The 87,948-nt window shown below is 60.3% G+C and carries 73 protein-coding genes, 3 tRNA genes and 2 pseudogenes; 32 read left to right on the top strand and 46 right to left on the bottom strand.

Features of this window, described 5'->3' with window-relative positions:
• Nucleotides 1-130: 130 nt before the first annotated feature.
• On the bottom strand, nt 131-1,279 hold the full coding sequence (locus tag NAV32_RS11600) for an MFS transporter (RefSeq protein ID WP_256052950.1): 1,149 nt from the start codon (nt 1,277-1,279) through the stop codon (nt 131-133).
• 114 nt (nt 1,280-1,393) lie between these two features.
• Between NAV32_RS11600 and NAV32_RS11595 the strand changes: the two genes are divergently transcribed.
• Both NAV32_RS11595 and NAV32_RS11590 read left to right on the top strand, forming a co-directional pair.
• Nucleotides 1,394-1,741: a DUF1883 domain-containing protein gene (locus NAV32_RS11595; protein ID WP_423836427.1), complete on the top strand. Its 348-nt coding sequence runs from the start codon at nt 1,394-1,396 to the stop codon at nt 1,739-1,741.
• 43 nt (nt 1,742-1,784) lie between these two features.
• Entirely contained in the window at nt 1,785-2,693 is a 909-nt protein-coding gene (locus NAV32_RS11590) for a DMT family transporter (protein WP_256052948.1), read from the top strand.
• On the opposite strand, the gene NAV32_RS11585 is transcribed toward NAV32_RS11590, so the two are convergent.
• The 4 genes from NAV32_RS11585 to metH are packed head-to-tail and all read right to left on the bottom strand — an operon-like array spanning nt 2,690 to nt 7,830.
• Entirely contained in the window at nt 2,690-3,214 is a 525-nt protein-coding gene (locus tag NAV32_RS11585) for an AAA family ATPase (RefSeq protein ID WP_256052954.1), read from the bottom strand. The two genes, NAV32_RS11590 and NAV32_RS11585, sit on opposite strands and share 4 nt — an antisense overlap.
• On the bottom strand, nt 3,211-3,774 hold the full coding sequence (gene pnuC, locus NAV32_RS11580) for a nicotinamide riboside transporter PnuC (RefSeq protein ID WP_256052947.1): 564 nt from the start codon (nt 3,772-3,774) through the stop codon (nt 3,211-3,213). The genes NAV32_RS11585 and pnuC overlap by 4 nt, the downstream gene beginning before the upstream one ends.
• A 13-nt stretch (nt 3,775-3,787) precedes the next feature.
• Nucleotides 3,788-4,108, bottom strand: a complete 321-nt coding sequence (locus NAV32_RS11575) for a DUF5629 family protein (protein WP_256052946.1) — start codon at nt 4,106-4,108, stop codon at nt 3,788-3,790.
• Between the two features lie 11 nt (nt 4,109-4,119).
• The gene (gene metH / locus NAV32_RS11570; protein WP_256052945.1) at nt 4,120-7,830 is read right to left on the bottom strand and encodes a methionine synthase; all 3,711 of its coding nucleotides are present in this window, start codon (nt 7,828-7,830) and stop codon (nt 4,120-4,122) included.
• Nucleotides 7,831-8,046: 216 nt separating this feature from the next.
• Here metH and NAV32_RS11565 point away from each other — a divergent pair, with 216 nt between their 5' ends.
• On the top strand, nt 8,047-10,323 hold the full coding sequence (locus NAV32_RS11565) for a fatty acid cis/trans isomerase (RefSeq protein ID WP_256052944.1): 2,277 nt from the start codon (nt 8,047-8,049) through the stop codon (nt 10,321-10,323).
• A gap of 30 nt (nt 10,324-10,353) precedes the next feature.
• On the opposite strand, the gene glgX is transcribed toward NAV32_RS11565, so the two are convergent.
• The 6 genes and pseudogenes from glgX to glgA all read right to left on the bottom strand — a co-directional run bounded on the left by glgX (nt 10,354) and on the right by glgA (nt 21,019).
• On the bottom strand, nt 10,354-12,513 hold the full coding sequence (gene glgX, locus NAV32_RS11560; protein ID WP_256052943.1) for a glycogen debranching protein GlgX: 2,160 nt from the start codon (nt 12,511-12,513) through the stop codon (nt 10,354-10,356).
• Between the two features lie 70 nt (nt 12,514-12,583).
• A pseudogene (locus NAV32_RS11555) lies at nt 12,584-12,832 on the bottom strand (DUF2934 domain-containing protein); the annotation flags it as partial.
• A complete protein-coding gene (locus NAV32_RS11550) occupies nt 12,829-15,642 on the bottom strand; it encodes a malto-oligosyltrehalose synthase (RefSeq protein WP_256052942.1) in 2,814 nt (937 codons plus the stop codon). The pseudogene NAV32_RS11555 and the gene NAV32_RS11550, both read right to left, overlap by 4 nt.
• Nucleotides 15,639-17,729 carry a 4-alpha-glucanotransferase gene (gene malQ, locus NAV32_RS11545; RefSeq protein ID WP_256052941.1) on the bottom strand — a complete coding sequence of 697 codons (2,091 nt, stop codon included), beginning with the start codon at nt 17,727-17,729 and terminating at the stop codon, nt 15,639-15,641. Before malQ ends, NAV32_RS11550 begins: the two co-directional genes overlap by 4 nt.
• Nucleotides 17,722-19,458, bottom strand: coding sequence for a malto-oligosyltrehalose trehalohydrolase (gene treZ / locus NAV32_RS11540; protein ID WP_256052940.1), 1,737 nt, complete (start codon nt 19,456-19,458; stop codon nt 17,722-17,724). Before treZ ends, malQ begins: the two co-directional genes overlap by 8 nt.
• Nucleotides 19,459-19,468: 10 nt before the next feature.
• Nucleotides 19,469-21,019, bottom strand: a complete 1,551-nt coding sequence (gene glgA / locus NAV32_RS11535; RefSeq protein WP_256052939.1) for a glycogen synthase GlgA — start codon at nt 21,017-21,019, stop codon at nt 19,469-19,471.
• A gap of 270 nt (nt 21,020-21,289) precedes the next feature.
• On the opposite strand from glgA, the gene NAV32_RS11530 reads away from it, so the two are divergent.
• Together NAV32_RS11530 and NAV32_RS11525 are read left to right on the top strand one after the other, a co-directional pair.
• Nucleotides 21,290-21,790: a CinA family protein gene (locus NAV32_RS11530; protein ID WP_256052938.1), complete on the top strand. Its 501-nt coding sequence runs from the start codon at nt 21,290-21,292 to the stop codon at nt 21,788-21,790.
• Nucleotides 21,791-21,871: 81 nt separating this feature from the next.
• Entirely contained in the window at nt 21,872-22,402 is a 531-nt protein-coding gene (locus tag NAV32_RS11525) for a ferritin-like domain-containing protein (protein WP_256052937.1), read from the top strand.
• Nucleotides 22,403-22,426: 24 nt separating this feature from the next.
• On the opposite strand, the gene NAV32_RS11520 is transcribed toward NAV32_RS11525, so the two are convergent.
• Entirely contained in the window at nt 22,427-22,693 is a 267-nt protein-coding gene (locus NAV32_RS11520) for a DUF1652 domain-containing protein (protein ID WP_256052936.1), read from the bottom strand.
• Nucleotides 22,694-22,806: 113 nt separating this feature from the next.
• Here NAV32_RS11520 and NAV32_RS11515 point away from each other — a divergent pair, with 113 nt between their 5' ends.
• Nucleotides 22,807-23,103, top strand: coding sequence for a hypothetical protein (locus NAV32_RS11515; protein WP_256052935.1), 297 nt, complete (start codon nt 22,807-22,809; stop codon nt 23,101-23,103).
• A 438-nt stretch (nt 23,104-23,541) separates the two neighbouring features.
• Here NAV32_RS11515 and NAV32_RS11510 read toward each other — a convergent pair.
• A pseudogene (locus NAV32_RS11510) lies at nt 23,542-24,476 on the bottom strand (LysR family transcriptional regulator).
• 140 nt (nt 24,477-24,616) lie between these two features.
• On the opposite strand from NAV32_RS11510, the gene NAV32_RS11505 reads away from it, so the two are divergent.
• A complete protein-coding gene (locus tag NAV32_RS11505) occupies nt 24,617-24,847 on the top strand; it encodes a DASH complex subunit Dad3 (RefSeq protein ID WP_256052934.1) in 231 nt (76 codons plus the stop codon).
• A gap of 276 nt (nt 24,848-25,123) precedes the next feature.
• On the opposite strand, the gene NAV32_RS11500 is transcribed toward NAV32_RS11505, so the two are convergent.
• On the bottom strand, nt 25,124-25,330 hold the full coding sequence (locus tag NAV32_RS11500; protein WP_256052933.1) for a hypothetical protein: 207 nt from the start codon (nt 25,328-25,330) through the stop codon (nt 25,124-25,126).
• 265 nt (nt 25,331-25,595) lie between these two features.
• Here NAV32_RS11500 and NAV32_RS11495 point away from each other — a divergent pair, with 265 nt between their 5' ends.
• The 7 genes from NAV32_RS11495 to hemP all read left to right on the top strand — a co-directional run bounded on the left by NAV32_RS11495 (nt 25,596) and on the right by hemP (nt 34,790).
• Nucleotides 25,596-25,874: a hypothetical protein gene (locus NAV32_RS11495; RefSeq protein WP_153549441.1), complete on the top strand. Its 279-nt coding sequence runs from the start codon at nt 25,596-25,598 to the stop codon at nt 25,872-25,874.
• A 197-nt stretch (nt 25,875-26,071) separates the two neighbouring features.
• On the top strand, nt 26,072-26,428 hold the full coding sequence (locus tag NAV32_RS11490) for a hypothetical protein (RefSeq protein WP_256052932.1): 357 nt from the start codon (nt 26,072-26,074) through the stop codon (nt 26,426-26,428).
• A 1,421-nt stretch (nt 26,429-27,849) separates the two neighbouring features.
• Nucleotides 27,850-29,766, top strand: coding sequence for a TonB-dependent receptor plug domain-containing protein (locus NAV32_RS11485; protein WP_256052931.1), 1,917 nt, complete (start codon nt 27,850-27,852; stop codon nt 29,764-29,766).
• Nucleotides 29,766-33,719: a cobaltochelatase subunit CobN gene (cobN, locus tag NAV32_RS11480; protein ID WP_256052930.1), complete on the top strand. Its 3,954-nt coding sequence runs from the start codon at nt 29,766-29,768 to the stop codon at nt 33,717-33,719. The genes NAV32_RS11485 and cobN overlap by 1 nt, the downstream gene beginning before the upstream one ends.
• A gap of 14 nt (nt 33,720-33,733) precedes the next feature.
• On the top strand, nt 33,734-34,267 hold the full coding sequence (locus NAV32_RS11475; protein WP_256052929.1) for a MotA/TolQ/ExbB proton channel family protein: 534 nt from the start codon (nt 33,734-33,736) through the stop codon (nt 34,265-34,267).
• Nucleotides 34,268-34,272: 5 nt separating this feature from the next.
• Complete coding sequence (locus NAV32_RS11470; RefSeq protein WP_256052953.1) at nt 34,273-34,581, top strand: DUF2149 domain-containing protein; 309 nt, start codon at nt 34,273-34,275, stop codon at nt 34,579-34,581.
• Between the two features lie 14 nt (nt 34,582-34,595).
• The gene (gene hemP, locus NAV32_RS11465; protein WP_256052928.1) at nt 34,596-34,790 is read left to right on the top strand and encodes a hemin uptake protein HemP; all 195 of its coding nucleotides are present in this window, start codon (nt 34,596-34,598) and stop codon (nt 34,788-34,790) included.
• Nucleotides 34,791-35,494: 704 nt separating this feature from the next.
• Here the strand turns inward: hemP and NAV32_RS11460 are convergent.
• The 3 genes from NAV32_RS11460 to NAV32_RS11450 all read right to left on the bottom strand — a co-directional run bounded on the left by NAV32_RS11460 (nt 35,495) and on the right by NAV32_RS11450 (nt 35,813).
• A tRNA-Leu gene (locus NAV32_RS11460) sits at nt 35,495-35,579 on the bottom strand.
• Between the two features lie 47 nt (nt 35,580-35,626).
• Nucleotides 35,627-35,702, bottom strand: a tRNA-His gene (locus NAV32_RS11455).
• Between the two features lie 34 nt (nt 35,703-35,736).
• Nucleotides 35,737-35,813: transfer RNA gene (locus NAV32_RS11450), tRNA-Arg, on the bottom strand.
• 269 nt (nt 35,814-36,082) lie between these two features.
• On the opposite strand from NAV32_RS11450, the gene folD reads away from it, so the two are divergent.
• Nucleotides 36,083-36,937 (top strand): bifunctional methylenetetrahydrofolate dehydrogenase/methenyltetrahydrofolate cyclohydrolase FolD, encoded by an 855-nt coding sequence (folD, locus tag NAV32_RS11445; protein WP_256052927.1) that lies wholly within the window; start codon nt 36,083-36,085, stop codon nt 36,935-36,937.
• Between the two features lie 58 nt (nt 36,938-36,995).
• Here folD and cysS read toward each other — a convergent pair whose 3' ends face one another.
• Together cysS and NAV32_RS11435 are read right to left on the bottom strand one after the other, a co-directional pair.
• Complete coding sequence (cysS, locus tag NAV32_RS11440; protein ID WP_256052926.1) at nt 36,996-38,381, bottom strand: cysteine--tRNA ligase; 1,386 nt, start codon at nt 38,379-38,381, stop codon at nt 36,996-36,998.
• Entirely contained in the window at nt 38,381-40,048 is a 1,668-nt protein-coding gene (locus tag NAV32_RS11435) for a glutamine--tRNA ligase/YqeY domain fusion protein (RefSeq protein WP_256052925.1), read from the bottom strand. The genes cysS and NAV32_RS11435 overlap by 1 nt, the downstream gene beginning before the upstream one ends.
• Before the next feature lie 148 nt (nt 40,049-40,196).
• Between NAV32_RS11435 and NAV32_RS11430 the strand changes: the two genes are divergently transcribed.
• Both NAV32_RS11430 and lpxH read left to right on the top strand, forming a co-directional pair.
• Entirely contained in the window at nt 40,197-40,691 is a 495-nt protein-coding gene (locus NAV32_RS11430) for a peptidylprolyl isomerase (RefSeq protein WP_256052924.1), read from the top strand.
• 6 nt (nt 40,692-40,697) lie between these two features.
• Complete coding sequence (gene lpxH, locus NAV32_RS11425) at nt 40,698-41,420, top strand: UDP-2,3-diacylglucosamine diphosphatase (protein ID WP_256052923.1); 723 nt, start codon at nt 40,698-40,700, stop codon at nt 41,418-41,420.
• Here the strand turns inward: lpxH and NAV32_RS11420 are convergent, their stop codons facing one another.
• Nucleotides 41,421-42,026 (bottom strand): tRNA-(ms[2]io[6]A)-hydroxylase, encoded by a 606-nt coding sequence (locus NAV32_RS11420; protein ID WP_256052921.1) that lies wholly within the window; start codon nt 42,024-42,026, stop codon nt 41,421-41,423. It lies immediately after the preceding gene.
• A 171-nt stretch (nt 42,027-42,197) separates the two neighbouring features.
• Between NAV32_RS11420 and NAV32_RS11415 the strand changes: the two genes are divergently transcribed.
• Nucleotides 42,198-43,061, top strand: a complete 864-nt coding sequence (locus tag NAV32_RS11415; protein WP_256052920.1) for a universal stress protein — start codon at nt 42,198-42,200, stop codon at nt 43,059-43,061.
• A gap of 53 nt (nt 43,062-43,114) precedes the next feature.
• Here the strand turns inward: NAV32_RS11415 and NAV32_RS11410 are convergent, their stop codons facing one another.
• Nucleotides 43,115-43,585, bottom strand: a complete 471-nt coding sequence (locus tag NAV32_RS11410) for a DUF1289 domain-containing protein (protein WP_256052919.1) — start codon at nt 43,583-43,585, stop codon at nt 43,115-43,117.
• Between the two features lie 394 nt (nt 43,586-43,979).
• Here NAV32_RS11410 and acnB point away from each other — a divergent pair, with 394 nt between their 5' ends.
• Nucleotides 43,980-46,589 carry a bifunctional aconitate hydratase 2/2-methylisocitrate dehydratase gene (gene acnB, locus NAV32_RS11405; RefSeq protein ID WP_256052918.1) on the top strand — a complete coding sequence of 870 codons (2,610 nt, stop codon included), beginning with the start codon at nt 43,980-43,982 and terminating at the stop codon, nt 46,587-46,589.
• A gap of 189 nt (nt 46,590-46,778) precedes the next feature.
• Here acnB and NAV32_RS11400 read toward each other — a convergent pair whose 3' ends face one another.
• The 7 genes from NAV32_RS11400 to ppsA all read right to left on the bottom strand — a co-directional run bounded on the left by NAV32_RS11400 (nt 46,779) and on the right by ppsA (nt 53,690).
• Nucleotides 46,779-47,768, bottom strand: a complete 990-nt coding sequence (locus tag NAV32_RS11400; protein WP_256052917.1) for an OmpA family protein — start codon at nt 47,766-47,768, stop codon at nt 46,779-46,781.
• Between the two features lie 100 nt (nt 47,769-47,868).
• The gene (gene sigX, locus NAV32_RS11395) at nt 47,869-48,435 is read right to left on the bottom strand and encodes an RNA polymerase sigma factor SigX (protein WP_256052916.1); all 567 of its coding nucleotides are present in this window, start codon (nt 48,433-48,435) and stop codon (nt 47,869-47,871) included.
• Nucleotides 48,436-48,539: 104 nt separating this feature from the next.
• Nucleotides 48,540-49,367 (bottom strand): mechanosensitive ion channel family protein, encoded by an 828-nt coding sequence (locus NAV32_RS11390; protein WP_256052915.1) that lies wholly within the window; start codon nt 49,365-49,367, stop codon nt 48,540-48,542.
• Nucleotides 49,368-49,369: 2 nt separating this feature from the next.
• Nucleotides 49,370-49,615, bottom strand: coding sequence for a CrfX protein (locus NAV32_RS11385; protein WP_256052914.1), 246 nt, complete (start codon nt 49,613-49,615; stop codon nt 49,370-49,372).
• 98 nt (nt 49,616-49,713) lie between these two features.
• On the bottom strand, nt 49,714-50,700 hold the full coding sequence (locus NAV32_RS11380; protein WP_423836426.1) for a CorA family divalent cation transporter: 987 nt from the start codon (nt 50,698-50,700) through the stop codon (nt 49,714-49,716).
• A 64-nt stretch (nt 50,701-50,764) separates the two neighbouring features.
• Nucleotides 50,765-51,253 carry a ribonuclease E activity regulator RraA gene (gene rraA, locus NAV32_RS11375; protein ID WP_256052912.1) on the bottom strand — a complete coding sequence of 163 codons (489 nt, stop codon included), beginning with the start codon at nt 51,251-51,253 and terminating at the stop codon, nt 50,765-50,767.
• Between the two features lie 64 nt (nt 51,254-51,317).
• A complete protein-coding gene (gene ppsA / locus NAV32_RS11370; RefSeq protein WP_256052911.1) occupies nt 51,318-53,690 on the bottom strand; it encodes a phosphoenolpyruvate synthase in 2,373 nt (790 codons plus the stop codon).
• 154 nt (nt 53,691-53,844) lie between these two features.
• Between ppsA and ppsR the strand changes: the two genes are divergently transcribed.
• Nucleotides 53,845-54,663, top strand: a complete 819-nt coding sequence (gene ppsR / locus NAV32_RS11365; RefSeq protein WP_256052910.1) for a posphoenolpyruvate synthetase regulatory kinase/phosphorylase PpsR — start codon at nt 53,845-53,847, stop codon at nt 54,661-54,663.
• 70 nt (nt 54,664-54,733) lie between these two features.
• Here ppsR and prpF read toward each other — a convergent pair whose 3' ends face one another.
• The 5 genes from prpF to NAV32_RS11340 all read right to left on the bottom strand — a co-directional run bounded on the left by prpF (nt 54,734) and on the right by NAV32_RS11340 (nt 61,586).
• A complete protein-coding gene (gene prpF, locus NAV32_RS11360; RefSeq protein WP_256052908.1) occupies nt 54,734-55,921 on the bottom strand; it encodes a 2-methylaconitate cis-trans isomerase PrpF in 1,188 nt (395 codons plus the stop codon).
• A gap of 154 nt (nt 55,922-56,075) precedes the next feature.
• Nucleotides 56,076-58,679 carry a Fe/S-dependent 2-methylisocitrate dehydratase AcnD gene (gene acnD, locus NAV32_RS11355; RefSeq protein ID WP_256052907.1) on the bottom strand — a complete coding sequence of 868 codons (2,604 nt, stop codon included), beginning with the start codon at nt 58,677-58,679 and terminating at the stop codon, nt 56,076-56,078.
• Nucleotides 58,680-58,753: 74 nt separating this feature from the next.
• The gene (prpC, locus tag NAV32_RS11350) at nt 58,754-59,881 is read right to left on the bottom strand and encodes a bifunctional 2-methylcitrate synthase/citrate synthase (RefSeq protein ID WP_256052906.1); all 1,128 of its coding nucleotides are present in this window, start codon (nt 59,879-59,881) and stop codon (nt 58,754-58,756) included.
• A 95-nt stretch (nt 59,882-59,976) separates the two neighbouring features.
• Nucleotides 59,977-60,864, bottom strand: a complete 888-nt coding sequence (gene prpB, locus NAV32_RS11345; protein WP_256052905.1) for a methylisocitrate lyase — start codon at nt 60,862-60,864, stop codon at nt 59,977-59,979.
• Nucleotides 60,861-61,586, bottom strand: a complete 726-nt coding sequence (locus tag NAV32_RS11340; protein ID WP_256052904.1) for a GntR family transcriptional regulator — start codon at nt 61,584-61,586, stop codon at nt 60,861-60,863. The genes prpB and NAV32_RS11340 overlap by 4 nt, the downstream gene beginning before the upstream one ends.
• Before the next feature lie 282 nt (nt 61,587-61,868).
• On the opposite strand from NAV32_RS11340, the gene NAV32_RS11335 reads away from it, so the two are divergent.
• The 4 genes from NAV32_RS11335 to pabB are packed head-to-tail and all read left to right on the top strand — an operon-like array spanning nt 61,869 to nt 66,327.
• The gene (locus NAV32_RS11335; protein ID WP_256052903.1) at nt 61,869-62,405 is read left to right on the top strand and encodes an ATP-dependent zinc protease; all 537 of its coding nucleotides are present in this window, start codon (nt 61,869-61,871) and stop codon (nt 62,403-62,405) included.
• Nucleotides 62,406-62,409: 4 nt separating this feature from the next.
• Complete coding sequence (locus tag NAV32_RS11330; protein WP_256052902.1) at nt 62,410-63,936, top strand: inactive transglutaminase family protein; 1,527 nt, start codon at nt 62,410-62,412, stop codon at nt 63,934-63,936.
• 3 nt (nt 63,937-63,939) lie between these two features.
• Nucleotides 63,940-64,923: an alpha-L-glutamate ligase-like protein gene (locus tag NAV32_RS11325; protein ID WP_256052901.1), complete on the top strand. Its 984-nt coding sequence runs from the start codon at nt 63,940-63,942 to the stop codon at nt 64,921-64,923.
• A 51-nt stretch (nt 64,924-64,974) separates the two neighbouring features.
• Nucleotides 64,975-66,327, top strand: coding sequence for an aminodeoxychorismate synthase component I (gene pabB, locus NAV32_RS11320; RefSeq protein WP_256052900.1), 1,353 nt, complete (start codon nt 64,975-64,977; stop codon nt 66,325-66,327).
• Nucleotides 66,328-66,478: 151 nt separating this feature from the next.
• On the opposite strand, the gene thrH is transcribed toward pabB, so the two are convergent.
• Complete coding sequence (gene thrH, locus NAV32_RS11315; RefSeq protein WP_256052898.1) at nt 66,479-67,096, bottom strand: bifunctional phosphoserine phosphatase/homoserine phosphotransferase ThrH; 618 nt, start codon at nt 67,094-67,096, stop codon at nt 66,479-66,481.
• Between the two features lie 185 nt (nt 67,097-67,281).
• Here thrH and NAV32_RS11310 point away from each other — a divergent pair, with 185 nt between their 5' ends.
• Entirely contained in the window at nt 67,282-68,016 is a 735-nt protein-coding gene (locus NAV32_RS11310) for a phosphoadenylyl-sulfate reductase (protein ID WP_256052897.1), read from the top strand.
• 95 nt (nt 68,017-68,111) lie between these two features.
• Here the strand turns inward: NAV32_RS11310 and cysB are convergent, their stop codons facing one another.
• Nucleotides 68,112-69,086, bottom strand: a complete 975-nt coding sequence (gene cysB, locus NAV32_RS11305) for an HTH-type transcriptional regulator CysB (RefSeq protein WP_256052896.1) — start codon at nt 69,084-69,086, stop codon at nt 68,112-68,114.
• Between the two features lie 329 nt (nt 69,087-69,415).
• Here cysB and NAV32_RS11300 point away from each other — a divergent pair, with 329 nt between their 5' ends.
• On the top strand, nt 69,416-70,492 hold the full coding sequence (locus tag NAV32_RS11300) for a 3-deoxy-7-phosphoheptulonate synthase (protein WP_256052895.1): 1,077 nt from the start codon (nt 69,416-69,418) through the stop codon (nt 70,490-70,492).
• A 40-nt stretch (nt 70,493-70,532) separates the two neighbouring features.
• Here the strand turns inward: NAV32_RS11300 and NAV32_RS11295 are convergent, their stop codons facing one another.
• Nucleotides 70,533-70,826 (bottom strand): GNAT family N-acetyltransferase, encoded by a 294-nt coding sequence (locus NAV32_RS11295; RefSeq protein WP_256052894.1) that lies wholly within the window; start codon nt 70,824-70,826, stop codon nt 70,533-70,535.
• A gap of 388 nt (nt 70,827-71,214) precedes the next feature.
• On the opposite strand from NAV32_RS11295, the gene NAV32_RS11290 reads away from it, so the two are divergent.
• The gene (locus NAV32_RS11290) at nt 71,215-71,469 is read left to right on the top strand and encodes an Lpp/OprI family alanine-zipper lipoprotein (protein ID WP_037022633.1); all 255 of its coding nucleotides are present in this window, start codon (nt 71,215-71,217) and stop codon (nt 71,467-71,469) included.
• 107 nt (nt 71,470-71,576) lie between these two features.
• On the opposite strand, the gene NAV32_RS11285 is transcribed toward NAV32_RS11290, so the two are convergent.
• From NAV32_RS11285 to NAV32_RS11275, 3 genes are all read right to left on the bottom strand, one after another.
• Complete coding sequence (locus NAV32_RS11285) at nt 71,577-72,539, bottom strand: L,D-transpeptidase family protein (RefSeq protein ID WP_256052893.1); 963 nt, start codon at nt 72,537-72,539, stop codon at nt 71,577-71,579.
• 68 nt (nt 72,540-72,607) lie between these two features.
• Nucleotides 72,608-72,889 carry a hypothetical protein gene (locus NAV32_RS11280; protein ID WP_256052892.1) on the bottom strand — a complete coding sequence of 94 codons (282 nt, stop codon included), beginning with the start codon at nt 72,887-72,889 and terminating at the stop codon, nt 72,608-72,610.
• Between the two features lie 44 nt (nt 72,890-72,933).
• Nucleotides 72,934-73,539 (bottom strand): arylesterase, encoded by a 606-nt coding sequence (locus tag NAV32_RS11275; RefSeq protein WP_272890257.1) that lies wholly within the window; start codon nt 73,537-73,539, stop codon nt 72,934-72,936.
• A 10-nt stretch (nt 73,540-73,549) separates the two neighbouring features.
• Here NAV32_RS11275 and NAV32_RS11270 point away from each other — a divergent pair, with 10 nt between their 5' ends.
• The 3 genes from NAV32_RS11270 (at nt 73,550) to greB (ending at nt 77,324) form a co-directional block, all read left to right on the top strand.
• Nucleotides 73,550-74,236 carry an ABC transporter ATP-binding protein gene (locus NAV32_RS11270; RefSeq protein ID WP_256052891.1) on the top strand — a complete coding sequence of 229 codons (687 nt, stop codon included), beginning with the start codon at nt 73,550-73,552 and terminating at the stop codon, nt 74,234-74,236.
• Nucleotides 74,233-76,734 (top strand): ABC transporter permease, encoded by a 2,502-nt coding sequence (locus NAV32_RS11265; RefSeq protein ID WP_256052890.1) that lies wholly within the window; start codon nt 74,233-74,235, stop codon nt 76,732-76,734. The genes NAV32_RS11270 and NAV32_RS11265 overlap by 4 nt, the downstream gene beginning before the upstream one ends.
• A gap of 95 nt (nt 76,735-76,829) precedes the next feature.
• Complete coding sequence (greB, locus tag NAV32_RS11260; RefSeq protein ID WP_256052889.1) at nt 76,830-77,324, top strand: transcription elongation factor GreB; 495 nt, start codon at nt 76,830-76,832, stop codon at nt 77,322-77,324.
• A 2-nt stretch (nt 77,325-77,326) separates the two neighbouring features.
• On the opposite strand, the gene NAV32_RS11255 is transcribed toward greB, so the two are convergent.
• Nucleotides 77,327-78,736 (bottom strand): transglycosylase SLT domain-containing protein, encoded by a 1,410-nt coding sequence (locus tag NAV32_RS11255; RefSeq protein WP_256052888.1) that lies wholly within the window; start codon nt 78,734-78,736, stop codon nt 77,327-77,329.
• Nucleotides 78,737-78,914: 178 nt separating this feature from the next.
• Between NAV32_RS11255 and NAV32_RS11250 the strand changes: the two genes are divergently transcribed.
• A complete protein-coding gene (locus NAV32_RS11250) occupies nt 78,915-79,721 on the top strand; it encodes a TatD family hydrolase (RefSeq protein WP_256052887.1) in 807 nt (268 codons plus the stop codon).
• Nucleotides 79,722-79,737: 16 nt separating this feature from the next.
• On the opposite strand, the gene NAV32_RS11245 is transcribed toward NAV32_RS11250, so the two are convergent.
• From NAV32_RS11245 to NAV32_RS11220, 6 genes are all read right to left on the bottom strand, one after another.
• Complete coding sequence (locus NAV32_RS11245; protein WP_256052886.1) at nt 79,738-80,535, bottom strand: acyl-CoA thioesterase; 798 nt, start codon at nt 80,533-80,535, stop codon at nt 79,738-79,740.
• Nucleotides 80,536-80,673: 138 nt separating this feature from the next.
• Nucleotides 80,674-82,671 (bottom strand): transglutaminase TgpA family protein, encoded by a 1,998-nt coding sequence (locus tag NAV32_RS11240; protein WP_272890256.1) that lies wholly within the window; start codon nt 82,669-82,671, stop codon nt 80,674-80,676.
• A complete protein-coding gene (locus tag NAV32_RS11235; RefSeq protein ID WP_256052885.1) occupies nt 82,671-83,624 on the bottom strand; it encodes a DUF58 domain-containing protein in 954 nt (317 codons plus the stop codon). The genes NAV32_RS11240 and NAV32_RS11235 overlap by 1 nt, the downstream gene beginning before the upstream one ends.
• A gap of 34 nt (nt 83,625-83,658) precedes the next feature.
• Nucleotides 83,659-84,576, bottom strand: coding sequence for an AAA family ATPase (locus tag NAV32_RS11230; RefSeq protein WP_256052884.1), 918 nt, complete (start codon nt 84,574-84,576; stop codon nt 83,659-83,661).
• A 163-nt stretch (nt 84,577-84,739) separates the two neighbouring features.
• Complete coding sequence (locus NAV32_RS11225) at nt 84,740-85,048, bottom strand: hypothetical protein (protein ID WP_256052883.1); 309 nt, start codon at nt 85,046-85,048, stop codon at nt 84,740-84,742.
• Between the two features lie 35 nt (nt 85,049-85,083).
• Nucleotides 85,084-86,379 (bottom strand): flavohemoglobin expression-modulating QEGLA motif protein, encoded by a 1,296-nt coding sequence (locus NAV32_RS11220; RefSeq protein WP_256052882.1) that lies wholly within the window; start codon nt 86,377-86,379, stop codon nt 85,084-85,086.
• A 181-nt stretch (nt 86,380-86,560) separates the two neighbouring features.
• On the opposite strand from NAV32_RS11220, the gene NAV32_RS11215 reads away from it, so the two are divergent.
• Nucleotides 86,561-87,895 carry a hemolysin family protein gene (locus NAV32_RS11215; protein WP_256052881.1) on the top strand — a complete coding sequence of 445 codons (1,335 nt, stop codon included), beginning with the start codon at nt 86,561-86,563 and terminating at the stop codon, nt 87,893-87,895.
• The last annotated feature ends 53 nt before the right edge of the window (nt 87,896-87,948 follow it).

Raw genomic sequence — 87,948 nt, 5'->3', positions numbered from 1 at the left:
ACCACTAAACTCGTACGCGAGCCCGGTCCGTTCCTCGGCTGTTACTTCCGCTGGTCGTTGCGCCTTGTCTTGCCTGCCTCGCCTACGTCTTTCCACGCTCTGTTTGCGGGAGCAGGGTGGTCCGCCAGATTCATTCGGCGAAACGGCGGCTGCCCAGTACCAGCCCGGCAAGCATCAGGGCGACCAGGCCGAAGGCAAAGGTCAGCGATGCGTAGTGTGCGATCACGCCCATCAGCGCCGGGCCTGCCAGCACACCGGCAAAGCCGATGGTGGTTGCGGCAGTGATCGCCTGATGTACCGGCACGAGCTGTTGCCGGCTCAGCGAGGAAATCAGTACCGGCGAGACATTGGCGCAGCCCAGCCCGCACAATCCATAGCCAAGCAGCGTCAGTGCCCAGTGCTCGGTGACGAGGCCGATGGCGATACCGAGAGCTGCCAGCAAACCGCCGAAGCCGATAACACGCGCTGTCCCCAGAGCATTGACCACCGGAGCGCCAGCGAAACGGGCAATGGTCACCATCAGTGCAAAGCTTGCGTAACCCAGGCCGCCCATGGCGGTGTCCAGCGCCTTCTGCTCGGTGAGGTAGAGGGCGCTCCAGTCCAGCACAGCGCCTTCGGCCAGATAGACGATGAAACACAAGCCACCGACCAGCAATACCATGCCGGTGGGCCGAACGAAGGCCACGCCACCTGCCGGGGCCCTGTCGCGAAGGAAGCCAGGGCTCACCAGCAGGTTCGCCAGTACGATCAGCGCAATCATCAGCAGCGTCCCGGTCGCCGGTGCCAGGCCCAATGTCAGGGCAGCGGTCAGCGCAAGCGCGCCACAGATTGAACCCAGGCTGAACATGCCGTGAAAGTTCGACATGTGCCGCCTGCCGGTTTCGCGCTCGATCAGCACGCCCTGGATGTTGAGCACCACATCGATGACGCCCAGGCTGCCGCCGAAACAGAACAGCGCCAGGGCCAGAACCCAGATCGAGTCGGTCAGCGCTATCCCGGCGAGCGCAAGAGCCAGCAGCAGCACGCTGGAGAGCACCACCGGGCGAATCCCGCGACGGTTTACCAGCAGACCAGAGAGCGGCATCCAGGTCAGTGAGCCGATGCCGATGCACAGCAGCAGCGAGCCGAACAGCGCATCGCTCATCTCGATGCGTTCGCGCACGTAAGGCACCAGGGGCGCCCATATGGACAGTCCAAAACCGGCCATGAAGAAGCCGGCACGGGTCGCGCTGCGGGCGGCAGGTGATGCCGCATCGACGGAGCAGGGTGCCGCAGGCATGAATGACCTCTGTAAGGTGAAATGAAGCGCGCAGCGCATTATTGCAAAGATCGGCTGTCCAACGCCTCGGCAGCCTGAAGGAGCCCATCCAGAACATCGAGCCGTGCCCCGCTCATGCTAATCTTCCGCCTTGTCCAGCAATGCGGTCCGGAGCGGTACATGAAGTTCATTCACCAACGCGAACACCTCAACGAAGACGACTTCGTGATCATCGAATGCTCGCAGCCCTGCAATATCCGCCTGATGAACGACAAGAACTTTCGCAGTTTCAGAAATGGCGGGCGCCATGCCTACCACGGCGGGGCGTTCGACAAGTTTCCGGCAAAGATCAAGGTTCCCAACACCGGTTTCTGGAACATCACCATCGACACCGTGACGCGCCGGGCGATCAGTGTGACGCGCAAGCCGGCGCTCACCCATAGCATCAAGATCGTGCGCAATTCACCCTCGCAACTGAAATAGTCACGCCCATCCGCCACTACACCCATGCCTGAGCTGCAGGACAATGCCTGAATCGCAATCGCGTACCACGCTGGCCCATCTCGGCATGCTGCTGTGGGCGTTGTTCGTGGGCCTGTCGTTTCCTGCGGTTGGTTTACTCAGTGAAGGCCTGCCACCACTGCTGCTGACGGCCATGCGCTTTGGCATCGCGGCACTGGTGCTGGCGCCGCTGGCCTGGCGGCAGAGTGAAGGCAGACCGAGGATGGCGACCCTGCTGCTTTACGTCCTGATGGGGCTGTGTCTGGCAGGCTTCTTCGGCACCATGTTCTGGGCGGCTCACCGCGTCAGCGCCTTGTCGATGGCAACGTTGTTCGTAAGCGTGCCGCTGTTGGCCTACTGCTTGGGCAGAGGGCTGGGCGTCGAGCAGCCGGCTGGCCGCCTGCTGGCGATTCTCGCGCTTGGAGCTGGCGGCGCACTGGGCTTGGCCTGGGCGGAAAACGGCGGGGATTTTGCCGGCATGCAACTAGGTTTGGGGGAGCTTGGATTCTTCCTCGGTTGCGTGGCATCGGCACTGTACCCGGTGCTCAGCAAGTGGGGGCTGGCACGCGGAGTATTGCCAAAACAAGCCGGGCTGCGCACCTTCTGGAGCCTGATCAGTGGCGCTGTTCTCATCGGTCTGATGGGGCTGCTGTGGGAAGCCCCGCAGGCGTTGCTGAAGATGAATCTCCTCGACGTGCTGCTGGTGATCTACCTGGGCGTTTTCTCCAGCGCCATGACGTTTTTCCTGCAGCAACGCGCAACTGCGGTGCTGACGCCGGGTGCTGTCACGGCCTACAGCTATCTGGTGCCTTTTGTCTCGATGTTGCTGCTGTTCTTCGACCAGCCAGCGCGCATGGGCTGGCACTGGGCACCGGGTGCCTTAACGGTGATGCTCGCCATTGCGCTACTGCTGCGGCGCTCAGCGCACCGTTAGTTTCCCAGCAGCGCCCGGGTATGTGCGTTGGCACGCCGCTCCCGTTCGGCCCAGGTGCCGCCGATTTCCACGAAGTGCTGGTTTCGGTTTGTCAGCCAACTCCGGCACTCCTCGTAAAAACCTTGGCGTTCGGCCAGTCCGGGCTGGCATCGCTGGCCATCGTCATGCCATGGGATACCTTCCGGTGACAGCAGCAGATGCTGGTGATACTGGCGCTGCAACAGTTCGTCTTCCAGCCAGGCAGGACTGGAGCCGAACAGGGTCCGGCTCCAGAGGATATTGCTGAGCAAATGCGTATCGAGAATCAGCAGGTGTGGCGCCCGGCTGCGGGCGGCATCTTCCAGGGCCAACTGACCGCGGGCGATAGCAGGAATATCCGCCAGACAGGTATCGCGCTGCTCGCGGTCGATGAAGTCACGCACGTACTCGCCGACCAGCAAGCCGCCGAACTGCTGATGCAAGCGTGCAGCCAGCCAGCTCTTGCCGGTGGATTCCGGGCCGGTGAGCACCAGCACCTTCATCCTGAGGGCACCAGTGCCAGACGCCATTCCCGTAGTCCCATGATCGCCAGCAGGGTGAAAAGTCCGTAGAGGCCCGCGGTGAGCCAGTAATCCTGCCAGGCGAAGAAGCCGATATAGAGCACATCGACCGCTATCCACAGCAACCAGCACTGCACCCGCTTGAGCGCCATCCAGAACTGCGCCAAAAGGCTGAAGGCGGTGAGCGTGGCATCCGGCCAGGGAAACAGTGCCTCGGTGTAGCGTGCCATCAGCCCACCCAGCAACAACGCGCCCAGCGACGCAATGCCGAAGCCGATCAGTACTTCATGCGTACTCGCCCAGCTCACCCTCCTGCGCCCGCTGCCTTCGCCACCGCGGGTCCACTGCCACCAGCCGTACAGCTGAAACAGCGCGAACACGCCGTGCAGCAAGACCTGGGAAAACAGCTTCGCTTCGACAAAGAACCAGGCGTACAGCGACACCATCACCAGGCCGATGGGCCAGCACCAGGGGTTCTGCCGGACAGTCAGCCATACGGCGATGACGCCCAGGCTCGAGGCGATGATTTCCAGAGGGTGCATGGCCTGGGTGTAATCAGTCGTCGCCTTCGGCGCCGATGGCCGAGAAGCATCTGATCACATGACCGCCTTCGAGTTGCCAGCTGTCGTCTGCGTGCTGATACATGGCTTCCATGACCTGGTTGTAGCTGAATTGCCACTGACGGCGCTGGCGACCATCGAGGGCCTCGATGCGCAGCACGACCGTTTCGCTGGCAAAGGACTGGTCGGCTTCGGCTGCGGCATCAGCCTCGTCGAGCAGAGGCTCGTCGAGGCTGAAATCGCTGGCGTGCAGACCGTCGATCACCAGCATGTCGGCGTTTTCCAGCTGGTCCAGCAGATAAGGTACGTCGCTCATGTGTGCTCCGCTCAGATGTCGTAACCCAGGTTCGGCATCAGCCAGCGCTCGCTGACCTCAATGCCCTGGCCCTTGCGCTGCGAGTAGCTCTCGATCTGGTCCTTGTCGACCTTGCCGACGGCAAAGTATTGCGCCTTGGGATGGGCGAAATACCAGCCACTGACGGCAGCCGTGGGGAACATGGCGTAGTGTTCGGTGAGGAATACGCCGCTCTGGCCGGGCTTGTTGAAGTCCGCTTGCGGGTCGAGCAGCCGGAACAGGGTGGCTTTCTCGGTGTGGTCGGGACAAGCCGGGTAGCCGGGAGCAGGGCGGATGCCCTTGTATTGCTCGCGGATCAGGTCCTCGTTGCTCAGGGCTTCATCCTTGTCGTAGCCCCAGTACTCGGTGCGCACGCGCTGGTGCAGCCACTCGGCACAGGCTTCAGCCAGTCGGTCGGCCAATGCCTTGACCATGATCGAGTTGTAATCGTCGCCAGCGTCCTGATAGGCCTTGGCCACTTCTTCGGCGCCAATGCCGGCGGTGGTGATGAAGCCGCCCACGTAGTCGGTCAGGCCGCTTTCCTTCGGCGCGACGAAGTCGGCCAGGCTGAAATTCGGCTTGCCGTCGGTCTTCACCGTCTGCTGACGCAGATGGTGCAGGGTGGCTAGCTGTTCGCCGTTGTCGCCGTAGACTTCCAGATCGTCATGGGCAACCTGGTTGGCTGGCCAGAAGCCGAATACGGCGCGAGCCCTGATCAGTTTTTCGTCGATCAGTTTGTTCAGCATCGCCTGAGCATCGGCGAACAGTGCGGTAGCGGCTTCGCCTACCACCTCATCCTGAAGAATTCGCGGGTACTTGCCGGCCAGGTCCCAGGAAATGAAGAACGGCGTCCAGTCGATGTACTCGGCCAGGGTGCGCAGGTCGATATCCTCCAGCACCTTGCAGCCGGTGAAAGTCGGCTTCACTGGCGCGTAGTCGGACCAGTCGAACTGCGGCTTGGCCTCAATGGCTTTCTCGTAACTGAGTCGTTCGGTGCGGGCGGCACGGTTGGCAGTACGCTCGCGGATCATCGCGTACTCTTCGCGGATCTTGGTGGCGTAATCCGGCTTCATCTCCTTGGACAGCAGCGTTGTGGCCACGCCCACGGCGCGCGAAGCGTCGGTGACGTACACCACGGCATCGTTCTTGTAGTGCGGGTCGATCTTCACCGCCGTGTGCGCCTTGGACGTGGTGGCGCCGCCAATCATCAGCGGCAGGCTGAAACCCTGGCGCTGCATTTCGCGGGCGACATGCACCATCTCGTCCAGCGACGGAGTGATCAGGCCAGACAGCCCGATGATGTCGCACTTCTCCTCGATGGCGGTTTTGAGGATCTTGTCGGCGGGCACCATCACGCCCAGATCGACGATGTCGTAGCCGTTGCAGCCGAGCACCACGCCGACGATGTTCTTGCCGATGTCATGCACGTCGCCCTTGACCGTGGCCATGAGAATCTTGCCCTTGGCTTCCGGCTTGTCGCCTTTTTCTGCTTCGATAAAGGGGATCAGGTGCGCCACGGCCTGCTTCATTACCCGGGCGGATTTGACCACCTGGGGCAGGAACATCTTGCCTGAGCCGAACAGGTCGCCAACCACGTTCATGCCGGCCATCAGCGGGCCTTCAATGACTTCGATGGGGCGTGCGCATTGCTGCCGAAACTCTTCGGTGTCTTCAACGATGTGCGAGGTGATGCCCTTGACCAGTGCATGCTTGAGACGCTCGACCACGTCCAGGCCACGCCATTCCTCGGTTTCAACTTCCTTGACGCTACCGTCGCCGCGGTAGTTGTCGGCAATGGCCAGCAGGGCTTCAGTGCCATTGGCGTTGCGATTGAGCACCACATCTTCGACCGCTTCACGCAGCTCCTTGGGAATCTCGTCGTAGATTTCCAGCTGACCGGCGTTGACGATGCCCATGGTCAGGCCGTTGCGGATCGCGTGGAGCAGGAAAACCGAGTGGATGGCCTCACGCACCGGATTGTTGCCGCGGAACGAGAAGGACACATTGGACACGCCGCCCGAGGTGAGCGCATGGGGCAGCTCGTCGCGGATATAGGCGCAGGCCTCGATGAAGTCCACGGCGTAGTTGTTGTGTTCCTCGATGCCGGTGGCGATGGCGAAGATGTTCGGGTCGAAGATGATGTCTTGCGGAGGGAAACCGACTTCATTGACCAGAATGTCGTAAGAGCGCTTGCAGATTTCCTTCTTGCGTGCGGCAGTATCGGCCTGGCCAGCCTCGTCGAAGGCCATCACCACCACAGCGGCACCGTAGCGCTTGCACAGCCTGGCGTGCTCTTTGAACTGCTCGACGCCTTCCTTCATGGAAATCGAGTTGACGATGCCCTTGCCCTGGATGCACTTGAGGCCCGCCTCGATCACTTCCCATTTCGACGAGTCGATCATGATCGGTACACGGGAAATATCCGGCTCGCCAGCGATCAGGTTGAGAAAACGTACCATCGCGGCCTTGGAGTCGAGCATGCCCTCGTCCATGTTGATGTCGATCACCTGTGCGCCGGCTTCCACCTGTTGCAGGGCGACTTCCAGCGCCTCGGTGTAGTTTTCCTCGCGAATCAGACGGGCGAAGCGGGCACTGCCGGTGATGTTGGTGCGCTCGCCGACGTTCACGAACAGTGAGCTGCGGTCGATGGTGAAGGGTTCCAGACCGGACAGGCGACAGGCTTTGGGGATCTCTGGAATGACGCGCGGCGGGTATTTGGCCACGGCTTCGGCGATGGCCTGGATATGCGCCGGGGTGGTGCCGCAACAGCCGCCGATGATGTTGAGGAAACCGCTGGCGGCGAATTCTTCGACCACTTCGGCCATCTGCGCCGGGGTTTCGTCATATTCACCGAAGGCGTTCGGCAGACCGGCGTTGGGGTGCGCGGAAACGTGAGTCTCGGCCTTACTGGAAAGTTCTTCCAGATAGGGCCGCAGTTCCTTGGCGCCCAGCGCGCAGTTCAACCCGACCGAGATGGGGTTGGCGTGGCTTACCGAGTTCCAGAAGGCTTCGGTGGTCTGACCCGAGAGGGTGCGCCCGGACGCATCGGTGATGGTTCCGGAAATCATGATCGGCAGTTCGATGCCGATTTCCTCGAATACACCCTGCACGGCAAAGATCGCTGCCTTGGCGTTGAGGGTGTCGAAGATGGTTTCGATCAGGATCAGGTCAGCACCGCCCTCGATCAGGCCGCGGGTGGCTTCTGAATAGTTGTCCACCAGTTCGTCGAAGGTCACGTTGCGGTAGCCAGGGTCGTTCACATCCGGCGAGATGGAACAGGTACGACTGGTCGGGCCAAGTACACCGGCGACGAAGCGCGGACGGTCCGGGGTCTCCAGAGTTTTGGCGTCACACACCTGCCGAGCCAGTCGCGCACCCTCGACGTTCAGTTCGTAGGCCAGCGCTTCCATGCCGTAGTCGGCCTGGGACACACGGGTGGCGTTGAAGGTATTGGTTTCGAGGATGTCGGCGCCGGCATCCAGATAAGCTTTTTCGATGCTGCCGATCACGTCCGGGCGGCTGAGTATGAGCAGGTCGTTGTTGCCTTTCACATCCTGTGGCCAGTCGGCGAAGCGTTCGCCGCGATAGTCCTCTTCCTGCAGCTTGTAACTCTGGATCATGGTGCCCATGCCGCCGTCGAGAATCAGGATGCGCTCCCTGAGCGCTTGCCGGAGGGCCTGGAGACGGTCGTTGCGATTGGACATGGGGACTACCTGAGAAAGCGGATTGCGAAGGGTGCGAATGATAGCAAAGCTGCATGTTTTTTGACCGCTCGTGGTTTTCCATGAATAGGATTCATGTTGCTCAGGCTGATAGCGATGCTGGGTCAGCAGCAGGGGAGCACGGAGGCTCTGTGAAGCCGGTTAGCTCAAAGATGGCAGTTTGGCTACCATGCGCGCTATTTTTTCGGGAACTGCCCCATGAGTTATCGCGCAATGTTCGCCGGGTTGCTGCTGGTCATCGGCGGCTTGGCCCATGCTGAAAAGCTCTCCTATGAGCGCGATATACAGCCGATCTTCACGGCCAAATGCCTGGCCTGTCATGCCTGTTACGACGCACCCTGTCAGCTCAATCTGGGCAGCGGGGAGGGCCTGCTTCGCGGTGCCAGTAAGCTGCCGGTCTACCACGGAACACGCAGTGAAGCGCAGCAGACCACGCGCCTCTATCTCGATGCCCATGGCGAAGCAGCCTGGCGTCGGCGTGACTTTCATTCGGTGCTGGCACCTGGCGACGGGCAGGCGGCGCTGCTGTCACGCATGCTTGAACTGGGTCGAAGCCAGCCCTTGCCGGCCAATGAAAAACTCCCGGAAACCCTGGATATTGGCATCAGACGCGACAATCAGTGCCCACTTCCCGCAGAGTTCGCCGACTACGCAAAAAGAAATCCCCACGGCGGCATGCCCTTTGCCGTGACTGGTCTGGCTGATGGCGAGTACGCGACATTGCAGACCTGGATCGAACAGGGTGCAGCGATAGACCAGCAGCCAGCGCAGCCCACGACCCGCGAAGCTGCACAGATCACGCAATGGGAAGCCATGCTCAATGCTCCCGGCAACCGCCAGGCATTGGTCAGCCGTTGGCTATATGAACACCTGTTTATTGCCCATCTGCATTTCGATGGCGGCAGCAGCGGACGCTTCTTCCAGTTGGTGCGGTCACGTACGCCCAGCGGCCAGGCGGTCGACCCGATCGCCACGCGCACGCCCAATCAGGATCCGGGCACGCGGTTCTTTTACCGTATCCGCCCGGTGGAAGGCGTGATCGTGCACAAGACGCATATCACTTATCCCCTCGATCAACGCAAGCTGGAGCGAGTGCAGGAGCTGTTTTTCGGCGAGCACTGGACCCTCGATGCCCTGCCGGGCTATGGCACGTACCATCGCGCCAACCCTTTCGAGACCTTCCAGGCAATTCCGGCGCAGGCGCGCTACCAGTTCATGCTCGATAATGCCGAGTATTTCGTACGCACCTTCATTCGTGGGCCGGTGTGCCGCGGGCAGATCGCCACGGACGTCATCCGTGACAATTTCTGGGTGCTGTTCCAGGACCCGCAACACGATCTCTACCTTACCGATTCCGTTTACCAGCGTCAGGCCACACCACTGCTGGCAATGCCGGGGCAGATCGATGATTTGCGTGGTTTGATGGATTTCTGGCGCATCTATCAGAACAAGCGCAATCAGTATGAACAGCTGCGCCTGCAGGCCTACACGCAGATGCCTGCGCGCTGGGAGCATATCTGGGCGGGCAACGACAACGCACTACTGAGCATTTTTCGTCAGCACGACAGTGCTTCGGTACACAAAGGCCTGATCGGCGAGATTCCGCAGACGCTCTGGTGGATGGATTTCCCGCTGCTGGAGCGCACCTATTACCAGCTGGTGGTCAATTTCGACGTGTTCGGCAACGTCTCGCATCAGGGGCAAAGCCGCCTCTACTTCGACCTGATCCGCAATGGCGCCGAATTGAATTTTCTGCGCCTGCTGCCCGCCGGCTCGCGTCAGGCCATTCTTGATAATTGGTACGACAAGAGCGGCCAACTCAAGCTGTGGCTGGCCTATACGAAAATAGACACCGCTACCCCGAGCGCTCTGAAGCTTGAGCGCAACACCCCCAAGAAAAGTTTCGCCTGGCAATTGCTGGAACGCCACGCAGCCATCAATGCCAGCCCGGACCCGATCAATCGCTGTCGCACCAGCCATTGCTACCGGGAAGGGCAGAGCACCGCCCGGCAAGCGTCCGAGCAGGCACTGAGTCGACTGACCAACCGGATTGCCGCGAGCCTGCGGGTCGTCAACTGGATGCCCGAAGCGACGCTGCTGCGTGTCGAGCACGACGGCGAACCGCGGGAAATCTACAGCCTGCTGCGCAATCGTGCCCACACCAATGTAGCGTTCATGTACGGCGAAGCGCACCGCTACCAGCCCCGTCTGGATACGCTGACGGTCTATCCGGGTGTGCTCAGCAGCTACCCCAACTTCATATTCAGCCTGACAGCCAGGGAGGTGCCCGGCTTTGTCGTTGCCATGGAGCAGGCCAGGGACAAGGCTGCCTTCGAGCGCATTGTCGAACGCTGGGGCATACGGCGTACGCATCCGGACTTCTGGGCGCACTTCAACGACCTCAGTCGCTATCTACATGAGACCGACCCGCTGGAGGCGGGCGTGCTCGACATGAATCGCTACGAGAATCTTTGAAGCGGCGCCTCATAAGCGAAGACCCGGACGTTACCAGGCGGAAGCCGGCGACTCCTTGATCAACTCCAGCATCAGCAGTGAGCGGCCGGTTACGGAGTATTCGTCACCGAACTCGAAGCGCTCGGGACGGGCAGAGGGGTGGTTGGTATCCACCAGGCGGTTCCAGTACATACCCTGCGGGACCTCCGGCAGGGTGAAGTCGACCAGGTCATGGTGTGCGTTGACGATGATCAGCAGGGTTGCATCCGAACCTGCCCGGCGAATCCCGGTAGGTTGCGCGCGACCATCGAGCAGCATGCCCATGCAGCGATTGTGGCTGTCGTCCCACTGTTCGACGGACATTTCTTCGGCGTTAGGCGCCAGCCAGGTGACATCCTTCACACCCAGCTCTTCATGGTAGGCCCCCACCAGAAAGCGACTGCGGCGCAATATCGGATAGCGCTGACGAAGCCGCAAAAGCTTGCGCACGAAGGCCAGCAGTCCTTGGCTGTCTTCGCTGATATCCCAGTTCACCCAGCCGATTTCGCTGTCCTGGCAATAGGCATTGTTGTTGCCGTACTGGGTGCGGGCGAACTCGTCACCTGCAACGATCATCGGCGTGCCCTGTGAGAAGAGCAGGGTGGCGAAGAAGTTGCGCATCTGCCGGTAACGCAGGTTGTTTATTTCGGGATCGTCGGTCGGACCTTCCACGCCGTGGTTCCAGGACAGGTTGTTGTCGCTGCCGTCACGGTTGTCTTCGTCGTTGTCTTCATTGTGCTTTTGGTCGTAGGACACCAGGTCCTTGAGGGTAAAGCCGTCGTGGGCGGTGATGAAGTTGATCGAACTGAAGGGGCGACGGCCACGCTGATTGAACAGGTCGCCTGAACCGGTGAGGCGGCTGGCAAAGTCGGCAAGCTGGCCGTCATCACCTTTCCAGAAAGCGCGCACGGTATCGCGGTACTGGTCGTTCCATTCCGCCCAGCCAGGAGGGAAACGCCCGACCTGATAGCCGCCGGGGCCACAGTCCCAGGGCTCGGCGATGAGCTTGGTCTTGGCCAGCACCGGGTCCTGGCGGCAGGCGACGAGAAAGCCGTGGCGTTCGTCGAAACCCTCATGCTCACGCCCGAGGATGGTCGCCAGATCGAAGCGAAAGCCGTCCACGTGCATCTCGGTCGCCCAGTAGCGCAGCGAGTCGGTGACCATCTGCAGTACACAGGGGTGGCTCATGTCCAGGGTGTTGCCGGTGCCGGAATCGTTGATGTAATAGCGTTTGTCATCCGGCATCAGGCGGTAGTACGAGGCATTGTCGATGCCACGCATGGACAGCGTCGGACCCAGCTCGTTACCTTCGGCGGTGTGGTTGTAGACCACGTCAAGGATGACTTCCAGGTCGGCGTTGTGCAGGTGCGCGACCATCTCCTTGAATTCGCTGATCTTGCCGCTGGCGAGGTATTTGGGATGTGGCGCGAAGAAGGCAATGCTGTTGTAGCCCCAATAGTTGCTCATGCCCTTTTCCAGCAGGTGCTGATCCTGGACGAAAGCATGTATTGGCAAAAATTCGATGCTGGAAACCCCCAGTTTGCGAATGAAGTCGATCACTTCTGGCGTCTTGAAGGCCTCGAAGGTGCCCCGTGCGTGCTCGGCTACTGCTGGGTGGCGCATGGTGTAACCGCGCGCATGCGTCTCGTAGATGATTGTCTGGTCCCACGGCACCTGCACCGGATGATCGCGGCCCCAAGTGAAGGCAGGATCTATGACCTTGCATTTCGGGACAAAGGGCGCGCTATCGCGCTTGTCGAAACTGAGGTCTCCATCGCGGTGACCGATGGTGTAGCCGAACAGCGCCTCGGACCAGCGCAGCTCGCCGACCAGCTGTTTGGCATAGGGGTCGATCAACAGCTTGTTGGGGTTGAAGCGATGCCCGGCGTCCGGCTCGTAGGGACCATGCACCCGATAGCCATAAACCTGGCCCGGATGGGCGTCCGGCAAATAGCCATGCCAGATCTCGTCGGTGTACTCAGGGAGTTCGATCCTCTCCAGCTCGGTTTCGCCGCTGGCATCGAACAAGCACAGCTCAACCTTGGTCGCATGCGCCGAGAAGATGGCGAAGTTCACCCCCAAGCCGTCCCAGGTCGCACCCAGGGGGAAGGGAAGCCCTTCGTGAATACGCGAAACCTGCTGGGCCAGAGATGAAGGCTTTCGTTTGCTCATGAATACTCCGATGGCGCGAGTCGCGACGGGGCTGAGAGGATGACCAGGGTCGATCAGCTATCTATGTTTTGGAAGATCGTGGCGACCGGGGTTTGCGAGCGGCTGCCACAGGCTTCTCCGGCTTGTCGATTGGCGTTGCATCGACCGGTTTGGTGGCTGTCTTGCGGGTCCTGGCCTGCTTGGCGGGCGGTGCGCTGCCCTCGGTTTCGACCAGCTTGCGGGCCATCTCCCAATGGCGGGCGTCCTCTCCTTCAGGGCAGCCTTCGGACTGCCAGATTTCATAGGCAAATTCGCGGATGCGTTGTTCTTGTTGATTCATCGTTCGTTTTCTCCTTGCGCTGTAAATGTTGTCTGTAAAACGGCCACCGGCAGTGAACCCAGGACCTGTCGGAGGTGCAGGCTCGTTTGTCTGGGTGTGACTGTTTCTGTGTCCAAAAGTCCCGTGAGCCGCATACCGCTCAGCACCTCAGGCAGCTGTACGAGGGTGTCTGCCCAGCGTTCAGGTGCAATGTGGGGCGTGTGCCTGTCAGCCAAAAGACTGGTGGCCAGCCTTGGGGCGATGACGATCACCCAGGTCCCGTCCAGTTCGCGGGCAAAGGCAATCACCTGCCTGGCATGTTCGCCCTCGACCTTCAGCGGCAGATAGCGTCCCTCGCTGAACAGGCGTGGCTGGGTGTTGCGCAGATTCAGGGTGCGCGCGATAAGCCATTGCTTGATGCGGCCATCCTTCCAGTTGGCCAGCAGCTCGACGGGCTGAGCCTGAAGGTCGAAGGTGGCGCGGCGCCTGGCAAAATCCACCGGCTGACGATTGTCAGGATCGACCAGGCTGAAGTCCCAGTAATCGGTCCCCTGGTAAAGGTCGGGCACGCCCGGCGTGGTCATGCGCAGCAGCGTCTGGGTCAGGCTGTTCAACGCGCCAACCGGCGCCAGTTCGACTGCCGCCTCGGCAATTTCGCTGCGCAGGCTCCGGCATTCATCGCCGAGCAGCAGCGCGCTCAGGTACTGCCGGCATGCGCTTTCGTATTCGCTATGCGGGTCAGTCCAGTTGGTCCTCAGCTTGGCTTCGCGCAGGGCCTTTTCCTGCCATTTGCCGATGCGTTCACAATAGGCTTCGGCAGCCGGGCGATCCTCGGCGGCAAGATCCAGCGGCCAGCTACCCAGCAAGATCTGATAGAGCAGCAGTTCGTCACCGGCCGAGGGTGCTGGCCCGTCGGCCAATTCCTGACGCAACCCGTAGGCAAGTTGCCGCCAATGGCGCACCTTGGCGGCGAACCATTCGGCGCGCTCGCTGATCGCGGCCATGCGTGCGCGGGTGTCTTCGCCGCGCTTGTGGTCGTGGGTGGCGGTGGTCAGCAGGTTGCGTGGAAAAGACTCGGCACGAGCCAGGCACTCGCTATGGAAGGCTTCGACCGGCGCGCTGAAGTGCTGCGGATCGAAACCGACGTCGTTGCGAGAGAGCAGGACGCCTGATCGATAGCAGGCAGTGTCTTCTACGGCCTTGGCAGCGGCGGGTGAGGTGAGCTGCTGGAAACGCGTGCAGGCATTGCGGCGAATGCGTCGTGCAGGCCCTGGCGGCAGAGCGCGCAAGGGTTCGCCGCCCAGCCAGCGCTCAAGGTGATCGAGCAGCGGCCAATCCGCCTCGCCGAGGGTGGTGTGCGCACCGGCCAGCGCCTGCTGGAAGAAGGGCTCATCAGCCGGTTGTCGCCCCTTGGCTGCGATGTAAGTGCGATACACCGGGAAATGCACGATCAGTTCCAGCAGCCCCCTGCGAATCGCCCCCAACGTGATGTCGCGGGTCATCAGGTCATGCCGCGCCACCTGTAGCAGCGCCTGGGCAACGCTCTCGAAGTCGCCGGCCAGCGGTCCGGTGAGGACCAATTGCCGTGCCTGGCGTACTTCTTCCATGAAGTCTTCGGGGCGCTCGGTGGTTTCACTCCAGAGCGAACAGAGCACGGCCTGTCCGGCAGGGTCGTGCTGCAGCAGCGACACCTGATTCATGAACTCATAGCCGGTAGTACCGTCCACGCCCCAGTCATCATGCAGGCGTTCCTCGCCGGCCAGGATCTTTTCAACGTAGATCGGCACATGATCCTGGGCCGCTTCGGGTGGACGGGCGGCATTCAGACGGTCCACCCGGCGGCGCAGGCGACGGCAATAACCGCGCGGATTGGCAAGCCCGTCGATATGATCGATCCGCAGGCCGTCCACCAGCCCGTCGCTGATCAGCTGGAATATTTTCGCGTGGGTTTCCTCGAAGACCACAGGCCGTTCGACGCGTAGCCCACCCAGTTCGTTGATGTCGAAAAAACGTCGCCAGTTGATGTCGTCACCGGCGGTACGCCAGCTGGCAAGGCGGTAGTTTTGCCGTTCGAGCAGGCCATGCAGGCGTTTGAAACCTTCTTCACTGGTGGAGTCATAGCGTTTGAGCGCTTCTTCGAGGCCCTGCCGGATGCTCTGACTTTGCAGCACACGAGCCAGCTCCGCACGCAACTGGCGGGCGGTCTGCCACGGCGCCGGTTCGGTTTTCAGGGCATCGAAATGCTGCGCCAGGGTTCGCAGTTCCGGTTCATCCGCCAGGCGCAGCAGCTCGCCGTAGCTGGGCGGCGTGATGGGGAAGCGATGTTCGTAATGCTCGGCATAGAGGGCGCCATCCTCTGCATCCAGGCGAAGGACGATACTGCCCTGCTGCAGGGCTTCACCGTAATCACTGCCGAGGAAGGGCACCAGCAACTGGCCTTCGAGCAGCGGGTCGGGGGAGTTCCACTCGATGTCAAAGAACAGCGCATAGGGGCTGCGCCGTCCCCACTCCAGAACGTCCAGCCACCAGGGGTTGCCGGCGCCACCCACGGCCATGTGGTTGGAGACGATATCCAGAATCAGCCCCATGTCCCGGGTGCGCAACGCCTCGACCAGTCGATACAGGGCCTCTTCGCCACCCAGTTCGGGATTGATGCGCGTCGGATCGATGACGTCGTAGCCGTGCATGGAGCCGGGGCGAGCGGTAAGCAAGGGGGATGCGTAGATGTGACTGATGCCCAGGTCAGCGAAGTAGTCGACCAGGGCGGTGGCGTCGTCGAGGGTGAAGCCACTGTGGAATTGCAGCCGCAGGGTCGCACTGAGAGGCTTCATCGTTGTTCGTCTCCGGCGACCTTGCGCCGCGCGTCTGCCAGGCAACGCAGGCGGCGGGAGCTGTCAGGGTGGTCAAGCAGGGTGGCGCTGTCGCCGGGATAGCGTCGCCGCCAATTGGGATGAGTTTCGACGATACCCGGCAGGTTGGGCTGCTCTTCCAGGCCGAGTGCATCTTCCAGAGGCAACAGAACCAGTGGTGCCGGTGTATGGCCGATAAAGCAGGCGCCGGCACGGATGGCGCTTTCGGCATCGAGCAACTCACCCGGCGGTACATCTGCAGAATCAGGCGCGTAGGGGCGCAGGGCTTCATTCAGGCCGCTACGCTCACGGTCGCGTTCAGCGATCTGTTTCTGGCGCTCGGCCTCGCTGTTCTGTCCGGCACGGATGCGCCAGTCGATATCCTGCCCGCGCCACCAACCGCCCAGGGTTGGGAGGTCGTGGGTCGTGGTGGTGGCCAGCGCGTCCTTCGGCCATTCGCGGGCCGGCTTGAAACGGGCATTGTCGTCCTGCTCGAAAAGCAGCACGCGCATGCCAAGAATATGCCGGGCGGCAAGCTTTTCGCGCAGGCCCGAGGGCACGGTGCCGAGGTCTTCACCCAGGATCACCGCCTTGTGCCGCCAGGCTTCCAGCGTCAGCAGTCGCAGCAGGTCATCGAATGGATAGTTGAGGTAGGCGCCTTCCTCGGGGTCGGCACCTTCGGGCATGACCCACAGTCGCATCAGCCCCATTACATGATCGATACGCATGCCACCGGCATGGGCCAGGTTGGCGCGCACCATCTCGATAAAGGCCCGATAGCCGTTGGCCTTGAGGCCCCAGGGCGAAAAGGCGGAAATGCCCCAGTTCTGACCGGCACGGTTGAGAATATCCGGTGGTGCGCCAACGCTCAGCGCCGCCAGGACTTCTTCCTGGCGGCTCCAGGTCTGGCTGCCACCGCCATCAGCACCCACCGCCAGATCGCTGATCAGCCCGATTTTCATCCCGGCGCTGCGCGCCGCCGTCTGCGCACGCTCCAGCCCGCGTGCGATCAGCCATTGGCAGAAAGCGTGATAGGCCACCTCATTGGCGTGCTCCTGGGCGAAGCGCTCGACGGCCGGGTTTTGCGGTGTGCGGTATTGCTCCGGCCAGTCTCGCCAGTGCTGTGGATGGCCGGAAGGGCCGAGCAGCGCGGCGTGCATGGCCTCGAAGCGGCAATGATTTTCCAGAGCCTGGCCTCCGGCTGCGCAGAAGCTGTCGAAGTCGGCCTGCTGGGCATTTTCGCCCTTGGAGAAATTCTCGTACAACGTGCGCAGCAGACACTGGCGCGCCTTGGCTACGCCGGGCCAGTCGATCAGCTCCAGCTTTTCCATGCGTTGCAATTCATCACCCAGGCCACAGGCTTCAATGGCAATACGCAGCGGCATATCCCCCAGGATGGCTTCGGGTGCGCTGTGCAGCACGTTGTAGAACAGGCGACTGGAGGGCGAGTAGGGGCTGAACTGGCCGCCATTGGCAGCAAACATGGCGTGAACCGGGCTTATTCCCAGTGCATCGGCGCCGTGAGCGGCAGCATGGTGGGCGAAGGCTTCCAGCGCCAGGGTATCGCCAAGGCCACCGTCACCGGCACGGCGTAATCCATACAACTGAACAGTAATCCCCCAGGCACCGGGGCCTGCGAGGTCCGTCACGCTGGGGCAGGCTGGCGGTGCAACGGCGAGTGTCAGCTGGTGTCCGGCAATTTGCAGGCGGTGATAACCGGGTATGTCGATGGGAGCGAGCCTCGCCTGAGCGTCAAGCGCACCTTCGAGATGCTGTCCATCTTCCAGCTCCAGGCTGTAGCGGGTATCCGGCTCGCAATAGTGTTGCAGATTCAGAACTGCAGACTGGTCCAGGGTCAGCAATGGCGGCAGGTCGCTTGCACCTCCGTCGATATGGAGCTTCTCCAGGCTGCGCTCGACGGCGTCATCGCTGTCAGCGTCCAGACCCAGGCCATGCAGGACCGCGCGCAGAGCTTCGGGCTTTACGCGCTGCTCGCGCCCATCGGCGTCGACCCAGTCGATGGACAGGCCTGCTGCTTCGGCCAGGCGTTTCAGGCGTTCCTCACTCATTGATGTCTTCCAAATGGATTCTGGCGGTGTATGGCGGCAACAAACCTGCGTCCGTATTGTTCTTCCGGCTGTTGTGCAGCAGGCGTGCCTTGGCTGGCACGGGTACCAGCGCAACCTGCTGAAGGCTCAGGTTGAGTTCCAGGCGCAATCGGCTGCCATCGCCCAGCCGCCAATGGGCCAGAACAGCTGCTTCCCCCAGCGCTGTGGCACCAAGGAAGGCCGTGCCCTGCAGGCGCGGCACGATTTCCCGATGACGGATCTCCAGCAACTGCCGGTAAAGGTCGGCCCACTCACTGTCGACCCTGGTGAAATTCGGCCTGGAGGCTTCGAAGGTTTCTGCAGCATTCGGGTCAGGGATGCGCGCGCGGGTGGCTTCATCGGCAAATTCCGAGAATTCTGCGAATTCGCCCCGGCGGCCTTCGCGTACGGCATCGGCCAGTTCGCCGTGGTGGCTGGTGAAGAACAGAAAGGGCTCGCGTGCCCCCCATTCCTCGCCCATAAACAGCAACGGGATCATCGGTGAAAGCAGCAGCAGGGCGGTGGCAGCGCGCAGGGCATCGGGCTCGGCAAGGGTGATCAGGCGTTCACCGAACGCTCGGTTGCCGATCTGGTCGTGGTTCTGCAGGAAGAGCACGAAGGAGGTGGGCGACAGATACCCGCTCGGCTCGCCCCGCGCATGGCCGCGACGATCCTGCTGGCCCTGGTAGACAAAGCCTTCACCGAGAAAACGCACCAGCTTGCGGGTCGAGTCCTCGCGATAGTCGGCGTAGTAGCCCTGGCTTTCGCCGGTCAGCAGGCTGTGCAGAACGTTATGGCCGTCGTCGTTCCATTGCGCGGTAAAGTGCCGTTCAAGCAGGCTGACGCGGTTGTCTTCATTCTCCAGAACCAGGTGGACATGGCGCCCCGGTTCGGTTTCAGCGTGCACACGCTCGGCCAGTTCGACCAGGAAGCCCCGGTCGGGAATGGCATGGACGGCATCCAGACGCAGGCCGTCGAAGCGGTATTCGTTCAGCCACATGAGTGCGTTGCCAATAAAGAAGTCACGTACCTCGGGCCGGCGAAAGTCGATGGCATCGCCCCAGGGCGTCTGCTGGTCGTGGCGAAAGAAGTGCCTGGCGTAGTGGGTCAGATAGTTGCCGTCCGGGCCGAAGTGGTTGTAGACCACATCGAGAAATACCATCAGGCCGTGGCCGTGGGCGGTGTCGATCAGCCGTTTGAGATCATCGGGGCTGCCGTAGGAGGCTTCCGGTGCGTAGGGCAGCACACCGTCGTAACCCCAGTTCCGATCGCCGGGAAACTCCGCCAGCGGCATCAGCTCGATAGCGGTCACGCCCAGCTCGGCGAGGGCGGCGAGGCGTTTTTCAATCTGCGCGTAGCCACCGCAGGCACCCACATGCAGTTCGTAGAGCACGGTTTCGTGCCAGGGCCGCCCCTTCCATTGTTGATGGCGCCAGGCATAGGCCTGCGGGTCAATGACCAGGCTGGGCCCGTGAATATCACCCGCCTGGGCGCGGGATGCCGGGTCCGGCACCTGTAACTGGTCGTCGATAAGGAAATGGTAGGCAGTACCCGCGCCTGCCTCGACATCCAGGCTGTACCAGCCATCTTCCTGCAGCGGCATGGGCAGCGTTGCGCCGCCACTCAACAGCAGACTGACACTGTGCGCGTCGGGTGCCCAGAGTCTGAAACGGGTTTGGCAATCGTCCAGCAGTAACGGCCCATGTTGCATCGATAACCTCTCACAAAGTGGCGCTGGCCTCGCTCCGCTGACGCAGCAGGCGTTGATACAGCTGGTCATAGGGTTCAACCGCATGGCTCCAGAAAAAACCGGCGCTCATGGCGCGGCAACGCATGGCGTTGAGCAGGTGCGGCTTGTCGAAGACAGCCAGCGCGCGTTCTACCGCGTGGCGATAGCTGTGCACGTCGGGCTCGTTGAAGAGGAAGCCGGTCACGCCATCATCAATGCTGTCGGCCAGGCCGCCGGTGCGATGGGCGATGGGCAAAGACGCAAAACGCTGGGCGTACATCTGGCTCAAGCCGCAGGGCTCGTAGCGTGACGGCATCAGCAGGAAGTCGCTGCCGGCGAAAAGGCGGCGGGCATCTGTTTCGTTGAAACCGATATGTACGCCGACGCGACCGGGGAAACGTTTGGCCAGCTGCCGCACCTCATCCTCCAGCACCGTTTCGCCACGGCCCAGGATGGCCAGCTGGCCACCACGTGCCACGATGGTTTCGGCCACTGCGATGCTCAGGTCGATACCTTTCTGCTGCACCAGCCGTGACACCACCGCAAATAGCGGCCCTTCACCAGGCTCCAGGTCGAACAGTTGGCGAACATGGGCGGCATTGGCTCGCTTGCCGCTCCAGTCATGCGGGCCGAAACGGCTGATCAGGTGTGTACAGTTCTGCGGGTCCCAGCTTTCGTCTATGCCGTTGAGCAACCCGCTGAGCAGTCCCTGGCGCGCCTTCATGGCAAGAAAACCCTCCAGGCCGCAACCGAAGGCCGGGGTAGTGATCTCCTGCGCATAAGTGGCGCTGACCGTGGTGACGTGGTCGGCATAGGCGATGCCTGCCTTGAGCAGCGACAGCGCACCGTAGAATTCCATCCGCTCCGGCCCGCAAGCCTCAAGCGGGATGCTCAGCTTGCGCCGGAGCTGCATGCTGATATTGCCCTGATAGGCCAGGTTGTGAATGGTAAAGACGCAGGGTGTGGTCAGCCCGCGCCAGTGCATATAAGCCGGTGTCAGACCGGTCGGCCAATCATGGGCATGGACCAGATCAGGCCTCCAGCGTATGCAGGCAGTGTCTGCAGCAATATCCGCCGCCGCCATGCACAAACGCGCAAAACGCTGCGGATTGTCCGGCCAGTCCTGACCGTGCTCGTCGCCATAGGGCAGGCCGTCGCGCTCGTAGAGTTCCGGGCAGATCACCACATAGATGATCAGGCCGTCTGGCATATCCAGCCGACCGATTCGACATGGGGGAATGTCACCGTGGGAGATGACGCTACCCACCACCCGGATCGGCATACCGCACTGCATCACCTGTTTGTATCCTGGGATCAGCACGCGCACCTCATGATGCGCGCCAAGCGCGCGTGGCAAGGCAGCAGAGACGTCAGCAAGTCCACCCGTCTTGATCAGGTCGGTCAGTTCGGAGGTCACAAACAGGATTTTTTTCTTTTGCGCCTGGGTGCTGCGAAGTTGCAGTACGGGCCGATCCGGCAGTGGCGAGGATCGGTCGGCGATCTTCTCAGCGACAGGCGCATTCTCAATGGCTGCAATACTCATAAGCACTTTTCCCAAGGACCGGCATGGGTGCCAAGTCGGTTCCGAGCACGTTTCCCCTACACAGCAGCCTTTTGTGGCGCTGTAACCAATGAGCACGGCAAGACTGAATAGCTTTGGTATGCGGCATGGAGCTTCTGAGGCTCTTCCCTGAAAAAGACCGGACGACTGGGAATTGGTTCTCGGTTTCTGACGAAACTCACAGTGGAACTTTGCTTGTGCACACCGGCTCCGAAATCTCAGCGACCAGGGCATTTCAGCGGAGCCGAAATCATGAGAGACCTTGCCGAAATCGTGCGCTTCCTAAATGACACCGGAGTGACGCTGACCACCGCTGAATCCTGCACGTGCGGGCTGATTGCCTCGTTGCTGGGGGATATTCCGGGCTGCGGTCAGGTACTGGACAGCGGATTTGTTGTGTATTCGCCCATGGCCAAGAACCGGCTGTTGCGGGTCAGCTTCGCAACCATCGAGTCCTTTGGGCTGACCAGTGAAGAAGTCGCAACCGAAATGGCACTTGGCGCGCTGAATGCCAGTGACGCGGATATCGCCATCGCCAATACCGGGGTAGCCGACGATAGCGAGGAGGACCGCGGAGGAACCCAGTGTTACGCCTTCGCCCTGAAGCAGGGTGAACGTCAGGCAAGCGTCAGCGAGACGCAACACTTCGAGGGAGACCGCGTGTCAATTCGTAAACAGGCCGCACGCTACGCGCTGGAGTGCCTGCCAGAGCGCTATGCAGAGCTGATGGAGAAACTGCGCACCCGTGTTTGATGCACTCAGTCGGACACATGGAACTCTGCCGGATACCTTGTTTCACACAGAGACGAGAATACTGAAACGGGAGAAAAGCCCATGCAAAGCGCGCAAACCGGCAATGACATACGCATTGAACGCTTGATCGAATGGCTGCGAGACGCCCATGCGATGGAAGCCCAGGCCGAAACCATGCTCACCAAGCAAGCCAGCCGCATCGAGCACTATCCCGAGCTGAAAGCACGTATCGAACAGCACATCGACGAAACCCAGAACCAGGCCAGGCTGATCGAAAGCTGCCTGCAACGTTATGACAAGTCTTATTCAGGCCTTAAGGACCTGGGCGGCAAGATGATGGCGATGGGGCAGGCCATGGGCGGCATGATGGTCAACGACGAGATCGTCAAAGGCGCGCAGATGGGCTATGTCTTCGAGAATCTGGAGATCGCTTCCTACGAGATCCTGATCGCGGCTGCAGAAGCGGTGGGCGATACCCAGACCCAGGAGATATGTACCCGCATCCTGGCCGAGGAGGTTGCGATGGCGGAGTGGATGCGCAGCCATCTTGCGCAACTGACCCAGGCCTATCTGACGCGAGTCCAGGAGCCAGGCGTCGAAGCCAAACGCTGAATCAGCAAGCAGTTTCAGCGACGGCTAATGCTCGACGGAGCTGGAATCTCTCGGACCGCCCCGGGTTGCGTAAAGCTCGAAGCGCAACTCCTGGGCAAGACGAACCAGATTGGCAGCATCACGGCACTGCTCGTCAGTGATGCCGAATACGGTCAGTTCTTCATCGTGATGTTCTTTATATAAACGCACGGTGACACGACTGTCTTCCTGAGCAAGGCAGTCACACTGATAAGGCTGAAGATGGCTGCGCAGGATGCGCTCGATCGTCAACAGGGGGAGGCGTGTAGCCATATTCCTTCCTCTACCGAGTGTGCGTGATGTGCCTTGCCTATTGAAACGCTAGCAGGGCCTCACGCGTTGTAAACCACCGTCCGGCACTAACGCGTGTCTATCCAGGAGGTTGAATGAATACATACAAAATAGTGGCGGTCGCGAGCTTATTGGCAGCGTCCGCGGCCTTCGCCCAGTGGCCTGCGGGTACGCCCGAAGAAAGACGCGGATCACCGCCCAGCACCATGGGCAACCCGACGCCCCAGGAAACCGTGGAGACTGAGCGTGATAGCCAGGGGCGACTGGTTACCGAAGACGGGCTTCCGGTAGAGACGATGCGCGAAGAAGACGATCCCGCCCTGGCACCGGACCGCCATTCCAGCCCCGGCGGGCCAACTGACCCGGCGTCCGATCCTGGCACACTGGAATAGCTTTTTCTGCTGAGAGGGGAGTTCTGTCGACTTGCCTGACGTCGTGGCCGTCCGTGCCCTGTCGCATGTATTACATGACGTGCGTTTCGCCCTTGGAACTGATACGAAGTCGTCTGCAACTCAGCGTTGACTAGTGGTGCAGTTCCCGCAATCCACAAGCGCTTTCCATGCTTGATTTCATGCGGGAGAGGAGTGGGGCAGCGCCCGCTGGTGAGAAGCCGGAGCGGGCGCTGCCCTGGAATAAAAAGGCTGCCAACGAGCGTGCAGCCAAAAAGTGACACGATCAATCGATTCAAGGAGCAACCAACGAACGAACGGCGGCGAGCCAAACGAGGAAAGGCTGCCGCAATGTCACAAACAAGAGTAAAGGCTGGTGGGGATGGGAAAAATGCTGTTCCCGAAGAAGGACTGTTACCTCACGGGTAACAGTTGCCTGCATCAGACCCTTTCTGCCGCCCAGTACTCTGGGTTCTGCACAATCTGTTGGTTATCTGACAGCGTTTGTGGCAAATGCTGTCGGAGAAATTCCACCCAGGTTCTGACCTTGGCATCAAGGAAACGCCTGGATGGGTAGAGCGCATAGAGCGTCTTCTGCTGCAGTCGAAAGTGTGGCAACAGCCGAACCAGAGACCCTCGCCGCAAAGCGGTTGCAGCGACGTAGTCGGGCAGAAGGCATATGCCCATGCCAGCCTCGGCAGCACTGTTCATTGCTTCGGCGACATTCACCATGAAGGTTTCCCTCGGGATGATAACGTGCTCATTTACAGCATTCGGAGCCTTGTCATCCAGAAAATGCCAGGTATCCGTGGATGTGCTTGCAGGTCTGCAGGACTCTCGGGTATCCCATGCCGCTTGAGATACAGCGGCGCCGCACATACGACCGGAAATACTGTGCCGAGAGGCTGCGCAATCAAATCAGAGTCGGGAAGACCCTGAGACAGGGTAATGAGCACGTCGAGATTGTTTTCCAGCAAATCGGGCTGACGCTGCGACAGCACCAGCTCCATATTCACCTCTGGATACTGCTCGCCGTAGCGTCCGGCCAGCGTGGCCAGCAGTTGGATGCCGAGTCCCGTCAATGCATGCACCCGCAAATTGCCCCGTGGCGTCAGATGCGCGCTGCTGGCTTGTGCACAGGCATAATCCAGCTGGTCGAGAATCTGCCGGCACTGCGCCAAAAAGCCTTCGCCAGCCTCGGTCAACGCCAAGCGGCGCGTGGTGCGGTGCAACAGACGAGCCTGCAATCGACTCTCTAGCTCCGATACCAAGCGGGAAACCTGAGCGGTGGAAGTTTGTGATTGCCGTGCAGCAGCAGTAAAACTCCCAGCATCCACGACCCGTACAAAGACGCGCATTGCGTGCAGCATGTCCATTTTAGTAATAAGCACCTCAAAACCCATGAGAGGGACGATAGCATAAAAGCACCAATGCAGTACGCATAATGGACGACGTTACGTTCATATTCGGTGCGGATAATGGCACGTTCCGCGCCGAATTGAATGTAATGTAGATTATGCGCTGCGCCCTCGACCTCGAAATTCGCCTGATCAAAACCGCCGAACTGTTCGCACCTGGTCGAACCGGTGCTGACGCTGTGACGTGGCTGCTCGATGACTATCCAAGGCTCGTTGCCGAGGTCCGCCAGTTGCGCAAACGGATCGACCAGCTCGACGCTGAAGAGGCCGCCTTTGACCAGCGATTGGAAGCATTACAACTGGCGTGCCGATCTCTTCTGGACTTATAACAACCTCGACCATGCCGCTTGCGGCATATCAGTCGCCGGCACGCCCTCCAGTTGACCGCTTGGCCACTGCGACGACACCCGCGAAGCGGCCCCAACCATCGACCCACAAAAAAGCCCCCAGCGGCCTAAATGGCAACTGAGGGCTATTTCGCGTCCCCGTCCTGCTGTCCCCTTCAAAACTCCATCCGCGTGCTGATCAACCCAAAACGGCTACCTCGGCAGCTTCCGGCCACGCCTTGCAGTCTCCCCGGACTGCCAGCACCTGAGCTGGTCAGGTCATGGTAATTGCGGCGGTTCAGCAATTTTTCTGCATATGCCGTAGACGTCCGATGGTTCCCCTTTCCCTCTGTTTTCTTCTGCCGCCGTGGCTCCGATAGCCCAGATTGCCATCGCCGCTTTTTGGCAGTCTTTTGCGCTCTCAAATCTGGCTAGTTCGACCCCGGCAGGGTCGTTGACTGTCAGTTCGATGAACAATGCCCACATGCGTTTGCTTCCTTGCTTTTGGCTTCACCGGCGCAGCCGGGTCCACCATCTCTAATGGTGGACTCTTGTCTAACGGTTAGACTTTCCCTTTTCTCTTTTTCTTTCTGAAAGGCGCGGTCTAGAGCGGTTTCTGCTTAAATCAGTGCAATTTCCTCTGTGTCATCCATTGTGTACGTACAGCTCAGGCCGTATTATCCAGTCACTAACCCTGTGACCCTAGCTTTTGCGCAGCAAACGCTAGGGCAGGGGAATCTTGGAGATAGGTATGGACGGTAACGAAGCTGTTCGCGAAATTCGCCGCTTGACTGGTCGAGACCCTGAAACGGGTTTGAATCTTCAAGATGAGAAGATTCGTGCCGATCAAGAACGTATAACTAAAATTCTCGCCACGCTTGCTGATAGCCAGAATGATCGAATTAACTTCCGTATTAACTCGGTTATTAAAGAAGAGTTTGAACGCCTTTGTAATAACCGCAGCTCGACATTAAGCCGTGAAATTAAGCGCTTTATGGTTGAATCTATACGTAAGCAAAAACTACTTTAACTATTGCATCAGTACTCCGCCGCATTTTGCTGTTGGGTGCGACGCAGTCGCCCCCCAGCAAATCGGCGGGGTCCTGCTGATCTGCTTGGCTTAGCTTTAGCTCGAAAGAATCAGGCCCATGAAGGGCTTAGATGCCGGGTAGGGGAGTTGGCCCTCCCTCACCCGGCTACCACAAACGATCTAATTAGGAGATCGAAATGGCTGCTACCAATTCTACGCAAACCAACATAAACACTGCTGGTCGCGCTTTTGACGCTCGCCTTCAGTTACCGTTCCAAATTGAAAAAATATCATGTTGTCTCGATGGCATGGCGAGTATCGAGCCTCTTTCGCTTGTAGGTAAACGTGTTCGTGTTGGTGAGCTTTTGCAGGCTGACTATGACGATGACCGTGGGCCTGTTGACGAATCTTTTGTTTATGAGGCCAAGGTGCTCGCTGTCCATATAGGTTCCGCTGATGACGGGATCGAAACCAGTCTTCTTTTGAAGCAAGATGGGTTTGAACCGGACTACGTGGACATCTCTAGGCTGACTTTGCTGAAGGTTCTCGGATGACTCCCTTAATGCTCGGAACCTTGTCTCACGCTACCAGTAATCGCCCGTCGAGCCGCCGAGCGGCTTGTCTCGGAGCGTAGCGGCGAGACGGGCGCTACCTTGATTAGCTCTTCGCTCCCGACACTCTGATTAGGCGCTTCGCATAATTGACGGTCGATTGGTCACGCCTTGGAGCGGGCCGATCAATCAGAATATGGCTGGCTATGTCCTTGGTGGCGCATCTGAAACCGTCAATGCCGGAAAGCAAGCGGTTGGGCTTGGGACCGAGCGTAGCGCAGGGACCGAAGCCCTAACCGTGCAGCCATCCGCCCCATCTACTTAAACAAGGCGCTTCGCATAATCTATATTATGTTAAACAATAGGCTATGTTGAGAGTGTTCATGAGCGCATCAGCCCCCCTGATTCGTTAAGCCCCCTCAAGACCTCCATATATGCAAACGGGCTGCTCATGTGTTCATGGAACCGCTGCAGCACACCTGCGAGCTATCAAGCCTTCTATGTCTACGCGAAGAGCCTCGCGCTCCATGGTGTGGCCCAGTTGCTAGCGTAGCCGACGCAACTCCACACTCACGCCACGCTGCTTGCCGTTGCCCAGAAAAGTTTCGTCACCTTGCTGCTGTACTGGCGCGTCCATTTGCCTAGCAGGCTTTCAGCAATACCAACGCGTGAGCCACATGACGAAGCGGCGTGCCGGCAAGCACACTGGTCTACCCCTCGGGTTTGAAGGATTCGGGAAAGCGCCGTCTGGTCTGGGTCATGAGCACTCCTTGCGGCGGACATTATCCACTTTAAGTCAGTGTCCACTCAGCCGCGGACAACCAGATAAGACTACCGAAGCGCTCGGCCAGGAGCTGCGTCGCTGCTGAAGCATCGAGGAGAAACTGCCATGGTTCGCGAAAGCTTGGCGCCCGGAAAAGCGTCTCGGTGGTTGCCCCGCACACCAAAGAGAAGCTGCGCAGCATTTACGTCAGCGGCCTGTGAGCTGGACACTACGGAACGGGCAAGCAGCCATGAAAAACAAGAGTCTCGCCAAACAGTACGCCTGCCCTCTCCTGCTCGCACTCCTGGCCGGCTGCCGCTTCGCCGGTCATAGCCTTGGACGAACCCATACGCCCGAGTGCCTTCCATAAATGGCCAGCCCATCAAGCCGCAGCCGCTGGCCCTGCGACAGTACGGTGTAGCGCATGGCATTGGCATATGTCTTTCAACCCGACTAGCGGATCGAGGCCTTACGCAGCGGCTGACGACCTACCTTCACACGCACCCTCTCGATGGCGGAATGTCCGCTACGGTATTCACACGTGCTCAATTGCATTTGCTAATAGTTCTCATTAAGATGTTCGTCGATACCAATACAACTCTTAGCCAGCCAGGGCCTTGAATCCCAAGCCAGCCATTCTCATTCTTCCGAGGGGGTGAATATGCGCAGGCACGCGCTGGCAATGGCATGCATCATGGTTTCTCCGGCAGTTCTTGCCGCAGGCACGACCGAACTCAATCCAATGGTGGTGACCGCCACTCGAAGCGCACAGGCGCTGGCCGATGCACCGGCGGCAGTGACGGTCATCACCGCCGAGCAGATCAAGGCGCGCGGCGCCACCAACCTGCTCGAAGCCCTGCGCGGCACGCCGGGTATCAGCCTCAACGGCCGTCAGGTCGGCGGACGCAAGACCCTCAGCATTCGTGGCGCGGAAGACCGCCATACCCTGGTGCTGATCGATGGTCGGCGCATTTCCTCCACTGACGACACTATCGGCCATTCCGACTACCAGTACGGCTGGGTCGGCATTGAGCAAATCGAGCGCATCGAAGTGGTTCGCGGGCCGATGTCCGCGTTGTACGGCTCGGAAGCCATCGGCGGGGTGATCAATATCATCACCCGCCAGGCGCAGAGCGAATGGCATGGCGGCGTCACGCTGCGTGGCGAAGTGGGCGATGGCGATACTGGCAATGGTCATCGTATGGCCGCACGTGCTTCCGGGCCGTTGGCCGAAGGTTTGAACCTGGCGCTGAGCGTCGAGGAAGTGCGCCGCGAATCCACACCCTGGGAGCAGGACGCGCGCGTCTCTGAAGTGGAAGGCCAGGACCGCCAGACCGGCAACCTGGGACTGAGCTACAGCCCGATCCAGGGCCAGACACTGAAACTCGACATGCTGCGCAGCGACGAGACCCGTGACCGCAATCAGCAATATGCCTACTACGCACGCCCTATCTATCTGGACACCTACGAGCTGGAACGCAGCCAGGATTCCCTGGCCTGGAACGCCGACTGGGGCGCGCTGCAATCGCAGCTGCGCTTCACCCGTTCGGAGTTCGATGTCACCAACACGCGCACCCAGAACCTGGCACCGACCCGCCCGCAGTCGATTCGCGATGACGTCTGGGACGCCAGCCTGGCTTTTCACCTCGGCGATAGCCATGCCCTGACCGTCGGTGGCGAGTACCGTGACGAACGTCTGGAGAACGCCGGTCTGATCGGCGGCTCCGACGCGGTGGTGCACAAGGCGGTGTTCATCCAGGATGAAATCGCCCTGGCCGACGACTGGGCACTGACCCTCGGCGCGCGTCTGGACGATCACGAGATATTCGGCCGCGAAACCAGCCCGCGTGCCTGGCTGGTCTGGCGAGCCACGTCGGAGCTGACCTTCAAAGCAGGCTACGGCGAGGCCTTCCGGGCACCGACCCTGAAGCAAATCTCGCCCAACTACGTCGGTGCCGAAGGCCCGCACACCTTCCTTGGCAATGCCGACATCAAGCCGGAAACCAGCCGCTCCTTCGAGCTGGGCGTGGATTGGCATGACGAGCGCAGCGTCTACACCGCCAACCTCTACCGCAACGAAATCGACGACCTGATCTACTACCGCGTGCTGCGGCGCGAGCCGGGCATGCCGCCGCGCACCATCTACCAGTACGACAACATCGAGGAAGCCCGCATCGAAGGTGTGGAGCTTTCGGCACGTCGCGAGTTGGCTTATGGCATTGCCCTGGGCACCACCCTGAACTGGATGGATGCGCGCAACGCCAAGACCGACGCCAAGCTCAACGGCCGTCCGGAGTTCACCGCCACGCCATCGCTGGAGTGGCAGGCAGGCAAGTGGAATGCGCTGCTGCAATGGGAATACATCGGCAAGCAGCACCTGGAAGGCACCAGCGGCCAGGAACGCGCGCCGGGTTACAGCCTGGTCAATGCCAGCCTTGGCTATCAGCTACATGACAACCTGATGCTGCGTGGCGGCGTGCAGAACGTTGGTGACCTGCGCCTGGAGGACAAGTCCGAGCTGTTCGGCTATGTCGAGCAAGGCCGCACCGGATGGCTGGCAGTGGAGGCCAGTTTCTGATGCGCGAACTCTTCATGCTGGGCAAGACGCTGATGCTGTTCGTCTGTGGCCTGCTGGTGCTGAGCCAGTCCATGCGTATCCAGGCCGAGACAGTGCCGTCCAAGCGCCTACTGTTCATCGCCGCCGCGCCGGTGCAGGCAGGCAAGTTCGAGCGTCTGAAACCGCTAGCTGCCGCAGCCGGCTTCGCACTCGACTACCGCATGCTGGATAGCTCCGCCGCGACGCCGGGCAAGGCCGAGCTGGATGACTATGACCTACTGGTGATCGACGCGCCTTATGGCGCGGCGCTGGGCACCGTGCAGATGAGCCTGGGCCCGCTGCTGGATGCCGTGCAGACGTCCTGGGTCTGGCTGCGCCGTGATGGCAGCCGTGGCCGGCAGTTGTCCGAAGCGTTGATCGCCGACCTGGATGTCTATTACAGCAACGGTGGCGTACCTAATTTCAACGGCTTCTTCTGTCGCCTGCAGGCGCAGTTCAGTGGTGCAGACGGCGCGACCTGTACTGCGCCGGAGATTCATCCGCAAGCCGGCATCTATCACCCTGAGGCGCAGGGCCGCATCTTCGCCAGCCTGGACGACTTCCTCACCTGGAAGGGCGTCGAGCTGCGTCCCGAGGTGCCGCTGATCGGCGTGCTCTTTCATAAGGCCTATATGGATTCCGGGCTGACCGGTTTCGTCGATGACACGCTGCACCGCATCGAGACTGCCGGTGCGCTGGCCGTGCCGCTGTACACCTCGGCCATGGGCAACGGCGAGATCACCGCGCTGCTCAGCAGTGCCGGCCAGCCGCGGGCCGATGTGCTGATCAATATGCAGATCATGCTCAACGGCGCGGGCCGCAAGGAAGAGTTCGAGCAGCTCGGCATCCCGGTATTGCAGGCCATGCCCTACCGGGGCGGCGAGCAGGCGGACTGGGAAGTCGATCCCAAGGGCCTCGATCCTCAGGACATTCCCTTCTACCTGGCGCAGCCGGAGTTCGCCGGACTGATCGACCCGCTGTTCGCCGCCGCTACGCGCAAGGCCGATGGCGACATCGTCTCCATCGAGCGCCAGTTGCAGGCGGTGATCGACAAGGCCATGCGCCTGGCGCGCCTGCAACGGCTGCCCCACGAAGACGTGAAAACGGCCATCCAGTTCTACAACTACCCGCCCGGCGAGAAGAACCTCGGCGCTTCTTTCCTCAATGTGCCGCGCAGCCTGGAGCGTTTGCTCGACGCCTATGCCGAGCGCGGATACAACGTGGAACAGACCGACGAAACGCGGCTGATTGAGGAACTGAGCGGCTTGCTGGCGCCGTTCTACCGTGACGGCAAGCTGGAGGAATTGCTGGCCAACGAGCGCGCCGCACGCCTGCCGCTGGAAACCTACCAGGCCTGGTTCGATGGCCTGCCCGAAGCCGTGCGTCAGCCGATTCTCGAACGCTGGGGCAAGCCGCAACAGGCCGGATTGTTCCTGACCGGAGAGAGCGCTTTCGTCATTCCACGCCTGCAACTGGGCAAGCAGGTCATCATGCCGCAGCCACCGCGTGGCGAACGCCTGGACGACCGCGAGAAGGCGCTCTACCACGACACCAAGGTGCCGCCGTCGCACAGCTACCTGGCGGCCTACCTGTGGCTGCGCGAAGGTTTCGGCGCCGATGCGCTGGTGCATTTCGGCACCCATGGCTCGTCCGAATGGCAGCCGGGCAAGGAGCGCGGCCTGGACGTACTGGAGGCGCCGTATCTGGTGCTCGGCGATTTGCCGGTGATCTACCCCTATATCGTCGACAACATCGGCGAAGCGCTGCAAACCAAGCGCCGTGGCCGCGCGGTGACCATCAGCCACAACACGCCGTCGTTCGGCCCGGCGGGGCTGCATGGCCAGCTCAACGAGCTGCACGACCTGCTGCACCAATGGCTCAACATGACCGAGGGCGAGGTGCGCAGCGCCACCGCCGCACGTATCCAGGAGCTGACCGGCGAACTGAAGATCGACAAGGACATGGCGCTCGACATGTCGGCCATCAATGACGATTTCAGCGCCTTCGTCGACGCTCTGCACGTGCAGCTGCACGACCTGGCGCTGGAGCAGCAACCGCTGGGCCTGGCCCGCTTCGGGGTGCCGGCGGACAGTGACCTGCGTCTGCTCACCGTGCAGCAGATGCTCGGCAAGCCACTGCTGGCGGCGCTGGCGCCGGATGATCCGGAAGAACTGCTGCTGGTCGACTACGAGCAGATTCGCTCTACCCCGGTGTGGACACTGCTGGACAGTCATGTCCGGCAGAACCAGCCCTGGACGGGCGACCCGGTCATCGGCGAACTGCTGGAGCGGGGTCGCGACTACTGGCAAAAGCTGGGCAACGACAGCGAACTGGATGGCTACTTCGGTGCCTTGCAGGGTCGCCATGTGCCCAGCTCCTACGGCGGCGACCCGATCAAGAATCCCGACAGCCTGCCCACCGGGCGCAACCTGTACGGCTTCGATCCTTCGCGCATTCCGACTCGCGAAGCCTGGGAAGCCGGCAAGGTGGCCGCCGAACGATTGATCGAGCAACACCGTGAACTGCATGGCGACTACCCAAACAAGCTGGCCTTCACCCTCTGGTCGGTGGAAACCATGCGCCACTTCGGCATGCTCGAAGCCCAGGTGCTGGCGGTGATGGGCTTCAAGCCTCAGTGGGACGCCGCCGGGCGGGTGACCGGCATCGAGGCAATTCCTGCTGCCGAGCTGAGCCGTCCGCGCATCGACGCAGTGATCTCCGCCACCGGCCTGTACCGTGATCAGTTCCCCAACGTCATGCACTGGCTGGCTCAGGCCGCCGACCAGGCCAGCACCCTGGACGAGCCGGACAACGTGATAGCCGCCAACAGCCGGCGTATTGAGCAGGCGCTGCTGGCGCGCGGGCTGCCTGCCGAGGAAGCGTCGCTGGCGGCACGCACGCGGATCTTCTCTTCGGAATCCGGTGCTTACAGCACCGGCCTGGAGGGCGCCACGTTGGCCAGCGACAGCTTCGGCGAAGCCGCCGACGGTGGCCAGGACCGCGCCGCCGGCGAGGAAAAACTGGCTGAGTTGTACCTGGAGCGCATGCAGTTCGCCTACGGCCCGGACAGCGAACGCTGGGGCGAGAAATCCACGGTGAACCTCTATGCCGAGCAACTGCGTGGCGTGCAGGGCGCAGTGCTGTCGCGCTCTTCCAACCTCTACGGCATGCTCACCACCGATGATCCCTTCCAGTATCTGGGCGGCCTGGGCCTTGCGGTGCGCCATCTGGATGGCCAGTCGCCGGAGCTGTACATCAGTAACCTGCGCGACGCCGACAACCCGCGCAGCGAAACCGCTGCGGGCTTCCTAGCCCGTGACCTGCGCGCCCGCTACTTCCACCCCGGCTGGATCAAGTCCATCCAGCAGGAAGGCTACAGCGGCGCACTGGAGGTGCTGGGCACCGCCAACAACCTGTGGGGCTGGCAGGTCACCGCACCGGAAACCGTGCGCAGCGACCAATGGGACGAGTTCAAGGCCGTCTACGTCGACGACAAGCTGGAGCTGGGCATCAATAAATGGTTTGAGAAACACCACCCTCAGGCCCAGGCGCAACTGATCGAACGTCTGCTGGAAGTGGCGCGCAAGGAGTACTGGGACACCGACGCCCAGACGCTGCAGCAGTTGGCGCAGCGCTGGCAGGCATTGGCTGAGCAACATGACGTGATCAGCGACAACGCGAAGTTCAGCGAATACGTCGAGCAGGCCGCCGCCGGCTTCGGCCTCGCTGCTCCTGCCAGCGACAGCGCCGAGACGCCGCCCGGCGAACCCGACGCCGCCACGCCGGTGCAGCAGGTGCAAGGCCAGAAACTGGAAAAACAGCAGGCTCAGCCGCAGCCTTTCGACTGGCTACCGCTGGTGGCATTGCTGCTGGTGGGGCTGGCACTGCTGGCCGGAATTTATCAACAGGGCCGGCGCCTGCCGGTCCGTGCATGACCCAGGGAGAACCCATGCAATACCTCGTCGAATCGGCGCTTTACAGCGCCAGCCAACTGTTCATGCTGCCGGTGCTGCTGGCGGTGATCCTGATGTTTCTCTATGCCTTCTATGCCGTCGGTGGGTTTCTCTGGCAGTCGCGTCAGCGTCGCCAGGGCGATGCGCGCGGCTTCGACCTGCTGCACAGCTGGCGCCAGGCGCCGGATATGAGCGCGGTGGAGCTGGAAACCCTGGCCTTCAAGCGCCTGGAGGTGCCGCGCATTGTCACCCGCGTGACACCGATGCTCGGCCTGGTGGCCACCATGATTCCCATGGGGCCGGCGCTCAAGGGGCTTTCCAGTGGCCAGCTGGATCAGGTCAGTGACAACCTCACCGTGGCTTTCTCAGCGGTGATTCTCTCGCTGCTGGCCGCCTCGCTGACCTATTGGGTGGTCAACGTGCGTCGTCGCTGGTACGCCGAGGAACTGGTGCAGATCGAGCACGAGCAGCGCAACGGCAAGGGCGCAGCGGCTGGGGTGGCCCATGAACTGACGGTGGAGATCGCCTGATGAGTCTGCGCCTGCTGGAAGAAGCCGAGGCCGATGATCCGATCCTCTCAGTGGTGAACCTGATCGATGTGTTTCTGGTGATCATCGCCGCGCTATTGATCGCCGTGGCCAACAACCCGGTCAATCCGTTCGCCAGCGACGAGGATGTCACGGTGATCAAGAATGCCGGCAAACCAAATATGGAAATTTACGTCAAGGAGGGCAAGACGATGGAGCACTACACATCGACCGGCGACATCGGTCAGGGCGAAGGTGCCAAGGCGGGCGTGGCCTATCGGCTCAAGGACGGCTCGATGGTGTATGTCCCTGAATGAGCAAGGAGCCCAGCATGACCCTATTGGAACGAAATCTACGCTACGGTCCACTGAGAGAGCGAATAGAACCCGTCGCTGTTAGCCCTCCTCGTCGGCGCGTCTGCAGCGATCAATTGCTGGAGGGATCAACCGAGATGGTTATCCTCCATGACGGCCATGAATACGTACTGCGGCTGACGCGGCAGAACAAACTGATTTTGACCAAGTGAAACCCGTTGGCCTGACGGACCAATGCGCGCTCGCTCACGGGGTGTTTTTCGATCCGACGGCGACCCAAACCGACTAGGACGTGGCCGGTATCGGTATGGCGACAGCGCATCAATCCCGAGGTATATAGTCATCCAGCGGGACCTTGACGCGCCGGGGCGTCTCAAGAGGCTCACCAACCGTGGCGATCCACGCTTTGTCCCCTCGGTCATCAGCACCGGACGAAATGGCAGCCTGGATGCACACACCTGGAATGCCGGGTCCCAACGCAACTGTTGGCGACCTGTCGGAAGGAAACGATGGCTGACGCCTCGTCCGGCAAGCCTCTCGGATCAAGCCCGAGGGCAACTTGTTGCCTGGCCTGTCTCGGCGAAGGCGCGCAAGTTTGCGGGAAACTCCGGGATAGGTGCCGAGCGAGATGCGGCAGCCCTTCCCGATCAGCCGGTACCGAAAATGCCCCTACTTACCGCCACGTGGATGGACGCATCTGAAAGCGTGTATGCCTTATCACCTGGCTTGGCGAACAACCGTATCCGTGAGCGGCATGTGTAATCGAACTCGTGATGTACGCATTTATGTACCTAAACTATCGCGCTGGCACAAACTTTAGCGGGACCAAGTGAAAAGTGAACAGGCACAAAAAAGCCCCTATTACGGGGCTTTTAGGGATATTCGAGTTCTCCAGAGGGGTCCCGAAATCATGTAATGGTGCGGACGGAGAGACTCGAACTCTCACACCTTGCGGCGCCAGAACCTAAATCTGGTGTGTCTACCAATTCCACCACGTCCGCGAGTACTTCAAACGAAAACGCCAGGCAGAGCCTGGCGTTTCGGAATATGGGGTGGACGATGGGGTTCGAACCCACGACCGCAGGAGCCACAATCCTGTGCTCTACCAACTGAGCTACGCCCACCATATTGCATTGCTTGTGCCAGAGACCAAATAAATGGCGCACCCGGCAGGATTCGAACCTGCGACCATCCGCTTAGAAGGCGGATGCTCTATCCAACTGAGCTACGGGCGCTTTTATCTGCATTCTATTCGGAGCGCAGACTTTAAAGCTCCGGCCATGAAAAGCATCCTCAAAGGCCGTCTTACCCATCAGCAGGCTGTGCTCGACAAGCGGGGCGAATCTTAAGGGCCTGCCAGCAAGTCGTCAACAGCAAAATGAAAAAAAGTTCAGCGGGATAAAGGAGTTACGCGAACTCATTGACGCTGCGTCTTTGCCAGACCGTGTCATCGTGCGAGAATGCGCGTCCTTTTTCAGTCCTTTCCGATGGTTAATCAAGCGTCATGACCGCAAAACTGATCGACGGTAAAACGATCGCTGCCAACATCCGCCAGCAGATCGCCGCCAAAGTTGCCGAGCGCACCAAGCAAGGCCTAAGGGTTCCCGGGCTGGCAGTGATACTTGTAGGTACCGATCCAGCCTCTGAGGTCTATGTTGCGCACAAGCGCAGGGACTGTGAGGAAGTGGGCTTCAAGTCCACCGCCCATGACCTGCCTGCCGAGACCAGTCAGGACGCGCTACTGAGGCTGATCGATCAACTCAACGATGACCCGCTTGTCGACGGCATCCTTGTACAGCTGCCCTTGCCCAGGCATCTGGACGCTTCGCAGCTACTGGAGCGCATTCGCCCGGACAAGGATGTTGACGGTTTCCATCCATACAATATTGGCCGACTTGCCCAGCGGATGCCTCTGCTACGCCCCTGCACCCCGAAAGGCATCATGGCCCTACTGGAAAGCACCGGCGTCGATCTGCACGGCCTCAATGCCGTTGTTGTCGGCGCATCCAATATCGTCGGTCGCCCGATGGCCCTGGAGTTGCTGCTGGCTGGTTGCACCACGACCGTTACCCATCGTTTCACGCATGATCTGAGTGAGCATGTCAGGCGGGCCGATCTGATCGTGGTAGCAACGGGGATTACCGGACTGGTCAAAGGCGAATGGATCAAGGAAGGCGCCATCGTCATCGATGTCGGTATCAACCGGCAGGCCGATGGCAAGCTGGTCGGGGACGTCGAGTTCGATGTAGCCGTACAACGTGCCGGCTGGATCACTCCAGTACCCGGCGGAGTTGGCCCGATGACGCGCGCCTGCCTGCTGGAAAACACCCTGCATGCTGCCGAGCATCTGCACGGCTAACTGTGAGAGCTGAAACAAGAACGGCACCTGTTGGTGCCGTTCTTGTTCTTGCGCCTACTTATTCAGCCAAGCGCCAGGTCGTGCCACCTTTGCCATCCTCCAGCACCACGCCCATCGCGGTGAGCTGGTCGCGGATACGATCGGATTCGGCCCAGTTCTTTTCAGCCCGTGCCGTGAGGCGCGCAGCGATCAACACTTCGACCTCGGCGGAATCGACCTTCCCTGACGCGCCAGCCTGCAGGAAGGCTTCAGGCTCAAGCTGCAGCACACCCAACACGCCAGCCAGTTCTTTGAGGCGTGCAGCCAGCGCCGCAGCTGCAGCCAGATCGGATTCACGCAGACGGTTCACCTCGCGGATCATCTCGAACAGTACCGCACAGGCTTCCGGTGAGTTGAAGTCGTCGTCCATCGCTGCAGCGAAGCGCGCTGTGAACTCATCGCCACCGGCAGGCTCAGCGTCAGGCAGGCCCTTTAGGCCGTTGTAGAAACGCTCCAGGGCACCCTTGGCTTCGCGCAGGCTGTCTTCGGAGTAGTTGATCGGGCTGCGGTAGTGGCTGGAAACCAGCAGGTAGCGCACCACCTCCGGGTGATACTTTTCCAGCACTTCACGAATGGTGAAGAAGTTGCCAAGGCTCTTGGACATCTTCTCGCCGTCCACGCGCACCGCACCTGCATGCATCCAGGCATTGGCGTACTGCTTGCCGGTGGCTGCTTCGCTTTGGGCGATCTCGTTTTCGTGGTGCGGGAACACCAGGTCCGGCCCGCCGCCATGGATGTCAAAGGTTTCGCCGAGACAGCAGGTCGACATCACCGAACACTCGATATGCCAGCCAGGACGTCCAGCGCCCCACGGCGAATCCCAACTCGGTTCGCCGGGCTTGGCGCCCTTCCACAGTACGAAATCCAGTGGATCTTCCTTGGCCTCGTCGACCTCGATGCGCGCGCCGATCTTCAGGTCCTCGATCTTGCGCCGCGACAGCTTGCCGTAACCGACGAACTTGCCGACGCGGTAGTAGACGTCGCCGTTGCCCGGAGCATAGGCGAAGCCCTTGTCGATCAGCGTCTGGATCATCTGGTGCATGCCGGCGATATGGTCCGTGGCACGCGGCTCGATGTCAGGACGCAACACGTTAAGGCGCGTCTCGTCCTCATGCATGGCGGTAATCATGCGCTCGACCAGGGCCTGAAACGGCTCGCCGTTCTCGCTGGCGCGACGGATGATCTTGTCGTCGATGTCGGTGATATTGCGCACGTAGGTCACGTCATAACCGCGGTGACGCAGCCAGCGGGTGACCACGTCGAACGCGACCATCACCCGTGCATGACCGATGTGGCAGAAGTCATAGACCGTCATGCCACAGACGTACATACGCACCTTGTTGCCTTCCAGCGGGCGGAAGGCTTCCTTGGTCTTGCTCAGGGTGTTGTAGATCGACAACGCCATCATTGACCCCAGGAGTCACGCAACGTGACGGTGCGGTTGAACACGGGCGCGCCGGGCTTGCTGTCCTTCATGTCGGTGCAGAAATAGCCTTCGCGCTCAAACTGGAACCGTTCTTCAGGCTCGGCACTGGCCAGCGACGGCTCGGCACGGCAACCCTTGAGCACCACCAGCGACTCCGGATTGATGTTGTCGAGGAAACTACCGCCCTCCTCGTCCTTTTCCGGATTTGCCGAACGAAACAGCCGATCGTACAGACGCACTTCGCACTCGACGCTCTCGGCGGCTGGCACCCAATGGATCACGCCCTTGACCTTGCGCCCCTCGGGGTTTTTACCCAGGGTGTTCTCGTCATAGGAGCAGCGTAGCTCCACGACGTTGCCAGCATCGTCCTTGATCGCTTCATCGGCACGGATCACGTAGCTGCCGCGCAGGCGCACTTCGCCGCCCGGAATCAAGCGTTTGAACCCAGCCGGAGGGACTTCCTCGAAGTCGCCGGCGTCGATGTAGAGTTCCCGGCTGAATGGCAGCACCCGCACGCCCATATCCTGCTTGGGATGGCGCGGCAGCTCGAGGTTCTCGACCTGGCCTTCCGGGTAGTTGGTGATCACCAACTTGAGCGGTTTCAGCACACACATCGCACGCGCTGCGTTGGCATCCAGATCCTCACGGATGGCGAATTCCAACATGCCGATGTCGACGACGCCGCCGGCGCGATTCACACCGATCATGTCGCAGAAATTGCGGATCGACGCCGGGGTGTAACCGCGACGACGAAAGCCCGAAAGCGTCGACATCCTCGGATCGTCCCAGCCGTTCACGTGCTTCTCATCGACCAGCTGCTTGAGCTTGCGCTTGCTGGTGATGGTGTAGTTCAGGTTGAGGCGGGCGAATTCGTACTGACGCGGCTGCGCCGGCACCGGCAAGTTGGCCAGGAACCACTCGTACAGCGGACGGTGATCCTCGAACTCCAGGGTGCAGATCGAATGCGTGATGCCTTCGATGGCGTCCGACTGGCCATGGGTGAAATCGTAGCTGGGGTAGATGCACCACTTGTCACCGGTCTGGTGATGGTGAGCATGGCGGATGCGATAGAGAATCGGGTCGCGCAGGTTCATGTTGGGTGAAGCCATGTCGATCTTCGCCCGCAGTGCACGGGCACCATCCGGGAATTCGCCGGCTTTCATGCGCGCGAACAGATCGAGGTTTTCTTCTACGGAGCGCTCACGGAACGGACTGTTCTTGCCCGGCTCGGTCAGGCTTCCGCGATACTCGCGGGCCTGCTCCGGCGTCAGGTCGCAGACATAGGCCTTGCTCGTCTCGATCAGGTGGACCGCCCATGCGTACAACTGGTCAAAATAGTCGGAGGCGTAATGCTCCTCACCGGCCCACTGAAAGCCCAGCCATTCGACATCACTCTTGATGGCGTCGATGTATTCCTGATCTTCCTTGGCTGGGTTGGTGTCATCAAAACGCAGATTGCAGGCGCCGCCAAACTCCTGAGCCAGGCCGAAGTTCAGGCAGATCGACTTGGCGTGGCCGATGTGCAGGTAGCCATTGGGCTCTGGCGGGAAACGAGTGACGATCTTGGCGTGCTTGCCGGCGTCCAGGTCGGCCTGAACGATGGGGCGAAGGAAATTGGTGGCTGCGGTAGTCTCGGGCTTGCTCATGATGTCCTTAACGATCAGCGAGTGCGGCTCAGGGTAGGCCGGCCAAATCAAAGCGCTTATCATAGCGGACCCGTCAACCCCCTGACAGAGCCAGGCACCCGCCCTCTGCAGCAACGACATCCCTCTTTTTGATACAAGGAAGCCTTCAATGATCCTGCTCCATACCAATCACGGCGTCATCACCGTCAAGCTGTTCGAAGACAAGGCTCCTGAAACCACGGCCAACTTCAAGGAATACGTTAAGAGCGGCCATTACGACGGCACTATCTTTCATCGCGTGATCAGCAACTTCATGATCCAGGGCGGCGGTTTCGAGCCGGGGATGAAGCAGAAAACCACCCGCGCCCAGATCAAGAACGAAGCCAACAACGGTCTATCCAACAAGACCGGCACCCTGGCCATGGCTCGTACCATGGAGCCGCATTCGGCTTCTGCGCAGTTTTTTATCAACGTTAAAGACAACGACTTTCTTGACCACACCGCACCAACCGTCCAGGGCTGGGGCTATGCCGTTTTCGGTGAAGTCGTCGATGGCATGGATGTAGTTGAAAAGATCAAGGGCGTTTCAACCACCATGAAGTCGGGCCATCAGGACGTTCCGGTGGAAGACGTGATCATCGAAAAAGCCGAAATCGTCGAGTAAGCCTCGTTGATCCTGCTGATTTCAGATCTGCACCTCGAAGAAAAGCGCCCGGACATCAGCCGGGCGTTTCTTCGTTTTCTAGAGACTCGCGCCACCCAGGCCAAGGCGCTTTATATTCTCGGCGACTTTTTCGAAGTCTGGGTCGGCGACGATGGTATGACGCCCTACCAGCACGAGATTGCCAGTGCGCTACGCACCCTGAGCGAAAGCGGCACGCGCCTCTATCTGATGCACGGCAACCGCGACTTCATGATCGGCCAGGCGTTCTGCAAGGAAGCGGGCTGCACGCTGCTCTCCGACCCGCATATCGCCAGGCTCGGCGGCGAGCGCGTACTGCTAATGCATGGTGACAGTCTGTGTACTCAGGATGAGGGCTACATGCGCCTGCGTCGCCTTCTACGCAACCCGCTCAGCCTGTTCATCCTGCATAGCCTCTCCCTCGCCAGGCGGCAGAAGATTGCATCGAAACTGCGCTCGACCAGCAAGGAAGAAACGCGGATGAAGGCCAGCGATATCGTCGACGTGACCCCCGATGAAGTGATCAGGGTGATGCGCAAACACAAGGTTCGCACGCTGATTCACGGCCATACGCATCGTCCTGCCACCCATTCGCTGCAAATCGACGGCCAGGCCGCGCAACGCATTGTCTTGGGCGACTGGGATCAACAGGCTTGGGCGTTGCAGATCGACGAATCAGGTTTTCACCAGGAGTCTTTCGAGCTCGACTGATCAGGCCGCTGCGGGGATGCCGCTGTGAAAGCGAAACTCCGTATCGGGGTTTTGGATCAGCTCGCACTCCCGCTCTCGTACCCGGACGATGGTTGCGTCGATATCGGCTGCATCGCCGTAAAGATAGGCGAGCTTCAGATAGTCCTGAAAATGCCTTGCCTCGGACTTGAGCAGCCCGTGATAGAACCTGCCCAGTTCCTCATCCAAATGCGGGACCAGCATTGCGAAACGCTCGCAGGAGCGCGCCTCGATAAAGGCGCCAATCACCAGTGTATCGGTCAGCCGGTAAGGCTCATGGTTGCGCACCAGTTCGCGCAAACCTGCCGCATAACGCGATGAGCCCACATTGCGCAGAGGGATTTCCCGCTTGCGAATGATCGACAGCACCTGCTCGAAATGCCGCAGCTCCTCTCGCGCCAGACGCGACATCTTGTTCTGCAGATCCGGTTTGTCGACATAACGGAACATCAACTGGAAGGCAGCGCCTGCAGCCTTTTTCTCGCAGTTGCCGTGATCGATAAGCATCACGTCCTGATTCTGCAAGGCAACCTCGACCCAGGCAGCGGGAGTCGCGCAGCCCAGAAATTCGTTCAATTCGGAAAGCATGATGAGCGTCTTGATATGTGGCGGGTGAGAGAAAATGCATACTGGCTGTCAGAGCGGTGATGCATTATACGAGGCATCCTCTACGCTGCCAGCGCTGATTGATATGCATCACGGACCAGCGCCAGGCGCTTGGCTATAGTGCAATGAACCGAACAGGAAACGGAGCCGATCATGCAAGCCATTCGCTGTATTCTCGTGGTAATTGATCCTAAACAGCCAGAAAACCTTGCCCTCAAGCGCGCCTGTCTGATTGCCAGCGTCAGCCAGTCACGACTGCACCTGTTGGTCTGTGACGGCAAGCAGGATCACAGCCAATACCTGAACCGTCTGCGCGAAGAAACGCAAACCCATGGTCACACGGTCAGTGTCGGGCAGGCGTGGCGCGAAAACGTCTACCAGACCATCATCAGCACGCAGCAGGCCGAAGGCTGCGGTCTGGTGATCAAACAGCATATTCCCGACAACCCACTCAAGCGTGCACTGCTAACCCCCGATGATTGGAAGCTGCTGCGCTACTGCCCCTGCCCTGTGCTAATGGTCAAGACCGCAACACCCTGGACTGGCGGTAACGTGTTGGCCGCAGTAGATGTCGGCAACGCCGATATCGAGCATCGCACTCTGCACGCCAGCATTATCAATCATGGCTACGAAATAGCCGCCCTGGCCGGCGGTAATCTGCATGTCATCAGCGCTCATCCTTCAGCCATGCTGTCTGCGGCAGACCCGGCGTTTCAGTTGAAGGAAACCATCGAGACGCGCTACCGCGATGCCTGCAAACAGTTCCAGGCCGAGTTCGATGTCCCCGACAGCCAGCTGCATATCAAGGAAGGTCCGGCTGATGCGTTGATCCCGCATGTCTGCAAGCAACTTCAGGCTGTGGTAACGGTTATTGGCACTGTCGCCCGCACCGGCCTTTCCGGGGCATTGATGGGTAATACAGCCGAAGTGGTACTCGATGCGCTGGAAAGTGACGTGCTGGTATTGAAGCCCGACGACATCATCGAACACCTGGAAGAGCTGGTAGCTCAGCGATAAATCACGAGCGCGCCATGCCGCATGCTGAACCGGGATGCACGGCGTCCCGGTAATCAGTCAGGAGTACCCCCGGCAATGAATCGCGGAGCGATGTAACGCTCGTAATGAGCCTGCGAAAGCAGGAAGAACTCCCGATCAATGGCGTCACGCAGCTCAAGCAATGACCAGTCTCGAAACTCTGGCAGCAATCCCACGCCATAAGCCTCAATCTGCTGGATAACCCGCGCTCCGCGTGCAATCAGTTGATAAGCCCAGCCATAGGGTGATTGCCCGTCAACAAAACGGATCTGTCTGGCCTGCAACTGCTGTCGCAACAAATCCGCATCGAAGACCTCCAGCTTCGCCGCCATTACCTGTGCCAGAAGCTGCTCCAGGCGCAGCCAGACAGCGCGCCTTTCCTCATCTGCATAAGCGTTCCAGCCCACCACTTCATGATGAAAGCGCTTGCAGCCACGACAGACCAGATCGCCATAAACCGTCGAGCAAAGGCCAACACAGGGAGTCTTGATGCGCTGATTTGACATGACAGACATGAACCGGAGAACAGCCCAGCATCTTAGACTTTTGTCCTAGCCGGGTCACCGTCGAATTGCTCGAAGCAGACCGGAGGCCGCGCAAAACCTGGCCTCGACACCTTGTTACAGCAGTCGGAATGCGCCTGTCATGCTCTGCCGCCGCAGCCGCTCACTTAACTTTATGGCCCCGTTCCAGTAGAATCGGCCCGCCGTTTTCGGCGCCACAATCCGTACGAAGCTGTTTTCAAAGCGTCACGAGCACAGTTGAACCGGCCCACTTGCTGGATGCGCAGATCCCTCTAACCAGCGCATCCAGCACCTCAAGCCAACGTAAAACTTTGAAAACAGCTTCCGGATGCGCGTCCCGAAACACCCAAGGGACCAATGATGAGGGTAATAAACTGTGCTTGAAGCCTATCGCAAACACGTAGAAGAGCGTGCCGCCCAGGGCGTCGTGCCCCAGCCGCTGAACGCCGAGCAGACCGCAGGCCTGATCGAACTGCTGAAAAACCCACCGGCAGGTGAAGAAGCCTTCCTGCTTGACCTGATCACCAATCGCGTCCCGGCAGGTGTCGACGAAGCTGCCTATGTCAAGGCCGGTTTCCTCTCCGCCATTGCCAAGGGCGAAGCGACTTCCCCACTGATCAACAAGCAACGCGCCGTTGAGCTGCTGGGCACAATGCAGGGCGGCTACAACATCGCCACCCTGGTCGAGCTGCTGGATGATGCCGAACTGGCCGGTGTGACTGCCGAGCAACTCAAGCACACCCTGTTGATGTTCGACGCCTTCCACGACGTTGCCGAAAAAGCCAAGGCCGGCAATGCCAACGCCAAGGCCGTGCTGCAGTCCTGGGCTGACGGCGAGTGGTTCCAGAACCGCCCAGCGCTGGCTGAGAAGATCACCCTGTCCGTATTCAAGGTGACCGGCGAAACCAACACCGACGATCTGTCCCCTGCTCCGGATGCCTGGTCGCGCCCTGACATCCCGCTGCACGCCCTGGCCATGCTGAAGATGGCCCGTGACGGCATCGAGCCCGACGCTCCCGGTTCTGTCGGCCCGATCAAGCAGATGGAAGCATTGAAAGCCAAAGGCTTCCCGGTTGCCTACGTCGGTGACGTGGTCGGCACTGGCTCTTCTCGTAAATCCGCCACCAACTCCGTGCTGTGGTTCTTCGGTGATGACATCCCGAACGTACCGAACAAGCGCGCCGGTGGTTTCTGCTTCGGCACCAAGATTGCTCCGATCTTCTACAACACCATGGAAGACGCTGGCGCCCTGCCGATCGAATTCGACTGCACCAACCTGGCCATGGGCGACGTCATCGACGTGTACCCGTACAAGGGCGAAGTACGCCGTCATGGCAGCGACGAGCTGGTCACCACCTTTGAACTGAAAACTGACGTGCTGCTGGACGAAGTCCGCGCCGGCGGCCGTATCCCGCTGATCATCGGTCGCGGTTTGACCGACAAGGCGCGCGCTGAACTGGGTCTTGGCCCGGCCAACCTGTTCAAGATGCCGGTTGCTCCGGCTGACAGCGGCAAGGGCTTCACCCTGGCACAGAAGATGGTCGGCCGCGCCTGCGGTCTCCCAGAAGGCAAGGGCGTACGCCCGGGCACCTATTGCGAACCAAAGATGACCACCGTCGGCTCCCAGGATACTACTGGCCCGATGACCCGCGACGAGCTGAAAGACCTGGCCTGCCTGGGCTTCTCCGCTGACCTGGTGATGCAGTCCTTCTGCCACACTGCAGCCTATCCGAAGCCGATCGATGTCAATACCCATCACACGCTGCCGGACTTCATTCAGAACCGCGGCGGCGTCTCCCTGCGCCCAGGCGACGGCATCATCCACAGCTGGCTGAACCGCATGCTGCTGCCGGATACCGTTGGCACTGGTGGCGACTCGCACACCCGCTTCCCGATGGGCATCTCCTTCCCGGCTGGTTCCGGTCTGGTAGCCTTCGCTGCCGCCACCGGCGTCATGCCGCTGGACATGCCGGAGTCGGTACTGGTGCGCTTCAAGGGCGAAATGCAACCGGGCATCACCCTGCGTGACCTGGTTCATGCCATCCCCTACTACGCCATTCAGGAAGGCATGCTGACTGTCGAGAAGAAGGGCAAGAAGAACATCTTCTCTGGTCGCATCCTGGAAATCGAAGGCCTGAACAACCTGACCGTTGAACAAGCCTTCGAGCTGTCCGATGCCTCCGCCGAACGTTCCGCAGCCGGCTGCACCATCAAGCTGCCGGAAGAAGCCATCGCCGAGTACCTGAAGTCCAACATCACCTTGCTGCGCTGGATGATCAGCGAAGGCTACGGCGATCCGCGCACCTTGGAGCGTCGCGCCCAGGCGATGGAAGCCTGGCTGGCCAAGCCAAATCTGCTGGAAGCCGACAAGGACGCCGAATACGCTGCCGTGATCGAAATCGATCTGGCCGACGTGAAGGAGCCGGTCCTGTGCGCACCGAACGATCCGGACGATGCCCGACTGCTCTCCACCGTTGCCGGTGAGAAGATCGATGAAGTCTTCATCGGTTCGTGCATGACCAACATCGGTCACTTCCGTGCTGCCGGCAAGCTGCTGGAGAAGGTCAAGGGCGGTATTCCAACCCGTCTGTGGCTGGCTCCGCCGACCAAGATGGATGCTCACCAACTGACCGAAGAAGGCTACTACGGCATCTACGGCAAGGCTGGCGCACGCATGGAAATGCCGGGCTGCTCGCTGTGCATGGGTAACCAGGCACGTGTACAGACCGGTTCGACCGTGGTATCCACCTCCACTCGTAACTTCCCGAACCGTCTGGGTGATGCGACCAACGTGTACCTGTCCTCTGCCGAACTGGCATCGGTCGCCTCGATCATCGGCAGACTGCCGACTGTCGAGGAGTACATGCAGTACGCGAAGGAAATCGACACCATGTCTGCCGATATCTATCGCTATCTGAGCTTCGACCAGATCGCCGAATTCCGTGAGTCTGCGGAGAAGGCCAAGATCCAGGTCCTCGAAGTCTGAAGCTGAACCTCGCAAGATGAGCTACCTGATCCGGTAGCTCGGACAGCGAAAAAAATGCCCGCATCGAAAGATGCGGGCATTTTTATGCCTGTGATTAAACCGGCTATGCATCAAAACTTATCTTTTCACCAATAAAAAACCCGGTCCTGCATGTTATGCAGGACCGGGTTTCAGCAGTTCAGGCAGGTATCAGCGAACCTGAGCTTCTACTTCAGCTTCAACGCGACGGTTGATCTGACGGCCTTCCTCGGTGCTGTTATCAGCAACCGGGCGGGACTCGCCGTAGCCAACCGAATCAACACGCTGGCTTTCTACACCATACTGGTTGACCAGTACTTCGCGGACGGCCGAAGCACGACGCTCGGACAGACGCTGGTTGTATTGGTCGGTACCTACGGAGTCGGTGTGACCTTCAACAGTGGTGCTGGTTTGCGGGTACTGCTGCATGAAGTCAGCCAGGTTCTTGATGTCGCTGTAGCTTTCTTCACGAACTCGGGCCTTGTCGAAGTCGAACTTCACATCCAGCTCGACGCGAACCAGTTCTGGTTCTGGCTCTGGCTCGGTGTCGACGATCGGAGCCGGTGCCGGCTCTGGGGTCGGCTCTACCTGAGCAACCTGGCGAGTGGTGCCGCCGAAGTTCAGGCCTACACCCAGCCCAGCCATCCACTCGGCTTCGTCTGCATCGATGTTATACATGCCATCAACGCTGGCCTTGGCAAAGAAGTTCTCGGTGAAGTAGTACTTCAGACCGGTTCCAACGTTAGCGAAAGTGCTGCTGTCACGGCCACCACGATCAGCCTGCCCGATGCTCTGGTGAGCAGCGCCAGCGGATACATAAGGACGCAGACCAACGCCTGGTTGACCGAAGTGGTAGGTAGCATCAAGCGCAGTCAGGCTGCCCTTGATATTCTTGTGACCACCGGCGCCCACTGGATCCTGGGAGGTCAGGTCATGGTATTCGCCATAGGACAGGCCAAGCGACACATCTTCGGTCAGGAAGTAGCTGATGCCAGCGCCATATAGTTCACCATCACGTTGCACGTCACGCGAGCTGTCGGTGAAATAGTGCTTGCCGAATGCTTCCACCTCAACGGCGCCTTGGCCCTGAGCCAGCGCGCTGAAAGAAGTGGCGGCAATCAGGGAGCCAATCGCAACGCCCAAGGTGTTTTTAAGCTTCATCCGTAAATCCCCATCTGGTGGTTTGTATCAGAACAATCTAAGGAAACCCGGCTAACTGAAAACCCAGGCTGTTCGCTGTCTATATGACAACTTCAAGCCATCAAGTTTCAATTATCCCGGAAAATTTTTCTCTAAGTTTATCGAGCGCCCGTTTGTAACGCATCTTCGTTGCGCTCAAGCCCATGTGCATGATGTCAGCGATCTCCTGGAACTCCAGTTCTGCAACAAAACGCAAAACAAGAATCTCACGATCTATCTGATTTACATGCACAAGCCAATGCTCAAGGCCGGTCTTCTCAGTCACTACAGGCGCCGTTTCGTCGCAAGCCTCCTCGACCGGATCAAGACTCAAGGCATCCAGCAGCCGACGTTTGCGGCGCTCCTTGCGATACTGCGTAATACACTCGTTATAAGTAATGCTATATAGCCATGTTTTAAACTTCGATTTTCCCTCGAAGTTCTTCAGGCCATACAAAACCTTCAGCATCACCTCCTGACATACGTCATCGGCGTCTCGTTCGTTTCCCAGATAGCGAGCACAAACATTGAAGAGGGTGCGCTGATATCGTCGCATCAACTCTTCATATGCGCGCGTTATATGAAACAGCTCGGCATGAGCTCGTTGCACCAACTCTTCATCTGAAAGTTGGCGCGGATCGTAGCTCATGGTGGGTGAGTGGGCTTTAGTCAAGACGCTCGGGACCGGCTGTCAAAGTCATGGCCAGCATTCATGGAGAACCAAAGAAGATAGCAGCGTACTTTAACAGATTATCAAGCCTGCCGGCTGTCCACCCGCTGCTCCAGCAGCACTCTATTTGCAATCGAGACCAGCTCACCCTCGTCCGTCAAAAGCGAGGTCTTCGCTGTTCCGATTTCCTCGATCTCACCTTCTATATCCAGCTCTTCAAGGCGAATGCGCTGCCCTACTCCGTAAAGCTCTCGCACATAAATGCCGGCAAGAATCTGGCTGACCAGCTCACGACTACCCAGCCCCAAGGCCAGCGCAACGGCAAGTCCGACGGAGATAAGGGCGATGGCGACGACGTAGTTGAGCAACTCGGTTTTAACTTCAAGCTGACCAATCGCGACCGAAATGCTGATGATGATTACCAGCCCCTGGGCGATTCTCCCCAGGCCACTGGCATATTCGAGTCCAACGCCCTCCGCTGCTCCGCGTACCAGGCCGCTGACCAATTGGGCCAACAGCACACCGGCAAGCAGGATCAACCCCGCACCAAACACCTTCGGCACATAGAGCGCCAGCATATCGAGCGTGGCTGACACCCGCGCCAGCCCAAGAGACTCGGCCGCCGAAACAAGAAAGATCAACAGCACGAACCAGTAGACAACCCTGCCAATCAGAGTCGATATCGGGGCCCGAATACCTGCACGTCCCAAGAGCTTGGTTGTGCCCGTCCCGGCTACCAGACGATCAAGCCCTAGCTTTGCCAGTCCTTTGGACAGCAGGGTGTCCAGCAACTTGGCAACCAGAAAGCCAATCGCGACAACCAGCAACGCACCAAACAGGCGGGGAATGAAGGCAGCAATGGGCGCCCAGAGCGCACTCATTGCTGCCAGCAGACTTTGGCTCCACTCCATGATCAATCAGCCTTGTCGAGAGTAGTTGGATGAGAAGTATCAAGCGGCGTGGTAACTGAGGTGCGGGAAGCGCCGCTGCTAAGCACGACCAGCAATGTTTGCAGCCAGTGCCCCATCAGGCCGAACAGATCACCTAGGCCGATCTGCCGGTTAGCCGTTTTCAAGACCCGGTCAAGGCAGGCGTCATCGTCATGCTCGGACTGCGTATTGAGCATATTGCGCAAGGATTCTTCAAAGGGATCGGCCATGCTCACCTCGTTAACTCCAATCAGGAGATTATTGCTGTTTCGCTGCGAGCCGACGAAACGCTACTTTCCCTAGACGGCACCTGCGCGGAAAAGTCACATCAGACCCATTTCAAGCGGCGGAATACCCACCACTGAAAAACAGCTACAGCAGCGATCAGGCTGCATGCCACGGCAAATCCATAAGGATGCTCCGAGCCGGGAATACCGCCGACATTGATACCAAGCAGGCCGGTAAGAAAGCTCATTGGCAGAAAGAAGCCGGTAATGATGCCGAGCAGATACATGGTTCGATTCATCCGCTCCCGCATGCGGCGCTCCTCCGCTTCCAGTACCAGATTGGCCCGCTCGCGCACCAGTTCCAACTCTTCGAGATACCGGATCAGGTGGTTACTCAGCTCGTTCCAGTAAACGGTATCGTCATCGACGAACCAGGGAAGCCGCCTGCGCGCCAACTGCCCGTAAATCTCGCTTTGCGGCAGGAGAAACCGGCGCAGGCTGGCTGCGCGGCGGCGTAGCGTAAGGATCTTGTCCTGCAGAGGCGTATAGCGCGGGTCGGTTTCAAGCCGTGCCTCTTCGTCATCGACTTTCTCGGCAAGCAGCGCGACCAGATCGTCCACTCGATCGGTCAATGCCTGCGCAAGGCTGACCAGCACCTCGGACGCCGTTTTCGGGCCGACACCTGCGGCCAGCTGCTCGATTACCGATTCTGTCGAGCGCAGCGGGCGCAGACGCAGCGAAATAACCCTGCGAGCATCAGCGAATACCCGCAGTGAAACCATATCCTCAGGCTCGGCATCCGGATTCAGATTTACGCCTCGCAAAAACAGCAACAGCTCGTCAGCCGGCAAGGGCAGCAATCGCGGTCGTGTGTTTTCCTCAAGCAATACGTCACAGGCGAAACCGCTCAAACCACTCTGTTCGCGCAACCAGGCCTGCGCCTGGGTATGGCTGCGATCCCAATGCAGCCAAAGGCTTTCGCCCTCTACCAACTCCAGCGAGGCAAGATCCGCATAAATGAGCTGCCGGGCGCCACCCTGCCCATCCAGCACCAGGGCGTGCAGCAGGCCCCTCTCGTCATCAGCCACCATGGCTTCCTCTCAGATTGCAAAAAGCCCGGCTTAGCCGGGCTTGTGTGACCGAACGCGCAACTCAATCAGGCATTTTCAAGGCCTCCGGTGACACCACGATGCCGTTGTTATCGGCATACAGGTAGTCACCAGGGCGGAAAGTCACACCACAAAAAGTCACTGGGATATTCAACTCACCCACGCCACGCTTATTGCTCTTCAAGGGATGACTGGCCAGCGCCTGCACCCCGAGATCGGTCTGCGCGACGATATCCACGTCGCGGATGCAGCCGTAGATAACCAACCCGTGCCATCCGTTACGTGCGGCCTTCTCGGCAAGCATGTCACCCAGCAAGGCGCAACGCAGCGAACCGCCACCATCAACCACCATCACCTTGCCGGTACCATCGAGCTCGACCTGCTCCTTGACCAGCGAGTTGTCCTCGAAGCACTTGACCGTGACGATCTGCCCGCCAAAGGAATCGCGACCACCGAAGTTGCTGAAGATCGGCTCCACTACCTGAATCAGCTCAGGGTAGGCATCGCACAGATCAGGCGTGACATATTGCATGGAATTCCCCTTGTTGTAGCTGGTGCGAAAAAGGGCGAAATTCGCCCTTTTTGTCTGGGTGCGATCAGTTGACCTCGGCATCCGCGAGGAAGAACCAGGTGTCGAGTACCGAGTCCGGGTTCAGCGAAACGCTCTCAATGCCCTGCTCCATGAGCCACTTGGCCAGATCCGGATGATCGGACGGCCCCTGACCACAGATGCCGACATACTTCCCGGCCTTATTGCAGGCCTCGATGGCGCTGGCCAGCAGTTTCTTGACCGCTGGATTACGCTCATCGAAGAGGTGCGCAATGATGCCCGAGTCGCGATCAAGCCCCAGCGTCAGCTGGGTCATGTCGTTGGAACCGATGGAGAAGCCATCGAAGAACTCGAGGAACTCGTCGGCCAGCAGCGCGTTGGACGGCAGCTCGCACATCATGATGATGCGCAGGCCATTCTCGCCGCGCTTGAGGCCGAACTGACCCAGGATGTCGATGACCTGCGACGCCTCACCCAGGGTGCGCACGAAAGGCACCATCAGCTCGACGTTGGTCAACCCCATCACATCGCGCACCTTCCTCATCGCGCGGCATTCCAGCTCAAAGCAGTCGCGGAAGGATTCACTGATGTAGCGCGATGCGCCGCGGAAACCCAGCATCGGGTTTTCTTCTTCCGGCTCGTAGAGCTTGCCGCCGATCAGGTTGGCGTATTCGTTTGACTTGAAGTCCGACAGACGCACGATGACTTTTTTCGGCCAGAACGCCGCAGCCAGGGTACTGACGCCCTCAACCAGTTTTTCGACGTAGAAATCCACCGGATCACCGTAGCCGGCAATACGCTTTTCGACGCTGTTTTTTACTTCAGGCGGCAGGCCGTCAAAATTCAGCAGTGCCTTGGGATGCACGCCGATCATGCGGTTGATGATGAATTCCAGGCGAGCCAGACCAACGCCTTCGTTGGGTAGCTGGGCGAAATCGAATGCGCGATCCGGGTTGCCGACGTTCATCATGATCTTGAACGGCAGTTCGGGCATGGCGTCGATGGAGTTCTGGCGGATATCGAAGCCCAGTTCGCCCTCGAAGATCAGGCCGGTATCGCCTTCGGCACAGGTCACGGTGACACGCTGGCCATCTTTCAGCAGTTCGGTGGCATTACCGCAGCCCACGACTGCCGGAATACCCAGCTCGCGAGCGATGATTGCTGCGTGGCAGGTACGACCGCCACGGTTGGTGACGATCGCGCTGGCGCGCTTCATCACTGGCTCCCAGTCCGGATCGGTCATGTCCGATACCAGTACATCACCCGGCTGGACCTTATCCATTTCCGACACGTCATGAATGATCTTCACCGGGCCGGCGCCAATGCGCTGACCAATGGCGCGGCCCTCGACCAGCACGGTGCCCGTTTCCTTCAGCAGGTAGCGCTCCATGACATTCGCGCTGCTACGGCTTTTGACGGTTTCCGGACGAGCCTGAACGATATACAGCTGACCGTCATCACCATCCTTGGCCCACTCGATATCCATCGGGCGACCGTAGTGCTTTTCGATGATCATTGCCTGACGAGCGAGGTTACTGACCTCCTCATCGGTAATGCAGAAGCGCATGCGCTCGGCCTGATCGACATCGACAGTCTTGACCGACTTGCCAGCGCTGGCTTCGGCGCCATAGACCATCTTGATCGCCTTGCTGCCCAGATTGCGGCGCAGGATGGCCGGGCGACCCGCCTCGAGGGTGTGCTTGTGTACATAGAACTCGTCGGGATTCACCGCGCCCTGAACCACGGTTTCGCCCAGACCATAGGCGCCAGTGATGAATACCACGTCACGGAAGCCGGATTCGGTATCCAGCGTGAACATCACGCCTGCAGTACCGGTTTCCGAACGGACCATGCGCTGAACGCCAGCTGACAGGGCGACCAGTTTGTGGTCGAAGCCCTGATGCACGCGATAGGCGATGGCGCGGTCATTGAACAGGGAGGCAAATACCTCCTTGGCGGCGCGGATCACGTTGTCCACGCCTCGAATATTGAGGAAGGTTTCCTGCTGGCCAGCGAAGGAAGCATCCGGCAGGTCTTCCGCAGTTGCCGAGGAGCGCACCGCAACGGCCAGATTATCGTTGCCAGCGGACATTTCGGCGAAGGCAGCGCGGATATCGGCGTCCAGCTTCGGCGGGAACTCGGCAGACATGACCCAGCCACGGATCTGCGCACCGGCCTTGGCCAGGGCATTGACGTCATCCACATCCAGCGCATCGAGCAGCGCGTGGATCTGCTCGTTCAGACCGCTGAGCTCCATGAAGTCGCGATAGGCCTGCGCTGTAGTGGCGAAACCACCAGGTACTGAAACGCCCGCACCTGCAAGGTTGCTGATCATCTCGCCCAGGGAGGCGTTCTTGCCCCCTACACGCTCAACATCATGGTTGCCGAGCTTATCGAGGGAAACTACGTACTCTACCAAGGTGATCTCTCCACGTTGTATTGGAAACTCGGTTCGCGCCTAGGTGGCACGGTGGCCCGGCTCTGCAAAATAAGTGACAATGCCAGCCAATCGAGGCTCTTCAAGGGCCTTCACTATAGCTGAGAAGCGTTCTCGACTTAAGGCTCCAAGGGCAATGAAACGAACTGCTTTTTTTATCTCCGACGGTACCGGGATCACAGCCGAAACACTCGGCCAGAGCCTGTTGGCACAGTTCGAAACCATCAACTTCACCAAGCTGACTCGGCCATACATCGATACGACCGAAAAAGCGCGGGCAATGGTACAGCAAATCAATAAAGCAGCGGAAAGCGATGGTGCCCGCCCGATCATATTCGACACCCTGGTCAACCAGGAAATCCGGGACATTCTCGCTGAATCCAACGGCTTCATGATCGACATCTTTTCCTCGTTCCTCGCACCTCTGGAACATGAGCTGATGTCACGTTCCTCCTATTCCGTAGGCAAATCCCACTCCATTGGCCACAACACCAACTACATGGAACGCATCGAGGCGGTGAACTTCGCCCTCGATAACGACGACGGCGCCCGCACTCGCCATTACGACAAGGCCGACCTGATCCTCGTCGGCGTATCGCGCTGCGGCAAAACGCCCACCTGTCTCTACATGGCGATGCAGTATGGCATTCGCGCGGCCAACTACCCGCTGACCGAAGACGACATGGAGCGCCTGCAGCTGCCCAGCTCTCTCAAAACCTACAAGGACAAGTTGTTCGGCCTGACCATCGATCCCGAGCGACTGGCTGCCATCCGCAACGAGCGCAAACCCAACAGCCGCTATGCCAGCTTCGCCCAGTGCGAATTCGAGGTTCGCGAAGTCGAAAGCCTGTTCCGTCGCGAGAACATCAATTACATCAACTCGACGCACTTCTCCGTCGAGGAAATCTCCGCCAAGATCCTGGTGGAAAAAGGCGTCGAACGGCGATTCAAATAAACGCCGCTTCGCTAGACAACAAAAAGTCCGCCAGGTGCGGACTTTTTGTTTTTTACATACTAGTTTGCCGTCAGAACGCATCCCCTGGGACGTGTACCTGGCCACTCATCAATATCCGCGCGCTGCGACTCATGATGGCCTTGGTCACGCTCCACTGGCCATCGATCTGCTGTGCCTCGGCGCCGACACGCAGGGTGCCGGATGGGTGCCCGAAGCGTACTGCCTCACGCCCGCCGCCACCTGCCGCCAGATTGACCAACGTGCCCGGCACCGCTGCTGCCGTGCCGATGGCCACCGCGCAGGTGCCCATCATGGCGTGGTGCAGCTTGCCCATCGACAGCGCGCGGACCAGCAGGTCCACCTCGCCAGCTTCAATGGTCTTGCCACTTGAGGCGACGTAGGTCTTCGGTTTGGAAATGAAGGCGACTTTCGGCGTGTGCTGGCGGGTCAGTGCCTCATCAGGCGTCTTGATAAGGCCCATGCGCAACGCACCGGCGACGCGGATGGCCTCAAGACGGGCCAGCGCCTCGGGATTGCCGTTGATGTCCTCACGCAGCTCGGTGCCCTGGTAGCCGATGTCCTCGGCGTTGACGAACACGGTGGGGATACCAGCGCTGATCATCGTGGCTTTGAGATTACCGATGCCCGGCACCTCCAGGTCGTCGACGAGATTGCCGGTAGGAAACATCGAGCCACCCTCCTCGCCATCATCAGACGGATCGAGGAACTCCAGCACGATCTCTGCCGCCGGGAAGGTCACACCGTCCAGCTCGAAATCGCCGGTTTCCTGTACCTGGCCGTTGCTGACCGGCACATGGGCAATGATGGTTTTCTGGATGTTGGCCTGCCAGATGCGCACCACGCAGGTGCCGCTCTCGGGAATCCGCGCCGGATCGACCAGTCCGGCATGGATTGCGAAGGCGCCCGCACCGGTGGAGAGGTTGCCGCAGTTGCCGCTCCAGTCGAGGAACGGCTTGTCGATGGAGACCTGACCGTAGAGGTAATCCACGTCATGGTCTGGCTGACTGCTTTTCGACAGGATCACGCACTTGCTGGTACTCGAGGTGGCGCCTCCCATGCCGTCGATATGCGCAGCATAGGGGTCGGGGCTGCCGATCACGCGCATGAACAGCCTGTCACGTGCTTCGCCCGGCACCTGGCAACGCTCGGGCAGGTCCTGCAGGCGGAAGAACACGCCCTTGCTGGTACCACCGCGCAGGTAGGTGGCGGGAATCTTGATCTGGGGTGCATGTGCCATGAAAACGAATCCTCATGAAACGTTGCCGCCAAGCGGCGGCAACGGAAATGGAGTGCAGGCGTAGGGTGGATCACGCTTTATCGATCCACCCGGTGGCGGACCACCGAGCGGTGGCGCGGTGGATGTAAGAAACGACATCCACCCTACGGCGTGTTCAGGCCTGGCCGAGGAAGTCCTTGGCAAAACGCTGCAGCACGCCACCCGCATCGTAGACGGAGACTTCATCAGCCGTGTCCAGACGGCAGATCACCGGCACCTCGAGGGTTTCGCCGTTACGACGACGAATGACCAGCGTCAGCTCGGCACGCGGGGTGCGCTCGCCGAGTACATCGAAGGTTTCGGTACCATCGATTTCCAAGGTCTTGCGGTCTGTGCCTGGCTTGAACTCCAGCGGCAGTACGCCCATGCCCACCAGGTTGGTGCGGTGGATACGCTCGAAGCCTTCGGCGACGATGGCCTCCACACCGGCAAGGCGTACACCCTTGGCCGCCCAGTCGCGGGACGAACCCTGACCATAGTCAGCGCCGGCGATGATGATCAGTGGCTGCTTGCGGTTCATGTAGGTTTCGATGGCTTCCCACATGCGCATCACCTGCCCTTCCGGCTCGACGCGCGCCAGGGAACCCTTCTTCACCTGCCCATCGACCACCGCCATCTCGTTGATCAGCTGCGGGTTGGCGAAGGTTGCACGCTGCGCCGTCAGGTGGTCGCCGCGGTGGGTGGCGTAGGAGTTGAAGTCCTCTTCCGGCAAGCCCATCTTGTGCAGATATTCGCCGGCAGCGCTGTCCAGCAGGATGGCGTTGGATGGCGACAGGTGGTCGGTGGTGATGTTGTCCGGCAGCACCGCCAGTGGGCGCATGCCCTTGAGGCTGCGCTCTCCGGCCAACGCACCTTCCCAGTACGGCGGACGGCGGATGTAGGTGGACATCGGGCGCCAGTCGTACAGCGGGCTTTCGGCCTCTTCCACCGTTCCAAGATCAAACATGGGGATGTAGATCTGGCGGAACTGCTCGGGCTTCACCGAGGCGGCGACGATGGTGTCGATTTCCTCGTCGCTCGGCCACAGGTCCTTCAGGGTGACGGGGTTGCCCTGGGTGTCATGCCCCAGTACGTCCTGCTCGATGTCGAAGCGCACGGTGCCGGCGATGGCATAGGCGACCACCAGCGGCGGCGAGGCAAGGAAGGCCTGCTTGGCATAAGGGTGAATACGGCCATCGAAGTTGCGGTTGCCGGACAGGACGGCCGTGGCGTACAGGTCACGGTCGATGATTTCCTGCTGGATCACCGGATCAAGCGCACCGGACATGCCGTTGCAGGTGGTGCAAGCGTAGCCGACGATGCCAAAGCCGAGCTTTTCCAGTTCCGGCAACAGGCCGGAGTCTTCCAGATACAGCTTGGCTACCTTGGAACCAGGCGCGAAGGACGTCTTGACCCAGGGTTTGCGCAGCAGCCCCAGTTCGTTGGCCTTCTTCGCCACCAGACCGGCAGCGACCACGTTGCGCGGGTTGGATGTGTTGGTGCAGCTGGTGATGGCGGCGATAATCACTGCGCCATCGGGCATCAGGCCTTCGCTCTCTTCAACCTTGCCGGCTGCCAGCTTGGCCTCGTCGGCGATGCCGCGCTCGTTCAGCGCACTGGTAGGCAGGCGACGGTGCGGGTTGCTCGGGCCGGCCATGTTGCGCACGACACTGGACAGGTCGAACGACAGCACGCGCTCGTATTCTGCGGTCTTCAATGCATCGGCCCAGAGGCCAGTGGTACGGGCGTAATTCTCGACCAGCGCGACCTGCTCCGGCTCACGACCGGTCAACTTGAGGTATTCGATGGTCTGTTGGTCGATGTAGAACATCGCCGCCGTCGCACCGTACTCGGGGCACATGTTGGAAATGGTGGCGCGGTCGCCGATGGACAGGCTGTCTGCACCCTCGCCGAAAAATTCGACCCAGGCACCGACCACACGCTCCTGACGCAGAAACTCGGTCAAGGCCAGGACGATGTCAGTGGCGGTGATGCCCGGCTGACGTTTGCCAGTCAGCTTGACGCCGACGATATCAGGCAGGCGCATCATGGACGGACGACCAAGCATCACGGTTTCAGCTTCCAGGCCGCCGACACCGATGGCAATCACGCCCAGGGCATCCACGTGGGGGGTGTGCGAGTCGGTGCCAACGCAGGTATCGGGGAAGGCCACGCCGCCGCGCGCCTGGATCACCGGGCTCATCTTTTCCAGATTGATCTGGTGCATGATCCCGTTGCCAGCAGGAATCACGTCGACATTCTTGAATGCAGTCTTGGTCCACTCGATGAAGTGGAAACGGTCTTCGTTGCGACGTTCTTCAACGGCACGGTTCTTCTCGAAGGCCTCCGGATCGAAACCGGCATGCTCTACCGCCAGCGAGTGATCGACGATCAGCTGGGTCGGCACCACCGGGTTGACCTTGGACGGATCACCACCCTGCTCGGCAATCGCATCACGCAGGCCGGCGAGGTCCACCAGAGCGGTCTGGCCGAGGATGTCATGGCACACCACGCGAGCCGGGTACCAGGGGAAATCCAGGTCCTGCCGGCGCTCGATGAGCTGCTTGAGCGAATCGCTCAGCAGAGTCGAATCGCAGCGACGCACCAGCTGCTCAGCCAGCACGCGAGAGGTATAGGGCAGTTTGTCGTAGGCGCCGGGCTGGATGGCTTCGACCGCCGCGCGGGTGTCGAAATAATCAAGCAGGGTGCCGGGCAGAGGTTTGCGGTGTTCTGTATTCATGCCGGAAGAACTCAATCCAGTGATGTTTCATGAAGCAAGGAAGGGGAAGCCTTTGCAGACCTCCCCTTTTCCGATCAACGCTCGGCGATCGGTACTACCTTGCGCTGCTCCGGACCGACGTAGTCGGCGCTTGGCCGAATGATCCGGTTGTTGCCACGTTGTTCAAACACATGGGAAGCCCAGCCGGTTACGCGCGAGCAGACGAAGATCGGCGTGAACAGCTTGGTGGGAATGCCCATGAAGTGATAGGCCGAGGCGTGGTAGAAGTCGGCGTTGGGGAAGAGCTTCTTCTGCTCCCACATGGTCTCATCGACCGCCACCGATACCGGGTAGAGCACGGTGTCGCCGACTTCATCAGCCAGCTGCTTGGCCCAGACCTTGATAACTTCGTTACGCGGATCGGAAACGCTGTAGATGGCGTGACCGAAGCCCATGATCTTGTCCTTGCGCTCCAGCATGCCGAGGATGGCTTCGCGGGCTTCTTCCGGCGAGTTCCACTGCTCGATCATGTCCATGGCCGCTTCGTTGGCCCCGCCATGCAGCGGGCCGCGCAGCGAACCGATGGCGCCAGTTATGCAGGAATAAAGGTCGGACAGCGTCGAGGCGCAGACGCGCCCCGTGAACGTCGAGGCGTTGAACTCGTGCTCTGCGTAAAGAATCAGTGAAACGTTCATTACCTTGACGTGCAGATCGCTCGGCTTCTTGCCGTGCAGCAGCGCGAGGAAATGGCCGCCCAGGGTGTCTTCATCGCTGGTGCATTCGATGCGAACGCCGTCGTGGCTAAAGCGGTACCAGTAGCACATCATCGCTGGGAAGGCCGCCATCAGGCGCTCGGCGACATCGCGCTGCTGCTCGAAGCTCTCTTCAGGCTCCAGGTTGCCGAGCATGGAGGTGCCGGTGCGCATGACGTCCATCGGGTGGGCGCTAGCCGGAATACGTTCCAGCACTTCCTTGAGCGTTTGCGGAAGGTCACGCAGAGTCTTCAGGCGGGCCTTGTAGGCAGCCAGTTGTTCAACGGTGGGCAGTTCACCGTAGAACAGCAAGTAGGCCACTTCTTCGAAATCGCACTCAGCGGCCAGATCGCGTACGTCGTAGCCACGGTAGGTCAGACCTGCGCCAGTCTTGCCAACGGTACATAGGGCAGTCTGTCCTGCGATCTGACCGCGAAGACCTGCTCCGGTCAGTACTTTTGCTTCAGCCATTGGTTATCTCCTTATTGGATTTATTCGGGATATCGCAAAATGAATCGATGAAGACCCGCCGATCCCGGCTGCATGGCCGCCGGGCCGGCTATCACTCAGTTCTTCTTCTGAGCGAACAGCGCATCGAGGCTCTGCTCGAAGGCGTGGTAGTTGATGCGATCGTACAACTCCATGCGGGTCTGCATGGTGTCGATCACATTCGCCTGGGTGCCATCGCGGCGCAGCGCGGTGTAGACATTCTCGGCCGCCTTGTTCATCGCACGGAACGCCGACAACGGGTAGAGCACCAGCGATACATCCACGGAGGCCAGCTGTTCGGTGGTGTACAGCGGAGTAGCGCCGAACTCGGTGATGTTGGCCAGAATCGGTGCTTTGACGCGGTCGGCGAAGACTTTGTACATGTCCAGCTCGGTAATGGCTTCCGGGAAGATCATGTCGGCACCAGCCTCGATGCAGGCAGCGGCACGGTCCAACGCGGAATTCAGACCTTCGACGGCCAGCGCATCGGTACGCGCCATGATCACAAAGCTGTCATCGGTACGCGCATCGACGGCGGCCTTGATGCGGTCGACCATTTCCTGCTGAGAGACGATTTCCTTGTTCGGACGGTGGCCGCAGCGCTTGGCTCCGACCTGATCCTCGATGTGAATCGCAGCGGCACCGAACTTGATCATCGACTTGACGGTACGCGCCACGTTGAAGGCCGAAGAACCGAAACCGGTGTCGACGTCCACCAGCAGAGGCAGATCGCAGACATCGGTGATGCGGCGCACATCGGTCAGCACGTCGTCCAACCCGGTGATACCCAAATCCGGCAGGCCCAGAGAACCTGCTGCAACCCCACCACCAGAAAGGTAGATGGCCTTGAAGCCGGCACGCTTGGCCAGCAACGCATGGTTGGCATTGATCGCGCCCACGACCTGCAGCGGATGCTCACTGGCCACGGCGTCACGGAAACGCTGACCGGCAGAAGGAAGAGTCATGCATTACCCCTTTCATATGGTGTGTGTTCAAGAGCGCCCTTGAAGTGGCGCTCAACATTGCGCTTGGAAGCGGCGATATGGCGGCGCATCAGCAGCTCCGCCAGTTCACCATCGCGTTCGGCGATGGCATCGAGGATGCGGTGATGTTCGGCGAAGGCCTGATGCGGCCGGTTGGGCGTGGTGGAGAACTGGATGCGGTACATGCGCACCAGCTGGTAGAGCTCGTCGCACAGCAGCTTGGCCAGTGTGCGGTTGCCACTGCCCTGAATGATCCGGTAATGAAAGTCGAAATCGCCTTCCTGCTGGTAGTAACCAACGCCCGCCTGGAAGGCTTCGTCGCGCTCGTGCGTACCCAGCACGCGGCGCAGCTCTTCGATTTCGACCTCGCTCATGCGTTCGGCAGCCAGCCGGCAGGCCATGCCTTCCAGTGACTCGCGGATTTCATAGAGCTCGATCAGCTCGGCGTGGCTGAGGGAGACCACTCGGGCACCCACATGGGGAATGCGCACCAGCAGCTTCTGCCCTTCGAGGCGGTGGATCGCCTCGCGCAACGGCCCGCGGCTGATGCCATAGGTTCGCGCCAGCTCCGGCTCGGAAATCTTGCTGCCCGGAGCAATCTCACCCTTGACGATGGCTGCCTGAATCAGTCGGAACACATGCTCGGACAACGTACCGCTGTCCGCTTGCTGTATAGCCGAAGGGAATTCCAGTGTATCGAGCATGATTGTCAACACTTGACCGTTTCAATGGCAGCAAATTACGCCCTGATCGCCAAGCAGTCAAATCATCAGAGGCACAATTGTCAACAATATGACTAAAGTCGGAGATTGCAAACCCAGCAAGGGGTTTACACCACGGCCGCCCGGTTACGCTGTCGCGACCCTGAAATCAGCATGCTAGAATGCTGGCCTTCGCAGTGTCGGCGCCCGCCTGCTGCAATAATGACAAAAGCATGGGCTGATTCCGGCCATTTCGTTTTCCAATCCTCGAAGACAACAGGTTCCATGAGAGTCAAAGCCTACTCCCTGCTGCTCTGCGCATGTTTATCGCCCGCGATTGGCCTGGCCGCCGACAAGACCATTTATGGACTGAATGAACATGTGGCGCTGCCTGACTTCGGCCTTGAAGTCCCCGCCAAGCTCGATACCGGTGCCCAGACGGCTTCGCTCAGCGCAAGCGACATCACCCGCTTCAAGCGTGACGGCGAGGCCTGGGTTCGCTTTTATCTGGCCATCGACAGTGCACACAGTCACCCCATCGAGCGCCCACTGGCACGCATCAGCAAGATCAAGCGCCGTGCAGGGGACTTTGACCCTGAAGAAGAGAAAACCTACACGGCACGCCCCGTCATCGAGCTCGACCTGTGCATGGGCAAGGCAAAGCGCACCATAGAAGTGAACCTCACCGACCGTACCGCTTTCCAATACCCACTTCTTATTGGTTCCGATGCACTGACCCGCTTTGGTGCACTTGTCGACCCAAGCCTTACCTACGTCGCCGGCAAACCCGGCTGCATCACCGAATCCGACGCTGACGAGTAACCCCATGCGCGCGCTAACCCTGCATCTGAAAGTTCTGATCTTCCTGCTCGTCACGCTGGGCATTGCCATAACGGCCTACCAGATCTTCATCCTCGGCATTCCGGTTACCGAAGACGAAACCGATGACCTGTGGAATATCGATGCCAAGGTCGAGTTCCAGGCCAATCCGCGTGAACCGGTCAAGCTGCAGATGTACGTACCACCGCTGAACCAGGAATTCGTCAGCCTCAACGAAAGCTTCATTTCCAACAACTATGGCGTGAGCATCAACCGCGCCGACGGCAACCGCCGGGTCACCTGGTCTGCTCGCCGCGTCAACGGCAAGCAGACGCTCTACTACCGCCTGGTGCTGACCAAGCGCTACAGCGGCGAGCAAACCAAGGCCACCGGCCCGATCTTCCGTGACAGCATCCCGGTCGAAGGCGCCGAGAAGATCGCTGCCGAAGCGCTGCTTTCGCCGATTCGCCAGCACTCGGCGGACGTCGAAACCTTCATCAGTGAAGCCATCAAGCGTGTTAACAATGTCAATGATGACAACGTGAGGCTGCTGTTGGGCGGTGACTCGGCTACAGCGAACAAAGCCCGCGTGATCGATCTGCTGCTCTCCATTGCCCATGTGCCCATGGAGCGCGTGCATACGGTGCGACTGCTGTCCGACGTAGCGCAAACACCGGAACTCTGGCTGCGCAGCTTCAACGGTGACAAGTGGCTGTACTTCAACCCAGAAACCGGCGAACAGGGCCTGCCGCAGGACCGTCTGGTCTGGTGGACGGGTGACGAACCATTGGTCAGCCTGGAGGGCGGTCGCAACCCGCAGGTGACCTTCACCCTCAACAGCAGTGAGATGAACGCCATCCGTCTGGCCAAGCTGACCGACGCGAACACCGACGCGGACTTCCTCGAATACTCGCTTTACGGCCTGCCACTGCAGACCCAGCAGACCTACCAGATCATGATCATGATCCCCATCGGCGTACTGGTGATCCTGATCCTGCGCAACCTCGGTGGCCTGCAGACCCTCGGCACCTTCACCCCGGTACTGATCGCTCTCGCCTTCCGCGAAACACAGATCGGCTTCGGCATCATTCTCTTTACCGTGATCACCGCGCTGGGCCTGTCGCTGCGCTCGTATCTCGAGCACCTGAAATTGCAGATGTTGCCCCGCCTTTCAGTGGTGCTGACATTTGTAGTGGTACTGATCGCGATAATCAGCCTGTTCAGCCATAAGCTCGGCCTGGAACGCGGTCTCTCGGTTTCGCTGTTCCCGATGGTGATCCTGACCATGACCATCGAGCGTCTGTCCATCACTTGGGAAGAGCGTGGCGGCGGTCATGCCTTCAAGGTGGCAGTCGGCACGCTGATAGCGGCCAGCCTGTCGTTCATGCTGATGAACATTCCAGAGCTGACCTACTTCATCTTCACCTTCCCGGCGGTACTGCTGATAATGGTGGGCTTCATGCTGGCAATGGGTCGCTATCGCGGCTATCGCCTGACCGAACTGTTCCGTTTCAAAGCCTTTCTGAAGGATTGAGCCATGTTCGGTCTGATCAAGACGTGGAAGGCCCTGGAAGCCAAGGGCATCATGGGCATCAACCGCCGCAACGCGGATTACGTGCTCAAGTACAACAAACGCAACCTGTATCCGATCGTCGATGACAAGATCATCACCAAGGAACGCGCCATAGCGGCCGGGATCGATGTGCCGGAAATGTACGGCGTCATCGAGACCGAAAAGGACATCGAGAAGCTCAAGGACATCGTCAAGGACCACGCAGACTTCGTCGTCAAGCCGGCCCAGGGCGCCGGCGGCGATGGCATCCTGGTGATCGCCGATCGCTTCGAGGGCCGCTATCGCACGGTATCCGGCAAGATCATCACCCATGATGAAATCGAGCATCAGATCTCCAACATCCTCACCGGGCTGTACTCGCTGGGCGGGCACCGTGACCGTGCCCTGATCGAGTACCGGGTAACACCCGATCCGATCTTCAAGAGCATCAGCTATGAAGGCGTACCGGACATCCGCATCATCGTCCTGATGGGCTATCCGGTAATGGCCATGCTGCGTCTTCCCACCCGCCAGTCGGGCGGCAAGGCCAACCTGCATCAGGGCGCCATCGGCGTCGGCGTCGACCTGGCGACAGGCATCACCCTGCGAGGCACCTGGCTCAACAACAAGATCACCAAGCATCCAGATACCACCAATGCGGTGGACGGCGTGCAGTTGCCCAACTGGGACGGCTTCATGACGCTTGCTGCTGGCTGCTATGAACTGTGCGGCCTGGGTTATATCGGTGTCGACATGGTGCTTGATGAAGAAAAAGGCCCCCTGATCCTTGAGCTCAACGCCCGCCCCGGCCTGAACATTCAGATCGCCAACGACTGTGGCCTGACCCACCGGGCGCACGCGGTGGAAACTCGCCTGGAAGAACTCAAGGCCAAAGGCATCAAGGAAACCCCTGAGGAGCGGGTAAAGTTCGCCCAGGAATTGTTCGGGCACGTGCCGCCCCACGCCTGAACCATACGGGCAGCGCGCTTATCGATGCGCTGCCCCACATCGACCCAGCCCATGCCCATCTGCACGCTCCATCCACTCCCCTATCAAGCCGATCCCGCACACTGGTTCGAGCGTATCCGCCACGCACCAGGCGCCGTACTGCTGGACTCGGGCTGCCCGGTTGCCGAGCGCGGGCGCTACGATCTGTTGAGTGCCTGGCCGCAGCAAATGCTGCAACCCACTGCGGAAGAGTCTGCCGAAGGTTTTTTTCAACGTTTACGCCAAGCATTGCAGCAGCTGGGCTTGGCCTGCGCGCCAGAGAGCTGCGAACTGCCCTTCATGGGTGGGCTGATTGGCTTGCTCAGCTACGACTTCGGTAGATTGCTGGAAACGCTGCCGCAGCAGGCAAAGGCTGACATCGACTTTCCTACAGCCCAATTTGGGCTTTATGCCTGGGCACTGATCACCGACCATCAGCAGCACAGCTGCCAGCTGGTCTTCCATCCTGCGCTATCAGCTACCGAGCGCGAGCGGCTGATCGACCTCTTCGACTCACCTGGCCAGGCTGCGGGTAACGAGGCAGCTTTCGCCCTGCTCAGCCCCTTCGTTGCCGACCTGACAGCGGATGACTATCACCAGGCAATCAAACGCGTCCAGCAGTACATCGAGGCTGGCGACTGCTACCAGGTGAATTTCGCCCAGCGCTTTCGCGCCGCCTGCCGGGGTGATGCGTGGGCCGCCTACCGGGCGCTACGCGCAATCTGCCCGACGCCGTACGCAGGCTTTTTGGCGCTGGAGCATGGGGCCATTGCCAGCCTCTCGCCGGAACGTTTTTTACGCCTGAACCGGGGCGAAGTGGAAACACGTCCGATCAAGGGCACGCGCCCTCGTGGACATGATGCAAAAAGCGACGCCGCACAGGCGCAGGCGCTGCTCGAAAGCAAAAAGGATCGAGCCGAAAACCTGATGATCGTCGACCTGCTGCGTAACGACCTGGGCCGCAGCTGTCAGACCGGCAGCGTGCAGGTGCCGGAGCTTTTCGCGCTGGAAAGCTATCCCAACGTGCACCATCTGGTCAGTTGTGTCAGCGGGCGCCTGGCTGAAGGCAAGGACGCCTTCGACCTGCTGGCTGGCAGCTTTCCCGGCGGCTCGATCACCGGCGCACCGAAAATTCGCGCCATGCAGATCATCGATGAGCTGGAACCTACCCGCCGCGCCATCTACTGCGGCTCACTGCTGTATGTCGATGTGCGCGGGGAAATGGACAGCTCCATCGCCATTCGCACCCTGCTCATCCAGGACGGACAGGCCAGTTGCTGGGGCGGCGGCGGCATCGTCGCCGACTCGCAATGGCAGGCTGAGTATCAGGAGTCGATCGACAAGGTGAAGGTGCTGCTGGAGACGCTGGAAGGCCTCAAGCCGTAGGGTGGATGACGCCTTTTTCATCCACCACACCCCGCTCGGTGGACCGGTGAAGCGTGGTCCACCCTACAACGCTGGAAAGCTTGAAGCCGTAGGGTAGATGACGTTTTTTTTCATCCACCACACCCCACTCGGTGAACCGTGAAGCGTGGCCTTAAAACGCCAACTTGCGGTTCGACGCCTTGATGAATTCCTGCTTCAGCTCGCCGAAGGTATGCACCGCCGGGAATTGGGGGAACTCGGCGATGACGTTGTCAGGCGCGTGGAAGAGGATACCGGCATGGGCTTCGCTGAGCATGGTGGTGTCGTTGTACGAATCACCCGCAGCGATCACGCGGTAGTAGAGGCTCTTGAAAGCGAGGACCGACTGGCGCTTGGGGTCCTTCTGACGCAGCTGATAGTCCACCACACGATCCGAATCGTCGGTGATCAGGCGATGACACAGCAGTGTCGGGAAGCCCAACTGACGCATCAGTGGCTGAGAGAACTCGTAGAAGGTGTCCGAAAGGATCACAACCTGGAAACGCTCGCGCAGCCAGTCGACGAACTCCACTGCACCATCCAGCGGCTTCAGGGTAGCAATGACCTTCTGAATATCCGCCAGCTTCAGGCCGTGTTCATCGAGAATGCGCAGGCGCTGCTTCATCAGCACGTCGTAGTCGGGAATGTCCCGCGTGGTCGCCCGCAGCGATTCGATTCCGGTGGCCTCGGCAAAGGCGATCCAGATTTCCGGAACCAGCACACCTTCCAGGTCGAGACAGGCTATTTCCACGGGCCACTCCTAAATGCATGAATTTGAAGGCGGCACTCTAACGGCCCGGCACGGGTGAAGCAATGCGGGACTTATATCCGAAATGCCGAATATCGGTAGCTAAAGGTTATTTAGCGGTATAAATCCCTTTTGCTACCATCCACGCCCTCAGAGCGCCGAAGCGCCGCATATAAGGAAGCCGCCCGATGAGCCCCTCCATTGACGTCACCGCATTGGCCGAAGCCTATGCCGCTAAATCACCACAAGACATTCTCAAGCTGGCGTTCGATCTGTTTGGTGATGACCTGTGGATATCGTTCAGCGGCGCCGAAGACGTGGTGCTGCTGGACATGGCCTGGAAGCTGAATAAAAACGTCAAGGTGTTCACCCTCGACACTGGCCGTCTGCACAGCGAAACCTACCGCTTCATTGAGCAGGTGCGCGATCACTACAAGATTCCCATCCAGATCATGACGCCGGACTCGAAGCGGCTGGAGTCGATGGTTAACGAGAAAGGCCTGTTCAGCTTCTACCGCGACGGCCATGGCGAATGCTGTGGCATCCGCAAGATCGAACCGTTGCGCCGCAAGCTGGCCACTGTCCGGGCCTGGGCCACAGGCCAGCGTCGCGACCAGAGCCCCGGCACGCGCAGTCAGGTATCGGTACTGGAGATCGATACCGCGTTCTCCACGCCTGACCACACCCTGTACAAGTTCAACCCGCTGGCACAGATGACCAGCGAGGAAGTCTGGGGCTATATCCGCATGCTGGAGATTCCCTACAACAGCCTGCACGAACGCGGCTTCATCAGCATCGGCTGCGAACCCTGCACGCGCCCGGTGCTACCCAACCAGCACGAACGCGAAGGCCGCTGGTGGTGGGAAGAGTCCACGCAGAAGGAATGCGGGCTGCATGCCGGCAACCTGATCACCAAGGAATAAGACGGCAAGCCTCGTAGGGCGAACCCGTTCGGCTTTCGCTCACCGACTACAGCTAGGGTCGAATGAATTCGGCCCTGGCCGCAGCCATGCTTTGATCAGTACGTGGGTAGCTCGACGTCCTGAAACAGCTCTTCCAATTCAAGCTTGTTGCGACACTTCACAGCCTTGTCGAGCATCTCGCGATCCAGATGCGGTGCGAAGGCTTCGATGAAGTCGCACATGAACCCGCGCAGAAAGGTGCCTCGACGAAAGCCGATCTTGGTGACACTGGCCTCGAACAGCTCACTGGCATCCAGTACCACCAGATCAGGATCGAGCGTGGCATCGACAGCCATCTGCGCCACGATGCCAACACCCAGGCCCAACCGCACATAAGTCTTGATGACGTCGGCATCCGCTGCTGTGAACACCACCTTGGGTGACAGCCCTTGATGGCTGAAGGCCTCATCGAGCTTGGAACGACCCGTAAAGCCGAACACATAGGTCACGATGGGGTGCTCGGCAAGTGCTTCCAGCGTCAGCTTTTCCAGCTTCGCCAGAGGATGACCCTGCGGCACCACCACGCAACGATTCCAGCGGTAGCAAGGCATCATCACGAGGTCACCGAACAGCTCCAGTCCCTCGGTGGCGATGGCGAAATCCACGGTTCCGTCTGCCGCCATTTCTGCAATCTGCAACGGCGTGCCCTGGTGCATGTGCAGGGAAACGTCGGGGTACTGGCTGATGAACCGGCTGATGACCCTCGGCAAGGCATAACGAGCCTGGGTATGGGTGGTGGCGATGCTCAGCGTGCCCTTCTTCTCATTGGAAAATTCCTGGGCAATTTGCTTGATGCTTTCGCATTTGCGCAGGATTTCGCCAGCCGTGGTGATGATCCGCTCGCCGGCAGGCGTGACACGTGTCAGATGCTTGCCGCTGCGGGCGAATACCTCGACGCCCAGCTCATCCTCGAGCAGGCGAATCTGCTTGCTGATGCCAGGCTGTGAAGTGAACAGGCTTTGTGCGGTGGCTGAGACATTGAGGTCATGATGCGCCACCTCCCAGATGTAACGCAGTTGTTGAAGCTTCATAGAAATCCCTCAAAATAGCGGTGACATCCGGTAGCCGTCACTTACTTATAACTGTTGTGCATAGATAGTGCTCGATTCTAGATCATTTATCCGGGCCTTGCCCGCTCAGATTCTTGCAGGCAGCGTGGACTCACTGGCTTCGCTTGAGCTTAGCAGTCCGGCACAAAACCACTACCAACCGGCTGCCAGACAAGGCCTTGCGACTTCAAGGTCATTGTCGAGGCGACTCAATACGCGATAAGGTTCCGCCTCCCCGCTGCGCCCCAGGCCCTGTTCCGCCGCACCGGGATGGCTGGCGGACGGCACCCGTGACCCTGACGAGTAACACGATGGCTGATTTACCGATCGATGACCTCAACGTTTTCTCCAACGAAACCCTGATCACACCGGAGCAGTTGAAGCGGGAACTCCCGCTCACGGCATCCGCATTGAAGACCGTTTCCGAAGGACGGCAGGTCGTTCGTGACATCCTCGATGGCAAGGATCATCGCCTGTTCGTGGTGATCGGCCCCTGCTCGATTCACGATCTCAAGGCCGCCCATGAATATGCCGAACGCCTCAAGGTGCTGGCCGACAAGGTGTCCGACAGCCTCTACCTGATCATGCGCGTCTACTTCGAGAAGCCGCGCACTACCGTAGGCTGGAAGGGTCTGATCAACGATCCCTACATGGATGACTCGTTCAAGATCCAGGACGGCCTGCACATTGGCCGCAAGCTGCTGCTCGATCTGGCCGAGATGGGCCTGCCCACCGCTACCGAAGCCCTGGACCCGATCTCCCCGCAATACCTGCAGGATCTGATCAGCTGGTCCGCCATCGGCGCGCGCACCACCGAATCCCAGACCCACCGTGAAATGGCATCAGGCCTGTCCTCGGCGGTTGGCTTCAAAAACGGCACCGACGGCAGCCTGACGGTGGCGGTCAACGCCCTGCAATCAGTCTCCAGCCCGCACCGCTTCCTCGGTATCAACCAGGCTGGCGTGTCCTCCATTGTCACCACCAAGGGCAACCGCTACGGCCACGTGGTGCTGCGCGGCGGCAACGGCAAGCCCAACTACGATTCGGTCAGCGTTGCGGTGTGCGAACAGGAACTGGCCAGGGCCAAGATTGCCCCCAACATCATGATTGACTGCAGCCACGCCAACTCCAACAAGGACCCGGCCCTGCAACCGCTGGTGATGGACAACGTCGCCAACCAGATTCTGGAAGGCAACAACTCCATCGTCGGGCTGATGGTCGAAAGCCACCTGGGCTGGGGCAACCAGTCGATTCCCAAGGATCTGGCGGACCTGAAATACGGCGTGTCCATCACCGATGCCTGCATCGACTGGGATACCACCGAGAAGGCCATTCTCGGCATGCATGCCAAGCTCGTCGAGGTACTGCCCAAGCGGGCGCGCGGTTAAGCGAAGAAACGAGTAAAAAAACGCCGATTACGGCGTTTTTTTAAACCTGGTTATCGGTACTGTCTTCCGCTTTGGCATGCCGCTCTATATAGCGCTCCACGTACGAGCAGGAGGGAATGACCGTATAGCCCTCATGTTCGGCGTACTCCAGCGCATGCCTGGCCAGAACGGCAGCGATGCCTCGACCGCGTAGCGCATCGGGAACGAAAGTCCGGTAGATATCCAGGGTTTGCTTGCCCAGATCCATATAAGCCAGATAGGCACGATGACCATCCACGGTCGTCTCGAATTGGTGGCCTGCCCGATCATGGTGGATGGTCACTGTGTCGCTCATCTCGCCTCCTTGGTGCAGGTTGGTTTGGTTGCCTCTCAAGAACACTGCCGATAATGCATCCAGCGAACAGTGTGCGCCATACCCTTGCACCCTCTACACCGTCAAACCGTCCGCCAGATGCCGTATGCAGCGCATTAAAGGCATTCGCCAATCGGGTCTGGAGTGCAACTTTCGCTTACCAAGAGAGTCAATCCAATGGATAAAAAAGCTGGCTTTGGTTGTTTTTCAACCAGACAGGTCAGCCGCCAATGAAAAACAGGCGAGTTCGCATAAAAAACTGTGCTGACAGGTGTCTGCCTCAGTTTACTTGGCGAAACTTATCGGTAGTATGTGCCCGCCAACTTTCGATAATGGAAGTTGTCATGGATTTCATTTCAAGGGGAACACGATGAACAACGTTCTGAAACTTTCTGCTCTGGCTTTCGCTGCAGTACTGGCGACTGGTTGCAGCAACAGCATGACTCAAGAAGGCGAAGCTCGTCTGACCGCTACTGAAGATGCTGCTGCCCGCGCCCAGGCTCGTGCTGACGAAGCATACAGCAAGGCTGACGAAGCTCTGCAGGCCGCTCAGAAGGCTCAGCAGACCGCTGACGAAGCCAACGAGCGTGCACTGCGCATGCTGGAACGCGCCAGCCGCAAGTGAACCTCTGTGCCGTCCTGAAGGCTGAAATGCATTCAGGACGGATTACAGGCGTAAAAAAGCCGACCTTAAACAGGTCGGCTTTTTTATAGGCGAGGCATATCAAACGTTTAGAAAACAGACTCCTCATGACTCACCAGAGCCTGGCCCTGCTCGGCAATCTGAATGGGCAAGCCATCTTCTCCCGCAATGACCTCGCGCACCATTTCCCAATCCAGCCGTAGCGCGCTCGCATCATGTTCTTCGTCGAGCAGTGTATTGATCACCACGGCATGCTTGTCCATGAGCGTCATGTGCTGGTTTTCTTCCTGCAGCGGTGTGTGAGCTTCAAGGTAGACCTTGCCCTGACTGACACCGAACTTGTACGGCTCATCAATGATGCGCACCGGCGTACCTACCTTGACCCGTCCGGCAAGCTCGAGAACGTTGTGATTGAGCATGCGGAAACAGCCATGACTGACACGCATGCCAATACCGAACTTCTTGTTTGACCCGTGAATGAGATAACCCGGCATTGCCAGGGTCATCTTGTAGGGGCCCAGCGGGTTGTCAGGGCCTGGCGGCACCACCCTCGGCAGTGGATCACCATCCGCGGCATGCTCATCGCGAATCGACTGGGGCGGATACCAGGCCGGGTTGCTGGTCATCGCGGAAATGCGTGTATTGCCCACCGGCGATCCCCAGCCTTCGCGCCCGATGCCCAAGGGATAGGTATGCACCACTGACTGACCTTCCGGGTAGTAATACAGGCGGTACTCGGCAAGGTTGATCACGATGCCTTCACGCGGGCCCGGCGGGAGAATGAAACGTGTTGGCAGAATGATGTCGGTGCCTTCGCCTGGCAGCCAGGGATCGACCCCCGGATTCGCTGCAACAAGCTCCAGGTAGCCCAAATCATGGGTCTCGCCAAGGGCCGCGAAGGTGTCTTCATACTTGGCCTTGATGACCTGAATCTCGCCCACTATATCCTCGCCTTCGGGCGGCAGCGGCAATTCGAGCGCTACAGACTGTCCGGCCCACAGCAAGGCAGTAAGTGACATACAGGAGGCGACTGCAGAGGCACGCGGGAGCATTCGGGTTTCCTTGGAAATGGGGAAGGCTATTTTGGGCGATTGTACTCGAAGGCAAAGCGAGCGCCGAGCTACCAGGCATTGAGGACCGAAGCGAACCCCCGACGCTGCGCGCCGAGCGTCTCGCGACAAGTCGGACAAAGCCGCTGATCTTTCAGCAGACTGCGTTCCAGATCCTGCCAGCGCGGCTTTGCCGGTAGAAAACCACCACATAGGGTGCGATCAGCCTGACCATTCAGTTCCAACTGGCGCAGGGCCAGATGCAGACGATTCTCGCGACAGGCGAACAGGTCGAACTGCTCGTCCGGGACGATGAGGCGGTAGGCAAAAAGGGACCAGGCTGGACGAGGCATTGGAGGCTCCAATCGAGGGGCGCGACACTATCTGCGCCGCTGGCTCAAAGCAAGGGTTCGAGCACCGGCCATAGGTTGTCCAGCAGTCGCTGCTGGGCGGCAGCCGTGGGATGGATGCCGTCAGCCTGCATCATCTGTGCAACACCACCCACGCCTTCGAGAAAGAAAGGCACATAGGGCAGTTCCTGTTCGGCAGCGAGCGAGTCGAAGGCCTTGGCGAATGCCGTGGTATAACGCTGACCCAGATTGGGCGGCATGCGCATGCCAAGCAACACCACCCGGGCTCCCACTTCCTGCGACTGCTCAACCATCGCCGCAAGATTCTGTTTCAATTGCACTGGCGACTGCCCGCGCAAGCCATCATTGCCTCCAAGCTCCAGAATCACGATGGCAGGAGCATGCTCATCAAGCAGGGTCGGCAGCCTGGAACGCCCGCCCGCCGTGGTGTCGCCACTGATTGAGGCATTCACCACCTGATACTCGGGGGCCTCAGAATCCAGCCGTTGCTGGAGCATGTGCACCCAGCCCTGGCTGGTTTCCAGGCCGAAAGCGGCACTGATACTATCCCCGACCACCAGAACCGTCCCACCCAGGGCGCCCTGGACCCAGCACAGCAAGACCAGCACCCCACCTTTCAGCCACATTCGCATCGGAATCTCCATGAGCGACAGCATTCTCAATGCCCGGAACCTTAGCAAAGTGGTACCCAGCGCGGAAGGTGAACTGGCCATCCTCGACGAAGTGTCACTGAGCCTGGACAAGGGTGACAGCCTGGCCATCATTGGCACCTCCGGCTCGGGCAAATCCACCCTGCTCGGTCTGCTTGCCGGGCTGGATCTGCCCAGTTCCGGCGAGGTGACTCTGGCCGGCCATCGGCTCGGGGAACTGGATGAGGATCAACGCGCCAGGGTCCGGGCCGAGCATGTCGGCTTCGTTTTCCAGTCCTTCCAGCTACTCGACAGCCTCAATGCACTGGAAAACGTCATGCTGCCGCTGGAACTGCACGGTCGTCGTGATGCCCAGACGAAGGCCAGCGAACTGCTCGAGCGCGTCGGCCTGGGCGCGCGCCTGCACCACTACCCGCGACAGCTGTCTGGTGGCGAGCAACAGCGCGTTGCCGTCGCCCGCGCCTTCGCCGCCGAACCCGAAGTGCTGTTTGCCGACGAGCCGACCGGCAATCTCGACAGTCACACGGGCGCGAACATCACCGAACTGCTCTTCGAGCTGAACCGTGAGCGCGCTACCACACTGGTGCTGGTGACCCATGATGAACGTCTGGCCCAGCGTTGCCAGCATCTGCTGCGGCTGGAAGGCGGCCGACGGGTCGACGACGAGCAGAGCCGATGAAGCGCGTACCCATCAGCCGGCTGGCTACCCTCGCCCTGCGCCAACTCCTGCGTGATGCGCGCTCGGGCGAATTGCGCGTGCTTTTCTGTGCGCTACTGATCGCAGTGGCAGCCAGTACTGCCATCGGTTATTTCGGCGCCCGCTTGAATGACGCCATGCTCTTGCGCGCCACCGAATTCCTCGGTGCCGACCTGGTCGTGCGCGGCAGCGCTCCTGCCGCACCGGAGCAGATCGAAGCAGGTAGCCGACTGCAGCTTGATCATGCCCGCGTAGTGGAGTTCTCCAGCGTCATCGCCACCGACGACAACCTGCAACTGGCCAGCGTCAAGGCCGCCGACAGCCATTATCCGCTGCGTGGCGAACTGCGCAGCGCAGCAGCGCCCTATCAGCCCGAACAGGCCAGTCAGGGTCCGCAGCCCGGCGAAGCCTGGGCCGAAGCACGCCTGTTCGCGGCGCTGGATCTGCAGGTCGGCGACCTGATCGAGGTCGGCAACAAGCCGCTGCAACTGACTCGCGTACTGACCTATGAACCTGATCGCGTGGGTGACTTCTACAGTCTGACGCCGCGCGTATTGATGCATATCGATGACCTGCAGGCGACCGGCGTGGTTCAGCCTGGCAGCCGCGTGAGCTACCGCGAACTCTGGCGCGGTCCGGCATCACAGCTGCAAGCCTATCAGCAGGCCATCCAGGCTGATCTTCAGCCTCACCAGCGCATCGAAACTGCGAAAGACGGCAATCGCCAGATTGGCGGCGCCCTGGGCCGTGCCGAGCGCTACCTGAACCTGGCCAGCCTGGCGGCGGTGTTGCTCGCCGGGGTTGCCGTGGCCTTGTCCGCCTCGCGCTTTGCTTCACGTCGTTTCGATGCCAGCGCGCTGCTGCGCTGCCTCGGACTGTCCCGTCGCGAAGCGCTGCTGCTCTATACCTTGCAGTTGGCCTATCTCGGCGCATTGGCCAGCATAGTCGGTGCGCTGCTGGGCTGGGCGGCGCAGCACGGGCTGTTCTTCCTGCTGCGTGATCTGGTGGTCAGCGAAATTCCCACAGCAACTCTCTGGCCGGCCTTGGCCGGCATCGCCACGGGGCTGGTGGCCCTGGCCGGCTTCGCCCTGCCACCGCTGGCTGCACTGGGGCGTGTGCCTCCGCTGCGTGTGCTGCGCCGCGACATGCTGCCGGTGCCGCCCAGTACCTGGTTGGTATACGGCGCAGCCATTGTCGCTCTGGGGCTGATCATGTGGCGTCTGAGCCTGGATCTGAAAATCACCTTGGCCCTGCTCGGTGGTGGCCTGCTCGCCACGCTGGTGCTCGGTGGCCTGCTGTTGCTGACTTTGCAGGGACTGCGCCGGACGCTGTCAGGAGCCTCCCTGCCCTGGCGCCTGGGGCTCGGCCAGTTGCTGCGCCATCCGCTGGCTGCTGCCGGTCAGTCACTGGCCTTTGGCCTGATCCTGCTGGCCATGGCACTGATCGCGCTGCTGCGCGGCGAACTGCTCGACACCTGGCAGGAACAGCTGCCCGAAGACGCCCCCAACCATTTCGTACTGAACGTGTTGCCGGCGGACAGTGCCGCCTTCGGCGAGCGCATCGCGGCCCTGTCCGATCATTCAGCCCCACTGTATCCAGTGGTGCCGGGACGTCTCGTAGCCATCAATGGCGAACCGGTACGGCAGGTCGTCAGCAAGGAAAGCCAGGGCGAACGGGCAATCCGCCGGGACCTGAGCCTGACCTGGGCCAGTGAACTGCCGGCGGACAATCGCCTGACCGCAGGCCGCTGGTGGAATGATGAGCCTGGTGAGCTGCCCGGCGTGTCGGTGGAAGCAGAGCTGGCCGAGAGCCTGACGGTGAAACTGGGTGATCGTCTGAGTTTCACCGTGGGCGGCATCACCCGTGACGTCAGCGTGATCAGCCTGCGTGAAGTGAACTGGGACAGCTTCCAACCCAACTTCTACATGATCTTCGAGCCGCACACGCTGCAGGACGTCCCCGCTACGTATATGACCAGTTTCCACCTGCCGCCCGGCAAGGACCGCGAACTGGTACAGCTCGCACGCGATTTCCCCTCTGCAACGATCCTTCAGGTCGAGGCCCTGCTCGGCCAGCTGCGCAGCATCCTCGCGCAAGTCTCGCTGGCCGTGGAATACGTGCTGATGTTTGTCCTGGCGGCGGGCCTTGCCGTGCTGTTCGCCGGTCTGCAGGCAACCCTCGACGAACGCATTCGCCAGGGTGCCTTGCTGCGGGCGCTGGGCGCCGAGCGCAAGCTCTTGCTCAAGGCCCGGCGCGCCGAGTTCGGCGTACTCGGCGCGGCCAGCGGTCTACTGGCCGCGCTGGGCTGTGAACTGGTCAGCGCCCTGCTCTACCACTTCGTCTTCGACCTGCGCTGGCAGCCGCATCCCTGGCTGCTGGTTTTGCCGCTGATCGGCGCCCTGCTGGTCGGTGGGGCGGGCGTGATCGGTACGCGCCGCGCGCTGAACGCCAGTCCACTGAGTGTGCTGCGCGAGGATTGAATCATTGGAGCCATCGCCCGTTCCATAAGGTGCCGCTAGCTGAAACGGGCAGCTGGCTTACAATGTCCGGCCTCCATAGCCGAACCGGATAGTTCATGAGCCGTTACCGTCCACCGCGCCCTGCCGGCACCCCGCTGATTACCCCTGAAGGTGAGGCGCGACTGCGTGCCGAGTTGCATGAGCTATGGCACGTCAAGCGCCCACAGGTGACGCAGTCAGTAAGTGAAGCCGCCGCGCAAGGCGATCGTTCGGAAAACGCCGAATACACCTATGGCAAGAAGATGCTGCGGGAGATCGACAGCCGTGTGCGCTTTCTTACCAAGCGGCTGGAGAAGCTCAAGGTGGTCAGCGAACGGCCAGGCGACCCCGGCAAGGTGTACTTCGGCGCCTGGGTGACCGTCGAGGATGAGGACGGCGAGCAGGCACGCTATCGCATAGTCGGCCCGGACGAACTGGATCTCAGGCAGGGCCTGATCAGCATCGATTCGCCGTTGGCCAGAGCCCTGGTAGGCAAGCCGCTGGATGCCGAAGTGCAGGTCCAGACGCCAACCGGCCCCAGGCTCTGGTACATCGTCGCGATCGAGTACTGAGCTTAATTGGATGCGCTCTGCGGCCCTGCCTCCAGCAGATAGCGCTCCCGGTTGTATGCCAGGTAGTACTTGTTCACGGCATTGACGTAACTCACCACCCCCATGCCCATGGTTTCCATGGCAATACGTTCGACCTGGAAGAACCATTGATCCGGGTTGAGGCCTCGACGGCGGGCCTCGGCGCGCATGCTCTGTACCCGCTGGGGTCCCATGTTGTAGCCAGCGAGGATGAACGCCATGCGCTCACGTTCATTGAGCCTGGGGCTGGCGAAGAAATCCCGGCGGATACTGGCCAGATACCTGGCGCTTGCCAGCACATTGTTCTCCAGCTTGCCGATATCACCGACGCCCATGCTGCGCGCTGTGGCGGGTGTCATCTGCATCAGCCCGGTGGCGCCCGAAGCGCCTCGGGCTGCCGGGTTAAGGGTCGATTCCTTGAAGGCCAACGCCGCCAGGTTCAGCCAGTCGATATCCTGCTGTCGGCCATGGTGTTGCAGTGTCGAACGAACCTTTTCCAGACGCTGCCGACCAATGGCGTCAAGCGGATACTGCACTCGATACAGACGTCGATATACCCGAACGAAGGCGGCATCCTGATTATCCGGGACGCGGTAGTTCGCCAGAAAACGGTCTGCGCTGGCGCGCAACATGCTCGCTTCCTGGCGTACGAACCAGTACATGCCTGCGTGCTCACCCAGCGTCAGGTGCGACTCGATACGAAGCTTCGGCAACACCTTCGCCCAACGCTCGGCAATCGGCTGCTCAACGATGGTGGCCGGGTAAATACCGGCCTGCACCATTTCCAGCACGTCTTCCACGGCGAGCGTCGAATCGACCCACTCGACAACGATGGGCGCACGTCCGCCCTGCATCAATTCCCGGTTGACCTTTTCCAGCGCGCTACCGGCGACGCTGCCTGCCGGTAATGCCAGACTGCGCCCCGAGAATTGTTGCAGCTGTGTGTAGCGCCGGCTGCCCTGGCGTGTAACCAACACCATCGGCACCTGCTTCACAACCGCACGCGTGCGACTCACCTGGCGCATCGTTCCTCGATCAAGCAACTCGCCCGGCGCCACCAGATCCCCTTCGCCTCTTTGCAGGGCCGCGAGGAGTTGGTCCTTTGCCTTGGGGATGACTTCCAGAGTGACCGTACGCCCTTTCGAGTCGCGATTGAGAAACTGCTCGAAGGCTCGCAAGCGAACATACTCGACGCCAATGGCTTCGCCCTTCACTTCACCGGAGCTGTTGCGGCTCTGATTCACCAGCACACGCAACACACCGCTGCGGCGAATCTGTGCCAGATCGCGTACCGTATCCGACGCCTGCCAGGCCTGCGGACCGACCACGCGCGCAACCGCCGGCCAGGGCGCAAGCACCAGCAGACAAAGCATCAGAGGCAGTAATCGGGTCATCAGCGATAAATATCGGCTCAAAATTGAACAAGATGCGTGCGGCCAGACCTGGCGCAAGGCGGCGAAGGTTCTCACAGCAACGGTCCACTCGCCAGCCAAGACCGACATACAACTTGAGCTATATAATTTAAATTATTGATTTTTATAGTTATATTTTAATTTCATATATGAGGCTTTCATGCAGCTTGTCGACATTGGCGTCAATCTGACTCATCCGACTTTCCGTCGCGATCCTCGCGCCGTCCTTGACCGCGCCTACGACGCGGGTGTCATGCAAATGGTACTGACCGGCACCAGCCTGAGCGAAAGCGAAGCAGCTCTGATGCTCTGCCGCGAAATGGACGAAAGCGGCCAGCGACTCTTTTGCACTGCCGGTATACACCCCCACGAAGCCAGCCAATGGTCTTCACAGAGCGCGACGGCACTCCAGCAATTGCTCGCCGAACCCGAAGTTCACGCGGTCGGCGAATGCGGGCTGGACTTCCATCGCGACCTTTCGCCACGCGCACAGCAGGAGCGCGTCCTCGAAGAACAACTGCAACTGGCGGTGGAGACCGGCCTGCCGGTCTTTCTCCATGAGCGCGAGGCCGACCAGCGCCTGGCGGACATCGTCCGGTCCTTTCGCGACCAGCTCAGCGCTGCCGTGGTGCACTGCTTCACGGGTGAAAAACGCGCGCTTTATGCCTATCTCGACCTTGATCTGCACATCGGCATCACCGGTTGGATCTGCGACGAGCGCCGCGGAACGCATCTGCATCCGCTGGTTCGTGAAATTCCCAGCGATCGACTGATGCTTGAAAGCGATGCGCCCTACCTGCTGCCGCGCACGCTGCGCCCCCGGCCCAAGCACAACGAGCCTGCCTTTCTTCCCGAGGTCCTGCGTGAAGTCGCACGGCATCGCAGTGTGAGCGAACAGGAACTGGCAGCGACCAGCACGGCCTGCGCGCAGCAGTTTTTCCGAATTCCGTCTCTGCCGTCGACCTGACAGTCACAGCACTTCGTCAGCCAAAAACCGTCACTGTTTGCCGGCTCAGAGCCAGCAACTCGCCCTGCGGGCTCCAGAGCGCGGCGGCACAATGGCCATAGCCGTTGCGCGCGTGCTCGATCACGGCGCGGTACTGGCACCAGTCATGGGTATTGACGTCTGGCTGCGGCTGGATGAACTCAATGGTCCAGGTCAGCGAACTACCAGGGGCAAAGCCTTTGAGGTGTGGCAGCACGGCGGGAGGCCAGGCGTCCACCAGCGCCAGTAGATGCGCGACAGTCAAGGGTTCGCGTGCTATTTCGCCACGCTGACGCACCCACCCGCCCATTTCCCGCGAAGTGTTACCGCTGAACGGCAGGCCGCCAATGCCCCAGCGCATGGACAGGTGTCGGGTGAATTCAGGGGTGACACCGGGTATGTAGGGCAACTCATGACAGGCCTCCAGCGCCGGCATGCTCGGGGCCGGCTCGGCCTCTACCGCTACGACGGACGTGCGGGCAGCACCGAAACTGCCTTGCACCAGCGTCACTACCTGGCCGTCCTGCATGGCCCGACCGAGCACCTGGCTGACTGCCTTGCCTTCACGCAGCACCTGGGCCTCGAAACTGACCGGAGTGTCCACCAGCAGCGGGCCGACAAAGGTGATGGCCAGTGAGCGTACCGGACGGTCTTCCGGCACCTGCGCCTGCATCGTCTCGTACACCAGCGCCGCCGCCAGCCCGCCAAAGCCCGCTCGGCCCTGCCCCCAGCTGGCGGGCACGACAAGCTCCTGTGGTTTGTCGCGCACGGCTTGTATCAGTTCGGAAAGGGTCATGTCTGCCTCTGAAGCGGGTTATCGGTCGTCATCTTAGCCTCGGGCCGCCGGCATGCGCGCGCAGCCTGGCCGGGAATATTGGTCAATCCGGGCCGGATTCACTCGGCCTCAACCGTAGCGAACCGAATGAAGCTGACCCTACAGCGTCTCACGCACCCCGGAACGCCACGGCAGGCGTCGTCCAAGCCTCGCCAGCACATTCTGCATCCTGTTCCTGTCCACCGCCTCGCCGGCATAGCGTGCCCGCTCGTACAGCAGGGCAAACTCACCGATGGTTTCAGCCATGGAGGGCAGTTGGAGTGCCGCCCGTTCGGCGAAGTCGCGCGCCCCTTCGCCGTCCTGGCGGATCACGCCGCGTCGCGCCAGAAGGCGCTCGAAACGACGGTACAGACGCAACTGCGGATCACGCTCGAACTTCCAGGGTTTGAGCAGCAGCAGAGCCAGCAGTGCGATCAGTACGGCTGCGCAAGCGACCAGCAGCAGCCCCAGCTGACGCGCATCGATATTGCCGAACATCCTCTCCAGAGTTCGCAGCTGACGCTCACCCTGATAATCGAGAACCCAGCGCTGCCACCCGTAGTTGAGGTTCTCCCAGCCAAAGCGCAGCTCGTTCAGCCAGCCGATATCACGGTAGCGACGCAGGGTCATCGGTGACTCCTGAAGCAGGCCCTGCTCATCGACCAGCGCCTCCTCAAGCCCCATCTCGATGCGTTCCGGGGCGACCTGAAAGGTCGGATCCACACTGACCCAGCCACGCTCGTCAATCCAGTATTCAACCCAGGCATGGGCGTCGAGCTGGCGCACCGACAGATAGTTACCGGCGGGATTTAATTCTCCGCCCTGGTAGCCCGCGACCACCCGCGCGGGAATCCCGGCGGCACGAAGAACGAAGGTCATCGCCCCTGCGTAGTGGATGCAGAAGCCGTTGAGGGTCTCGAACAGGAAGTCATCGACAATTTCACTGCCTACCGGCGGCGGTCGCAGCGTGTAACCGTAGGGCTGCCGGTTGAAATGCCGCAACAGCGCCTGCACCACCGCTTCGGGATCCTGATGTTCACGCCGCAGTTGTGCCGCCCAGCTACGTGCGCGCGGGTTGCCTTCGCCGGGAAGCTGCAGGGAACGCTCCAGGGTGGCCGGCAAGGGCTTAGGCTCACGCAGGGCGTCCGGCCAGGAAGTGGCCTGGTAGAGCAAGGGCTTGTCCACCGGATGCCGACGCTGCAGATGGAAGTCGCTCATCAGGCGCACGTCGTCCGCCGCGACCTCGCCCACATCCAGCGCATACAGCCAGGGACGACCGCTGGGCTGCATGACGATGCTGTAGCGCAGCGGCGTGCCGCGCGGGGTCCATTGCGGCGCCTGGGGCACCTGGGCGGCGAAGGACTGAGACCAGCGCCGGCCATCGAAACGCTCGAAGGTAACGGCGCGCCAGTACAGGCGATCCCGCTCGGGGATCGGTCCCTCGAAGCTGGCCCTGAAGGCCAACGCGGCAGAGCGGCTCAACTCGGCGATATCGCCCGGCGACATGCTGTCGGCCAGCCCGGAAACCGCCCGCTCCTTCGGCTGCGGCAACGACCAGAGCGGGCCGAACCGCGGGAACAGCACGAACAGCAGCAGCATCAGCGGTACCGCCTGCAGCAGCAGCGAACCGGCCAGCCGCAGCGTGGGCCAGGGATGAGTTCCCCCAGCGCTCTGCTGCAGACCGATCATTGCCGCCAGCAGCGCCGTGACCGGCAGCAGGCTGTAGAGCCCGGCCAGCAGGCTGTCGTTGAACAGATAGCTGGTGACCACTATGAAGAAACCAAGGAAAACCAGTACCAGTGCATCTCGGCGGCTGCGCATTTCCACCAGCTTGAGAATGAACGCTGCGATCAGCAGTACCACGCCGGCTTCCAGCCCGATCAGGCTGCCGCGTGAAAAATATACGCCGAAGCCGGCGCCGATCATCATCAGCGCCTTCATCCAGCCACGCGGATAGCGCGCCTGCATGCGGAATATGCGTATCCGCCACGTCGCGCAACCGAGCCAGAGACCGATGATCCACAGCGGCAGATGCCCCAGGTGCGGCAGGATTACCAGCACCTGCGCTACCAGCAGCCAGACCAGGCCGTTGCGGGGGATGGGCTGGATGCTGCTCATCAGCCCTGCTCCTCTTGACCAAACAACGCAAGCTCGCGCAGGCAACGGCTGCGATGGTCGGCGCCTGCATCCGGGCCAATTGTCAGTTCGGAAAGACGCAAAGTGAAGGGTTGCTGGCGAGCCGACAGCTCGACAACCCAATGACAAAGCCGTGATAGCCGCGCCTCCAGATCACCATCGAGTGAATCCAGATCGAGCAGCGGTTCCTGCCCGACCAGTGCGGAAAACTCCTTCACCAGCAATCCCTGACCGCGGGAAAAGGCTTTCCAGTGCAGCCGCCGCCGCGAGTCACCCGGCTGCCAGTTTCGCAGACCCTGATAATCATCCACGCCTTGGCCCTGCGCACGACTGCCTTCATCCTCATCATCCAGGCCGACGGCGTGCGGCAGATCGCCCTCCACCGGCCGAGGATAAACCAGCGCCGCCAGCTGCAGATCAACCCAGCTCCAGGCGACCAACAGCCCCAGCGGAAAGCGGCTTTCAATCCTCAAACGACCGGGTCTCAGCCAGCCACGGCGTTCGCTCGGCAGGCTGACTTCGACCTCGCAGGTGCCACCAGCAGGCACATCGACCCGCTGCAGCTCGCCAGCCGGCCAGCCCAGCGCGACGGCCTGATACAGACGGCCACGACTTTCCAGCCTGATCCGCAGGCGGGCCTGTTCTCCGAGAAATACCGCATCCGCACCACCGGCCTGCAGCACCAGGCCGGCCAGGTTGCGCCAGGTGTGCAGGATGGTCACCACGAACACCGAACCAAGCAGAAAGGTCAGCGCATAGGCCAGGCTGTTCTGATAGTTGATGGCCGCGACCAGCATCAGCAACAAAGCGACCATGAAAGCCATGCCGACTGCGCTGGGCATGATGAAAATCCGTCGCTGGTCGAGGCGTACGTTGGGTCCTGGCGGAATGCGTTTGAGCAACCAGCGCTCGCGGGTACGCGGCAGCAGCCTCATGGTGCGCATTGCTGGCGAATTGAGCGAGGCAGCATCAGAGCGCCGGCACTTCGCGCAGCAGCCACTGCACCAGCGCCCCGCCACCATGACCGCCGGCATCGGCGCGTTCGCGCAGCCGGTGTCCGGCTACCGAGGGCAGCACCGCCTGCACATCCTCGGGGATCACATAGTCGCGATCATCCAGATAGGCCCAGGCGCGTGCCGCTGCCAGCAAGGCAAGGCTGCCGCGTGGCGACAGTCCCCAGGCAAACTGTGGCTGCGTGCGTGTCGCTTCGACCAGCCGTAGCACATAATCGACCAATGCATCGCTGACACGAACCTGGCTCACCGCACTCTGAATTGCCACCAGTGTGGCGCGATCGAGCACTGGCTCCAGCCGCGCCAGCAGGTCACGGCGCGAATCACCCAGCAGCAACGCCTTTTCCGCCGCTTTCGCCGGATAGCCCAGCGACAGCCGCATGAGAAAACGATCCAGCTGCGATTCCGGCAAGGCGAAGGTGCCGCCGGAACTGACCGGATTCTGCGTAGCAACTACAAAAAAGGGGTCTGGTAGTGGGCGGGTGGCGCCCTCGATGGTGACCTGGCCCTCCTCCATCGCCTCAAGCAGGGCGCTCTGGCTTTTCGGTGTGGCGCGGTTGATCTCGTCGGCCAGCACCAGCTCGGCAAAGATCGGCCCCGGATGGAAGATGAACTGCCCGCTGTCCTTATCGAACACTGAAGTGCCGAGAATATCGCCCGGCAGCAGGTCGGAAGTGAACTGGATGCGCTGAAATTCCAGTCCCATAACCCTGGCCAGAGTGTGGCTCAGGGTAGTCTTGCCCATGCCGGGCAGGTCTTCCACCAGCAGATGTCCCCGCGCCAGCAGGCAGGCCATTGCCAGTTGCACCTGTGATTGCTTGCCGAGCAGAACTTCATTGACCGCTCGTAAACAGACTTCCAATCGTGCGCGCATGCAACTCTCCTCTGTGCGTGGTGCCGATGCTACTGACACCGGGAGCCTCAGGCAAAGGCGCTGGAAGTTGTTGTGACGAAGTTCCAAGGTGCCAGCCGACACCTAATTTCACAGGTCAATCCCTGTCAGGGCCGAATTCATTCGGTCAGCACCATCAGCGCCCTTAAAGCCCCTGTTCCATGCAGCGCACGGCACGCTTTCTGCTATCCACCAGCACTCCGGTCAGACCTTTCTGCTCGGTATCAAACAGCACCAGGACGCCATCGACACATTGCGCGATCTGAGTAGCCGGTTTCAGCGATACCCGATAATCCTCGCCAGGTACGGTCTTGAGCATGGTGTAGTCAGCCAGCAGCAGCGCATCCTCGGGTTTGGCGATGTGTACGTAGCCGTAATAACTCAGCACGGCGATGGTGCCGAAGACACTGCCGATGGCAGTGAGAATCAAGGGGATGGGGTTGCGTTCGGACATCTGTAGTCTCGTATGGAAAGGTCGTTTGCGGGCATTCAGAGAATATTGGCGTAATCGGCTTCGATGCGGTCCAGACTCAGGTGATTGAGGAAGTTGGAAAAGCACATCCAGGCAGACAGCGCGTTGAGGTCCTGGAACTGCTGCGGCAGATAGCGAGGCGGCGCAACCATGCCCTCGTCCACCAGCTGACGCAGCGTGCGCATGTCTTCCAGTGTGGTCTTGCCGCAGAACAGCAGCGGGATCTGCTCCAGCTTGCCCTTGCGCACCGCCAGCTGGATGTAGTTGTAGACCATGATAAAGCCCTTCAAATAGGACAGGTCTTTGGTGAAGGGCAGACCGTCCGGTGTCGAGCCACGGAACACACGGTTGGCGTTGCTGTAGCACTCCTCATCGTCGTAACCCTGCTCGCGGAAGAAAGCGAAGACGTCGAGGAAATCTGCGCCCTCCTCGGCCATATGGATGGCTCGGGTGCGATTGGTGAGCTTGCGCAGCCGGGTCGGATAGGAGGCGAAGGCAATCACCTCCATCAGGATCGCCAGGCCTTCCTGGGTTACCGTCGAGGACGGCGGGCCCTTGGCCAGAAAGGTGCAGATCGGCTGGTTCTGGCCGTTGAGCGTGGTGCCTACATGCACCAGTCCTTCGTGCACTTCCAGCGCGCGCACGTCACGCTCGTTGAACATGGCGTCACTGCGGATCTTGATGTAATCAGCGCCGGCTGCGGCGTCGGCGAGGATGCCGTCGGATTCAAAGACGCGAATGACGCCCTCGCCTTCTCCGAACACCAGATCCAGCCGTCGCTGCAGCATGTCCACTGCCTGCTGGGCATTGAGCGTCTTGGCTTCATCCTTGAGATCGCCGCGGTCGGCAATGTTGTTGAGGTAGTCGGACAGCATCAGGCCAAGATCTGCAAGCGTCGGGTCCCCGGCATGGAAGGCGTCCGAGGCCGCGCCGTAGAGCTCTTGGGAGATCAGTCCGAAGTCCGCGGTGCCACGCGCTTCGAGCATGCGGATGACCATGCGATATTCCCGGCACATGCGCCGCATGATCTGCCCCACCGGGTTGAACTGACCCAGTTGGCGGGTGATATCGCGCTCGATGTTCTGGAACTCTTCCTTCTTGGCGCTGGGATCGAAGGCCAGGGGACGGCCTTCGTACCAGTTGCGATCGATCCTCGGCAGTTCGCGACAGCCCGAGGCGAAGAAGTCCTGCCGAATACTCTCGTCCCATTTCACCGCATCCAGCACCCGCACCGGGGTCTGCGCCATGACGATACGGTCGGACAACGCCCGGATGGTTAGCTGATATTCGTCCAGTTGCTTGCTTGTGTTCATCGGATTCCCGCTGGCTTGCGCCAAACTACGCTGATTCGCTCGGCAGGAATCGTGCAGATGTTCGGCCACCTTGTCCAGCGCGACAGCCCGTGCTTGCCAACCCGGCAATAGGCCGTGAGGGCCTAAACCGCAATTCAGCACCGTGGTAATCTCCCGCCTCGCCCACTTCGACATGCCTGCCATGAGTGTTACCCAAAGCCTGCTTCTACTGTTTCTGTTGATTCTTTTCAGCTCGTTCTTCGCACTGGCGGAAATCGCCCTGGCTGCCTCGCGGCCGTTGAAGCTTCGCCAGTTGTCCGATGAAGGCAGCGACAAGGCGCAACGCGTGATCGAGGTACAGAGGAACCCCGGCAACTACCTGACGGTGGTGCAGATCGGCATGAACGCGTTGGCGATTCTTGGCGGCATCGTCGGCGAAGGCATGCTCAGCCCACCGATTACCGAACTGCTGGCCAACCACTTCCCCGCCGCGCACGCGGCCACGCTGGGTTTCGTGATTTCCTTCGTCATCATCACCTCGCTATTCATCGTCATTACCGACCTCATCCCCAAGCAGGTGGCGATGGCCATCCCCGAGCATTTGGCGCTGCGGGTGATCGGCCCGATGGGGTTGCTCAATACGCTGCTCAAGCCACTGGTGCTGTTCTACGTGTGGCTGGCCAACGGCCTGATAAGACTGTTCAACCTGCCTAAAAAGCGCGAAGAACTGATCACTTCGGAAGATATCCTGGCCATGACTCAGGCAGGCGCTCAGGCCGGCACCCTCGCCGCCAGCGAGCAACAGGTCATCGAGAATATCTTCGAGCTGGAAACCCGCACGCTGCCCAGCGCCATGACCCACCGCGACAGCGTGGTGTTCTTCCTGCATGACGACCCGGATGAAGTGGTCCGTTCGCGCATCGCCAGCGAGCCCCATTCGGCGTATCCGGTGTGCGATGGCGACATCGATCACATCATCGGCTACGTCACCATCAAGGATCTGTTCCAGCGCGTTCTGAGCGACAAACCCATTTCCCTTACCGACCCGACACTGACCCACAAGCCGCTGGTGGTGCCGGACCGCCTTACGCTTGCCGAAGTGCTGAAGCAGTACCGTCAGGCCGGCGAGACCTTTGCGCTGATCCTCAACGAATACAGCATGCTGGTGGGCCTGATCACACTCAACGACGTGATGAGCATCGTCATGGGTGATCTCGTATCCCCCTGGTACGAGGAGCAGATTGTCCGCCGCGACGAGCACTCCTGGCTGATCGATGGCATCACGCCGATCCAGGATGTGCGCCGGGCTCTGGATATCGAAAGCGTTCCTCACGACGACGAATACGAGACACTCGCCGGCTTCCTGATGACCATGCTTCGCCGCGTACCCAGGCGCACCGACCGCGTGGTCTGGGGCGATTACACCTTCGAGGTGATGGACGTCGACAACTACCGGATTGACCAGGTCATGGCCACCCGCAACCAACGGCCTGACAGCAGTGAGCCGGCGGCCGAAGACACGAGACCGGCAGGCTGAGTCGGCTGCAGCCACGGCTGCACAGCTGGTTTAACGAAAAAACCCGCACCAAG

It is taken from the genome of Stutzerimonas stutzeri, from assembly GCF_024448695.1.
In the GTDB taxonomy this organism is placed as follows: domain Bacteria; phylum Pseudomonadota; class Gammaproteobacteria; order Pseudomonadales; family Pseudomonadaceae; genus Stutzerimonas; species Stutzerimonas stutzeri_T.
Note: the sequence above shows the minus strand (reverse complement) of the source record. Positions and strands in the feature narration are given on the sequence as shown.

Bases quoted from the DNA above. Each gene is read 5' to 3' on its own strand.
- NAV32_RS11600 (WP_256052950.1), bottom strand. From the start codon at position 1,279: ATGCCTGCGGCACCCTGCTCCGTCGATGCGGCATCACCTGCCGCCCGC.
- NAV32_RS11595 (WP_423836427.1), top strand. From the start codon at position 1,394: ATGCTAATCTTCCGCCTTGTCCAGCAATGCGGTCCGGAGCGGTACATG.
- NAV32_RS11590 (WP_256052948.1), top strand. From the start codon at position 1,785: ATGCCTGAATCGCAATCGCGTACCACGCTGGCCCATCTCGGCATGCTG.
- NAV32_RS11585 (WP_256052954.1), bottom strand. From the start codon at position 3,214: ATGAAGGTGCTGGTGCTCACCGGCCCGGAATCCACCGGCAAGAGCTGG.
- pnuC (WP_256052947.1), bottom strand. From the start codon at position 3,774: ATGCACCCTCTGGAAATCATCGCCTCGAGCCTGGGCGTCATCGCCGTA.
- NAV32_RS11575 (WP_256052946.1), bottom strand. From the start codon at position 4,108: ATGAGCGACGTACCTTATCTGCTGGACCAGCTGGAAAACGCCGACATG.
- metH (WP_256052945.1), bottom strand. From the start codon at position 7,830: ATGTCCAATCGCAACGACCGTCTCCAGGCCCTCCGGCAAGCGCTCAGG.
- NAV32_RS11565 (WP_256052944.1), top strand. From the start codon at position 8,047: ATGAGTTATCGCGCAATGTTCGCCGGGTTGCTGCTGGTCATCGGCGGC.
- glgX (WP_256052943.1), bottom strand. From the start codon at position 12,513: ATGAGCAAACGAAAGCCTTCATCTCTGGCCCAGCAGGTTTCGCGTATT.
- NAV32_RS11550 (WP_256052942.1), bottom strand. From the start codon at position 15,642: ATGAAGCCTCTCAGTGCGACCCTGCGGCTGCAATTCCACAGTGGCTTC.
- malQ (WP_256052941.1), bottom strand. From the start codon at position 17,729: ATGAGTGAGGAACGCCTGAAACGCCTGGCCGAAGCAGCAGGCCTGTCC.
- treZ (WP_256052940.1), bottom strand. From the start codon at position 19,458: ATGCAACATGGGCCGTTACTGCTGGACGATTGCCAAACCCGTTTCAGA.
- glgA (WP_256052939.1), bottom strand. From the start codon at position 21,019: ATGAGTATTGCAGCCATTGAGAATGCGCCTGTCGCTGAGAAGATCGCC.
- NAV32_RS11530 (WP_256052938.1), top strand. From the start codon at position 21,290: ATGAGAGACCTTGCCGAAATCGTGCGCTTCCTAAATGACACCGGAGTG.
- NAV32_RS11525 (WP_256052937.1), top strand. From the start codon at position 21,872: ATGCAAAGCGCGCAAACCGGCAATGACATACGCATTGAACGCTTGATC.
- NAV32_RS11520 (WP_256052936.1), bottom strand. From the start codon at position 22,693: ATGGCTACACGCCTCCCCCTGTTGACGATCGAGCGCATCCTGCGCAGC.
- NAV32_RS11515 (WP_256052935.1), top strand. From the start codon at position 22,807: ATGAATACATACAAAATAGTGGCGGTCGCGAGCTTATTGGCAGCGTCC.
- NAV32_RS11505 (WP_256052934.1), top strand. From the start codon at position 24,617: ATGCGCTGCGCCCTCGACCTCGAAATTCGCCTGATCAAAACCGCCGAA.
- NAV32_RS11500 (WP_256052933.1), bottom strand. From the start codon at position 25,330: ATGTGGGCATTGTTCATCGAACTGACAGTCAACGACCCTGCCGGGGTC.
- NAV32_RS11495 (WP_153549441.1), top strand. From the start codon at position 25,596: ATGGACGGTAACGAAGCTGTTCGCGAAATTCGCCGCTTGACTGGTCGA.
- NAV32_RS11490 (WP_256052932.1), top strand. From the start codon at position 26,072: ATGGCTGCTACCAATTCTACGCAAACCAACATAAACACTGCTGGTCGC.
- NAV32_RS11485 (WP_256052931.1), top strand. From the start codon at position 27,850: ATGCGCAGGCACGCGCTGGCAATGGCATGCATCATGGTTTCTCCGGCA.
- cobN (WP_256052930.1), top strand. From the start codon at position 29,766: ATGCGCGAACTCTTCATGCTGGGCAAGACGCTGATGCTGTTCGTCTGT.
- NAV32_RS11475 (WP_256052929.1), top strand. From the start codon at position 33,734: ATGCAATACCTCGTCGAATCGGCGCTTTACAGCGCCAGCCAACTGTTC.
- hemP (WP_256052928.1), top strand. From the start codon at position 34,596: ATGACCCTATTGGAACGAAATCTACGCTACGGTCCACTGAGAGAGCGA.
- folD (WP_256052927.1), top strand. From the start codon at position 36,083: ATGACCGCAAAACTGATCGACGGTAAAACGATCGCTGCCAACATCCGC.
- cysS (WP_256052926.1), bottom strand. From the start codon at position 38,381: ATGGCGTTGTCGATCTACAACACCCTGAGCAAGACCAAGGAAGCCTTC.
- NAV32_RS11435 (WP_256052925.1), bottom strand. From the start codon at position 40,048: ATGAGCAAGCCCGAGACTACCGCAGCCACCAATTTCCTTCGCCCCATC.
- NAV32_RS11430 (WP_256052924.1), top strand. From the start codon at position 40,197: ATGATCCTGCTCCATACCAATCACGGCGTCATCACCGTCAAGCTGTTC.
- NAV32_RS11420 (WP_256052921.1), bottom strand. From the start codon at position 42,026: ATGCTTTCCGAATTGAACGAATTTCTGGGCTGCGCGACTCCCGCTGCC.
- NAV32_RS11415 (WP_256052920.1), top strand. From the start codon at position 42,198: ATGCAAGCCATTCGCTGTATTCTCGTGGTAATTGATCCTAAACAGCCA.
- NAV32_RS11410 (WP_256052919.1), bottom strand. From the start codon at position 43,585: ATGTCAAATCAGCGCATCAAGACTCCCTGTGTTGGCCTTTGCTCGACG.
- NAV32_RS11400 (WP_256052917.1), bottom strand. From the start codon at position 47,768: ATGAAGCTTAAAAACACCTTGGGCGTTGCGATTGGCTCCCTGATTGCC.
- sigX (WP_256052916.1), bottom strand. From the start codon at position 48,435: ATGAGCTACGATCCGCGCCAACTTTCAGATGAAGAGTTGGTGCAACGA.
- NAV32_RS11390 (WP_256052915.1), bottom strand. From the start codon at position 49,367: ATGGAGTGGAGCCAAAGTCTGCTGGCAGCAATGAGTGCGCTCTGGGCG.
- NAV32_RS11385 (WP_256052914.1), bottom strand. From the start codon at position 49,615: ATGGCCGATCCCTTTGAAGAATCCTTGCGCAATATGCTCAATACGCAG.
- rraA (WP_256052912.1), bottom strand. From the start codon at position 51,253: ATGCAATATGTCACGCCTGATCTGTGCGATGCCTACCCTGAGCTGATT.
- ppsR (WP_256052910.1), top strand. From the start codon at position 53,845: ATGAAACGAACTGCTTTTTTTATCTCCGACGGTACCGGGATCACAGCC.
- prpF (WP_256052908.1), bottom strand. From the start codon at position 55,921: ATGGCACATGCACCCCAGATCAAGATTCCCGCCACCTACCTGCGCGGT.
- acnD (WP_256052907.1), bottom strand. From the start codon at position 58,679: ATGAATACAGAACACCGCAAACCTCTGCCCGGCACCCTGCTTGATTAT.
- prpC (WP_256052906.1), bottom strand. From the start codon at position 59,881: ATGGCTGAAGCAAAAGTACTGACCGGAGCAGGTCTTCGCGGTCAGATC.
- prpB (WP_256052905.1), bottom strand. From the start codon at position 60,864: ATGACTCTTCCTTCTGCCGGTCAGCGTTTCCGTGACGCCGTGGCCAGT.
- NAV32_RS11340 (WP_256052904.1), bottom strand. From the start codon at position 61,586: ATGCTCGATACACTGGAATTCCCTTCGGCTATACAGCAAGCGGACAGC.
- NAV32_RS11335 (WP_256052903.1), top strand. From the start codon at position 61,869: ATGAGAGTCAAAGCCTACTCCCTGCTGCTCTGCGCATGTTTATCGCCC.
- NAV32_RS11330 (WP_256052902.1), top strand. From the start codon at position 62,410: ATGCGCGCGCTAACCCTGCATCTGAAAGTTCTGATCTTCCTGCTCGTC.
- NAV32_RS11325 (WP_256052901.1), top strand. From the start codon at position 63,940: ATGTTCGGTCTGATCAAGACGTGGAAGGCCCTGGAAGCCAAGGGCATC.
- pabB (WP_256052900.1), top strand. From the start codon at position 64,975: ATGCCCATCTGCACGCTCCATCCACTCCCCTATCAAGCCGATCCCGCA.
- NAV32_RS11310 (WP_256052897.1), top strand. From the start codon at position 67,282: ATGAGCCCCTCCATTGACGTCACCGCATTGGCCGAAGCCTATGCCGCT.
- cysB (WP_256052896.1), bottom strand. From the start codon at position 69,086: ATGAAGCTTCAACAACTGCGTTACATCTGGGAGGTGGCGCATCATGAC.
- NAV32_RS11300 (WP_256052895.1), top strand. From the start codon at position 69,416: ATGGCTGATTTACCGATCGATGACCTCAACGTTTTCTCCAACGAAACC.
- NAV32_RS11295 (WP_256052894.1), bottom strand. From the start codon at position 70,826: ATGAGCGACACAGTGACCATCCACCATGATCGGGCAGGCCACCAATTC.
- NAV32_RS11290 (WP_037022633.1), top strand. From the start codon at position 71,215: ATGAACAACGTTCTGAAACTTTCTGCTCTGGCTTTCGCTGCAGTACTG.
- NAV32_RS11285 (WP_256052893.1), bottom strand. From the start codon at position 72,539: ATGCTCCCGCGTGCCTCTGCAGTCGCCTCCTGTATGTCACTTACTGCC.
- NAV32_RS11280 (WP_256052892.1), bottom strand. From the start codon at position 72,889: ATGCCTCGTCCAGCCTGGTCCCTTTTTGCCTACCGCCTCATCGTCCCG.
- NAV32_RS11275 (WP_272890257.1), bottom strand. From the start codon at position 73,539: ATGCGAATGTGGCTGAAAGGTGGGGTGCTGGTCTTGCTGTGCTGGGTC.
- NAV32_RS11270 (WP_256052891.1), top strand. From the start codon at position 73,550: ATGAGCGACAGCATTCTCAATGCCCGGAACCTTAGCAAAGTGGTACCC.
- NAV32_RS11265 (WP_256052890.1), top strand. From the start codon at position 74,233: ATGAAGCGCGTACCCATCAGCCGGCTGGCTACCCTCGCCCTGCGCCAA.
- greB (WP_256052889.1), top strand. From the start codon at position 76,830: ATGAGCCGTTACCGTCCACCGCGCCCTGCCGGCACCCCGCTGATTACC.
- NAV32_RS11255 (WP_256052888.1), bottom strand. From the start codon at position 78,736: ATGACCCGATTACTGCCTCTGATGCTTTGTCTGCTGGTGCTTGCGCCC.
- NAV32_RS11250 (WP_256052887.1), top strand. From the start codon at position 78,915: ATGCAGCTTGTCGACATTGGCGTCAATCTGACTCATCCGACTTTCCGT.
- NAV32_RS11245 (WP_256052886.1), bottom strand. From the start codon at position 80,535: ATGACCCTTTCCGAACTGATACAAGCCGTGCGCGACAAACCACAGGAG.
- NAV32_RS11240 (WP_272890256.1), bottom strand. From the start codon at position 82,671: ATGAGCAGCATCCAGCCCATCCCCCGCAACGGCCTGGTCTGGCTGCTG.
- NAV32_RS11235 (WP_256052885.1), bottom strand. From the start codon at position 83,624: ATGAGGCTGCTGCCGCGTACCCGCGAGCGCTGGTTGCTCAAACGCATT.
- NAV32_RS11230 (WP_256052884.1), bottom strand. From the start codon at position 84,576: ATGCGCGCACGATTGGAAGTCTGTTTACGAGCGGTCAATGAAGTTCTG.
- NAV32_RS11225 (WP_256052883.1), bottom strand. From the start codon at position 85,048: ATGTCCGAACGCAACCCCATCCCCTTGATTCTCACTGCCATCGGCAGT.
- NAV32_RS11220 (WP_256052882.1), bottom strand. From the start codon at position 86,379: ATGAACACAAGCAAGCAACTGGACGAATATCAGCTAACCATCCGGGCG.
- NAV32_RS11215 (WP_256052881.1), top strand. From the start codon at position 86,561: ATGAGTGTTACCCAAAGCCTGCTTCTACTGTTTCTGTTGATTCTTTTC.